Raw genomic sequence first — 115,343 nt, 5'->3', positions numbered from 1 at the left:
TTTCATTCACGCCACCTTTTCCAACTTGAAAAATCGGTGTTAAATGATGTGCCTTTGCACGTAAAAATCTTTTTTGTTTTCCTGTTAACATATAATTAGCCTCCAAGCTCTCTCATTACTAATTGTTTCATTCTATCAATATTCGGCACACACCCTGTCCACATTTCAAACGCAAGTGCACCTTGATAAACGAACATATCGATTCCATTTTGAATTATTGCACCTTGTTCTTTCGCATCGCCTAAAATTTTCGTCTCAAATGGATTATAAATAATATCAGAAACAATCGTTCCTTGTTTCAATGAACGAATTTCCAGCGGCGTATACTCAACATGTGGATGCATACCTATCGTTGTTGTTTGGATGATAATATCATATTCCCCTTGATTTTCTGCTGCACATTCTAACGATAGAGCATGCGAATTAACATTTGCCATGCACCCAGAGATAAGGTTTTTCGCCTTATCTCTCGTACGATTAGCAATATCAATTTCTTTCACACCTACATCGGCAAGCGAGAAGTAAATAGCTCGGCTAGCACCACCTGCACCGATTAATAAAATACGTTTCTCTTGAAGTGGATCTTCACTAATTGACTGCAGGGCACGAACAAAACCAATTCCATCTGTATTATACCCAATCAATTTTCCATCTCGATGAACTACTGTATTTACCGCACCGATTTGCCTTGCTAACGGGGCAATCTCATCCAAGTACTCCATAATTGCAACTTTGTGCGGAGTCGTTACATTAAATCCTGAAATACCTAATGCTTTCAAACCTTTTACTGCTTCCCCTAGCGCTTCTTCTTCTACAAGAAACGCATGGTAATGGGCATCCATATTCAAGTGTTCAAATGCATCGTTATGCATAACGGGTGATAATGAATGTCCAATTGGATTTCCGATTACACCATATAATTGTTTCATAAATCCCTCTCCATATTAAATTAAAGATTTACGTAATGAAACACTTACTCCTTTTGGTACATGAGCAACAATTTTCGCTCCTGATTCATTTACAGTAACCCAGCCCAATCCAGAGAATACAACATCCGTTTTCGGCTCACGAATATTAAATTCATATTTCACAAATTTAGGCATATTTTCTAATTCTTCTGGTGTCGGTGGATTCAATAATTCTCCAGCGTGTTTTTCGTACAATTCATCAGCCTTTTCAAGCTTTGTACGATGGATTGTTAAACGGTTTGAGAAATGACAAGTGAATGCACGACGGCCCCCACTTACATAATCAAATCGTGCTAATCCACCAAAGAATAATGTTTGTTCTTCATTTAATTGGAATACCATTGGCTTAACTTCTGTAGTCGGTGTAATAAGCTTTAAGCTTTGTTTCCCAACATAATGCGCCATTTGATGATGATTAATAATACCTGGTGTATCGTATAAAGATGACGTTTCGTCTAATGGGATATCAATTAAATCAAGCGTTGTTCCTGGGAAATGTGATGTTGTAATTACATTCTCAGTCTCATCACTAAACTCTTTAATCATACGATTAATAAATGTTGATTTACCAACATTCGTACATCCAACAACATAAACATCTTTACCTTCGCGGTAATGCTCAATTGCATCAGCAAGTTCAGCGATTCCTTGTCCTTTAGCTGCACTAATTAAAAAGACATCTTCTGGTTTTAAACCAAGTTGCTTTGCACTATAGCGCATCCAATGTTTTACTTTATCATGCTTAACTGACTTTGGAATTAAGTCAGCCTTATTCCCTACAAGTAATACTTTATTGTTCCCTACAAAACGATGTAAGCCCGGTAACCAGCTACCATTGAAATCGAAAATATCTACGATTTTAACCACTAGTGCGTCTGATTGTCCAATTCCGTTCAAAATACGAAGGAAATCATCATCTGTTAAAGATACATCTTGAATTTCGTTATAATGTTTCAAACGAAAACAACGTTGGCAAATTACTTGTTCTTTTTCTAAAGATGATACAGGAGCGTATCCTACTTCATTTTTATTTTCTGTTTGAATTTCTACACCGCAACCAATACATTTAATTGTTTCAGTCAAACTTTATTCCTCCCAGTTAATTAAGCCTTTTTTCTTCATGTTTCTCATAATTCTTCGTTCAATTTTTCGATTAAATCGTGTCACCAATCCGTCCGTTTGCGCTACCGGTACAACTAAAATTGTATGAAGTCCCACACGATTCCCGCCGAGCACATCCGTTAGTAACTGATCTCCAATTACTACAACTTCATCTGGCTGCAGGTGCATCTCATGTATCGCACGCTTAAATGCGCGAACAAACGGTTTGCGCGCACTATGAATAAACGGAATACCTAATGGGTCAGCGAAGTCTTTAACGCGTTGCTCGTTGTTATTTGAAACGACCGTTACTTGAATATCATTTTCTTTCATTTTCAAAAACCACTCTTCAAGCTGTGGCGTTGCGTTTGGACGATCCCATTCAATTAAAGTGTTATCTAAATCAGTAATAACTCCTTTAATTCCACGTTTTTTCAAATCTTCTGGTTGAATATGATATATATTTTTCACATATTCATTTGGTAAAAATAACTTCAATTTCTTTCACCTCTTTGAGGATTTTCCATAAAATTTTTCGACAACATTTTTCGATAGATAACCTGTGGATAAACTTGTACACACTTTCCACGTTAATTTTTCAGTCAATTTGGAATTTACTAACAATCTATTCACATTTTATCCACTGAGTTATGTGGATAACCTCTTGTTTGTGACTGTCATATTTTTTTGGTACATTAAATGCAACAACGAATCAATCCTTATATTATTAGGAGGTGACTCACCTTGAAAACAAAACATATGGAACAGTTATCTACTGATTTACTCACTGAGTCTTATTATAAAGCAAAAGAACTAAAATTAAATCCCGACTTCATTTTACTTATAAAACAAGAAATTATTAGACGCTCGTTAGAGGACAAGCTCGTCAAATCTTCTTGAGTACATATAGATTGCTGATTGACCTGTAAAAAGAGCCATCCTGCGATGGCTCTCGAATAAACAAGTACTCCCATCTAGGGGATTTCTTCATTAAGCATCTTTGTCCACATTTCTTAATTAGAGCTTCATAAGTATATTATAAAACCTTTTCTTTACTTATGAGATACTCGGGTTGCAATTTTTTCACCAAGACGCAGCTCTTGCCCACTTGTCAATTCCTGCACTGCTTTAATCATATCTTTTTCAAATAATAAAACAACTGTTGAGCCAAATGTAAAGTATGCCATCTCTTCACCTTTTTGAACAGTACTTCTTTCATGAAGGAGCTCGATACTATTAACAAACATAGCACCTACTTTTACAAGTGCCATATGTTCGCCGTCACTATTTACTTCTGTAACAGAGCGATAATTTTTTGACAATGGTTCTTTCCCATACTCCATACCCGCTGCATTTACCGGATATGATTTTCTACCGAGTACAAATCTTTCAGTCACAGAGCCAGAAAGCGGGCTATGAATACGATGATAATGACTTGGACTCAAATAAATCACCATATATGTACCGCCTGCATATCGCTTTGCACGCTCTTCATTACCTAGCATATCCACAATTGAATAACGCTTTCCTTTTATATCGAATGTTTTTGTATCCTCAATAGGACCTTGATCAGCAAAAACACCATCAACAGGACTAACGATACTCGACGCATCAGTATCAATACTACGCTTTCCTTCTTTTAGCCTACGTGTAAATAAATCATGCAATGTTCCATATTCCTTCAAACCCTTTTCCATCTCATCTTGATTAATTTGAAAAACTTTCACATACGATGGAATAATGATAGAGCTCAAACGAGATTGTGCAAATTTACGTAATATATAAGAAGTAAAACGACCATTTGTAAGTTCGATCATAAGTCGATATAATGTCCGTCGCAAATTACGAAACCTCCTAATCAGCCTATAACTTTAGTTTCCCCTTCTTTTCTCTCTATATCATATGTAAAATTGGTTCTTATTCCCACATATAGAATGGAGCCGTCTCGTTATACACGAAGAAAAACTAAGTATAATTTTTATTCTTAAATTGTTTAGCACCTTCTAATATTACAGATAGAACCCACCATTTTCAACAGTGAACATGTATTTCTTCTTAGAACAGCTCGTTTTCTTTCCGTTTTCCCGAAAGAAAAGCAGCCACTTTTAAAGTGTAGCTGCTTACAATACACATTATTCTTTTGCTTTTTTCTCTTTCTCAGCCCGCACAAATTCATGGAACATTTTCATTAAAGCACGCTTTTCAATTCGCGATACGTAACTTCTTGAAATACCGAGCGCCTTCGCAATCTCCCTCTGTGTTTTCTCTTTATCAAGCCCAAGTCCAAAACGCTTCACAATTACTTCTTTCTCTCGTTCGTCCAAAATATCGATATACTCTTTAATTTTTTCTAACTCCATACTAAGCTGAATCATATCAATTACATCTTCAGATTCTGATTTTAATATATCAATAAGCGATATTTCATTACCCTCTTTATCTTGCCCAATCGGATCATGAAGTGAAACGTCTTTTTTCGTTTTCTTCAGCACACGTAAATGCATCAAAATTTCATTTTCGATACAGCGCGCTGCATATGTTGCAAGCTTAGTTCCTTTCCCTGCTGAATAGCTTTCAATCGCTTTAATAAGCCCAATGGTACCAATTGAAATTAAATCTTCTGCATCTTCACCAGTGTTTTCGAATTTCTTAACAATATGAGCTACAAGCCGTAAATTATGTTCAATTAAAAGATTTCTCGCTTGAGCATCACCTTGCTCCATTAACTCTAAGTACTTTCTCTCATCATCTGATGATAACGGCTGCGGGAACGCATTGTTCTTCACATAAGAAACAAATACAAACACTTCTCGAACCATATATCCAATTGCGGCGAATAGACTCAAACCTTTCACCTCCGCCAAAATAGTGGTCTTTACTATGTGTATGTGGGCATGAGGTTGTTTGTGTCTGTACGATGTAAATATGGAACTCTTAACTTAATGGCATTCTTAAACCACTCAACGCTAATCATTAAATTTTTCTATAAACATAGTAAAAGCCAATCGAAACGTATCGATTGGCTTTTACTAATATTCACTCCAAATTTTCTCTCCAGTATGCGCATCTATGTAACGAATTTTCCGACTACAATCGACGGATTCTTTATGATTTTCACTCCTCGTTTGTTTATACAGCAGTTTATATTTCATTTCCTCTGCATCATGATCTATACACCATTCTAATTTTACTCGAATGACCTCTTTATATATTTCTAACGCTTTTTCTTTTGTTACTTTTGGTGCTGTTTCATGTGCAAGTAACTCTTCTATTATATTGCTAGGCTTTCCCGAGTAATGCATCACAGCACCATTTTCTGTATTAATGTTGACCATGAATTCCCTATACTCTACCGGAATTTCATTCACATATACTGAAAAGACAAATCTTTCAATCCCTTCATCTTCGTCACGTTCATCCCAAAGGCGAAGATATTGTGTAACATCTGGAATAACATGTTCTAAAAATTGAAGTGCTTTTTGTAAACATTCCTCTCTAGACAGTATTTGTTTTACTTCTTTATCGTCTGCCAGTTTTATAAAACCAATTAATTCCTTGGTTGATTTATCAATCGTAATGCCAACTAAATTATTATATTTTAACATCGGTAAATGCTTTTTTAAAAATTCATTCATTAAATATGGATTCTTTTCTTCTTTCTGTTTTTGTAATTCCTCTTTCGAAACAAATTTCATCCTTATTCCATCTTCATTTTCTGTCTCAGCCACTTTTGTAAAACTTTCTTTATCCCAGTCAAATAAATCGAATATATCATCTTGTTGACTACCTTTTTTCGGTTTTTCAACAGCTACAGTTGGAGGCAATTTATAATGATCTGGGTCAAATAAACCTTTACCTGTACTTGCATCAATAAACGCATGACTAGGTTCTGGTTCATATACAAGATGATAGCCTTTTACTTCCTCACCATTTTCATATTTACATGAAGAATGTGTTAAATCCACAAATACAAGTCTCATATCTTGTCTAGCTCTCAAAGTTTCTAAAACGACGTTCTCCTCAACAATTTCAATTGGCCATAACGGTTTTTTCCCTATAGCTTTTTGTCCATTGTAATGAAAATGCACAACATTACCTGAAGGATGAATTCGCACAACACATCCTGTATTCGGCAATGGATATCCATTCACTTCCTGCATATAATTTATTTCTTTCCAACCACGCCAGTCATCCTTAACTGACACATATGTATAAAATTCTAATTCTTCTTCCACATATTTTTTTATAAATACATTTGCAATCTCTCTTGCCTTATTCTCCTCTATCACTTCTTTATCACTCGAAAAATAATTTTCATCATCTATCCTGAATTCGAATAAATTACCAGTATGCCTATTTAATGTAATTTGTATCTTTTTCTCCTCATCCTCTTTATGCCCCCACCATAATAGATGATACGGATCATCCACTCCTTCTTGATCATCTACAACAAGCCTATATTCATCTGGAATTTCAATAATGTGGGCCACTTGCTCTTTTCTTTTTTTATCTTTTGGATTCATCATACCCTCTCCTTTATTACAATTTAAGGTAATTATAACAAACAAAACCAAAAGCCATTATCAAAAAGACAAAAAACTGAAACAATTAGTTCATACGAATTTCACATGAATCTATTACTATAAGAATTGTACATAGTGAAATTACTAACAATGACGTTTATTCATATATAATTTCATTTGAAAGGGGTTGAAAAGATGAAAACTAAATATCGCTTTATGATCTCATCATTTGCTGCTTGCGCCTACATGATTTGGTGTTTAGTATAATAACAACTTCACTTGTAAATAAGAAAAGGTGTGTATAGAAATGGAATATAACCAATCAACAGTTAACTACTGGAAAGCTTTTGTATTACCTTATACATTCGCTTTAGAAGAGTTAAAAACTAAATTTGAAATTATGAACCGGGAAGCTCAATTTTTAGAAGACTACAACCCGTTTGAACATATAAAAACAAGACTTAAACAACCCGAAAGTATCATTAGGAAGCTTGAGCGTAAAAACTTATCACCAACAGTTGAAAATGCTCAAACACAATTACAAGATATTATTGGCATCCGTATTACATGTTGCTTTGTAGAAGATATTTATCATTTAAAAAAAGTTATTGAAAATCGTGGAGACATGGAAATTGTAGAAGTAAAAGATTATATTGCTAATCCAAAAGGAAATGGCTATAAAAGTTTGCATATGATTATTAAATATCCATTGTCACTAAATTCTGGTACGAAAGATGTCTTTGCAGAAATTCAATTACGTACACTTGCCATGGACTTTTGGGCAAGTTTAGAACATAAACTTTACTACAAATATGAAGGAAATATACCTGACTATTTGAAAGATGAACTACATGACGCTGCTATGAAAGCTGAAGACCTCGATAATAAGATGGCAACAATCCGTCAAGATATTGATGACATTGAAGCATGTTCAAATCAAATTTTATTACCACTATAAAAAGGTTCTCTCCTATGAGAACCTTTTTATCCCGCTATTTGCGGGCAGTAAGACTCCCACCTCAAAATTCTGCGAATGCGAAGGAGTTAGGTGGGCGATCAACTGCCCATAAAAGCCCGATTGGTTCAACTAATAATCAGTGGGGGATGGACAAAACCCCCACTGATTAAAGTTTCACTTTATTTCTTCTCTATCGTACGAACCTCTTCAATCTTCCACCCTTCGTCTTCTTTTCCAAGTGCATACTGCATTTTCTTTTGGAGAGTAACCCCTCCATCTACTTCTTTTTCCTCCGTTTCAACAATAACAAGCCCACCTTTAAGAGCTTTCATATTCATATGTTCCAATTCTATTTTCTTATTTCCCTTTTGAAATGCCGCTTCCTTTTGTGTTTTTAAGTCTTCAGCACTAGGCATCTTCTTTGAAAATAACTCCATATGCTCAGCAAGATTTTTTTCATTCGTCGTCCGTACAAATGCCTCAATAACATCTTGAATGGATTTCTCTTCTTCTTTCGTTATATGTACCTTTTCCTCAGTTTTCCCAGCAGATTTTTGTTCTATATTATTCTCTTGAGATTGACATCCAACTAGCAATAATACGAATACTAGAAGGAATCTTAATTTCCCTAAAAAAAATCTCATCTTTCCATCTCCTAAAAAGAAAAGTGAGGCATTTCGCCTCACTTTCATTTATAATTAGCGTCTTCCTTTATTCGGATCGCCACCGCCAACGATGTCAAAGACACGTTTAGCTATATTTGTATTCTCTTGAACGCCAGAGAATAAGTATTTACCTGGTCCGAATGCATATACGTTCACATCTTCACCTGTATGTCCACCCGTTGTCCAACCTGTAACCGAACGCTTATTGAAGATATCTTCAATTGCATTATCAATCTTTGTTACATCTTTTGATGGAGCTATATCATTTACAGCTTTAATTTCTTCTGGTGTTAATTGTAGATCAATATACTTTTTCAATGTTTCTTCTACATTTGCACCTTTTACAATCTCACTTGCCATAAAGTCTGGCGTACGTTTCGCAGCTTTAATCGGATCTACTTTAAAATTATACTCACCATTCGCACCTAAAGATAATCCGCCAGTAGAATGATCTGCAGTTGCAACAACTAATGTGTTCTTATCTTTTTTCGCAAACTCAATTGCTGCTTTAAACGCTTTTTCGAAGTCTTCCATTTCACTCATTGCACCGACAATATCATTATCATGTCCAGCCCAATCAATTTGACTACCTTCGACCATTAAGAAGAAACCGTCTTTATTTTTGTTCAAGCGCTCAATCGCTGCATTTGTCATCTCTTCTAATGAAGGTGTTTTGTCAGTACGGTCAATCATTTTGTCTAAACCACCTGGTGCAAATAAGCCAAGAACTTGATCGCTTTTATCATTTAATAATTGATTACGATCTGTTACATAACTATAACCAGACTTCTTAAATTCTTCTGTAAGATTGCGGTCTTTTCTAACAAAGTTCTTTACGCCCCCCCCAAGCATAACATCTATTTTATGCTTACCTTTAATTTTTTCATCAAAGTAATCATTTGCAATTGCGTCCATATTTTTACGACTAATATCATGTGCACCGAATGCAGCTGGTGTTGCATGCGTAATTTCAGAAGTTGCAACGAGTCCCGTTGACTTCCCTTTTTCTTTCGCTTGCTCCAATACTGTTTTCACTTCAGCTTTATCATTATCTACTGCAATAGCTGCGTTATATGTTTTTATACCTGCTGACATCGCAGTAGCTGCCGATGCAGAGTCTGTAATATTTTCATGTTCATCTTCTGGATATGTTTTTTGTGTTCCTACAAGATGCTTATCAAATTCTGTAGATTCCATCTCAAATGTTTTTGGATTATCTTTCATATAACGATGAGCTGTCATATATGAAGGCCCCATACCGTCCCCAATTAATACAATGACATTTTTAATTTTTGCATTGTTTCCGTTCTCATCTGCATTAACCTCACTAGAACGCGTAAAATTCCATGTTGCTACCGAAGTAACTGCTAACGACGCCACAACTGCAAATGGCCATGCTTTTTTTACAAACTTTTTCACTGTCTTGTCCCCCTAATTAGGTTATTCATTTCCCACTATCAAATTTAATAGAAGACTGTTAAGAGAAAATGAGTTATATGTAAATTTTTTGTTAACTTATGTAAATTTAAGTTATAATTTGTATAAGTTTGTCTTTTCATATCAAGCATACTCCCCTTTACAAAGATAAATATAAACATGTTGGATTTCTTTTAATACGAACCTATTATTTTACATTTCTTAATATTATTCTTATTTTTTCTAATTTAAATAGAAATATGGTGAACTTTATGAAAACAGTAAAACTAGACGAATCTTCCATTCCAGATTTACTCTCTCTTTGCGAATCAGTTGGGTGGTTACAGCATGAGAGTTTTATGAAAGAGCAATTCCATATGTACCTTTCCATTGGCACAATTTTTGGCTATGTACATGAGAATAAACTTATTGCAGCGGGCGGGGTCTTTTCGTTTGCCCCTGGATTTTCTTCTATCGGTATGTTAATCGTGCATCCTGATTTTCAAAGAAAAGGAATTGGCCGTATTTTGTTAAACAATAGCTTAAAAGTAACTTATCCATCGCTCCCTATTACGCTCATTGCAACAAAAGCTGGTGAATCCTTATATGAATCTTATGGATTTCAATCAATAACAACAATTCATCGTTTCGAAAAACAAGCGGCTCATATAAGTACAAATTCTTTTCCCATAAAACAAATTCAGCAAGCCGATCTTCAATCTCTCATTTTTCTTGATCAAACTGCGACTGGTGCAGATCGTTCTAAGCTTTATTTATCACTACTATCGAGAGCAACTTACTCCTTTAAAATAGAGCGGGATAATCAAATAGATGCTTTTGCTTTATGCATACAAAAAGGAAATGTACTATGTATCACTCCGCTTATTTCAAAAAAAGAAAAAGACGCTATTCAGTTATTAGAAATAATTTGCAACTCGTGGAATGGGACAATACGCATTGATGTTCCGCACTCACAATTCATTTTCCGTCAATTTCTTCAAACAGAAAATTTCCAGGAAACGCTCCTTTCACCTCTTATGATAAAGAACGGTAATCAACTTCCTGGAAATCGTAATATACTATTTGCTATGATAGATGCAGCGTTATGTTAGAAAGGGGACACCTAATTGAAGCGATTTAGCTATTTTATGGTAGGTTGTCTTACTCTTACACTATTAGTAGGATGTAGTGCAGCAGAAAAGCCAGTAGAACAAGAAAAACAAGTTAAAAATACAATTACAGCGAAACTAACTACCGAGGAAAAAATGGTAGAGATAGATGGTCAAACGATTTACTTTAAAAAGATTGGTGATGAAAAACCACCTTTACTTATGATCCATGGATTTGGAGGATCATCCAATGGTTTTCAAAAGGTTTACTCAGATTTAGCAAAAGATCATACGATTATTTCTGTTGATGCTTTAGGATTCGGACGTTCCTCTAAACCGATGGATTTTTATTATTCTTTCCCAACTCATGCAAATTTGTATTATAAGTTAATGAAAAAATTAGGGTACGACTCATTCGCAATACTGGGACATTCTATGGGCGGAGAAATTTCTCTTAATTTAACATATTTATACCCCGAAGCGGTTACCCACCTTATTTTAACTGATGCTACAGGCGGCCCTCATACGTTCGTTAATAAACAAGGTTCACCAAAACCAAAGTTGTCGACTGATTTAAGTGCCGTTTCTTCTATTGCAGATTATGATGAGAGCAAAGTTAAATTCAAGCGTAATGATGAAGAGCATTATAATAGAATGAAATTATGGCCTAGGCGTCTTCAAATCAATGCAACTGAAATCAAGCAACCAACTTTAATTATATGGGGAAGAAATGATAATAGCGTTTCTTGGAAAGAAGGAGAAACTTATCATCAATTCTTAAAAAATAGCACTTTCCATATTATTGAAAAAGGTTATCATGCTCCATTTCGTCAAGAGCCACAAGAATTTGTAGGGTATGTAAAAGATTTCTTCGAGAAAAATCCTATAAGTGCTGAAAAATAAACGGGTATCTCATTTTGAGATACCCGTTTCATATATTAAGCAGCTTGCTTTTGGCGTTTTTGAATTTTTGATCCTAGTACTTTTGGAATAACTAAGCCATCAATTCCAAGTTTTCCAGCATTTATACCAGAAACAAGAACGAACATGGATAAGATAACCATTTCAGGGTTTACACCAATTGACCCACTAAACATATAGGAAAAGTTCATTACAAGACCGAAAAAGACCGCTGTTTTTGTTAAACAGCCTACAATTAAACCAATTCCGACTAAAATTTCTCCCCACGTCACAAGTGTATTAAATAAATCAACGTTTGGAATTGCAAAATCTTGTAAAAATGATGCCCACCAAGATTGAACAGCTGGTTGTGCTCCTTTAGATTTTTCAATTGCACCTTGTAAATAACCAGTTGCATCGAAGCCTTTCCCTTGTAATTTACCGATTCCAGCCATTACCCATGTGTAACCAAGATACACTCGAATTATCGCTAATACAAAAGAGACTGCTTTGTTTTCTCTTAAAAATTGAATAATCATATCTTCCTCCTAAAGTTGTAATTAAGTCAGTTACAGATAATATAATAACATTAGTTACTTACTTTTAAAACATTAATCGTGAATAATTTGTGACATACATAAAAAACATTAAATACTAACGTTTATATAGTAACTTTTATTACCTGTAAAAACTTGAACATATCATACCACAGGTGATAATCATTTTCATTGAAGAAAATGTAAAAAAACTGTGAGTTAAATGTGAAACGCATTCATTCGAATATAGAATAAATCCGTTTCATATTGTTTATATACTCGAAATGTACATGTCTCCTCATCGGTTAATCTCGCTTCTCGAACAACTTCTTCTAACGTTTTGTCATGGTTAATAAACCCGTAAAATAGGCGTATTGTAAACATAAGTGCTACATTTCCATCTACATAATCTATCAATCCAACATATGATTTTACACCACTATGTAAAAAGGATTCTACTAGTTTCAACTCCCCAAACTTATACCAACCATTTACAATATGTGTAATATGCAATTTTGCATATTACTTAATTTCCGCTACGCTAAAGTATACTCTCGGCTCATTTAAGTCGTACACATCTTCTCCTAACTCTTCCATTACAAATTTCCTCTCCTATAAGTCCATTTCATATATACCCGTTTCTTTCAAAAAATCAGCTCTAGTTAAAGCGACTTTATGTAAATATTGCCTATACGCTGTAATTGTGCCATCGTGTGCAACGATACAAATTTTTTCTGCTTTTAACTGATAGCACCAGTGCAGAAATTCATCTACTATTTGCTGAAATTCCATCTCCGAGATGATATTGACTCCCTCATTCCATAACAATTCATTTCTACTTTCTTCTAACGAAAAATGTGGAAATAAATTTTGTATTATCTTTCGATCTAACAATTGATCGCACGGTAATGTTTTGGCGGATTCCCGATAAGGAAAAATACGCGGGGATATATATGGGTGAACAATTTTTTGACAAGCAACTTCCGCACTCCATATTGTCGCAGTTTGTAAAGTTCGAAGTGTAGGACTAGCGATTAATATATCCTTTTCTTGTAATGGTACATCGCACTGAAGCAATTTAGCCTGCTTCTTTCCCACGCCCGTCAATGGCGGATTCACTGCTTGTAAACTTAATGGTAAATCTTTCGTATGTTCACCTTCACCATGCCGAACAAAAATAAGCTTCATTCTCCTCTTCCTCTCACTAGGAAATAGTCTCACATATTTCTTCCCTATTTTTTTCTTTACTCCTGCTATTTTAAAAAGCAGAATGTAAAAAGTGTTTGACACTAACGTTTGAAAAATATTACAATTATATATGTAAAACACTTTTTACAAGAAGAGGAGGATTACAAATATGAAATGGATTATCGTCTTTATGGGAATGGTCATATGGGGATACATAAATGGCTTTTTTAATAGTGATAAAACTGCTAATCCTTGGATTACAGATGATGAGCGTGAAACAAAAATTAAACAAAAAGCAATTATCGCCAGCTGGTCTGGTGTTTTCATATTTTGTATCATGAACCTCTTAAACAAATGGTTAGGTTTAGGAACGAGCAATACATCACCTTACTTACCATCTTCTGTCGCAACTATTTTAAAAGAAAATGTAGAGTTACAAGTTTTACTTATGTTATTCATTACATATGGCATATTTTACGTATACTACCGAAGAAAACTAAGCGCTTAACTTTTATCTCATGATTATCCTCCTAAATGGTTATAGTAATTAGGACAGAATGAAAAAAGGAGAGATATAAAAATGAGTAACTCAAATGACTTTTTAGATACATTACATGAAAAACAAGCAAAAGATGAACAAAATAGAAAGCGCCAAGGGAACGGAAACCCTGCGAAAAAAAAGCCAAATAAAACACATAAATAACATTGAAAAACCTACCTGAAAATTATATTTCAGGTAGGTTTTTTTACTCGTCTGTAACCGAAACGACATCTTCCCAATTCCATTTCTCATAATACCACTCTGGTACATCTATATTTTCAATCCACTTCTTCTCATGTTTTCCATCGTTATGAGCAAGCCATACATCAGCTTTCTTACGATTTGAACGGAGCCACATTAATTGGTTGCTTTTCTTACTAAAAATGGGGTTATAATCGCCTTGGCTATTGGATGGCTTTGTAATTTGATGTTGTTCATCTGTTGTACTATTTATTTCATATAAAGATGGTAGTGGTCTTTTTTCTAGAGGGACCGATAGCTCTGCTTCCTTTGCCCTTGAAACGATAATTACATTATCGTTCTTCCATGTGAAATCCCAATCAACATAGCCTTTTGGAGTAAATGTATTTTGCTGGAGAGCCGGCAATTCTTTTATTTTTAAATGCTTATTCTCTAAAGCCACTCTCCCGCTTCCTTCAATATAGGCTAATATATTCTTTGATGGTGCCCATTTGAACCATTGTGTGTTTAATAACATTTGATCTACTGTTTCAAAACGACTGCCATCTGCTCGAATTAAGCAAAGTGTATTACTATCAGCTGACAAAGAAGCTGTTGGTACTGCCAAAAACGAAATCCATTTTTGATCTGGCGACCACTTAAATCCACTTCCAACTAAAGCTAAAAAGTCATCATGCTCATTCGGTAGTGCATATAAATGTTTCATCTTATGAGGATTCATATTTGCATCCTTTTGTATTTCATATAACTGAGCACCTGTCCATCCTGTTGGAAGCAAGTACGCTTCTGATGATACAAGAAACTTCTTACCATCAGGATACCATGCATAGTCACCTACACCATTAGCTACGTTTTCAAAATCTACTTTCTTTTTTTCAGCATCAAATGTATTTAATGTGCGTGCAAATACAAATGCAATTATATTCTCTGTTGGTGACCATTGATAATTCGATGCTTCTGATTGAGATGGCGTAACTTTCTTTCCATCTTTCAGCCGATACAGTTCAAAGTGATTTCGCTTCTTTCCTTTTGCATATGCAAGCCATTCTCCATTGTGTGACCATTTCGGCCCTGTTATGTACTCTCCTTTTATAATTTGTTTTTCTTTTTCACCGACTTTAATCCATAGATTATGATTACGAATAAAGGCAACTTTTACTCCATTGTTTTCTGCGCTAGTAATAGAACTTGAACAGAAAAAAAGGAACAAAATCACGATTCCACTTACTATAAACCTTTTCATATAGCACCCCCATTTCCCCCTTTAGCATTCCTCATATTCCGCTTACTATATGCAAATATTATCCATTCGACATAATTCCAAAAAATTTCCCAAGAAATTTTCAATTCAAAGAGGTTTGGTATGAATTATGTCGAATGTATAGTTTAGCCAACATCCGTTCCTATAATTAACGATAAAAATGTAATATTTATTTTCGGAAAATTGGCACTTTTATTAGAGGGAGTTTCAATGAAGAAAACTACATCAACACTATTAAGTATGGCGCTCGTCTTTTCGAGCTTTGGAGCATTAAGCGCCCATGCTGAATCACTGCAAAAAGAGAAGCAATTTAGCCCACAGTTAAAAGCAAATATTGAACAATGGGGAGAAAACAAAATCGCGCAAAATGTTGAAACAAAAACATCAAAAGAAATTTCAGTTATTGTAGAATTGCAACATGCTCCACTCGCTTCACAAAGTAACATTCAACATGCTCCGGACCTACAAAATAGCAATGTGCAATCATACCATGCACAACTAAAAAAAGCACAAGAGGATACAACAAAGAAAATAAAAGAAAAAGCACCGAAAGCAACCATAAAAGAAACGTATAGTACGTTATTTTCTGGATTTTCTATTTCTATCCCAGGGGATCAAATTGCCGCTCTAGCTTCTTTACCTGAAGTAAAAGCAATTTATCCGAACTTAACATATAAATTACATGAAACGTCAAAAAGCCTAGCAGATCAAGAAACACCAAACGTTGGAGGCCCTACAGTTGGTGCACCTGAAGCTTGGAATTTAAAAGATCCGACTGGCAAATCCCTTGATGGAAAAGGGATGAAAGTCGCTATTATCGATTCAGGTGTCGACTATAACCATCCTGATTTACAAGCAAATTATATCGGTGGCTATGATACAGTCGATGAGGATAATGATCCGATGGATGGAAACGTTCACGGTACCCATGTTGCAGGAATTATTGCTGGTAACGGAAAAATAAAGGGGATTGCTCCGAATGCTTCTATACTTGCTTACCGTGTCATGAATGATGGTGGTACTGGTACGACCGAAGATATTATTCAAGGTATTGAGCGCGCTATTCAAGATGGTGCCGATGTTTTAAATCTATCTCTTGGTCAAGATTTGAATGTACCTGATCAACCTGTAACAATGACGTTAGAACGCGCAGCAAAACTTGGTGTTACTGCAGTCGTCTCAAATGGAAATGATGGACCAAAACCTTGGTCTGTTGACGCTCCTGGTAACGCAAGTAGTGTCATCTCTGTTGGTGCATCTACTGTATCTATTCCATTTCCAACATTCCAAGTAGCTGGTTCCAATAAATCTTACCAAGGATTACCGTTATCAAAATCAGATTTCCAAGTAGGCAACGATGCTCAGCTTATATATGTTGGCTACGGTAATTCAAGTGATTACGCTAAACAAGATGTGAAAGGTAAGTTCGCCCTTGTTTTACAAGGAACTTCAAGCACGTTAGTAAAAGCAGAACAAGCGAAACAAGCTGGTGCTCTTGGCGTGCTACTAATTTCTAACGAAAAAGAAATTAATCTTATGCCCGAATATTTTGGACGTGAAAATCTAGCTGTTCCAGTTATGCAACTATCAAATACAAATGGCGAAGAGTTAAAAACTTTAATTACAAAACGAAAGAAAAATATAAAAATTGGACAACCAAAGCAAACAGAACTTATTGGTAACTTTAGTTCAAGAGGACCATCACAAGGTAGTTGGCTAATAAAGCCTGATATTGTTGCACCTGGAGTACAAATTACTAGTACTGTCCCAAGAGGTGGCTATGAATCTCACAACGGAACAAGTATGGCTGCGCCACAAGTGGCGGGAGCCGTTGCCCTGCTGCGTCAAATGCATCCTGATTGGACGACAGAACAATTGAAAGCAGCTCTTGCCAACACTGCAAAAACATTAAAGGATGTCAATGAAAATACATATCCTGTCATGGCACAAGGATCTGGTTTAATTAACATTCCAAAAGCAGCCCAAACAGATGCATTAGTGAAACCTAACAATGTAAGTTTCGGTCTTATTAAGCCTAATAGCGGCAAAGTGAAGTTAACACAAAATATTACGTTACAAAATCTTTCTAACAAAAAGAAAAACTTTTCAACTCGCATTGAATTACTAGATACAAAAACAAAAGTCCAGACTTCTTTCTCTTCTTCTATTAGTGTGAAACCTAATAGTAACATCGAAAAGCCTTTTACTATTACTGTAGATAGCTCCTTACCACAAGGTGTATATACGGGAAATCTATATGTGAAAGAGCAAGGGAAGACTGAAGAAATGCGTATTCCATTTACATTTAGCATCGATCCGAAAGAATACAAGCGTATTGATGGCCTTGAAATCGTTAATTCTACTTTCAGTCCAAATAATGACAAAATACTAGATGACAACCTGATCAATTACTATTTAGTTACACCAGTTGAGGATGTAACATTTCACGCTAATTTAATTACGAAAGACCGTGTAGCATATCAAGGCATGATACATCAAGGGAAAAATGAAACACCTGGTTATAAATCTTTCAAATGGAATGGTACGAAAACTGACGGATCTCCTCTACCTGATGGCTTATACCAAATCGAAGCTGTTGCTTCTAACTCTGGTGGAGAAACAAAGCAAACAGGAGCTGTATTTGTCGATCGTACTGCACCGAAGTTATCGTCTGAAGTAGATCAAGAAAACCTCGTAATTAGAGGGAAAGTAGATGATATACTTTTAGATTGGATGACAGAATCTGGATGGGTTGCTCCAGGACATCCAGTAACGATACAATATGAAATTAACGGAAATGGCGTGTGGGAAAGTGCGTTCCTGAACCCTTGGGAGAAAAGTTACGACATTTACTTCGATCGTAACCAATTACAACAAGGAAAAAATATAATTCATATTGTAGCAACCGATGCAGCTGGAAATAAGTCTAATTTAAACGTCGATTTAGAAGTGAGATAATAAAATTATTGTTGACAAGCTTTTAAATATAGTTTTATAATACAAAACATAGTTTAGTTGAACGAATTATATATCGGCTTTGAAGGAATACTAGTAGCGACTTATATCCCTGTCTCAGAGAACTGATGGTTGGTGCGAATCAGTACATATACAAGCGTGAATTACAATTCTGGAGCTTCTTTCCCGTAATGCTTTTTATGCATGAAGAGAAAGACGGATCTTTCCGTTATCTTAAAGTAAGTGGTAAACAATTAATTGTTTACAAATAGGGTGGTACCGCGATTTTTATCGTCCCTATCGGATTTTCCGATAGGGGATTTTTTGCGTCCTTCCCTTTTAAATAACTTCATATATACGCGTTGAAAGAATCGCAGTAGTATCTTGTATCCCTGTTTCAGAGAGCTAATGGTCGGTGGGAATTAGCACATATATAAGTACGAATTACAATTCTGGAGCTTCTTTTTCGTAGTGCTTTTATGCATGAAGGAAAAGACGGGATTTTTCCGTTATCATTAGTTGAGCTGTAAGTATATTTTCACTTACAAATAGGGTGGTACCGCGATTTTTTCGCCCCTATCGGATTTTCCGATAGGGGATTTTTCTATTTCTCACGCAAACAGTTGTTAAAGAATTTCGAATGTTATGATAAAATTTTATAAGCGCTTACAATTCTGAAAGGAGGTGGTACAAGCTATACAAAACTGGTATTCATTTTTATAGAGAAAAAGGAGGACGTCTAAATGACAAAGAAAAAAGAAATTCCATCACATTTAAAACCATTCGTATCCACACAGCATTATGATCAATACACACCGGTGAATCACGCTGTTTGGCGTTACATTATGAGACAAAACCATAGCTTCTTAAAAGATGTTGCTCATCCATCCTATGTTAACGGACTACAATCATCTGGTATTAATATAGATGCAATTCCAAAAGTAGAAGAAATGAATGACTGTTTAGCACCAAGCGGCTGGGGTGCCGTAACGATTGACGGACTTATTCCCGGCGTCGCATTCTTCGATTTTCAGGGGCATGGATTACTACCAATCGCAACAGATATTCGTAAAGTAGAAAATATCGAGTATACACCCGCTCCTGATATCGTTCATGAAGCTGCAGGCCACGCACCGATTTTGCTTGATTCTACATATGCAAAATATGTGAAACGCTTTGGACAAATTGGAGCGAAAGCTTTCTCCACAAAAGAAGAACATGATGCTTTTGAAGCCGTTCGTACATTAACGATCGTAAAAGAAAGCCCTACTTCTACACCTGAGGAAGTTGCAGTTGCTGAAAATGCTGTAATCGAAAAACAAAACATAGTTTCTGGTTTATCAGAAGCAGAACAAATTTCACGTTTATTCTGGTGGACAGTGGAATACGGCTTAATCGGCAATATAAATGATCCGAAAATTTACGGTGCTGGTCTCCTTTCCTCTGTCGGTGAAAGTAAGCAGTGCTTAACAAACGCTGTAAAGAAAGTCCCATTCTCAATTGAAGCTTGCACCGGGACAACTTATGATGTAACAAAAATGCAACCACAGCTATTTGTTTGTGAATCATTTGAAGAATTGACTGAGGCCCTTGAGCAGTTCTCTACAACGATGGCATTTAAAACAGGTGGAACAGAAGGATTAGAAAAAGCAATCCGCTCCGAAAATCATGCTACAACTGAGCTAAGTAGTGGATTACAAATTACGGGTACATTTACAGAGACAATTAAAAATGATACTGGTGAAGTTATTTACACACGAACAAGCTCACCAACTGCATTAGCAATTCATAATAAACAACTAGCAAATCATTCTACATCTGTGCACAGCGATGGATTCGGGACACCAATCGGATTACTAGATGGAGATATTGCATTAGAAAATTGTACAGAAGAACAATTACAATCATTAGGCATTACAATTGGAAGCAGTGCAGAGTTTACTTTTGCAAGTGGCATTCATGTAAAAGGAACAGTAACAGACATTGTAAAGAATGATAAAAAAATTGCTCTTATCTCCTTTATAAATTGTGCAGTTACTCATAAAGATCGCTTATTATTTGATCCTTCATGGGGAGCATTTGATATGGCTGTCGGCTCACAAATCACTTCTGTATTCCCAGGAGCGGCAGATGCGGCTGCATTTTTCCCGATGAATGAAGAAGTACAAGAAACGCCTGATCCACTTGTACTGAATAAGCTTGAACGTATGTATCAAACAGTTCGAGATATACGTAACGATAGTATTTTACACGATACTCATACTGATCAATTAATAGCTATTCAAGAAGTATTAAATAAATTTTATCCGAAAGAATGGTTGCTTCGTCTTGAAATTTTAGAATTGCTTTTAGAACATAACAAAGGTCACGAAGCATCAGCAGCATTATTACAACAACTTTCTACTTTCACAACTGAAGAATCTGTAACACGTCTTATTAACAATGGTCTTGCGTTACTGCAGGTAAAGGATGTGAAAAATGATGCTACGATTAACTAATGAAGAAGTACAAGAGGAATTAACAAAGCTGGATAAATGGACAGTGAAAGATGAAAAATGGATTGAAAGAAAATATATGTTTTCCGACTACTTAAAAGGAGTCGAATTTGTCTCTGAAGCCGCCAAACTATCAGAAGAACATAATCACCACCCATTTATCCTTATCCAGTATAAAGCAGTCATTATTACTTTGTCATCATGGAATGCAAAAGGTTTAACGAAACTAGATTTTGACCTTGCAAAGCAATTTGATGACCTATTTTTACAAAATGAAAAAGCTATTATAAGAAAGTGAAAAAAGAGAAGCCTTTTTAGGCTTCTCCTTTCACTTTAAAATGTATACAATGTCCAAACGGATCCTTGGCCTGTAATATTCCATCTTTATACGTAGCAACTACGCCAATATATTTTAAACTTTCACACACTTGCTCTTTTTGTTTTTCATCTGCTAGTACAATTGTGAAATATTTCAAACCAACGGAATTTGGCATTTGTGGTGGTATACCTTCACCCTGCCATGTATTTAAACCGATATGGTGATGATAACCACCTGCTGATACGAACAACGCTCCATTACGAGCTGGAATCGTTACATCAAAACCAAGGCCATCAACATAGAAACGTTTCGCTTCTTCTAAGTCAGCTACATGTAAATGAATGTGCCCCATCACAGTACCAGCCGGGAACCCATTCCATGTATTTCCTTGCTGTAATAATCCTTCGCCGTCTAACGGGTTACTAACAAATGGTAACTCTCCATTTTCATCATGCCAAACTTCTTTTTGGCGATCATGATAAATTTCAATCCCGTTTCCATCTGGATCAGCTAAATAAAGAGCTTCACTAAAGTAATGGTCAGCCCCACCATGTAATGGGTGTACTCTCTCAACAAAATGACGAAGAATATTTGCTAAGTCTTGTCTGTTTGGTAATAAAATTGCATAGTGATATAAACCAGTTCGACCTCTTTGCTTCGGAAGAGCGTCTTCCTTTTCTTCTATTATGAGAAGTGGCTCATTGTCCTCATTACCAAACGTAACGATTGTACTTTTTTCTTCCAGTACCTTCATACGCAATACTTCTGTATAAAACTCTAGCGATTTCTTTAAATTTGATACATATAAATGAACAACCCCAAGTGTTGTTTCGGGATGAAGTGGAAAGCCCATTTTGTTATACCCCCATTTTAATTAATTCTTCTTTAACATTTTCTCTTTTAAGAAATTATCTACAAAACCATTAGCTTTCGCAACAAATAAGTAAGCACCCATCGCTAATAATGCAAGTTCTAACTCAAATCCAGGATTTTTCCCGTCTCCTAACAAACCAGCTGACCATTTTACTTTCACAATCGCTCCAACCATAACAAGTGCAAATAATAAGCCAATATACCTTACGCCTAAACCTAGAATTAACAATAGACCTCCAACTAATTCAACTGTTGCTACACCGTATGCAAGTCCTCCTGGTAAACCAATGCTTGTAAACCACCCTGCAATATTGTCAATTCCTGATTGGAATTTTGTTAAACCGTGCATAAAGAACGTTACCCCTAACACGATACGAATAATTAAGTTACCAATATGTTGATTCATTTCTTTCTCTCCTTTATAGTTTTGTTATACAAAACTTTTATTTACATTACAAAACATACACTAATTATTTTTATTCGTCAATTCATTTTTCATGAGAAAAAATATTTTTTTTTTGCTATGATACAAATAGTTGTTTACAAAAAGGAGCATGATTTTATGAATATCGGTTCTGCGATTCGTGAAATTCGTCAACGTAGAGGAATTACGATTGCCCAAATTTGTGAAGGAACAGGTCTTTCTAAAGGCTTTATGAGTCAGGTTGAAAACAATAAAACATCACCATCTATCTCAACTTTAGAAATGATCGCTAATTTTTTAAATGTTCCCCTTCCATATTTATTGTTAGAACAAAAAGATCGTTTGAAAATTGTAAAAAAAGAAGAGCGTAAATACAGTGTGTATGGAAAAGATGAACAAAGAATTGAGCATGTTGCGGAGCAAGGTGGTCTCCGCCTATCTCTAGTAGAAATTTCTGCCGGATTCCCGAAAGAAAACTCACCAAATGCTCATGAAGGTGAAGAGTGTCATCTTGTATTACGCGGAAAACTAGAAGTTCAACATGGAGAAGATATTGCGATTGTAGAAGAAGGTGATTCTTTCTCTTGGAATGCATGCGTTCCTCATATTGTTCGCAATATAGGTGAAGAATCTGCATTATTACTTATCTCTAGTCATGCGGAAAATCGAAAACGTGTTTACTAAACGATAAAAAAGAAGCCTGTTTCGTAACAGGCTTCTTTTTTATTCCCTTATAATTCCATAACTCGTCCCAACTAGTACGGTCTTTTCATGTTGATTGCGATAAACTGACTCAATTGAAACTTTTTTATATCCTTCCATTTGCTCAATATTTGTTAAAGTTAATTCACAAGTAACCGTATCTCCTGTAAAAACTGGTCTAATAAACTCACTTACTAATTCCCTCGCTATGTAATGTAACTCTTCGCCTACTTTCGTCCCAATGCTAGCAGTCAATAAACCATGGACCATTAATCGTCCATTCTCATCATATTCCATATGATGTCTACCTTTATCGCCTGTAATATTTGCAAATTCAAAAACTTCTTCCTCGGTAAATCTTCTTTCGTATTTAAATATATCCCCAACTTTTACATTCATTTTTATCCCCCGTTTAATAAACTGAATTTTCTTTTATTTTATCACAAAATGAGTCTCAGTTCAGTTTATATTATTAAAATAGCAATCCTTTTTCTTTATTACCTTATAAGTTATCGATGCCCTTCCTTTTTTGCCACTTGATACCCATAGTACGCACATGTTCCATTTCTTGATAACTCTCTTACTTCAAAATCACAACTTCTATAAAAATCAAAATTGTTAGCGGACGTATGCGCAAACCAATCGCCATGCGGAAGCTTTTGTAAACAAAGAGCTACAAGTTTCTTACCTAACCCTTTCCCCCTATACTCACACTTCACAACTAAATTTACTATGTTAGCAACCATGATTTGATCAGAAATAACTCTAACCATCGCGACCATTTCTTCTTCATCCCAAATTGTGAAAGCCCATGTTGAATTTTCAAATGCAATCGTAAACTTTTCAATTTGCCAAGAAGGGATATTATCATTACTCCAGCCAGCATCTTCAAATAATGTCTTAATCGCATATGCTGGCACTCCATTCGTTCCTTCACGAATAATTAGTCCATTATGATAAATATACATGTAATCCCTCCCTTTATTTTTTATATACCATTCTCCAAAAAATGCAATTCACCTTTTTTCATCCAACCCGCTTAATGGAATAAACGAGAACATCCATCTCATGAAATGAAGTTGTTTTCTCATAACTAAGCCCTGTTTTTCTAGCAACAAATATTGAAGCTGGGTGGTTCGGATTAATAAGTGAAATTAATTTATTCATTTGTAATGCTTGAAAACCATAGTCTCGAAATGCCGCCGCAGCCTCTTTCGCATACCCTTTCCCCCAATACTTAGGAAGTAGCCAATAGCCAATCTCAATTTCCTCTTTTCCATCTACCTTCTGCTTGACAAGTCCTGCATGACCAATTCTTATCCCTGTTTCCTTTTCAATCATTACAAATAAACCGAGACCATTTTTATAATTTGGAAGTACCCTCTCCTCCAAACTTTTTTTACATTGCATAAATGTTTTTAACGTTCCATTTCCAATATAGCGCATTACCTTCTCATCCCCCCATAAAGAAGCATAAAATGGTAAATCATCCATTGTATATTTGCGAAATTGTAAGCGATCTGTATGGAACACTCTTTTATTCACTCCCATCATTTTGAACCTCATTACATAACAACATATTTCAAACTACGTAAGTGTTGAATAATTCATATCAAGAAAGTTACCAAAAAGAAAGAAAATTCAATCTTATAAAAGTGTATTATATCAAAAAAAAGCAGTAGACAAAAGAGTGTCTACTGCATCCATATCATAACTAGTATAAAGAAAACTACAATTGAGGGGGTGTAGGATTTTCAAATATACTAGATACTTATCCCGTTCTAACGGGCGGTAAACCTTCCAATCCTTTGAGTGGAAAGTTTACCGCACATAAGAACTTTGCGGTCATTAAGAAAGCACTGTTAAGTACTCAAATACACGCTGAGCTTTTTCTCCACCCATTCGTGCATGTTGAAGAAGAGAGATGCCATGTGGGCCAGATGCACGTAATGCCTCTGGTTGTGCTACTAAAATGGCTTGTACGACTTCAAGTTCACCCAGCATAGCTGCTGCAAAAATATCCATCCGAGCTCCCTTTTCCAGTAAATAAAGAGCAATATCTTTACGGCCTACATGGGCCGCTGCTCCTAAGGCACTTTCCCAATCTGAGCCACCCCAATTATAAGAAGCATGAAGTAAGCTTGGTGATTCGGCCAAAAGCTCCTGTACTCTTTCTAGATCTCCGTGAGCTGCCATAACAAATTCCCTTACTAACTCAGTGGTAATACGCTCGTCTGTTTGCATCTCTCTTCTCCCTTTTCACAAATTCGTTTCGGTGTAAAAAATGGCTTGTCACTCCCTTGGAATATATCAACTTCAATTCCAAATACACGCTGAAACATTTGATGACATAGTACTTCTTCTGGTACGCCATCATACTGAATCTTCCCTTGTTTTAATACGAGTAAACGATCGCTATATTGAGCCGCTTGATTAATATCATGTAAAACCATTACAATCGTCATACCAAACTCTTCGTTTAATCGTTTAACAAGTTCCATTACTTCTAACTGATGGACGATATCTAAAAAGGTTGTTGGTTCATCTAATAGTAAGACATTTGTGCGTTGTGCAAGCGTCATTGCAATCCAAGCACGTTGCCTTTCTCCTCCTGATAAGGATTGTAAAAGACGATATTCATACCCTTCAAGCTTTGTAACAGACAATGCCCAATCAACAATTTCTTCATCTTCTTTATTTAAGCGACTACTCCATGATTTATGAGGACCTCTTCCGAACTCTATTAGTTCTTTCACTGTTAAATCTAATTGATGATCGTGCATTTGTGGTAACATCGCTAATTGCTTCGCTACATCTGCACTCTTCATCGTATAAATATTTTCCCCATCTAAAATGATGTCTCCTTCGCTTTGTTTAAGTAGCCGTGCTATTAAACGAAGCAAAGTAGATTTCCCCGATCCATTCGGACCGATTAAACTAACGATTTCTCCAGCTTTAATATGTACATTCATATTTTGCATTTGAAATCTTTCAGAATGTGCGTAAAACACTTTGTTAACGGAAATCACGTTGTTTTCCTCCTCTATGGATTAAATATAAGAAGAACGGACCACCTAAGAAGGACAATAAAATACCAACAGGCAATTCGATTGGATCGAACCAACTTCGAGCTATCGCATCCGCAAAAACAAGTAATATCCCACCGCCAAGGCATGATAATGGCAGTAAATATTTATAGTCATTTCCAACTAATAAACGTAACATATGCGGTACAACAAGACCGACAAATCCAATAAGACCAGAAACACTAACTGCTATTCCAGCTAACATTGTACTTACTACTATTAAATAAAACCGACTTCTTTCCACGTTATATCCTAATAATTTTGCCATTTCATCCCCAAGCATTAATACTCGAATATGTTTAATACCGAAGAAAGCTAATATAATAGCGAATATCGCATAGTAAATAATCATATTTAAATGTGCCCAACTAACACCACCAATACCACCAGCTAACCACGGTAAAACTGATTGTACTTTGTCGCTATGTAATAACATTAGCGCTGAAGTCGCTGCACCAATTAAGGCGTTTATTGAAACACCTACTAATACAATTCGTGAAGGTGGCGCCCCCTTTTGCCATGATAGTGCGTAAATGACCATTGCTGTAATAAAAGCTCCTAAAAACGCTCCTAGTGGTAAGAATGCCATATGTTGAGGAAATAAAATCATGATTATAATTGCTACAAGACCTGCTCCTGATGAAACTCCGATAATTCCAGGATCTGCAAGAGGATTTCTCATAACCCCTTGCAATAATGCTCCTGATGCAGCTAAACACGTTCCTACTATAAAACCAACGAGCACTCTCGGTATACGAAGATCCCATACAATTCGATGAACTGTCGAACCTTCATCTTGTATACCTTCTATAATGTCTCGTAAAGAAAAAGATAAGCTCCCTGCAAAAAGGCCATAAAAAAGACCTAGAACAGTTAATACGACTAAAGTAACTGTTATTATCCACCTTTTTCTCGCAAAAGGATGTTCCTTTTCTCTTACTATTTCACTACTCTCCATACTTATCATTTCCTTACATCTTGTATACTTTTATACATAAAGTCCATCGCTTCTGTAACTTTCGTCCCAGGATTTGATCCAAATAAATCTGGTGGTAAAATAACTACACGATTTTGTTTTACTGCATCTAAATTTTTCCATGCTTCATTTTTCATCATTTCGCCTTCAAATGCTTTTTTCACACTATTGGGATCTCCATGTGTAATTAAATAAATCACATCTGGATTTGCTTCAATAATACGTTCTACACTTAGCTGTGCATATTGCGGATACTCTTTCATTTCTGGAAAACTAGCTGCGATATTTTTCCCGCCTGTTTTTTCTAAAATATCCCCTGATAGAGATGTTGGTAATGCTGCTAAATAAGTGCCTGGTGCTCCATAAACTAGCAACGCTTTAACATCACTCTTTTTCTCATATTTCTTCATTTGATCATTAATTTTTTGGTTAAGCTCTTTTGCTTTATCTTCTTTCTTCATTACTGTTCCATACATTTCAATACCCTTTTGAATATCTTTTACAGAGTTGGCTGAAGAAATGATTACTTTTGTTCCTTGTCCTTCGACCGTTGGAATGTTCTTTTGGAATCCATTGTTAGCAACAAGTACATCCGGTTTTAAACTAGCAATTTGCTCAAAATTCGGTTGATGTGCATTCCCGATTACTTGTGCTTTCTTTAATTCCTCTGGGAGAGTTAATTTTGTATCAGGACGACCTACTATTTTTCCACCTAAAGCATGAATAATATCCATGTCTCCCATACTCAACGTAGCAAAACTTTCAGGAACTTTATTGAATGTTATCTTTCTGTCTGAGAGATCGGTAATTTCGATTTTGTCTGTTCCTTTGTCTGTTTTTGTTGCGGATGCTTTTTCGTTTTCTTTTGCACTGCAACCTATTAATAAGAAAAAAATAGATAAGATCGCTGTGAACAGCGTAATAGATTTGTTCATTCTTTCACCTCTAATTGATAATAATAATCATTAACTACTATTCTACTTTAATTGATAAGGATTATCATTGTCAATATGAAACGCATACATTTTCTACAAAAATGAAAAAACGCTACAAAAAGATTTCTTCTTTTCGTAGCGCCCTATTTAACAATTTTCTTCATATTCGCTCTCCTCTAATTGATCACGCATCGTTCTAACACGCTTAAAGAAGAAAAAAGCAAGAACTAAAAATACAATAATACTCCCCATCATAACAAAAGACTGTACCATACTTTTTATTCCACTTGGAATTAATAAACCGATCATTAAAAATGTACTTATAGCTAAAAGTACTTGTGCAAACCGGGTATAATCTGCTATTTTTTCTTGTAATTCTTTCATCTGCTTATCACTCCCATCCTCACTTTATCACATTCTATCAAGCTTAAAGACAAGTAAATAGAACCAATCTGGGAGATGTTTTCCAAAGTAAAAAAGAGCCGCTTACTCGCGGCTCTTTTTTATCTATTATACGCCTTTATATGCTTCCATATAGATTTCTTTCAGCTCTGAAATGAGCGGTAATTTTGGATTAGCTGTTGTACATTGATCTTCAAAAGCTCTTTCTGCTAATAATCCAACAACCCCTTCAAATTGGTCTTTAGCAACTCCTTGTCCTGCAATACTCATATTTATATTTAAGCTTTTTCCAAGCTCAATAATTGCTTGGACGAGTGATTCCACACCTTCCGCTGTTGAGCTTGCTGGAAGCCCGAGCATTCTCGCAATATGTGCATAGCGTTCATCAGCCACAAAGTGCTCATATTTTGGGAACAATGCGTGTTTTCTTGGCTTAATAGCATTATAGCGAACTACGTGCGGCATAAGAATTGCATTCGCACGTCCATGCGGAATATGGAATTCCGGTCCAATTTTATGTGCTAAACTATGATTAATACCTAGGAAAGCATTTGCAAATGCCATCCCTGCGATTGCGGAAGCATTATGCATTTTTTCTCGTGCTTCTTCATCATTTCCATTTTTATATGCTCTCGGTAAATATTTAAATACGAGATCAATTGCTTTTAATGCTAAACCATCCGTATAGTCATTTGCCAGAACAGACACATACGCTTCAATTGCATGTGTTAATACGTCCATACCAGTATCTGCCGTCACATGAGGTGGTACTGTCATTACAAATTGCGGATCAACAATCGCTACATCTGGTGTTAATTCATAATCCGCAAGCGGGTATTTAATATTATTTTTCTTATCTGTAATAACCGCAAATGGCGTCACTTCTGATCCCGTCCCTGATGTTGTTGGAATGGCAACAAATTGTGCTTTATTTCCCAAGTTCGGATACTTACATGTACGTTTTCTTATATCCAAAAACTTCTGTTTTATTCCATAGAATGTCGTTTCTGGGTGCTCATAGAATAACCACATCCCTTTTGCTGCATCCATAGCTGAACCGCCACCAAGCGCGATAATTACATCTGGTTTAAAGCTTTTCATCATGTCCGCACCTTTAAATACAGTTTCATCTGATGGATCTGGCTCAACTTCAAAGAAAACTTCAACTTTCACATCATTTGCATGCTTACGTAAATAGTGCGTAACTGTATCTACATAACCGTGCTCAACCATCCCTGGATCCGTTACAATAAATGCGCGGGAAATGTTAGGCATGTTTGCTAAATATGCTGTCGCATGTTTTTCAAAATAAATTTTGGGTGGTAATTTGAACCACTGCATATTCTTTTTTCTATTTGCCAACCTTTTTATATTTAATAAATGAGTCGCCGTTACGTTTTGGGAAACTGAGTTTTTCCCGTAGGAGCCACAACCAAGCGTAAGTGATGGAATAAATCCATTATATATATCACCAATTCCACCTTGTGATGAAGGTGCATTTACAATGAGACGGCAGGCTTTCATACGTAACCCAAATTGTTTTTGTACTTCTTTATTTGTAGAATGGATAACCGCTGAATGCCCTAGGCCACCAAGCTCTAACATTTCTTCGCAATATGTAAATCCTTCTTCTAATGAATTTGCTTTTACACAAGCTAACACTGGGCTCAGTTTCTCACGAGATAGTGGATACGCTGCTCCGATGCCTTTAATTTCAGCTACAAGCATTTTTGTATGTTCAGGTACAGTAATTCCCACTAATTCAGCAATATACTGTGCTGATTTCCCAACAATATCACTATTTACTGCACATGTATTTTCATTAATAACAAGCTTTTCTAATTTCTTTCTCTCTTCCTCTGTTACAAAATAACAATTACTTGCAATCATTTCTGCTTTAACATCATTATAGATTTCCTTATCTACAATGATGGCTTGTTCTGACGCACAAATCATACCGTTATCAAATGTTTTCGATAAAATCAAATCATTAACAGCACGTTTTACATGTGCCGATTTCTCTATATAACATGGTACATTACCTGGCCCTACACCTAGCGCGGGTTTACCAGTAGAATAAGCCGATTTCACCATACCAGCCCCTCCAGTTGCTAGAACGAGTGCGACACCATCATGGTTCATTAATTGTTTCGTTGCTTCCACAGAAGGTCTTTCAATCCATTGAATACAATGCTTTGGTGCACCAGCTTTCACTGCTGCATCATATACTGTTTTTGCCGCTGCAACGGAACAGTTTTGTGCAGAAGGATGAAATGCGAAAATAATTGGATTTCTCGTTTTTATCGCGATTAATGCTTTAAACATTGTTGTCGATGTTGGGTTTGTTACTGGCGTTACCCCAGCTACTACACCGACAGGTTCTGCGATTTCTATTATTTCTTCATGAGGATCTTCATGAATAATTCCTACCGTTTTATCTTTCTTTATACTATGCCAAATATATTCAGTGGCAAAAATATTTTTAATGCATTTATCTTCATATACGCCACGGCCCGTTTCTTCAACAGCCAACTTCGCAAGCGGCATATGTTGATCGACACCCGCAAGCGCCATTTCATGAACAATGTTGTCAATTTGCTCTTGTGTAAAACTTTCTAATGCTTGTAAAGCTTTTTGACCGTTATCTACTAACGTATCAATCATCTCTTTTACCTCTTGCATTTCATTTACAACTTTCTCTTTGACTACCATGTAAATTTCCTCCTATTCTGCTATCTTGGACTTCATAAGTCCCTATAGGTCATAAAAAGTCCCGATTAGCGTAAAAAAATAGAGTTACCTTCCTACATGAATCCCATCGATTGTGAAATATTTCACAAGTTTGTTCGTGAATAACATTTCATGAATTCAATATACATGAAATCATTTCATTTGTGTATGTCTAATTTGTGAAACATTTCACAAATTGATATAATAAAAATGCACTGCTCTATATTAGCAGTGCATTTTTACTATGCTAGTGCTTGTGCCAAATCTTCAATTAAATCTTCTCCATCTTCAATACCAACAGAGATTCGAATTAATGTATCTGTAATTCCTAATTCTTTACGGCGATCTGCTGGGATTGATGCATGTGTCATTTGTGATGGAATGGAAATTAAACTTTCTACTGCTCCTAAGCTTTCAGCAAGTGTAAAGTACTGTAACTTCTCAAGTACTCTATTTAATGTTTCTTCACTATCTACATCGAATGAGATGATTGCACCAAATCCGTTCGCCTGTTCTTTTGCTAATTCATGATTTTGATGTGATTCAAGACCTGGATAATATACTTTATTTACTTTCGGATGGTTATTTAAAAACTCAGCAATTGCGCGTGAATTTATTTCATGCTCCTCCATACGAATTCCTAATGTTTTTAAACCACGAAGTAGTAAGAAGCTGTCTTGTGGTCCAAGAATACCTCCTGTTGAGTTTTGTACGAAATGAAGGTCTTCTGCTAGTTGCGGGCTATTTACAGCTACTAGGCCTGCAACTACATCACTATGCCCACCTAAATATTTCGTTGCACTATGAAGTACAATGTCTGCTCCTAAAGAAATTGGCGACTGCCAATATGGCGTCATGAATGTGTTATCAATAATTGTTAATACATCGTTCTCTTTAGCAAGAGCGGATATTTTCTTAATATCAGTAATTTTCAGTAATGGATTCGTTGGTGTTTCCACATAAATCGCTTTCGTATTTGGGCGAATTGCTTCTACAACTTCCTCTAGGTTTGTTGTATCTACAAATGTATGCTCAATGCCGAAACGGTTTAGTACTTTTGTAATAACGCGATACGTACCGCCATAAACATCATCTGTTAAAATGACGTGATCTCCTTTTGAGAATAGCATAATAGTTGCTGTAATAGCTGCCATCCCTGAACCAAATGCAAATCCAGCATGACCATTTTCTAACACTGCAATCATTTCTTCTAAAGCTGAACGAGTTGGATTACCTGTTCGTGAATATTCATATCCTTGATGCTTACCAACTGCTTCTTGTTTGTACGTACTCGTTTGATATATCGGCACGTTTACAGATCCAGTTGAAGGTTCTCCTATGCGAATACCATGAATTAACTTTGTCTTTGCTCTCATTTTTTATTCCCATCCTTTGTATATGTCTTTACTTAAATAGCGCTCACTGCTATCCGGAAAAATCGTTACAATATTTGTACCTGGTGCTGCGTTTTCTGCCTCAAGTAAGCTTGCATGAAATGCCGCTCCTGAAGAGCTTCCAACGAGAAGGCCTTCCTTTTGCGCCAATTCTTTTACACGTAAAAATGCATTTCGATCAGAAATCGTATGAATTTCATCAAAATAAGATGTTTTTAAAAATGGTGGAATGAATTCAAGACCAATCCCTTCTGTTTCATGTGAACCAGCTTTACCGCCATTTAAAATAGATCCTTCTGGTTCTACAATAACCGTTTTAATATCAATATTTTTTTCTTTTAAATAAGACGCAGTTCCCATAAACGTACCGCCAGTTCCTGCCCCTGCAACAAATATATTAATCTCTCCATTCAGCGCATCCCAAAGTTCAGGACCTAATGTTTTGAAATAAGCACGAGGGTTTGCTTCATTCGCAAACTGACTTGGAGAGTATGAATTCGGTATTTCATTTACTAATTCTTTTGCCTTTGCAATTGCGCCGGTCATTCCTTGCTCAGTCGGTGTATGCACGACCGTTGCACCTAGTGCTTTCATTATTTCTTGTTTTTCAATACTAAATTTCTCTGGTACACAAACAATAACGCGTAAATCATGTTCTAACGCTGCAAGTGCCAGTCCAATGCCGGTATTTCCAGCCGTCGGTTCAATAATTGTTCCGCCCTCTGCAACAAGCCCTTTTTCTAGTGCATCTTCGATTAATTCTCTTCCTAAACGATCCTTAACGCTTCCGCCTGGGTTGTAAAATTCAAGCTTTGCAAATAAACGGACTCCTTTCGGAAGTGAAAAACGAGTAATTTCCACGATTGGTGTATGACCAATCAACTCATGAACTCCACGATATACATTCATCGTGTTCTCCCCCTTATTTGCCAATAAAGAAAAGGCAACTGTATGTATTTTCTTTATATGAGACAGTTGCCTTTTTGTTACATTACTTTAACTCTTCTAGTACTTTTACGATAAAGTTTGTAGAATGAAGAGCTGCTTGATCTAAAAATTGATCAAATGAAACATTTGATTCTTTACCCGCAATATCAGAAAGTGCACGAATAATAACAAACGGAACTTCATATTGGTGGCATACTTGCGCAACAGCTGCTGCTTCCATTTCTACTGCATAAAGGTCCTCAAATTTATCACGAATTGCTGCAACGCGGTTCGGATCACTCATAAATGAATCACCTGTTGCAATCATACCTTTTACAACTTGAATATTTTCTTCTGCCTGCATACATTTCTCAGCTAATGCAACTAATGCCTCATCAGCTTTAAATCCAGGTGGCATTCCTGGCACTTGACCATATTCGTAGTTAAATGCTGTTACATCTACGTCATGGTGACGAACTTCTGTTGAAATAACTACATCACCAACATTTAGAGAGTGATGGAATCCACCAGCTGAACCAGTATTAATTACTTTTTCAGGCTTATATTTTTCTAATAAAATTGTCGTTGACATCGCTGCATTTACTTTACCAATACCAGACTTTAGCAAGATTACTTCATGTCCTGCCAATAGCCCTTTCGTAAATTCACAACCTGCAACAGTTTCTGTTTCTGCTCGTTCTAGTTTGTCACGTAAAATACGTACTTCTTCTTCCATTGCTCCAATTACAGCAATTCTCAATCTAATCCCTCTTTCTATTGCTTAGTTGCCTCCATTACCCAAACGAAATGATTTAATCTCGTAAACGTTACGTGGAAGCCATTGTTTTCAAAAATAGATTGCATGATCGGAATACGTGTATAGTATTCTGTTTGCAAATCGTTTGCTAACTGATGAAAACCTCTTTGTTTTGCTACTTCGACAGTTTTATCATATGCATCTTGATCTGCAAATATCGTATCAGCAAACACTATTTTACCACCTTTGTTTAGCAATTGACTATACTTCGCAATTGCTACGTCTTTTTCTTCATCTATTAAATGATGAAATGCGTAAGTGCTCACAATAGTATCGATTGAATTTGGGACTTCAAATGAAAGAAAATCACCCTCTGTAATTGAAAACTCTTTTGGTAATTTCTCTTTTGCAATAGTACGCATTTCGCGTGACGGTTCTATACCGTAAACTGTGCGACCAGCAAGTAATAATTTATTTGTTAAATTGCCAGTACCAACACCGAATTCTAATACGTTGCCAAATGACTTGTTAACTACATCCTCTAAAATGTCCTCATAATGGGCGAAAACTTCTTTATATTGTATATCTTCGCCTTGTACAAATGAGTCGTACGTATGAGCCCATTCATCAAATAAACCATTAAATTCTGTTCCCATAAAAATTCCCCTTTTTCTTATCGGTTTTATCAGTATGATATTCTCTCTTTCTAAAAATGTCAATTGAAATGTACGTAGTATTTCCTTCTTTTCTTTGTTACACTATAGGTGATTATCATAGGAGAGGGGGCATCTTCGTGTCATTTACCTTTGAAATGTTAGAAGATAAAGTAGAATTTTTCGAGGCTGCAAACTTAGTTTCTCTAGAAAAAAAAATTAACGAACAAATTGATAATAATAAAGCACTTATGCTCGAAGTTCATCATATTTCTCACCAAATGATTATGGATCCTGAAAGCAAAAGACCTTATTATAGTGCGGTTGTTCATTTTAAATTAAAGAAATTACGCTAACTAAAAAAAGAGAGGCTCTTAAGAGCCTCTCTTTTTTTAGTTTAGAGTTTGAACGAGTACTGGTTTCCAGCCCTCATTGTCTACCCAATCAATATTTACATAATATTTTTTACCTGATTGTTTATCTTGTACGTTACCGTAAGCTTTATTCTTACCGTTATTTCCAATTCTATGGATAACTAATTGATTTACTGGAACGTCAATTGCAGCTGAAATCGCTTGATTCATCTCATTCCAATCTGCTGTACCTTTTTTAAACGTCATCGCAGGTGTTGCACCTTGCTCTGTACCTACTGGCTTCCAAGAAGATTTCGTATAAGCATCTGTTGCCTGTGACTGTGTTTTTTCAGCTGGTGCTTTCTCGTTAGCTTTCGCTTCTTCTTCAGCTTTTTTCTTTTCTTCCTCAGCCTTTTGCTTCTCTTCTTCTTCCTTCTTCTTAGCCTCTGTCTTATCTTGCTCATTCTTCTTCGGCTCTTCTTTACCTTTAGCTTTCTCAGCTTTATTCTCTTTTGTTGTTTGCTGAGCTACCTTTTTATCATTAGAAGACGCTTGCTCTTTTGTGTCAGGAACAAACAATTGATATGCTACAATAGCTACTGCTACTAATACAATAGCGATTGCAATATTTAAAACACCGTTTTGACGACGTTTTTGTTGTTTCTGTTGGAATCTAGATCCTCCTGCCATTCTTCAAACCTCCATGCAGTTTTTCATACTTGCTATTGTAACATTAAATCTAGAAAGGTTGAACATTTACAATAATATTTTCACGAAATGAAAACATTTCATAAATAATTGCAAGATTACTTTTCAATTTCTAATTGATGGATTGCCTCTACCATTTCTGCAAAAACTGGTGTGACTACATTTTCATTACTATCTGTTTCTATATCAACTACAACTAAAGCATATCTTGGGTTTTCATATGGAAAATAACCTGCAAACCAGCGATTCACCCTCTCTCCTTTTCCTGTTTGTGCCGTCCCAGATTTTCCAGCGACAGTTAGTGGCAACGAACGGAATACGGTTCCCGTTCCTTTCTCCATCGTTACAACGGCTCTTAACAACTGTTGTAATTTTTTCATCGTTTCATAAGAAAGCTGTTTCCCATTTAATTTATGATTTTCAAATGTAAAAAAGTCGGTTCCATTTTTATACACTATTTTTTTCACAGCTTTCACTTCCATCTTCTCTCCACCTCTAGCAATTGTCGCCATCATATTCGCTATAGCTAGAGGTGACACACGTACATCTTTTTGTCCGACCATCGTTTGAGCAATCGCTTTTCTACTATCTTTATTTTCTTCGCTTTCCCAAATAATAGCACTCTTTTCTTCTGGCAATTGCTCAAATTCTGGTGTATGAAATACTGAACCTTTCCAACCTACCTTCTCACTTGCTCCTAAGGCCTCTAAATACGTTTCTAATACTCCCCTATCCTTTTGCATTAGTTCATCACCTAATACGGCAAACGTTCGATTACAGCTTCTAGCAAAGCTTTCCTTAAAGTTTAATGACCCCATCATAACTTGCGGAAGATTTTCACCGTATAAATCCGTATTACAGTTAAATGTACGATTAAACCGCACCAAATTCTCATCAATTACTGCTGCTGCAACTACTGTTTTAAAAACAGACCCCGGAAAATGAGGAGTTAACATTTGATTTTCAAGTGTAGATTTATATATCCTCCTATCATTCATCTGTAAAGAAGGCCTACTTACCATTGCTAAAACTTCACTATTCTTTATGTCTAGTAATACTAACCCACCTTTTTTTATTCCGTTTTCATCTATAATCTTCTCTGCTCGTCGTTGCAACGTTTTATGTATTGTTGTTTGAATAGTAACTGGATAAAATGGATTTCCTGGTGAAGTGTATTTCGCCTGCTTCCCAAAAATCGGTTCTCCTTGTCGATCCACTTGATATAGTACTTTCGCTTCTCCATCAGTCAGTAAAAATTCATCAAATGATTGTTGCAATCCAGAAATACCAATTGGCGTTTGTTTCGAAGTTTTTTTCATTTCTCCATAACGCTTTTGAAATTCCTGTTCATTCTCTCCCACATCACCAATTAAATGATTTGCCTCCCCCATTTGCTTCAGTCGAACTTCTGCTGCTACAATACCTAAAATATCTAATTGATTTACCTTCTTCATCTGCTCGAGCGTTAATTGAAATGGGGTATTCTCCTTTCGTAATATAAATGCTTGATTCTTATTTTTCATTTGCAGTCTTATCTCTTGTCTCGACACACCAATGATATGCGCAATTTTCTCTAACATGTCATTTTTTATTTGTAAAAACGGAAAAACAATTAAGACTGGATATTTCTCTTCACCAATTTCCTTACCATTTCGATCTGTAAAATGCCCTCTTCCATTATCTACTGTAAGTGATTGTGTTCGTTGCGTAACACTTTTTTCAATCAGATTGATATTTCGGTCAGTAAATGATTCCGTATCTATAATCTGTATTTGGATTAAACGACAAAGTAATAAAAAAATCACACCCATAAAACAAATTAAAACAATTATAATTCTCCGTTTCATTTTCATAAAAAACACCTCGTCTATTGTAGTTTAGACGAGGTGTTTCACCTTTTATACAAATAAAAAATCACTCGTTTTTACACGAGTGATTTTTTACGTTATTTTACAGAGATAATCTCTACTTGCATTTCTCCACCTGGTGTTTGGATTGCTACCTTCTCACCAATTTGCTTACCTAATAAGCTTTTTGCGATTGGAGAATCGTTAGAAATTCTTCCTTCAAATGGATCGGCTTCTGCGCTACCTACGATTATGTACGCTTCTTCGTCTCCACCTGGTAACTCTTTAAATATTACTGTTTTACCTAATGTTACAACTGTAGACTCTTCACCATTGTCTTCAATGATAACCGCATTACGAATCATGTTTTCAAGTTGTGTAATACGTCCTTCTACGAATGCTTGCTCATCTTTCGCTGCATCATACTCAGAGTTCTCTGAAAGATCTCCGAAGCTACGTGCGATCTTAATACGCTCTACAACTTCTTTACGTCTTACTGTTTTTAATTGTTCAACTTCGTTCTCTAGTTTTTGCTTACCCTCTTGCGTCATAGGGTATGTTTTTTCTGTTGCCATGTTTTCCACTCCTTTTATATACCAATCCCCCGAAAAAAAGAGGAGTTCCATATGAAAACTCCTCCGCTTATATAGCGGAGGTTTCTAGCACACGTAGCACTAGTGGAGTTGTCACATACAACCCCTTATTCTCCAATTCTTCCTTATATAAAGAAGGTATGTATGGAAAGTTGATATAAATATGCCCTCACCTATTGGTAGGTGAGGTTTCATGTTTCATTGTATTCGATAAGAAGGGAAAAAATCCCTTCCTATCGTATATCTTTTACTATGCTATTACAAATTTACTTTTTGTTCAAGAATTGTTGCAATTTTTGTCACCATAATATCAATTGCAACATGATTTTGTCCACCTTCAGGGATAATAATATCCGCAAATTTCTTAGAAGGCTCAATAAATTGATTATGCATTGGACGTACAACGTTTACGTATTGGTCGATAACTGAATCCATTGTACGACCGCGCTCTTCAATATCGCGCTGCATGCGGCGTAAAATACGAAGGTCTGCATCTGTATCAACGAACACCTTAATATCCATTAACTCACAAAGACGTGGGTCTTCTAAAATAAGAATTCCTTCTAAAATAATTACATCTTTCGGCTCAACTGGAATAATTTTTTCTGAACGCGTATGCAATGTATAGTCATATATAGGCTTTTCCACTTGCTCATATGCAAGCAACTGCTGCAAATGGTCAATTAACAAATCATTATCAAACGCTAAAGGATGATCGTAATTTGTTTTTAAACGTTCTTCCATTGGTAAATGGCTTTGATCTTTGTAATAATAATCTTGCTCCAAGATTAAAATGGAATGACCTTTAAAATGGTCAAAAATCGCTTTCGTTACACTTGTTTTTCCTGATCCTGAACCACCAGCGATTCCAATTACAACAGGCTTATTCGTCCCCATTCGACTACCACTCTTTCTTATTGAAGTATGTTTTTGCGCATCATATTATTCACATACACTGGTTGATCCACTTTGAATTTCACGATTTGCAACGGATGTCTCGCTGCATCTAATTCGTTTCCATCCTCATCCCAAATTTTCTCCACCGTTTGCGTAAAGTTTTCTATTTCTGGCCCAAAGAACTCCACTTCATGTCCTGGTTTGAAGTGATTACGTTGCTCAAGCGTTACGATGCCCGTTTCTTCATTATAATCTAACACTAAACCAGCAAAATCATACGTTGTTTTCTTACTATGATTTCCAAACATTTGCTCTTGATGTCCTGGAACCCCTTCAAAGAATGCAGGAGCTGTATCACGATTTGCACATTTATCAAGTTCATCTAACCATTCTTGTTTAAACTCAAAGTTATCCGGATCCGCACAATACGCATCAATTACTTTACGATATACAGTTGCTACAGTCGCTACGTAATGGATAGATTTCATACGTCCTTCAACTTTTAAGCTATCAATTCCAATTTCAATCATTTTCGGAATTGATAAGATTAAATTTAAATCTTTTGGGCTCATCGCAAAGTGAGCATCTTCTTCTTGGAATAGAGGAAGCTCTTTTGCATCTTTATGTTGTGATACCGTTTGAACTAAATCATAATCCCAGCGGCAAGATTGACAACAACCACCACGGTTAGAGTCACGCGCTGTCATATGGTTACTTAATGTACATCTCCCTGAATACGCGATACACATTGCACCATGGACGAATGCTTCAATTTCAACATCAACTTTTTCTTTAATTTCTTTCATTTCTTCATAGCTTGCTTCACGAGCTAATACAAGACGATGTAAACCTTCTTCTTTCCAATACTGTGCTGCTTTCCAGTTGGATAGTGATTGTTGTGTACTTAAATGCACCTCAACAGAAGGCGCCACACGTTTACATGTCTCAATAATAAGCGGATCGGCAACGATAATTCCCGTTACGCCAGCTTTTTCAATCCCTTTTAAATATTCCTCTAGCCCATCCATATTTTCATTATGTGCAAAAATATTTGTTGTTACGTATATTTTTGCTCCATATTTCTTTGCAAATTCAACGCCTTCTGCCATGTCTTCCAGCGTAAAGTTACCTGCATTAGAACGAAGACCAAATTCTTGTCCACCTAAATATACAGCATCTGCCCCATAATGGATAGCTACTTTTAATTTTTCTAAGTTACCCGCAGGGATTAACAGTTCAGGTTTTTTCACAATAACGCGTTTGCCATCGATCACTCGTGAAATTTCTTGTACAGCCATTTCCTACACCCTCCTCGTTTAGTAAACCGTTTCTTTAAAGAAAAATCCTGTATCTAACGGACGATTTACCGGTTGTATTTCTTCTATCTCTTTAAATAAATCATCTTTCACGTCATAATACGCATCACGATCTTCTACACATAAATCAATCGCCTTACGATATTTCTTCGTTACCTCAATAATGTACTCAGAACTTTTTAGGACACCATCAATTTTTAAGCTATCGACTTCAGCATCGATTAGTTCCTCTAACTCATCGATGAAACAAATATCATTCGGACTCATAATGTGAGTACCATTTTCATCTTCATAAATTGGATATTTGTTATTACGTTCCGGGTCGTATAAGAACATATTCTCTTCATACTTTTTCTTTTCGATGTCGAGATTACGCCCTTGATACTCAAAGTAGTTTCCTACTAGTGAACGCTTCGATTGGAACATGCAAGTCATACCGTGAATTTGTACTTCAAGTTCCACTTCAGCATTTTCTTTTAATTCAGCAATTTCATCTAAGCTAAGCTCACGAGCTAATACAGCGCGTTTCGCTCCTCTTTGCCCCCAATAGTTACAAGTAAACCAGTTTGTTGCTGTCGTTTCTGTATTCCAGTGAAGTTGCATATTTGGTGCAACTTCACGAACAGCCATTAATACCGCTGGATCTCCGAAAACAATCGCATCTACATTTACCTCATTTAAAAAGGAAACATAGTCCGTTAATTCTTCTACTTTATCATTGTGGAACATCGCATTCATTGCAACGTATACTTTCACACCATTTTCATGCGCAATGTTTACAGCTTGTTTCACATCTTCACGTGAAAACTCTCCTGCCAAACGTAAACCAAACTTTTGTTCACCAACCATTACTGCATCTGCCCCTGCTTTCGCAAGAGGTTCAATATCCGCCACCGCTCTAGGCGTTACTAACAATTCAGGTTTCTTCATACTTTTGTCACCCTCTCTTTTTACTTACAGCCACTCCATCGCCAATTGGGAAAATCGTTGTATCATATCCTTCATGATTCATAAGCCATTCATTGTACGTCTTAATACGACGAATCAAACCACGGGTACGTCTATTTTCAATTTTCTCTTTTGTCGTCACAAGACCATGGTACATAACGTTATCTGAAATAATAACGCCACCAGGATTTAATAACGGTTCGTATAAGTCAAAAAAGCGACGATACTGCCCTTTCGCTGCATCAATAAAAATAACATCAAATGTTCCATGTTCTTTCACTTGTTCGCCCGTTTCTAAAGCATCACCGTAAATAACAGAAATACGGTCTGTTACCGAGGAACATTCTATATATTCAAGTGCCTTTTCATATCGTTCACGATTGCGTTCTACTGTCACAATGCGAGAGTTCGGAATAGCTTGCATCATACGAATACTAGAATAACCGATTGCTGTTCCAAGTTCTAAAATACTTTCCGGTCCAATTAAACGTAAAAATTGCAGCATAAATTCCATTCCAAGTCGATCCATAATCGGCACATGGTTTTCAGTTGCATACTCTTCCATTTCAAGAATTAATTTATCTTTTGGATCAATAAATGATAATAGGTACTCGTTAACTGCATCCTCCATAATTGGTCCTCCTTATTTACATGGAGAAGTGCCTCTATGACGCGTCAACCTTTGTCTTTTCACACATAGAATGCAATAAAAATACAAGCCAGTTTCACCCTTAGCTTGTACGTCCCGTTTTGATATTAAAAACGATTCTTCTGCCAGTTTTTAACCCGATATATTTTACCACAAAAAAGAGGGATATGCGACCCTTTTCGCTATCCCTCCCCATTTCACTGTTTTTTCGTAATGTATTTTTGCTTTAATGCATTATGTTCTTCTAATGTTTTCGCATAATACACTTCACCACTTGGTGCAGCTAAGAAATAATAATAATCTGTTTGCGCAGGATCTAACGCTGCTTCCACTGAATGTTTACCAGAGTTTGCAATCGGTCCAACCGGCAACCCTTTCACAACATACGTATTGTACGGTGAGTTTACTTTCAAGTCTTCGTATAATACACGTTGTTTATGCTTTCCAAGCGCGTATAATACCGTCGGATCCGTTTGAAGCGGCATGCCTTTCGCTAGACGATTATAGAAAACACTAGAGATTTTTTGGCGATCAGTAAAGCCAGTAGCCTCTTCTTCAATAAGTGAAGACAACGTGAGAAGTTGATGAACATCCCAGTTCTTCGCTTTCATTTTCGCCTCATTTTGAACAATAATTGCATTTGTTTTCTCAAGCATCGGGATTACAATTTCTTCTAATTTCGTATCCTTTTTATAGAAAGAATACGTTGCTGGATATAAGTATCCTTCTAGTGGATATTTAATGTTGCTATCAAAAATTTTATCTGTTAATAGCTTCGGATACTTTTGCTGCATTTTTTGAATAAATGCTTTATCGTTTAATTGACGCACAACATCATCTTTATTCCACTTTAATTCTGCCGCAATCACTTCAGCAATTTCAGTTACTTGCGCCCCTTCTTTAATCGTCACTTTATAAAGAGCCGGACGATGCACGTTGCCAGATGACATTTGTTCAATGACATCGTTAGCACTCATCGAAGGATTTAATAAATATGTACCTGCTTGTAAGCTTTTCGACTTAAATTTCGTATAAAAACTAAAAACTGTACTGCTTTTCACAGCACCTTTTTCTTCTAAAATCTCACCGATTTTACTTGTAGATGACCCCTTTGGAATCTCTACCTCAATCTCTTTTTTATTTCCACTATCAACTGGCCCTAATGCAGATGAAATATACGCATAGACTGATCCACAAACTAAAAGCAGTGCGATAATCGAAATTAAAAAAATGCGTCTACGCTTCTTCTTCACTTGATTCTCTACCAAAATTCTTCCTCCTTATTTAATTGTAGACCGTATACACTTCCTCTATACAATGCCCTACAAACATAAAGCAAAACCAATCATTTCTAAATAATCGGTGACAGCTACTTATTTAAAGCCTTTTTTCATACAACCCGTCTTATTATACTATAAACAATTAAGTAGTTTCGACAAAAAATCTGTCATTTTGCATATGAATACAAAAAAGGCGAACTGTGTACACAGTTCGCCTTTTTATCCATTACTATTCTTCTTCTTGCTCATCAGCAAGAGTGTTAAACATTTCTTGTACCATTTCCCACTCTTCTTCAGATTCAATTGAAAGTAATGTTCCGCCCTCTTCTTCACTTTGCTCATATGCCATTGCATCGAAGATTTGGTCTCCATCTTCGTCTACTTCACCGATTGGAGAGAAGACTACGTAAGATTTTTTGCCGAATTTTTCAGCATCAAAAGTGAAAATAATTTCACATAAATGTTCGTTTCCTTTTTCGTCTACAATTGTAATTTGATTTTCTTCCATTTTGGTCACCTCTTATTTACTATCTAAAAATCCTTGTAAGATCACGACTGCAGCCATCTTATCGATTACCTGTTTTCGCTTCTTACGGCTCACATCAGCTGAAATGAGCAGACGTTCCGCTGCCATCGTCGACAAACGCTCGTCCCACATTACAACTTCTAATTGTAACAGATTTCGCAGGTTTTCTGCAAATTGCTGGCACGCTTCACCACGAGGGCCGATTGTACCATTCATATTTTTAGGTAAACCTACTACTATTTTGTCCACATTGTACTGTTTTACCAACTCAGAAATACGGTCAAAACCAAAGTGGCCTCGTTCTTCGTTAATCCTGATTGTTTCCAGCCCTTGTGCTGTCCAGCCCATTTCATCGCTCATTGCAACACCGACTGTTTTAGTACCAACATCTAAACCTAATATCCGCATAAACTACTCCTCACGATGATGTTTCAAGTAAGACTTCACAAGCTCTTCAATTATCTCATCACGTTCAAGCTTGCGAACGATGCTTCGTGCATCTTTATGGCGAGGTATGTATGCTGGATCTCCACTTAATAAATAACCGACGATTTGGTTAATCGGATTATAACCTTTTTCTTGAAGTGCATCATACACAGTTAAAAGTACATCATTTACATGGACACTCTGTTTTTCATCTTGAATGCTAAACTTCATTGTCTTATCAAAACCGTCCATTTCAAGCACCTCACTTGTAAGTAGTAAGTATAGGGAGAAGAACTTCTCCTCTCCCTACCATTGTACACTACTATCTCTTTATTTTGAAACAGATTTAACGTACTCTTGTACAAACGCTAAAGCTTCCTCTACTTGCGCTGGGTTTTTACCGCCTGCTTGTGCCATATCAGGACGGCCACCACCGCCGCCTCCACAACGAGAAGCGACTTCTTTCACAAGTTTACCCGCATGGTAACCTTGACTAATTAAATCTTTCGTTACGCCAGCTAAAATGTTTACCTTATCGTCATTTACAGACGCTAATACAACAACTGCAGACTCTAATTTATTTTTAAGGTCATCCATCATTGTACGTAAGTTGTTCATATCTGCAACATTTACTTTCGCCGCTAATACGTTCACGCCATCAACTGTCATTACTGAATCAGTTAAGTTTCCTGCTTCGATATTGCTTAATTTCGCAGCAAGAGATTCGTTTTCTTTTTGAAGTTGTTTTACTTCAGTAAATAAACCATCAACTCTTGTTAAAATATCTTTTGGATTTGTTTTCATTTTTCCTGCTGCTTCTTTTAATAAACCTACTTGATCGTTCATTAATTCGTATGCAGACTTACCAGTTACCGCCTCAATACGACGAGTTCCTGCACCGATACCAGACTCAGCAACGATTTTGAAAATACCAATAGAAGCTGTGTTATCAACGTGACAACCACCGCAAAGCTCTAAGCTGTAATCGCCTACTTGCACAACGCGTACAACATCGCCGTATTTTTCACCGAATAATGCCATTGCGCCCATTTCTTTCGCTTCTTCGATTGCTTTTTGAGAAATCGCAACATCAATACTTTCCCAAATTTTTTCGTTTACGATACGCTCAATTTTTTCTAATTCATCAGCTTGTACTTGACCGAAGTGAGAGAAGTCAAAACGTAAACGTTCAGATGTTACAAGAGAACCAGCTTGGTTAACATGCGTTCCAAGTATATCTTTTAATGCTTGGTGTAGTAAGTGAGTTGCTGTATGGTTTTTCACAACGCTACTACGGTTTTTCGTATCGATAAGAGCTTTTACAGCCGCTTCTTTCGTTAATGTACCCTCTTCAACAACAACTTTGTGTAAGTTTTGACCATTTGGTGCTTTTTGTACGTCTTTTACAACAACTTTCACGCCGTCAGCAAGAAGATAACCACGGTCTGCAATTTGCCCACCGCTCTCAGCGTAGAATGGCGTTACATCAAGCATTAATTGTCCTTCTTCACCTGCTTGTAAGCTATCTGTATACTCACCATTTTTCACAAGTGCAACAACGTTACTTTCTGTTGCAACTGTACCGTAACCAACGAATTCGCTCGCTACTTTAACTTCACCAAGTACACCGCCTTGAACTTGCATAGAATCAACGTCTTGACGAGCAGCACGTGCACGCTCACGTTGTTTCTCCATTTCATTTTCAAAGCCCGCTTGATCAACTGTCATACCAGCTTCTTCTGCATATTCTTCTGTTAATTCAATTGGGAAACCGTACGTGTCGTATAGGCGGAACGCATCTACGCCAGAAATAACAGTTGTTTTTTCTTCTTTCGCTTTTGCAATTACTTCAGCTAAAATTGATTCACCATCATGAAGTGTTTCATGGAAACGCTCTTCTTCATTCTTCACAACTTTTGCGATGAAATCTTTCTTTTCAAGTACTTCTGGATAGAAGTCTTTCATTACTTCTCCAACAACCGGTACTAATTCAAACATGAACGGACGGTTGATGTTTAATTTCTTAGAATAACGAACAGCACGGCGTAATAAACGACGTAATACATAACCACGGCCTTCGTTAGATGGAAGAGCACCGTCACCAACAGCGAATGTTACTGTACGGATATGGTCAGCAATTACTTTAAACGCCATATCTTTTTCTAAATCGCCATTACGATATTTCTCACCAGAAATTGATTCTGTTGCACCAATCATCGGCATGAATAGGTCTGTATCAAAGTTTGTAGGTACATCTTGAACGATAGATGTCATACGCTCTAGACCCATTCCTGTATCGATGTTTTTCTTAGGAAGTGGCGTATATGAACCGTCTGGATTATGGTTAAATTGAGAGAATACAAGGTTCCATACTTCTAAGTAACGCTCGTTTTCTCCGCCCGGATATAATTCTGGGTCACTAAAGTCATTACCGTAAGATTCACCGCGGTCATAGAAAATTTCTGTATTCGGTCCACTTGGTCCTTCACCGATATCCCAGAAGTTTTCTTCTAAACGGATGATGCGTTCTTTTGGAACACCCATTTTCTCATTCCAAATTGTGAATGCTTCTTCATCTTCCGGATGAATTGTAACAGATAGTAATTCTTTATCGAATCCGATCCATTTGTCGCTCGTTAGAAATTCCCAAGCCCAAGTAATTGCTTCTTCTTTGAAGTAATCACCGATTGAGAAGTTCCCTAACATTTCAAAGAATGTATGGTGACGAGCCGTTTTCCCAACGTTTTCAATATCGTTTGTACGAATTGATTTTTGTGCATTTGTAATACGTGGATTTTGTGGGATTACACGACCATCAAAATATTTCTTTAATGTCGCTACACCACTATTAATCCATAACAGAGATGGATCTTCATGAGGAACTAGTGATGCACTTGGTTCTACTGCATGTCCTTTTTCTTGGAAAAAGTCTAAAAACATTTGACGAATTTGTGCGCCTGTTAGTTGTTTCATTGTATTTTCCTCCTTAAATATAAAAAACTCCCGCCCCTAATAAAAGGGACGAGAGTTAACTCGCGATACCACCCTAATTATGAATTGATTATTATAACAATCAATTCATCACCTCATGGTGCCGTAACGTGGCAAGACGGCAGTGGTTAGCTGCTCTCAGGATTAGCTTTCTGTTACCCTTCATTTAAAGCTTCTTTCAGCCATTGGAAGCTTCTCTCTATAAATGGACTGTAACGTACTTGTTCCGTCATTGATTTAATGTATTATATGACTAAATATAATAGAATTCTCTTAAGTTTGTCAATGTAGATAATCATTTATATTGTATCAATTGCTTATTAATCATAGTTATTCTACTATTCATTCTTAACAGCCTTTAAATATATTATGCATTTATTACTAAATAGGAATCTTCTCTCAAAAAATACTTTATGCAAATTTCTAAATATTACATTATTTGTTATAATTAATTTATTAACAATAAAGGAGCGATTACAATGACAACCTTATTGAATCAAGCTAAAGAAATGTTAACAACTGATGAAAAAATCCTTTTTTATGCAGCATGCTCATTAAATATATTTATATATCGTTCCGTCGCAAGACCAGGACTGTTAATTTTAACGAACAAACGGCTCTTCTTTTATGGACCAGATGTAAGTAAGAACCCAATATTTGAAGAGTACTCTTTTGCAAACATTTCTAATCTACAAGAGCAAAAGCGTCTTTTCAGCAATCAAATTATATTTATGTACGATAATGAATGGAAAAAAATAAAACATATTCAAACAAATGATGTAAGCTCTCTCGTTCAACAAATACACGAGCAACTCTCTAAATAATGATAGCCCTCTACTTTTATAAGTAGAGGGCTATCATATTACACATCTTCTTTTTTCCAAAGAGGTCTCACATGAACGACCACTGTCCGAATGACCGCTAAAATAGGAACCGATATTAGTAATCCTACAATCCCCGCAACTTCTCCCCCTACTAGTAATGCAAACATAATGATCACAGGATGCATACGAAGCGACTTACCAACGATGTAAGGCGATAAAATGTTACTTTCCAAAAATTGCAAAATAGCAATTGTAATCCCCGCCTTAATGAGTAAACTCGTTGATACCGTTGCCGCAATCATCAACGTCGGAATCGCCCCTAAAATAGGACCAAAGTACGGGATTATATCCGTTACCCCAATAATAATGCCGAGCAGCAATGGATATTTCATACCGATAAACCAAAAAGAAAGAACAGATACTCCCCCTAATACTAAGCAAACAAATAACTGCCCTCGAATATAACTTCCGAGTGATTTATCAATTTCTTTCGCAAGCATTTGCCCCGTACTACGCCACTTACTCGGGACTAATTCCCAAAATATATGATAAAACTCACCGTAATCTTTTAATATGTAAAATACAATGAACGGAATTAAGAAAATAATGAGTAACGAATCCAGTACACCACGAGCTGTGCTCATGACTTTATTTAAAAGCGCTTGAATCTTCGTTTCTACACCACCAAAAATTTGTTTCACCTTTTCATGAATAAATGATGGGAAATTCGCTGTTTGTTCTGTAACTCCATCCATCCAAGAATCGTACATTTTTGTAAACTGCGGAAATTGTTCATTAATTTCTTGTAACTGTTTAATAACAACTGGCGTTCCTTTATAAATTCCATAGCCAATTCCGCCAAAGAAAAGAATATAAATGAGCAAAATAGCAAGTGTGCGTGGCATTCCTTCCTTATGGATTTTTTCAATTAAAGGGTGTAATAAATAAGCAATAAAACAAGCAATAAAGAACGGTGTGATCGCCACTTTAAATACAAAAATAATCGGTGCCCATAGTGGCTTGATTTTTAAAAAGACGAGCAAACAAAGAAAAACGAGTAACAATAATCCTAAACGATATATCCAAATGATTTTAAGATTCTTCACACGAAAAACCTCCTCCACCTTTATTTTGAAAATAAATAGGTTAGGTTATGTGCAAAAGTTTTAAAATCTTTTTATACAGACCATACTGTTTTTTAAAGACATACATATATTTAACATAATAAGGACAACCACCCCTGAAAATACAAAATGTCAAAATATAATCAGGAGGGCTCATAATGATCTTATTTATGCTTGCATTATCCGCACTTTTTATGCTTCTTGAATGGATTTGTATCGGGTTTGGTATTTGGAAAGGCTTCTTTATTCGTTCCTCACGAAAGGAAAGAGCTAAGCACTTATGGCATTATGGAATGCTTGGCGTTGGATGCTACGGTTTATCTTATCTCTTCTCTGAAATCGGACTTTTATATTTGCATACAAGCGCATAAAAAAACTCCCTTATCATAAAGGGAGTTTTTTACGCCTTATAAATAAGACTTAATCATCTTACGTGCTTTTTTCACATTGCGTTTTGAGAATACATCTTGTTTGCGAGCATATTGATACGCTGCAGCTCCAACACCTAATGCGATTAATGAATTGCGTAGATTCAAAGTAAATCCCCCTTTTCGTTATCCGATCGTTCTTTCATTATCATCAAATAAATCATCAAGAGAGCTTAATGAACCATCTTCCTCTACTTGATGTGTATGGATTTTCCCCTTTGAAACCGATAATTCGATATAACAATTCCAGCAATAAAATTGGTTGACACCTATTTTTCCGATGTCTTTCCCTTTGCAATTTGGACAACTGAACATATGGCTTTCATCTCCTTACAGTCTCCCAGATTCTATTCGCCATTATGTCCAAACTGCATTCATTTATACATTGCTAGAACCTTTCAACGTTATACGTTTGAAAGGTTCACTATATAATTTCACCTTGTTACATGAAATCATACGGTGAAATGTTTTCCACGTCCATTTCTTCACCATTAACCGTCACCATCTGCACTTCTCCTTGTGATTCTTGCAATCGGCCAGCTAAAGTCGTTTGACGCATTGCATCATCAAGGCGATTTACACCAGATTGAAACGCTGCTTCCTCCCCGCAAATAATAAGGAATTTCTTACTCCTTGTAATACCCGTGTAAATTAAATTACGACGTAACATACGGTTATAGCTTTTTACAATCGGCATAATAACAATCGGAAATTCACTACCTTGTGATTTATGAATCGAGCAGCAATATGCATGTGTAATTTGATTTAAATCTGGCTTTGTATACGTTACTTCAATCCCATCAAATGAAACGATAATCATATCTTGTTGCTCAACGTTTTCTTTCGCATAAAACACCGAAACGATTTCTCCGATATCACCATTAAATACTTGGCTTTCCGGCTGATTGACTAATTGAAGTACTTTATCACCTCTGCGGTATACAACGTCACCGTAGGCAATTTCTTTACTTTTTTCTTTTTTCGGATTGAACACTTCTTGAAGAGCTTCATTTAACACATTAATACCTGCCGGTCCGCGGTACATAGGTGCCAACACTTGTACATCTCTTGCGCTAAACCCTTTCGTCTTCGCGTTTTCACATACTTTTTTTACAACTTCAACAATTTGAGCACCTGCACAGCTGATAAATGAACGATCTTTTTTATTTTGCGCTAAATCTGGTGGAAGTGTTCCGTCCTTTATCGCATGGGCAAGTTGAATAACAGATGACCCTTCCGCTTGACGATAAATTTCTGTAAGCTTGACCGTTGGAACCGCACCTGCATTCAATAAATCTTTTAACACTTGTCCAGGTCCTACAGATGGCAACTGATCTTCATCACCTACAACGATAACTTGAATATTTGTCGGAAGTGACTTGAATAGCTGATTTGCAAGCCAAATATCTACCATCGAAAACTCATCAATAATAAGGAGCTTCCCTTGTACAGGATCTGTTTCATTGCGCTGAAAAGATCCTTCTGGCGTCCATCCAAGCAGACGATGAATTGTGCAAGCTGGAAGTCCTGTCGATTCACTCATGCGCTTCGCCGCTCTTCCAGTTGGGGCCGTTAATAATATTGGAAATGGATTATCATCACTATATTCATTCGGATTTAATGATACTCCGTGAAGTGACGCATACATTTCAACAATTCCTTTAATAACTGTTGTTTTCCCCGTCCCTGGTCCACCTGTTAATAACATCATCGGCTTATGAAGTGCAGTTTGAACTGCTTCTTGCTGAAGCGGCGCATACTGTACCTTTAGCTGTTCTTCAATTTCTCCTAACGTTTTTAACACTTCTGCTTCAGGGAATGCAGGGGTTTCTTCTTGATTCATAAGACGACGAATTGACTTTACAACGCCTTTCTCAGAATAGAATAAAGAAGCTAAATACACTCGCTCTTCTTCTATAATGACTTTCCCTTCGCTTTGCATCATTTCAACGCAGCCTACAATATCTTCCTCAGTCACTCTACCTTCTTGATTATTTAAAAGTGACATCGTTTCTCTTACAAGCTGACCTTTTTCCATATACACGTGACCGAGTTGTAATGAAATATTCTCTAACGTATAAAAACACCCTGCACGTACACGGTCGTCGTGATTGCCCGTTATTCCGATTGCACGCCCTATATCATCTGCTCTTCCAAATCCAATTCCGTCCACTTCTTCAATAAGTTTATACGGATTATTACGAATCACTTCTAATGTCATCTCTTTATATTGCTGATAAATTTTAATAGAAAGTTTTGTTCCAAAACCGTAACCATTTAAAAAACTCATCACTTTCTCGAGCCCTTGATGCTCAATAATCGTCTCATATATTTCCTGCGCTTTTTGCTTGTTTACAACACCACTTAACGCATCCGGATCATCCATAATTTTAGAAATCGCATGCTCACCAAGATGGTCCACGATTTTTTCGGCTGTACGCTTTCCAATCCCTTTAAATAAATCGCTCGCTAAATATTGCACCATACCTGCTTTTGTTTGTGGCAGTTCTTTTTTAAACGTTTCAACTAAATATTGTTTTCCATACTTTGGGTGGTCTTTAAAATGACCTGTTAATGTAAACACTTCATCTTCATGCATACGGGGAAAATGACCGTTTATCATTACTTTTTTTTCGTCGTATGTTTCATTCGTTTCAATGACTTTCATACTGACAACGGAATAGAGGTTTTCTTCGTTGTGGAAAATGGTATGAAGAACTTGCGCTTTTATAAATTTTTTTTCTTCCTCAAACAAATCCATTGCATGTTGATTTCCCATATTTCCTCTCCTTTCCGAGTTCTTTTCACTTTAATGAGCAGTACATCCCCCACCTCTTTCACAATCTTTAGATGAGGGGTAACTGCGCATTAAACTATAATTTCACTTTATTCAGCTTCTTGCTCTAATAAACGAATACCATTACCAGCTAAAAAGTGGTCTGCTTGAATTTCAGTCGCTTTCTTAAATAAAGTAAGAGCTTTCTCGTTATTCTCCTCGAATACGTACGCAACACCTAAATTATAATACGCATCTGCATGCTCTTCATCCATTTCTAACACCTTTTCAAAATAAGGTTTTGCCTCTTGAATATGTTCTAGTCGTGCGAAGCAAAGTCCGCATTGGAAAACAGCTTCTACATCGCCTTCATCTAATTCCGTCGCTCTTTGTAAAAATGGAAGTGCAAGACGATCATTTCCAAGTTGCACATGTGTGATACCTAACATAAATGTTACGTCAGCTGATTGTAATCCCACTTGCATCGCTTGTTCAAATACAGCCTTCGCCTCTGCAAATTGCTCTTGACCGTAATATACATTTCCTAAGCCATAATAAGCAGCAGCAGATTTACCATCTAATTCTAATGCACGTTTATAAAATACAATTGCTCGCTCACTATCACCTAATACATCTAATAAATTCGCAAAGTTAATGTATCCAAGCGCATCTTTCGGATTTTCTTCGATTGCTTCTGTGAAATTTTTAGCTGCTTCTTCCCAGTTTCCTTCTTGCATATATTTAATACCTGTTTCAAGTTTGTTTGACATATCCTTCACCTCTACAACAAATTATAACAAAGAATGTATTTTCCAAGCGAACGAAAATTCGCTTTATGTAAAAGAAACCTCTAACCGCTAATCGGCAGAGGCTTCTCGTGTTATCCTAAATAATCTAATTTCTTACCACTATGATATACTTCATCAATTGTAGCGCCGCCTAAGCACTCATCTCCATCATAGAAAACAACTGCTTGGCCTGGCGTAATCGCACGAATTGGCTCATCACAAAGAATACGAACTGTATTTTCATCAACGATTTGAACCGTTACTTTATTGTCTGCTTGACGATAACGGAATTTCGCTGTACACGTAAATTCTTTTTCCTTCGCTTTATTACTTACCCAGCCTACATTCGTAGCAATAACTTCATCACCATATAGAAGTTCGTTATGGAATCCTTGATCAACATATAAAATGTTTTCTTTCAAGTTTTTTCCAACAACAAACCACGGATCACCATTACCACCAATACCAAGGCCATGACGTTGTCCAATTGTATAATACATTAAACCATCATGTTTCCCTTTCACTTCACCAGATAATGTTTGCATCACACCTGGTTGCGCCGGTAAATAGTTACTTAAGAAATCTTTAAAGTTACGCTCACCGATGAAGCAAATACCAGTACTATCTTTCTTCGCCGCTGTCGCTAAACCAGCTTCTGTCGCCATTTCGCGAATTTGTGGTTTCTTTAATTCACCTAATGGGAACATTGTTTTTGATAGTTGCTCTTGGCTTAATTGATTTAAGAAATATGTTTGATCTTTATTGTCATCAACGCCGCGAAGCATTTTATATTCGCCGTCCATATAAGCAACGCGTGCATAATGACCTGTTGCTACATAATCAGCACCAAGTGCAATTGCATGCTCTAAAAATGCTTTAAATTTAATTTCTTTGTTACACATTACATCTGGGTTTGGTGTACGACCAGCTCGGTACTCATCTAAAAAGTACGTAAATACTTTATCCCAGTATTGTTTTTCAAAGTTTACTGCATAATACGGAATGCCGATTTGGTTACACACTTCAATTACATCATTGTAATCTTCTGTTGCTGTGCAGACACCATTTGCATCTGTATCATCCCAGTTTTTCATAAAAATTCCGATTACATCATAACCCTGCTCTTTTAATAAAAGAGCTGCTACAGATGAATCGACGCCACCGGACATCCCGATGACAACGCGTGTTTCTTGAGGTAGTTTGTTCATCATGTCACCTCCCATGCTAATTTTGTGTTAATCGCTTCACGATTTTCACTGTTTCGTACGCCGCTTTTTCAATTTGCTCTTTCGTATTTCCAAGTCCGAAACTAAAGCGTACGGATGAACGTATTTGATCGGAGTCTTTTCCGAACATCGCCACTAATACATGTGATGGATCAATCGAACCAGCTGTACAAGCAGAACCACTTGATACTGCAATACCAGCTAAGTCTAGGTTTACAAGAAACGGTTCAATATTCATTCCTGTAAAACTTATATTAAACACATGTGGTAAGCGATATTCCAAGTCTCCGTTTACCTCGAAATGAATGTCCTCATTTTTGAAGACAGATACCATTATATCTTTAAACTCTTCATATTGGGCATTTTTTTGCTCACGAGTTTTTTCAGCTAGCGAAACTGCATGTTGAAGTCCAACAATACTAGGTATATTTTCAGTACCAGCACGACGTTTTCTTTCTTGCTCTCCGCCTATTAATAACGGTTCAAATTTCACATTTGCACCAGCATATAGGAACCCTACACCTTTTGGGCCGTTAATTTTGTGAGCGGAAATCGATAATAAATCAATACCAAACTCTTTCACATCTATTTCTATTAAACCGTAAGCTTGTACAGCATCTGTGTGGAAATAAGCTTGATGCTCTTTTAACAACTTACCTATTTCCACAATTGGTTGTATTGTCCCTACTTCATTATTCCCGAACATAATAGATACAAGAATCGTCTCTTCCGTTAGTGCCTTTTGTATGTCAGAAACTTGAACACGCCCTGTTTCATCAACAGGTAAATACGTCACTTCAAATCCTTCACGCTCTAACAATTCACACGTATGCAAAATCGCATGATGTTCAATTTGCGTTGTAATAATATGGTTACCTTTATGACGATTCGCGCGCGCTACACCTATAAGTGCTAAATTATCAGCTTCTGTACCACCGCTCGTGAATATAATTTCATTTGGACTCGCGTGAATGCTACGTGCACACACACGTCTCGCCTCATCTACCGCATGGCGCGTTTGACGCCCATAAAAGTGAATACTAGACGGGTTTCCAAATGTTTCTGTCATATATGGAATCATCTTTTCGACCACTTCTGGGTGAGTCGGAGATGTCGCAGCATGATCTAAGTAAATGCGTTCCATTAAATCTCCTTCTTTCCAAATCGTTTCACAAGGAATTAAATGTAAAACATATAGCCCCCGTGATTTTCTTCCTCATAACGTACTAAATCTTCTAAAGTTGTACTATCTAATACTTCTTGCACCGCATCACGAACACGCATCCATAATTGGCGTTGTGCTGGTTCTTCTTCTTCTATCATTTCTACAACACTAATTGGACCCTCTAGTACACGGATTACATCTCCAGCTGTAATGTTGACTGGCTGATCAGATAATACATATCCACCATATGCCCCGCGCGTACTCTTTACAAGACGAGCGTTACGAAGTGGTGAAATTAATTGCTCTAAGTAATGCTCAGATAGGTCATGCGCCTGCGCAATTGATTTTAATGAAATTGGGCCTTCACCAAACTTTTTTGCAAGGTCGATCATAATTGTTAAGCCGTAGCGGCCTTTCGTTGAAATCTTCATCTATTTGCACCTCATTTCAAATTTTCACTTCTATTGGTTATATCTTATTTATAAAAGAACACAATTTAAAATCCTATGAAATTATAGCATAATATAGTATTATAAGAAATTTCAACTTGTGTATCAAAATGATAACATAAAATCACATTGAAAAACTCGGAAATTATTACAATTGAAAGAAAAATGAAAATATTATCCTTCGTTTTTCCCATAAAACAGCATCCTATTTCAAATTTCATCAAAAAAAATGATACGATAGAATCAGATTATACATTAAGGGAGAGGGTCAAATGAAACAACCACTCGCACATCGAATGCGCCCTACAAATATTCAAGAAATTATCGGACAACAGCATTTAGTTGGTGAAGGCAAGATTTTATGGCGAATGGTCCAAGCAAATCATTTTCAATCAATGATTTTATACGGTCCTCCAGGCACAGGAAAAACATCAATCGCCAGCGCAATTGCAGGAAGTACTGGAACCCTGTTTCGCCTCTTAAACGCTGTTACTCATAATAAAAAAGATATGGAAGTTGTCGTACAAGAAGCGAAGATGCATCGGCACCTCGTTTTAATTTTGGATGAAGTTCATAGGCTAGATAAAGCGAAGCAAGACTTTCTATTACCCCATTTAGAAAGCGGACTTCTTACTTTAATTGGTGCAACGACAAGCAATCCATTCCATGCTATTAATTCTGCTATTCGAAGTCGTTGTCAAATCTTCGAATTACACGCATTAACAGAAGATGATATTTTAATTGGCTTAAAACGAGCGCTTGAAGATAAAGAAAAAGGGCTTGGGGAATATGATGTAACTGTTACGGATGAAGCATTACATCACTTTGCAAATGCATCAGGCGGAGATATGCGCTCAGCTTATAATGCACTTGAACTAGCTGTTTTATCTAGCTTTACAACTGACGACAAAGCCGCGGAAATTACACTTGAAATCGCAGAAGAATGCTTACAGAAAAAGAGTTTCGTTCACGACAAAGGTGGCGATGCTCACTATGACGTTTTATCTGCTTTTCAAAAATCAGTACGCGGAAGTGATGTGAACGCCGCACTTCATTATTTAGCACGTCTTATTGAAGCTGGTGACTTACAAAGCATCGGTAGACGTCTGCTTATTATGGCATATGAAGATATCGGACTTGCTAGCCCACAAGCTGGACAACGTACACTTGCAGCGATTGAATCAGCTGAACGGGTCGGCTTCCCAGAGGCACGCATACCACTTGCAAATGCTGTTATTGAACTTTGTCTATCACCGAAATCAAACTCGGCCTATAAAGCACTCGATGCCGCACTACACGATTTACGTAATGGCCAAACAGGCGATATTCCAAGTCATTTAAAAGATAGTCATTATAAAGGAGCCGAATCGTTAGGAAGAGGCATCGGATACTTATATCCACACGATCACCCAAATGGCTGGGTACAACAACAATACTTACCTGATAAAATTAAAAACAAGCAATATTATAAACCGAAAACGACAGGAAAATTTGAACAAGCACTTTCTACTGTTTATGAAAGATTACAAAGTTCGCATAAAACGAAGAATAAAGGGTAATATAAGCGAAAACGTCACCATTACGGAGGGTTCGCTTATGAAAACACGTCAAGATGCATGGACAAAAGAAGACGATCTCCTTTTAGCAGAAACTGTTTTACGACATATTCGCAGCGGAAGTACACAAATAAAAGCATTCGATGAAGTTGGTGATACATTAAACCGAACTTCAGCAGCTTGTGGCTTTAGATGGAATGCTGAAGTAAGACCATATTATGAAGATGCGGTGCAAATCGCAAAAAAACAACGTAAAGAATTAAAGCGTTCGGAAGCTAAAATAGAAAAAGAGCAGTTCACACAAACTCGGCAGCTCGTAATCGATGCCGAGTTTTCAGAAGATATTGTCCCAAATAAACAAGATCTTACAATGCAAAATGTCATCTCATTTTTGCAAAACTTGGAGCACAATAACCCATCACTTGCAAAGTTACAAACTGAAAATGACGTATTACAAGATCAGCTCACTTCCCTGCAAAAAATGAATAATGAACTTGAAGCAAAATTAGCTGTTCTCACAAAAAAACAACAAGCAATCGAAGAAGATTATGCAATGCTTGTTAGAATTATGGATCGTGCTCGAAAACTTGTTTCGGTCGAAGAACAAGAAGAGCAAATTGCTCCGATTTTCAAAACCGATCAAAATGGAAATTTAGATATTATATATTCTGCAGAAAACTAAAAACAGGGATGCCACTTTTTCAACTAAGTGACATCCCTGTTTATTTTCCCTTAGTGAAAAAGCACCACAGTAAATGAAATTATATTAACGATTCGACATCGATATTTCTTTAAAACATACAAAAAGCATATATCCTAAACGATATATGCTTCCTTTTTATTCTTGCCCTACACGCTTGACTTCTACGTTTTTAATACGCTCACGTACAACGTGACTTGCCATAATTAAACCAGCCACAGATGGTACGAACGCATTTGAAGAAGGTGGTAATTTCGCTTTACGAATTTTTGCATTTTCGTCTGGTACGATTTCTTTACGTACTTCTTCACGAATTACGATTGGGTTTTCGTCAGAGAAGACAACTTTTACACCTTTTTTAATACCATCTTTACGAAGCTTCGTACGAATTACTTTCGCAATTGGATCTGTATGTGTTTTAGAAATGTCCGCAATACGGAAACGAGTTGGGTCCATTTTATTTGCCGCACCCATACATGAGATAATTTTGATTTTACGACGTAAACATTGTTTAATTAAATGAATTTTGAACGTAATCGTATCAGATGCATCTACTACGAAATCTAAACCGTGTTTAAAGAACTCTTCATATGTTTCATCTGTATAAAACATCTCTAGTCCAATTACTTCACACTCTGGATTAATATCTGCAATACGCTCTTTCATTAATTCTACTTTTGAACGTCCTACAGTAGATACTAACGCGTGAATTTGACGGTTTACGTTTGTAATATCTACAACATCTTTGTCAACTAATACGAGACGTCCTACGCCAGAACGTGCTAACGCTTCTGCCGAAAATGATCCTACGCCGCCAATACCTAAAATACCGACTGTACTATTTTTTAATATTTCAAGGCCTTCTTTTCCAAAGGCTAATTCATTACGTGAAAATTGATGTAACATTCAGCTCTACACTCCTATTACAAAAATGGTCTACCATGTATTCTAGCGTTTTTCCGACTATTTGTATAGAAAAAGTTATATAATTCCTAAAAATACGTATTTCAAACAAGGAAAACATAATGTAAAACCGGACCTTTTTCTTACGTATACGTTTAAAAAGGAGGATTTAGAGAACCTAGCAGATTGAGGCACGTATGCTAGGAGGAGCACATCGAGCACCGGACTAGCATACGTAACGATGGGATGCGACAGTTATCTGAACCGGACTTTTTAAACTTCCCCTCAAAAAAAGCCTAGACGGCTATAGTATAACCATCTAGACTCTATTCTTACTTCTCTTCTTTCAAGCTCAATTTTAAGCTTAGCTCTTCAAGCTGAGCTTCTGCAACTGGGCTTGGCGCTTCTGTTAATAAGCAGCTTGCGCTTGCTGTTTTCGGGAATGCAATTGTATCACGAAGGTTCGTACGACCTGCAAGTAACATAACAAGACGGTCTAAACCTAATGCGATTCCGCCGTGTGGTGGTGTACCGTATTCGAATGCTTCTAATAAGAATCCGAATTGTTCTTGTGCTTCTTCTTGTGAGAATCCAAGTGCTTTGAACATTTTTTCTTGTACGTCACGCTCGTAAATACGAAGTGATCCACCACCAAGCTCATAACCGTTTAATACAAGGTCATATGCTTGTGCACGTGCTTTTTCTGGTGCTGTTTCTAATAACTCAACGTCTTCACGGAATGGCATTGTGAATGGGTGGTGAGCTGCGAAGTAACGATCTGCATCTTCATCGTACTCAAGAAGTGGCCAATCAGTTACCCATAGGAAGTTAAATTTACTTTCGTCAATTAACTCAAGTTCTTTACCTAGACGTAAACGAAGTGCACCTAAGCTATCTGCAACAACACTTTTCTTATCTGCTACGAATAGTAATAAGTCACCAGCATCCGCTTCTAATGTACTCATTAACACGTTTGCCTCTTCTTCACCGAAGAATTTCGCAATCGGTCCTTTTAAGCCGTCTTCTTCAACTTTAAGCCAAGCTAGACCTTTTGCACCGTATACTTTGGCGAATTCAGTTAATGCATCGATGTCTTTACGAGAGTATTTGCTCGCTGCACCTTTTGCGTTAATCGCTTTTACTTGTCCGCCGTTTTCTACAGCACTTGTAAATACTTTAAATCCACAACCTACTGCAAATTCAGATAGGTCTTTTAGTTCCATTTCAAAGCGTGTATCCGGCTTATCAGAACCAAAGCGAGCCATTGCATCAGCATATTTCATACGAGGGAATGGTGCACTAACTTCTACACCTTTTGCATCCTTCATGACTTTCGTCATCATACGCTCCATCATTTCTAAAATTTCATCTTGTGTTAAGAATGATGCCTCGATATCAATTTGCGTGAATTCCGGTTGACGGTCCGCACGTAAATCTTCGTCACGGAAACAACGTGCTACTTGATAGTAACGCTCAAATCCACCGACCATAAGAAGCTGTTTAAATAGCTGCGGAGATTGAGGTAATGCATAAAATTCACCATCATGCACACGGCTTGGTACTAAATAGTCGCGAGCTCCTTCTGGCGTGCTCTTCGTTAAAATTGGTGTTTCAACTTCTAAGAACTCTTCTGTATCTAAGAAGTTACGAATTGTTTTCGTTACGTCATGACGCATTTTGAATGTGTTGAACATTGCAGGACGACGTAAGTCTAAGTAACGATATTTTAAACGCACATCTTCTGATGCATCTGTATCATCAGCAATAATGATTGGCGTTGTTTTCGCTGCGTTTAATACATTTACTTTCGATGCTTGTACTTCAATACGACCAGTTGCCATATTATCATTAATTGCGCCTTCACCACGTTCAACAACTGTACCTTCTACGTGCAATACGTATTCGCTACGAATCGTTTCTGCTACTTCTAACGCTTCTTTTGATGTTTCTGGATTAAATACAACTTGTACGATACCTGTACGGTCACGTAAGTCGATAAAGATTAATCCGCCTAAATCACGGCGTTTTTGTACCCAACCTTTTAATTGAACTGTTTGTCCAACCGCTTCTACTGTTACTTTTCCGCATGCATGTGTTCTTTCAGCCACTTTAAGTTCCCCCTATATTAATTTCTCTGCTACATATGAAGCAAATACATCTAACGCTACTTCTTCTTGTCCGCCTGTTGCCATATCTTTTAAGTTAATGATGCCTTTATCTAGCTCATCTTCCCCTAATACAGCTACGTATTTCGCATTTAAACGATCTGCAGATTTAAATTGTGCTTTCATTTTGCGATCTAAATAATCTTTTTCAACTGATAATCCAGCTTTACGAAGATCGAACGCAACTTTTGCAGCACGGTCTTTCGCTTTTTCACCAAGTGCTACAACGTAACAATCAATACTATGTTCAATTGGTAACTCAATATTTTCAGCCTTCAGCGCCATAATTAAACGCTCAATACTCATCGCAAAACCGATACCTGGCATTTCCGGTCCACCGATTTCTTGTACAAGTCCGTTATAACGGCCACCGCCACTTAATGTTGTGATAGCACCGAAACCTTCTGCCTCACTCATAATTTCAAAAACAGTGTGTTGGTAGTAGTCTAAACCACGTACTAAATTCGGATCTTTCTCAAATGGAACATCCATCGTCGTTAGTAGTTCTTGTACTTTGTCGTAGTATACTGCTGAATCTTCGTTTAAGTATTCTGTAATAGATGGTGCCGTGCTCATTAATTCATGATTACGGTCCTTCTTACAGTCTAAAATACGAAGAGGGTTTTTTTCTAAGCGAGATTGGCAATCAGAACAGAATTCTCCGATGCGCGGCTCAAAGTGAGCAATTAAAGCATCACGGTGTGCTTGACGACTCGCTGCATCACCTAAGCTATTTAATACAACTTTAATATTTTTCAAGCCCATACCGCGGTAAAACTCTACAGCAAGTGCAATTACTTCTGCATCAATTGCTGGATCGTTACTACCAATTGCTTCAATACCGAATTGTACGAATTGACGATAGCGACCTGCTTGTGGTCTTTCATAACGGAACATTTGGCCGATATAGTATAATTTTGTTGGTTGTGTTGCATCACCGAACATTTTGTTTTCAACGTAAGAACGTACAACAGGTGCAGTACCTTCTGGACGTAATGTTAAACTACGCTCTCCACGGTCTTGGAATGAATACATTTCTTTTTGTACGATATCTGTCGTATCACCAACACCACGTAAAAATAGCTCTGTGTGCTCAAAAATTGGTGTACGAATTTCTTTATAATTGTAACGACGGCAAATGTCGCGCGCTTGCCCTTCGATATACTGCCATAACTCAACACTACCTGGAAGAATATCTTGCGTTCCGCGTGGGATTTGAATAGACATATTCAGTTCCTCCTCAAATTGTTTTAATCTTAATAAAAATAAAAAAACTCCCGCCTCTACTGTTTGAACAGTAGGGACGAGAGTATTATACCCGTGGTGCCACCCTAATTGAAGCACGTATGCTTCCACTTTTTTAATAACGCTTAAATTTGCGTTCATCTCTACTAAGCGTATAAGCCTTTCAAGTTGAAACCTACAGAGTGTCATTCAATCAGTCATCATGTAGAAATGTTTTCAGCCTAGGACATTTCTTCTCTTTCCATGTGTATCTCATTTACTCTCCTCTATCAACGGCTATATTCATATGTAAATATAAAATTACTATACGTTTGTTGAGTAGGATTGTCAAGTGCTCTAAGAGCGCTCAATTTGCTTCTTTAGGCGCTTTACATCTTGTAGTGAAATTCCAAACTCAGAAGCAAGCTCCATTGAAGTATTGTTTTGTTCTTTTGAAATAAAATCATGTAAATTTACGTTAAACAGTTGATTTGCACCATTTGTAACAGAATGCCCTTTTTCATTCATACGCATACGTATATCCCTCACATTCAATATGGTTGTTTTACTTTTTATTGTTCCATATTGATGAGATAGTTATACATAGCCGAAACAGTTATTGATTCCAAATAAACATAAGAATACGATTAACAATAATAACGGTAGCCAATCCACTCGCAAGTAAAGGGTGCTTCAAATGATACAACGCTGCAACACCTACTCCAAACACGATAATTTCTAACAATACATGCAATATACCACGCACTTCCCACTCTGCGTATGGAGCTCCAAATAACCCCCATATGACAGCAACAACAATCGGAAGACTAGTAGCCAGTGTAATTTTTACAACAGGTATTTCTCCTATTCGGAACCCCCAGTATCCAACAATCCCAAGAATGCATAACTCCAGCATAAAACGTAAAGCTATATTGAATTCTTGAAGCATGCTACACCTTCTTTTCCTTTTATTCCCCTTCAAATTAAATCCTATTGTAACTAAACAAAACATACCACAATGTATGAAAAAAGAGAGGACCTATAATCCTCTCTTCCCCGGCAACACTATTTACTTTCTACAATTAAGGTCACCGGACCATCATTGATTAAAGAAACGTCCATCATTGCTCCGAACTGTCCTGTCTCCACATGCAGTCCTTGTTTACGAACTTCTTCATTAAAGAAATCATATAAATGTTCTGCATAATCAGGTTTCGCAGCATCCATAAAGTTTGGACGTCTTCCTTTACGGCAATCTCCGTATAATGTAAATTGCGAAATAGATAGAACTTGTCCCTTCATATCAAGTACAGAATGGTTCATCTTTCCGCTCTCATCTTCAAAAATACGTAGGTTTGCAATTTTTTCTGCGATATAAGTTGCATCTTTTTCTGTATCTTCATGCGTAATGCCAACTAGTAATGTTAAACCGAATGGAATTTGTCCTACAATCTCGCCATCTACTGTGACAGACGCTTCCTTTGATCGTTGTAAAACAACTCTCATCTTTTCTACACTCCCTATTAATGCATCATGCGTCGTACGGCATAAATTTCTGGAACACGTTTAATGCGCTCTACTACTTTTTTCAAGTGTTGTAAGTTTCGAATAGAAATCGACATGTTAATCGTTGCCATCTTATTACGATCACTTCTACCAGAAACAGCTGAGATATACGTCTTCGTTTCTGTAACAGCTTGTAATACTTCATTCAATAAACCACGACGATCATAGCCTGAAATTTCAATATCAACATTGTACTCAATTTCTTTTTCAGGACTACCTTCCCAATCTACTTCTAGTAAACGCTCCACCGCTTCTTCTGTATGCACATTGACGCAATCGCAACGGTGAATTGATACGCCTCGACCTTTCGTAATATACCCAACGATATCATCACCTGGAACTGGGTTACAGCATTTTGATAAACGAATTAACAAATTATCTGCACCACTTACCTTTACACCAGAATCCCATTTTCGAATTTTCATCGGTTTACGAACTTCTTTAACTTCAACGATGTCTTCTTCTTCACGTTGTTTACGGAACTTGTCCGTTAGTCGCGTAACAATTTGCGCTGCTGTAATTCCGTTATATCCAACTGCTGCAAACATATCTTCTTCATTTGCAAAGTTAAACTTCTCAGCGACACGTTTTAAATTATCAAGCGCTAATACTTCTTTCATCTCATACTCTAAGCCACGCACTTCTTTTTCAACAAGTTCACGGCCTTTTTCAATATTTTCATCTCTACGTTGTTTCTTAAAGAATTGACGTATTTTATTTTTCGCATGAGATGTTTGAGCAAGCTTTACCCAATCTTGACTTGGACCATACGAATGTTTCGATGTTAAAATTTCAATGATGTCACCAGTTTTCAACTTATAATCAAGCGTCACCATTTTCCCATTTACTTTTGCACCAATTGTCTTGTTTCCAATTTCCGAATGGACACGATACGAAAAATCAATTGGAACAGAACCAAGTGGTAATTCCATTACATCGCCTTTTGGTGTAAAGACGAATACCATGTCAGAGAATAAATCAATTTTTAATGACTCCATAAATTCTTCTGCATTAGAAGCTTCATTTTGCCATTCTAATATTTGACGGAACCAAGTTAGTTTCTTCTCTAATGTACCCGTTGTTTCTGCTGCTTTACCTTCTTTATACGCCCAATGTGCCGCGATTCCGAATTCTGCAATCTCATGCATTTCTTTCGTACGAATTTGCACTTCTAGCGGATCACCTTTTGGTCCAATTACAGTCGTATGAAGAGATTGATATAAATTTGCTTTCGGCATTGCAATATAATCTTTAAAACGACCTGGCATTGGTTTCCAGCACGTATGAATAATTCCAAGCACCGCATAGCAATCTTTAATACTATTCACAACGACACGTACAGCTAGTAAATCGTAAATTTCATTGAATTGTTTATTTTGCAATGCCATTTTACGATAAATACTGTAAATATGTTTTGGTCTTCCAGAAATCTCAGGTTGAATTGAAACCTCTTTTAATTTCTCGCGAATGCCAGTCATTACTTCATCTAAATATTCTTCACGCTCTGCACGTTTACGCTTCATTAAATTCACAATACGATAATATTGCTGCGGGTTTAAATAGCGAAGTGACGTATCCTCTAACTCCCATTTAATAGTACTAATTCCGAGTCTATGTGCTAAAGGTGCAAAGATTTCTAACGTTTCATTTGCAATGCGACGCTGCTTCTCTTGAGGCAAATGTTTCAATGTACGCATGTTATGAAGACGATCAGCTAGTTTAATTAAAATAACTCGAATATCTTGAGCCATTGCGATAAACATTTTGCGATGGTTTTCTGCTTGTTGCTGCTCATGGGATTTGTATTTAATCTTTCCAAGCTTTGTAACACCATCGACAAGCATAGCGATTTCTTTATTAAATTCCCGTTCAATGTCTTCTAATGTAATTTCTGTATCTTCCACTACATCATGTAAGAAACCTGCCGATACTGTAGCCGGATCCATGTGTAAATCAACTAAAATACCTGCAACTTGAATTGGGTGAATAATATATGGTTCACCCGATTTTCTATATTGTTCGCTATGTGCATCACGCGCATATTCATAGGCATGTGCCACTAGCTCAATATCTCCATCCGCTAAATATTGACTTGCTTTCTCGAGTACCTGTTCAGCTGTTAGTACTTGCTCATTTGCCATCGAATCACCTTTTATTGAAAATTGACTTTATCTTTATTGAATAGAATAAATTATATTCTATCATTATAACCCAATGATTGTGAATTGTGAAAAGGAAAAGATTTTACTGACATTTCACCATGTTTTTTTGTGCAATTATACAAAAGTACCCGCTCCTCTCCAAGAGATTCACGGGTACTTTTTTATCACCGTAGTTTCACCTATATAATGATTAGTATTTTTCTAATACTAATACATCGTAACCATCTAACATTTTACGACCATCTAAGTAAGTAAGCTCTACTAAAAATGCAATTCCTGCTACAACTCCACCAAGTTCTTCAACTAGTTTAATTGTCGCTTCGATTGTTCCACCTGTAGCTAATAAGTCATCTGTAATTAATACACGTTGGCCGGGCTTAATTGCATCTTTATGGATTGTTAAAACATCCGTTCCATATTCTTTACCGTAGTCAACTGTAATTACTTCACGTGGTAATTTTCCTAATTTACGAACTGGTGCGAAACCTACTTCTAATGCATAAGAAACTGGGCAACCAATAATAAAACCACGCGCTTCTGGTCCTACTACAACATCAATGTCTCTTTTATTTGCATACTCAACGATTGCATCTGTTGCTGCTTTATATGCTTTTCCGTCGTTCATTAAAGGTGTAATGTCTTTAAACACAATACCTTCTTTCGGATAATCTGGTACAATTGCGATATGTTGCTTGAAATCCATATTTCTGAATCCTCCTCAGATATAAAAGGTTTGTAAATACAAATCCTTTACCCTAACTGTTCTACTTATTTATGATCACGAATCGTTTCAAACCATGTATATAGTTGCTGATATGTGCTATAAACCAATTCTTTCTCTAATTGTAAGTGGTTCATTTTCTCACGATATGTGTTCGATTCAATTAAATCACGCTTTTGTTTTTTATCTGCCATAAAAATGACACCGTCTTTTATTGTAACAAATTCTAACTCAAAAAACACCTGTGTCATGAAATTTACTGTATCTTTTGACCAACCTTTATGACGACACAGTTGTTCCCCATATTGCCTTAAAGAAAATGGTGTTTTTTGGCTTAAGAAAGAATAGTACCATTTAAAATGCTCCCTCGTTGGGACCGTACTAAATAAATGATTATTCTCTTGATAAAATAGCGTGTAAATTCGAGCTGGGAATCCAGCCTTAAATACATCACCTAATTCATCTGCTCCTTTCGGCAAATCAAGTAGCACAATGTATTGATCATCAAAATGAGCTACCTCTGATGCATGCACGATATGCTCTTTATAGCCTTCTAAAGAAAATTTATTCAATACCTCTTCAGAAAAATACACCATTGTTATTTTTTCTTTCGGAAGTTCTGCTAAATTTGCTTCTACATTACGCATACTACGCCAGTCAAATAATTGCCATGCCTCTACAGCAATATCTTGCACCATTAATTGCGGCTTTTTAAAGTTATTCCATTCATTAATGGACACTTCTCCTACTACAGAAACCTTCGCAACTGGAGAGATTTCTTTCGCATAAGTACCAAATCCAAATCCAATCGTGTCCAGTGTTGCTTGTCCATCACGAAGAGCCATTTTTAAATGCGAACCATCAGATCCAATTGCACGGATACTTTCTAAGTCGGCATCTTTCACCGCAATACGCGGTTTCGGATTTCCTACGCCAAATGGCGCTAACTTTTGCATATCCTCAATCGCGGCAAGCGTTACATCTTCTACTTTACAAAATGCATCCACTGCTGTAATCGGAATAAAATCTTCTGCTGTTAAAATTACATCTGCTTGCTCATTTAACCTGCGTCTTAATTCATCCACATCATTCATATTAAGTGTCATTCCCGCTGCCATCGGATGACCTCCGAAATGCGGTAACAATTCACGGCAATCTGAAAGGTTTGCAAACAAATCAAATCCTGCAATACTACGAGCCGATCCCTTTGCTGTTTCTTTATGAGGATCAATGCTTAATACAATCGTCGGACGATAAAAACGTTCAACTAACTTAGAAGCGACAATTCCAATTACCCCTGGATTCCAACCTTCTTTTGCAAGGACTAACACTTTATTTTCTTCTGGCGGGAAATTATTTTCGACTTCAGCGATAGCTTCTTCAGTAATTTGCTTTACAATATCTTTTCGAAGTTTGTTCAGCTCATCAATTTCTTCAGCTAGCTCTTTCGCTTCCTCTGGATCTTCTGATAATAAAAGATGTACAGCAGGTGTTGCATCTTCCAAACGACCAACTGCATTAATACGAGGTGCGAGTGCGAACCCGATGCTTTCTTCTGTAATTTCGCTTTGCGAAACGTTAGCGACTTTAAATAACGCCTTTAAACCGATATTTCGAGTCATTCGCATATGCTTCAGTCCACGCTGTACTAATAATCTATTTTCACCGTGAAGCGATACTAAATCGGCTACCGTACCGATTACTGCAATTTCCAACAAATGCTCTGGCACACGACCCAAAAGTGCATGTGCAACTTTAAATGCAACACCAACACCCGCTAAATAATGAAACGGATAAACACCGCCTTCTAATTTCGGGTGAATAATCGCAAGTGCCTCTGGTAATTCTGGTGGTGGCTCATGATGATCTGTAATAATAAGATCTATTCCAAGTTCCTTCGCTACCTTCGCTTCATGTACCGCTGCGATACCAGTATCGACAGTAATAATTAGTGAGAACCCTGCACTGTGCGCCCAACGAAACGCTTCTTCATTTGGCCCATAGCCTTCAGTAAAACGATTTGGAATATAAAATTCTACTTCTGCACCTAATTCTTTGAGAGCAAGATATAACACAGTCGTACTACTTACTCCGTCCGCATCGTAATCGCCAAATATTAATATTTGTTCTCCATTTTCAATAGCTTTTTTCACACGTTCTACAGTCCGATCCATTCCTTCAAGTAAAAATGGATCATGAAATTCTTGATCTGCTGTATTTAAAAAGTCTACAATCTTATCTTCTGTATTTAAGCCTCTGCCAAGAAATAATGAAGTCACAAGAGGTGATAGTTGCAATTTATTTGCTAATTCACTCACTAGTTCCTCATTATATTCTTTTTCTTTCCAACGCGTCTTCGGTTGTAACACGAAATCACCCCTTAACCTATCCATTATACAAGACAGATTAAGGGGTGACAATATAATGCAAACTACGATTCGATATCTATATAATTAAATATCCGTTATGTTTAATTTGGGGAATACGGATTAATATGTACAAAAACGTTTTGTACGTTATCTTGTTTCATAAGTTTTTCTTTTACATGTTTTCCGATGCGGTGACCTTCTTCTACAGTGATATATGGATCTACAGATACTTTAATATCGACAATAACATAGTGGCCATGTTCTCTTGCATATAAAGAGCCAATTTTTTTCACACCTTCCACTTGAAAAACTGCCTCCCTAAGCGGAAAAACATCTTCTTCATGCAGAACATGATCGAGCGTTGCATGAATAGCTTCTGCTCCAATACTCCACGCCATCTTAGCAACGAGAATTGAAACAAATAATCCCGCAATTGGATCGGCATATACAAGCCAATCTATACCTAACTTACCGCCGATAATAGCTGCACAAATGCCGATTAAAGCTGCAATTGAAGAAAACACATCCGAACGATGTTCATATGCATTTGCAATAATTGCAGCACTATTTATCCTCTTCCCTAATCGATATTTATACTGAAACATCCCTTCTTTCACTACAATCGAAAGAATAACTGCAAAAATCGTAATTCCTTTTGGTGGTTCCAAATCTTGTGAAAAAGCTTTTATAGACGAAATCGCTATCTCTATTCCAACAATAAATAATAATACCGCAACAATAATCGCTGAAATCGATTCCGCTTTACCATGACCATACGGATGATCTTCATCAGGCGGTTGCTTTGCCGCTCGTAATCCAAAAAGTACAGCTAACGAGCCAATTACATCTGATCCAGAATGCACTGCATCCGCTAAAAGTGCCTTACTGTTTCCAATATAACCAATTACCGCTTTTACAATCGCTAATATAATATTACCAACGATTCCGACAATAGCACCAAACTCGGCCTGTTTAAAACGTTCATCTTTTTCCATAATTGAAATCCCTTCTTTTCTTAACCTATCTTTTTATCCCGCTATTTGCGGGCAGTAAGCCCCCCACCTCAAAATCCGGCAAATACAAGGAAGTTAGGTGGGAGATCAACTGCCCGTAAAAGCCCGATTGGTGAGGGCTAATAATAAGTGGGGATGAACAAAACCCCCACTTATTAAAGTTTCACTTTATTTTAACAAAATCAGCAATAACATCACCACTTTATTCCATTTCATTCTTTCAAAAGTTGCTATCTTATTGTATCCACAAACGAAAAAAGAGATGCCTCATAATGAGACATCATCTTTTTTATACTTGCGGTTCAGGTTCTTCTTTCTCAACCTTTTTCTTGTTTTTTCCCTTTTTCAAACGACGGTTTTCAAGCATTAACCAAATTTGAGAAGCAACGAAAATAGAAGAGTACGTACCTACAACTAATCCAATTAATAATGCAAGTGAGAAGTTACGCAGTGATTCACTACCGAAAATAAGTAGTGTGATTACTGGGAATAACACTGTTAACACTGTATTAATTGAACGACCAATTGTTTGACGAATACTTGAGTTTACGATTTCTTCTAGGTCTTTTATGTCGCGAACTCGTTTTTTCTGTTTGTATAACTCACGGTTTCTATCAAACGTAACGATTGAGTCATTGATAGAGTAACCAATAATCGTTAATATCGCAGCGATAAACGTTAAGTCTACCTCTATCTGGAAAAGACTAAACATAACAATCATAACGAATGCATCATGTAATAATGCGATTACCGCAGATAATGCATATGTGAAGCGGAAACGAATACTTACGTATAAGATGATAACCAATGAAGCTATCAGAACCGCGATGAATGCATTTCGTGCAATCTCTTTACCGATTGTCGGCGAAACTGTACTTACGTTTGGCTCTGTACCGTATTTATCGTTAAAGAATGTTTTTGTTTTCGCAATTTCATCTTTCGATAAAACGCCTAACGTACGAACAGCGAAACCTTTATTGTCATCTCCGGTCGGTACAATATCTTCTTCCTTCACATCGATGTTCAATTCTTTCAAATCTTTATGAATATTAGAAACAGTAGTTGCTTGTTTTGATTGCAAGTCAATACGTGTACCACTTGCAAAGTCAATACCAAGATTCATTTTGAAAATCGGTAATATAATTGCCCCAGCAATTACAACTACAATTGAGAATAAGAAAAATTTATGACCGATATTTACGAAATTAATACGATCAAATCTCGTCGGTGGATGTACTGCACCTTTTGTTAATGGAATAATATCCTTTTCCTTAACACCAAAGTAAGATAGTTTCTTATCAAAGTAACGGCTCTTTACAAGTAAACCTAGTAAGAAACGAGTACCGAATACGTTCGTAATGAAACCAACTAAAATACTTACGATTAAACTTGTTGCGAATCCTTTTACAGAGCTATTACCGTAAGCGAATAATACACCAGCTGCTGCAATTGTTGTAATGTTCGCATCTAAAATTGTCGATAATGAACGATGGTTACCAGCACGGAATGCTGACATCATCGACTTACCAATTTTAAGCTCTTCCTTCAATCTCTCGTACGTAATGATATTCGCATCAACTGCGATACCAACCCCGAGCACTAATGCCGCAATACCCGGTAACGTAAGAACTGCATGCATCCAGTTAAAGACAAGTAATGTAACGAAAATGTATAAACCTAACATAATAACCGCTACAAGTCCTGGTAAACGGTAGAATACAAGCATGAATAAGAAGATAATAGCAATACCAATCGCACTAGCGAAAATCGTTTGCTCTAATGCTTGTTGACCAAATTTCGCTCCAACAGATGTTGAATACATTTCTTTTAAATCAACAGGAAGTGCACCTGCATTTAATAAAGATGAAAGTTCTTTCGCACTTTCAACTGTAAAGTTTCCACCTACGATAGATACTTCAGCTTGGTTAAATACTTGGCTTACTGTTGCTGCTGATAAAAACTTCTGATTATTCGTTTTTGCAGATTCTGCTTTATATGAATCTTTTCCTTCTTCAAAATCAAGCCAAATTACCATTAAATTCGTTGGTGGTGGCATTTTTGAAATCTTTTCAGTTACTTCACGGAATTTTTCAGCGCTTTTTAGTGTAAGACCTACGCTCGCACGGCCTTGCTCATCAAATGTTTGCTTCGCTCCGCCGCCTTTTAAATCCGTTCCGTCCATAAGCAGGTTATCATCCACATCACGGAATGTTAGTTTCGCTTGTGTTGATAACATTTCACGTGCTTTTTGCTGATCTTGTACACCAGCAAGCTGTACACGAATTCGATCTTCCCCTTCGATTTGAATGTTCGGCTCACTTACACCAAGAACATTGACACGATTTTCAAGAGCACCTACTGTACTTACAAGTGCATCACGATCGATTTTATCACCTTTTTTGGCTGGTTTTACTTCATACAGAATTTCAAAACCACCGCGAAGGTCTAGTCCTAGACTAATTCCTTTTGCTATGTCTTTTCCTGCCGCACCAATTACTCCACCAATTAATAAAACGATGAGGAAAAAGGCGGCAATTCTTGTACCACGCTTTGCCATATGTACCCTCTTTCTGCTACTAACACTTTCAATAAATCTCTTACGATTCATTTTCGCACGTGTGCATACGCCTAGTTAGTAGACTTACTTTCTATAAAATACATGTATTTCCGCTAGTTCATCACTAGCTGTGTCGGTAAGCTTTTCACAATACCTACACTATTCATTATTTATTTTTCCTCTTCACTACCTCCTTTATATATAATCTTAGACATAATTAATTCCTCTTTATCAATACCTATCATTATACTGCAAAAGGAAGAACAAACCAATTACAGTCGGTTATTTATTTTCATATTCATCAAACGACCAAAGTGGCGCTTGATATGCTTCAACAGTTAAATAATTCATATATTCATTAGTACTTACTCTTAATACATCATTTACTAATGCATACAACCTAACATCACTGTCTATCTTTTTCCACTTTTTCACCTTGAGAAACTTCCAAATATCATTATCTGTCACTCGGTCATAACCAAACATGTGAAACTCTTCTACTTTACTTTCTAAAACGACTTGTAACTGTCCGCGGTATGATTCTACCAAAGCCTCATTATCCAACATATATAACATCTCCTTCTTATTTCAGCACGAAAAGTCGCTTTTAATCCCGCTCTAATGGACAGTAATAACTTCTTTCAAGAGTACCATTCATACTTCACTCTCTTAAATGCTTGTCATTCTTGTCTCATACGTGCATATAAATTATTGTAAATCATTCCATTGATTTTGAGAAGGTAGGAGAAGAGTATGACGAGACAAAGCTTTTTAAAAGGTGCATTTATTTTAATGGCAGCTGGCTTTATTACAAAAATCCTTGGATTTATTAACCGCATTGTAATGGCACGTATTTTAGGCGAAGAAGGCGTTGGCCTTTATATGATGGCTGTCCCCACCTTCATTTTAGCAATTACATTAACACAAATTGGCCTTCCTGTTGCAATCGCAAAATTTGTAGCAGAAGCGGAAGCAGTGAACGATAAGCAAAGGGTTAAAAAAATATTAACTGTCTCGCTAGCCGTTACATCCATTATTAGTATCATTTTAACAATTGGGATTATGCTACTCACACCTATTTTAGCAAAAACATTATTAACAGATGAAAGAACTTACTATCCATTAATGGCTATTTTACCTGTCGTCCCTGTTATTGCAGTTTCTTCCGTTTTACGTGGTTATTTCCAAGGGAAACAAAACATGAAGCCGAGCGCTTACGCTCAAGTCATAGAACAAGTTGTCCGCATTACAATTATTGCTGTATGCATTCGGTTATTTTTACCTTACGGCGTAGAATATGCTGCAGCCGGTGCTATGCTATCAGCTGTTCTAGGTGAAGTTGCATCTTTATTATTTTTACTTACTTTATTCCAACGCGAAAAACATTTATCTATACGCTCTGGATTTTTCACTACTGTAAAGGAGAGCAAAAATACGTTTTATTCCCTTATGGACATTGCTTTACCAACTACAGGAAGCCGTTTAATTGGTTCCGTTTCTTATTTCTTTGAACCTATCGTCGTTATGCAAAGCTTAGCGATCGCCGGCGTTGCTGCTTCTGTCGCAACTCAGCAATACGGTATATTAAACGGATATGCGTTCCCACTTCTATCACTGCCAGCCTTTATTACATATGCTCTTTCTACAGCACTCGTCCCATCAATTAGCGAGGCAATGGCAAAGAGACAACACAAATTAGTAGAACACCGATTACAACAAGCACTTCGAATTTCCTTAATAACCGGCGGATGGTCAGTCGTTATATTATATGTATTTGCTTCTCCAGTTTTAACTCTCATGTACGGATCAGACAACGCGGCCGCTTTCATCCAGCTTCTTGCACCTTGCTTTTTATTTCATTATTTTCAAAGCCCCCTTACATCTGTGTTGCAAGCTTTAAACTTAGCACGCGCTGCTATGATGAACACATTTATTGGCGCTATCGTAAAATTAATCGTTATCTTTGTACTCGCTTCACGCCCAGAGTTCCAAATGATGGGGGTTGCCCTCGCCATCGCAGCAAATATAGTAACCGTAACATTCCTTCACTACGCCACTGTTTTAAAGAAAATTGCATTTACCATTTATGCAAAAGACTATATTTTCGGCGGAATTGCTATCGGGATTGCTGGTACCTTCGGTTTTTATCTTCATAAGTATATCGTTTTTTCTCATTCACTTGGCATACAAACATTATGGGAAATCACTTTAACAACAATCGTTTATATCGTTCTCCTCTTCGTTTTCAAACTCATTCGAAAAGAAGAATTAAGTCGTCTCCCTATCATTCGGAAACTTTCATTTTTGAAGTAAGCAGGCTTGCCATTCAAAATGGTAAGCCTCTAATTTTCTTTCAAATCAACGAAAAACTGTCCATTTTGAAAACTACAATATAAAATCCGTTTCACATCTTTATAACCTAAGTTATTCAGTTTCTCAACGAGCCACCCATCTGTATGTTCGATCATTTGCAAATGATTGTATTGAATTTCTCCATCAATAATTAGTGGGAGTGTAAAAATTGGTGTATCATTTTTGCTCTTTTTACTTTTTTGTTTTTGAAAGACAGATAACTTTCCAGATGGTTCTAAAATAGCGTATTCTACATCACGCACATCTCCGATTCCTTGCTCACGTAGCTGCATCAATAAATCATCTATGTTATATCGCTGCTTCCGCATCTTTTTTTCATCAATTTTACCTGCATTCACAAGAATCGCAGGCTCCCCTTCTATTAAATGCCGAAAACGCTGAAACTTTAAAGAAATGACCGACAAAATGATTTGTATACACATAAGAAAAGTCATTGGAACTAATTGATGCCAAAGTGATTTATCTGTATTTTCGATTGCCACTACAGCCATTTCACCGAGCATAATGAATACAACTAAATCTAATACACTTAATTCTCCAATTTCACGTTTACCCATAAGACGAAAAATAATTAAAATGATTATATACAAAAGCATTGTTCGTCCGATTATTGATACCCATTCCATTTCTACATCCCCTTTTTTTACTTATAGGCTCCCCTACAAAAAAGAAACTAGTCTAACTTAAACAAAATGAAAATATGCTTGTATTAAAAAGGGGGAATGCATAATGGATGGAACGAAAAAATTATCGAGCGCAATCGGCTTCGGTATTATTACCTTATTAATCCTCGCATCTATTACAAGTATGATCATGGCTCTTTTATTAAAATTTACGAATATTAATGAAGGGACATTAGTAATTATTATTTTTATAATAGCCCTTCTATCTATGCTTATGTCTGGATTTATTGCTGGTAAAAAGGCACAAGGAAAAGGATGGCTAGTAGGTTTCACAACAGGCCTTACATTCGCTATTCTCGTCTTTCTCGTTAACTATTTAGGCTTCTCTCAAACTTTATCGAACTCACAGTTACTCTACCAATTAGCATTAATGGGTGCGAGTACACTCGGAGGTATTTTCGGTGTAAATATGTCAAAACAAAATAGTTAAAAAAAGGCCCTGCACATTTCATGCAGGGCCTTCATCATTAGTTTTTCACAACTTCACGAATCGCATTGCGATCGAAAGTTAAGTGTGCACCACCAGATTTAACAACAATTTTTGTTTCATCCACTGATTCGATTGTAGCGTGTAAACCACCGATTGTTACGATAGCATCACCTTTTTTGATTTCATTTTGCATTTGAGCAACTGCTTTTTGACGCTTTTGTTGCGGGCGAATTAATAAGAAATAGAAAATCGCAAACATCGCAACAATCATAACGATATTCATCATACCTGCATTCATCTTGTGTTCCTCCTTTTAAATTATGTATTAGAAGTTTTTAGCATTCGGTTTATTAAAGCCATACTGTTCAAAGAACTCTTCGCGGAAATCGCCAAGACGGTCTTCACGAATAGCTTGTCTCACCTGCTCCATTAAGTTTAACAGAAAATGAAGGTTGTGATAAGACGTTAAACGAATTCCGAACGTTTCATCACATTTCATTAAGTGACGAATGTACGCACGAGAATAGTTTTTACATGTGTAGCAATCACAGTTCGGATCAAGCGGCCCGAAGTCTCTAGCGAATTTCGCGTTTTTCACAACTAAGCGGCCTTCACTTGTCATACATGTACCATTTCGAGCGATACGAGTCGGAAGTACACAGTCAAACATATCAACACCGCGAATCGCACCATCAATTAACGAGTCAGGAGAACCTACACCCATTAAGTAACGTGGTTTATCATCAGGAAGAAGTGGTGTTGTAAACTCAAGAACACGATTCATAATATCCTTCGGTTCACCAACAGATAGACCGCCGATAGCATAGCCAGGGAAGTCCATTGAAACAAGATCTTTCGCACTTTGACGACGAAGCTCTTCAAACTCCCCGCCCTGTACAATACCGAATAAACCTTGATCTTGTGGACGCTCATGCGCCTTTAGGCAACGCTCTGCCCAACGGCTTGTACGCTCTACCGACTTTTTCATGTATTCAAAAGTAGCTGGGAACGGTGGACACTCATCAAATGCCATCATGATATCTGAACCTAATGCATTTTGGATTTCCATCGCTTTTTCTGGAGATAAGAATAATTTATCGCCATTTAAGTGATTGCGGAAATGAACGCCCTCCTCTTCAATACGTCGGAAATCACTTAAGCTAAATACTTGGAATCCACCTGAATCCGTTAAGATTGCACGATCCCAGTTCATAAACTTATGCAAGCCACCTGCTTCACGAATAATTTCGTGGCCTGGACGTAGCCATAAATGATACGTATTGCTTAAAATAATGCCAGAATCCATTGCTTTTAATTCTTCTGGTGACATTGTTTTAACTGTTGCAAGTGTACCAACTGGCATAAATGTCGGTGTATCAAATGAGCCGTGTGGCGTGTGCACTCGACCTAAACGCGCACCCGTTTGTTTACAAGTTTTAATAAATTCATAACGAATTGCTGTCATAATTTACTCCTTTTATTTGTTTCTCATTTTAGCGTGAGATGCAACGAACATCGCATCACCGAAACTAAAGAAACGATATTTTTCTTTTACTGCTTCATTATAAGCATGAAGTACATTATCTCTATTTGAAAATGCACTTACAAGCATAATTAATGTTGATTTCGGCAAATGGAAGTTTGTAATTAAACCATCAATTGCTTTAAATTCATATCCTGGGTACATAAAAATATCTGTCCAGCCAGAAGCTGCGCAAAGCTTACCACTATTATCTGTCGCAATCGTTTCTAACGTACGAGTTGATGTCGTACCTACAGTAATAATACGGCCGCCATTCTCTTTCACGCGGTTTAATAACGCCGCAGTCTCTTCAGACATATGGTAATACTCTGCGTGCATATGATGCTCTTCAATAGTATCTGCAGAAACTGGTCTAAAAGTTCCAAGTCCTACATGGAGTGTAATGAATGCTAACCCGACGCCTTTTTGCTTCAATTTCTCAAGTAACTCTTCTGTAAAGTGAAGGCCAGCCGTCGGTGCTGCTGCTGAACCGATTTCCTTCGCATATACCGTTTGATAACGATCGCGATCTTCTAGCGTCTCTTTAATATATGGAGGAAGTGGCATTTCTCCAAGCTCGTCTAAAATTTCATAAAAGATGCCGTCATATGAAAACTCAAGTTGACGCCCACCTTGATCTGCTGTTCCAACGCAAGTTGCTTTTAACTTTCCTTCACCAAAAGAGATGACAGTTCCTTCTTTTACACGCTTCGCTGGCTTTATAAGCGTTTCCCACTTATCGCCTTCTTCTTGTTTTAGAAGAAGTACTTCAATGTGCGCGCCTGTATCTTCTTTCACACCGTGCAAACGAGCAGGCATAACTTTCGTTTCATTTAAAACTAAGCAATCCCCCTCATGTAAGTAAGAAAGAATGTCTGTAAAATGTTTATGCTCAATATCGCCTGTTTCACGATCTAACACCATTAATCTTGATGTTTCACGATCTTCTAATGGGATTTGTGCAATAAGTTCTTCTGGTAAATGAAAATCAAACAGATTAATATCCATAACTGTATCCACCTATTTCTTATTTAAATCGATTTATTATATACATAATAAAAGATAATACAATACTTAACACAATACATGTAATGATAGGAAAATAAAAGGTAACGTTACCTTTTTTCACAAAAATATCGCCTGGAAGCCTTCCTATGAACTTCCAAGCTAATCCAACAACAATGAGCAAAATACCAGCTGTAATAAGCAGCTTTGGCATCTCCGTCATACTTTTGGCATCTCCATTCCGAAATGCTCATATGCGAGCGGTGTTACGATCCGGCCTCTTGGCGTTCTTTGTAAAAAGCCAATTTGTAATAAATACGGCTCATACACATCTTCAATCGTATGAGATTCTTCCCCAATCGTTGCTGAAACAGTTTCTAATCCAACTGGACCACCGCGGAACTTTTCAATAATACCAAGCAGTAATTTATGGTCGATATGATCAAGTCCTAATTTATCTACTTGTAATAGTTCTAACGCCATTTGTGTAATTTCCATCCCAATCGTTCCGTCACTGCGAACTTGTGCGAAGTCACGTACACGTCGTAATAGACGATTCGCAATACGAGGTGTACCACGAGCACGTCTTGCAATTTCTAATGCAGCTAACGAATCTATTTCAACTTCAAACACTTCTGCTGTACGTTCTACAATCGCAGAAAGCTGATCTACTGTATAGTACTCTAATCGTGAAAGTACACCGAAACGGTCACGAAGTGGTGCTGATAATGCACCTGCACGCGTCGTTGCCCCAACTAGCGTAAATGGAGGTAAATCTAGACGTACAGAGCGAGCTGACGGTCCTTTCCCAATAACGATATCAAGGCAAAAGTCTTCCATCGCTGGGTATAACACTTCTTCAATAGATCTATGCAAACGATGAATTTCATCAATAAATAATACATCCCCAGGCTGAAGTGCTGTTAATACAGCCGCTAAATCTCCTGGTCTTTCAATTGCAGGACCTGACGTCGTTCGAATGTTAACACCCATTTCATTGGCAATAATATTCGCAAGCGTCGTTTTACCAAGTCCAGGTGGGCCATATAAAAGTACGTGATCTAACGTTTCTTCACGCATTTTCGCCGCTTCAATAAACACTTCTAAATTATGTTTCGCTTTATCTTGGCCAATATACTGACGGAGCGTCTGTGGCCGTAATGAATACTCTAAATCCGCATCTTCGTATCCAGATTCCCCTGAAAGGAGACGTTCGTCCATTATACTCACCTCTTACCATTTAGTAAAAGACTAAGTGCCTTTTTAATATATTGATCCGTCGTTAGTGATTCTTTTAATAACTCTGGTACAACGCGAGAGACTTCTCGTTCTGCATAGCCAAGTGCACGCAGTGCTTCCAGTGCTTCATCAAGTTCAACTGATGAACCTTTCTTCGTATCAAAACTTTCAGTATCTGAGAACAAATCAACAAACGCATCTGGTACAACATCTGCTAGTTTTCCTTTTAAATCTAAAATCATTTGGCGCGCTGTTTTCTTTCCGACGCCTGGGAACTTCACTAAGAACTTCTCATCTTCATGTTCAATCGCTTGAACGACCTGTCCGGTTTGACCAGAAGCTAAAATTGCAAGAGCACCTTTTGGTCCAATCCCCGATACACCTAACAATTTTGTAAATAATAAACGCTCTTCACGTGTTTTAAACCCGTAAAGTGCCATAATATCTTCTCTCACATAATGATATGTATAGACACGGATTTCTTGCTTACTTCTTTGAAATACATACGGATTTGGTGTGAAAATTTGATAACCAATTCCATTATGGTCAATTACGACATATTCCGGTCCTACATACTCCACGTAACCTGTAACATATTCAAACAAAATACGATCTCTCCCTCTCAAATCATGTATTCCATTTTAACATATTTAACAATAGAAAAGCGAGACTGCCCCAACAAATGTTCCCCGTTTACAATTTCCGTTTTTTTCTATTGACATAAATACAAAAAGAACATTAATATACAGAAGTCGATAATGATTATCAATATTAATTAAAGGGGTTACATCAGGATGAAACAAAAGCTATTTATTTTATTTACTATTATGCTAGTTGTTCTTTCTATCGTTGGCTGTTCTTCTCAAAAAGAAGAAGCAAAAGCAAAAGAACAACCGAAAACAAAAGTTGTAAAACATGCTAAAGGGGAAGCAACAATTCCAGCTAATCCAAAGAGAATTGTTGATTTATCTGGATCAACAGAGGAATTATTAATCCTTGGACATAAACCTGTTGGCACAGCAAACACATATAAAGATAAAATCCAAAATCACTTAACGGACAAGCTAGACGGGGTAAAGGCAGTCGGCTGGTACTGGGCACCTAAAGTTGATTTAGAGGCTGTTACCGCTTTAAAACCAGACTTAATTATTTTAAACAATCGTCAATTGAAAATTTATGACCAACTAGAAAAAGTGGCACCGACAGTTGTTCTAGAAACAAATCTAGAAGACTGGCGCGTTAAGTTTAAAGAAGTAGGTAAACTATTTGGCGAAGAAAAGAAAGCCGACAAATGGATTGCAGATTACGATAAAAAAGCAGACTCTTTATCTAAAAAAATTAAAGAAAAAACAAAAGATGAGAACTTTATGTTCGTTGCAGTAACACCACAAAACTTCCGTGTATACGGTAGCTTCGGATACGGTGACATCATCTTTAACGACTTAAAGCTTCCAGCAACAAAAGGTACAGATTTAAAACAAACGATGGCACAAGTATCACTAGAAGGTCTTGTTGCATTCCAGCCTGATCAAATGTTTATTGTAAACTTCGGCGGAGAAGCTGATAAAGTGTACGAAGACTATAAAAACAGTGCGGTTTGGAAAGATAATAAAGCAGTAAAAAACAATCACGTATATGAAGTATCGAATGAAGTCTTCAATACGAAAGCATTCAATCCAATCGGAAAAGATATGCTAATTGATGAAATCGCAAAAGAGATTTTAGCTAAGAATAAATAAGAAAAAGCAGCTCACCCTGAGCTGCTTTTTTTCTTATTTTGCACTGCGTATTGCTTCATTTTTTCGATTGTCTTCACGAATCCTTCTTTTGACTTAATACGAATACCACGCTTTAGTTTTGCTCGCTCATAACTCTCAAGCTTTTTCATATCAATTTGAAAGAAGGAATGGATCGCGTTATCACTTTTCGGTACCCCTTTAAAAATTTGCAATATCCCTTCCTCTGAAACACCAAAATAACCGCTCGTTTTCAGTAAAGGAGAAATATCATCAACTTTCCTTTGTAATACGATTTGCACATCATCACGATCAACAAGTTGCCATTCTTTATATTGCTGCAAAAACTTTTCTAAATCCGCTACTTTTTCTGTCAGTATTTCCTCACTTACTTCTCCATCAACATACATGCGCTCTAATAAAATTGTAACTTGAGGTTCTTTTTCTACTACTTCTGCCCTCACATCGGATCCATAAGCTAAGCAAAACATCACAACGAAAGCTTGCACTGCAATTAGCATCCATTTCATTTCCGTTCACCTCTTCTAGGCAAAATCATACTTTCATTTGTAGCTTTTCCGGAAATGGGGGTTTTATCCATATAAACAATAGCATTAAATTTCTAAGGAAAATAAAAAATGCAGATAAGGGTTAATCCTCATCTGCATGTATCATTTACTTTTATATAAAATGAAAGACGCCTGCAAAGCAGGCGTCTGATGCGTTTACGGCGAAAGACCAGGCGACCACATTCGCGTGTTTAGCACTTAAGCATATCTCTCGACTTACGTAAATTAGCTCATCGCTTTGCTAATATAACATTAACAAGGTAGAAGCGCAATATATTTCTAAATATATTTTTCTTCCTCTTTCAACCAATTGAAATTTATGTAAATTATAAATTGATTAATGTAATATATATGTTACAATTAATACTATAAATATAAACAGGGGATGAATGCCTTGAAAAAAATTAAAGATGAACGCCTCATACTTCAAACGTTAAAAAACATACGTATTGCCTTTCTTTTTCAATCAATTGGTATAATCGGAATTTTAGGCTATATCGGATTCACAGAAGGAATGGATCAAATTACGAAATCTCCATTGTGGTTATTATTTATTCTTACAAGTATTGTACTTAGTTATTTACAATTAAGCGTTTCTATCGATGTAGAAGAAAGCGAAAAGGAAATAAAGTTAACTCCTTATTACAAAATTATTTTACGCTCTCTTATTGTAGGAATTATCATGGCTATTATTTATATCATTTTCAGTCCAGAAAGACCTCTATTTGAAGCTATTTTAACAGGTGGTATTCTCTTCATATGCTTTTTAGCGTCTTACTCCGTTAGTTATTTTGTAAAAAAACGTCGTTTACAAGACGAAGATGAATAAAGAGGAAGGGCTATCCCTTCCTCTTTGATTTGTTATCGCATAGTACCAGTCAGGCCGTAACGAATGTCTCGGAACATATTTGTTATGTCACGATTAAAATCGTTTGTAGCTGTGCCGTTACGTAAACGCGTACTCATTGCATCGACACGAGTAAACATGTCATTTCTTACAGAAACATATACGTTTCTATTTCCAACTTCATTCACAACAGCTTGACGAATTTCGTTCGCCATCGCTGTTTCATTCGTCGCTGTATTACGTGGTTTTACCGCAATCGCTACATCGTTTCCATATACAACTGTAGAAACTCGATCTACGTTATTCATACGTTTCACACGATTCGTAATTTTCTCCGCAGTTTTACCATCATTGTTAATGTATGAATTGTTCATTGTAATATTACGAGTTGGGTGTGGATTAGCAATTTGCCCATTGTAATTTACATCACGATAATAGTTGGATCCTGCGTCATTACGACCGTTTCTATATGTTACATAATCTGTATAACGATCGTTACGCGCTACATTATCACGATACTGGTGTGTATCATTATAAGATGTACGCTCGTAATTATAGTTACGTCCATCCATCGCATTATTATCTTTTGGTGTACCACATGCAGCTAATGCACTGGTAACTAACAAAGAAGCAGCAATAACTTTTACTTTCGTATTCAATACAAAAACCCCCTCTGTTAGAATGAACTTCTCTTTCGAAAAGCTCCCCCTTATGATGAGTAACAGAGAGTTTTTTTACACTGTTAATATTTCACTAGGAATTTTCTAGCACTTAATGTAAATTCACCATATTCCTGACTATCACGAATACAAAAAAGGTGGGAATAACCCCACCTTTTTTTAAACTTCCTCTTCGTCCTCTTCTTCTGAAACTGGTTCTCCAAATACGTTTGGTGGGTCCGGCTGATAATACATCGTTCCTGGCTGTGGTGCATATGCTGGCTGAGTTGGTTGATAATATAAAGGATTAGCATATTGTGGTCCACCCGGTTGTGGACTATATAACCTACTTTCTCCTCCGCATCCACAATCTTCTTCACCTTGCACGAGTGGCGGCATATTATTATCCATTGGCATCATATTTGGATTTGGCATAGAAGTATATTGCGGCGCCATTTGTTGATACGGCATTTGATTGTATGGATTTTGTTGCTGATACGGGGGATATGGCGGCATCATTGGCTGTTGATATGGCATCATGTTTGGCATTTGATTGTTATCCATTATCGGCATCATGTTTGGCATTTGGTTGTTATCCATTATCGGCATCATGTTTGGCATTTGGTTGTTATCCATTATCGGCATCATGTTCGGCATTTGGTTGTTATCCATTATCGGCATCATGTTTGGCATTTGGTTGTTATCCATTATCGGCATCATGTTCGGCATTTGATTGTTATCCATTATTGGCATCATGTTTGGCATTTGGTTGTTATCCATTATCGGCATCATGTTCGGCATTTGATTGTTATCCATTATTGGCATCATGTTTGGCATTTGGTTGTTATCCATTATCGGCATCATATTTGGCATTTGGTTGTTATCCATTATCGGCATCATATTTGGCATTTGGTTGTTATCCATTATCGGCATCATATTTGGCATTTGGTTGTTATCCATTATCGGCATCATATTTGGCATTTGGTTGTTATCCATTATCGGCATCATGTTTGGCATTTGGTTGTTATCCATTATCGGCATCATGTTTGGCATTTGGTTGTTATCCATTATCGGCATTATATTTGGTGGTTGATTGTTATCCATTATTGGCATTATATTTGGTGGTTGATTGTTATCCATTATTGGCATTATGTTCGGCACTTGAATATTAGGCGGTATTACTTGCGGGATAATAACACTTTCTTTTGATACGTTTGGTGAGACTATGTTCCCTACATTTTCTTTTTTCACTTGCGGCGACACTATATTCCCTACATTTTCTTTCTTCACTTGCGGCGACACTATATTCCCTACATTCTCTTTCTTCACTTGCGGCGACACTATATTCCCTACATTTTCTTTCTTCACTTGCGGCGACACTATATTCCCTACATTCTCTTTCTTCACTTGCGGTGACACTATATTCCCTATATTGTCTTTTTTCACTTGCGGTGACACTATGTTTCCTATATTGTCTTTTTTCGTTTGCGGTGACACTATGTTTCCTATATTGTCTTTTTTCGTTTGCGGTGACACTATGTTTCCTATATTGTCTTTTTTCGTTTGCGGAGAAATGACATTGTTAGGTTTCATTTTATTAATTTGAGGAGCAATTAACTCGCTTCCCTTTTTTATTACGTCTGAAATCTTATATTCTTTTTTCGCTTTAATTGGTGGTTGCGGCGGCTGCGGTAATACATTGATAGAAAATTTAGTGTTTTCTTTCGTAGTAGGTTTTAGTTTTTCTACTTTCTCTACAACAGGTGGTTTTTGAATGACAGGTGGCTTTTCAACTGGCTTCTCTTTTTGAATCGGAATTTCTTTTTGCACTTCTTTTTGTGGCTTCACTTGCACTTCCTTTTGCGGCTTCACCTGTATTTCTTTTTGCGGTTTTATCTGCATTTCTTTTTGCGTTTGTTGCATAGCTGGTTGTTGGGTAATAGGTGTTGATTGATACGTGATCTCATCTTCATCTTCTATTGCAAGTGGCGTTGGTGTTGATGCAAACTCTTTTTGCTGCACCTCTTTTACATATTGTTTCGGGGGCACTGAACCCGATCCAGTTTGTTGTTTCACATGAACGCTATGCGATGGCACTTTAATTTTCATCCCTGGCATAATTAGGTCTGGATTGCTAAGCTGTGTATTTGTTTTTTTTAGCGTTTCAAAATCCACTCCGTACTTTTTTGCAATTTTCCAAAGGGTCTCCCCTTTTTGCACGATATGAATTTTCAAATTTTCCCCCTCCTGTATAACTTATCTATAAGTAAAAACACTTTGAAGTAACACTTTCTAAACAACATTAACTTCTTTTACTTTTATCACTTCTTCTATTTTCAATATGATTCGAAGTGGAATAAGCATAGAAAAACCGCAATGATTTCCTCAACACAATGTATGCCTATTTCATCCTTGTTATGATTATATGTACGAAAAAAAGCAACGGAAATCCCGCTGCTTTAAACGCGCTCTAACATACGATTTAATGCAAGAACTGCCTCTTCTGTTACTTGTTTCTCTACACGAATAACGTTAATTTGTTCTCCTCTTTCTATGTTCTCAAGTGCCCATAACAGGTGAGGTAAGTCAATTCGGTTCATCGTTAAGCAAGGACACATAAACGGATTTAGCGAAATAATTTCTTTATCTGGATGTTGCTGAATAATTCGGTTCACTAAATTCATCTCTGTACCAATCGCCCACTTACTTCCCGCCGGAGCTGCTTCAATCATATCAATAATATATTTCGTTGATCCTGCATAATCAGAAGCAGCAACCACTTCATAACAACATTCAGGGTGAACAATAATATTCATATCCGGATGATTTTTTCGCACATTTTCAATATTTTTCACAGTGAAGTTTTGATGAACAGAACAATGGCCTTTCCATAAAATCACTTGAATTTCTTCTATATCTCCATCGTACTCTAATGAATCTGTATGCGGGTTCCACACTGCCATTTTTTCTAACGGAATACCTAAATCATACGCTGTATTTCTTCCTAAATGTTGGTCTGGTAAAAAGACGAGACGCTCTTTTTGTGTAAACGCCCAAGACACCATTTGTTTTGCATTAGAAGAGGTTACTGTTGCCCCTCCATTACGACCACAAAACGCTTTGATCGCAGCTGTTGAATTTACATACGTTAATGGAATCATCGTATCCCCAAATAATTTCGCGAGCTCTTTCCACGCTCTTTCTGTTTGTTCAATATCTGCCATATCTGCCATAGAACAGCCGGCACGCATATCTGGTAAGATGACAATTTGATCATCTGTCGTTAACATATCTGCCGTTTCTGCCATAAAGTGCACACCACAAAACACAATATATTTTGCCTCTTTATTATTCGCTGCAACTTGCGCGAGTTGAAGTGAGTCCCCTGCTGCATCTGAAAATTGCACCACTTCATCTTTTTGATAATGATGTCCTGGAATAAATAGTAATGCCCCCATTTTTTCTTTAATTTCACGGACACGCTCTTCCATCTCTAATGTAGACATCGTTTGATAACGCTCTGGTAACATTACTTCGATTGGCTGAACTTTCTCTAAAATACCCATTTATGATTCTCCCCCTCTAAACCACTCTCATTAGGCCTCAATATTAAAACTAATATCAAGTGCTTTCACTGAATGTGTTAACGCTCCAAGTGAAATATAATCTACCCCTGTTTTTCCGTATTTTGATAAATCTTCAATTGTAATACCACCTGAAGCCTCCGTAACGATGGCACTTGGTACAATTTTTGAAAACTCACGAATCTCTTCTGGCGTACGATTATCGAACATAATAACATCTGCGCCGGCCTCTACTGCTTCTCTTACTTGCGCCTCTGTCTCTGTTTCGACTTCTACTTTCACCATATGTCCCAATCTTTCTTTCACCGATGTAACAGCTTTTGTAATCGAGCCAGCAAAAGCAATATGATTGTCTTTAATCATGACACCATCATATAAACCGAATCTGTGGTTAAATCCGCTCCCGCATACTACAGCATATTTATCAAACATACGTAGTCCTGGCATCGTTTTTCTCGTATCACAAATGCGTGTATGACTGCTATCTAAAGCAAAAACCGCCTTACGTGTCATCGTCGCTATCCCGCTCATACGCTGAATAACGTTTAATATAACGCGCTCTGCCGTTAATAATGATGCGATTGGGCCTTGCACGGTTGCAATTATTTCTCCTTTTTCTACAAGATCCCCATCTTTTTTATGAAGTTCAACTCCAATTCTCTGATCAATTAATTTAAATCCTTCTTCAATTACTAAGCACCCTGCAAATACCCCTGTATCCTTTACAAGAAACGTTCCTTTCGCAAGTGCATTATCGGGAAAGATAAGCTGAGATGTTACATCTCTTTCTCCTATATCTTCTAGAAAAAATCGATTTAATGCTTCCTTAACTTTTAACGTATTCATAAAACCCCTCTTCCCCTTATTAAACAAGTTGTAGTTTTCTTCTCACTCGGATAATCTCTTTTTTCACGCTATTTCTTTTTGGATAATCAATGCGATAATGACCACCAATACTGTCTTCTCTTTGCAAAGCTGATACTGTTATAAGCTCACAAACTGTTAACATATTAATAAGCGTTATCTCTTCATTTGTAAGTGCATCATATTGTAAGATCATATTTCGCACACCGTACCTACTAAACCATCTCTGAGCATATGATAAATTTTTCTCAGTTCGCACAATCCCAACATATTTCATCATGCATTCTTGTATTTCTTCTTTCAACGGTAAATCATTAAGAGCTATAAAACTTTTCCCTCTCTCTTCCGGCACATTTTTTCTTTCCTCTGCTGGCTTAGCTAAAATGTGTTTTCCTATTCGTCTTCCAAACACAAGACCTTCTAATAATGAATTACTCGCCAATCTATTCGCACCATGAACTCCATTACAAGCCACTTCACCGACCGCATATAAGTTTGAAATGGACGTCTCTCCGTCACAATTCGTCTTCACGCCGCCCATATGAAAATGAGCGCCTGGTACGACCGGAATAGAATTTTCTTTTAAATCAATACCATTCTTTTTACATAATGATGAGACGGTCGGAAAACGTTGTTCAAAGTTTTGAATGGTTTCGATGTTTAAGTACACTTTTTCACCTGCAAGAAGTTGTTCATGAATTGCCCTTGCCACTACATCACGCGGTGCGAGATCTTTCCCGGGATGTATATCCATCATAAAACGCTGTCCTTTTCCATTTATAAGGACAGCTCCTTCACCACGGACTGCTTCAGAAACGAGACCACAACATCGCCCGTCCACGTATAACATCGTCGGATGAAATTGTACAAATTCTAAATCAACAAGTTCCCCCCCAGCTCGATATATCATCGCAAGTCCATCGCCTGTAATTGTCTCATCATTCGATGTAAAGGCGTACAAACCACCTATTCCTCCTGATGCTAACACCGTATTATCAGCATAGTAACGCTTCAGCTTCCCTTCACTATTTCGCGTTAAAGCTCCTATGCATTTATTATTTTCTATAATAAAATCGAGCACCATTTCATGCTCAACGACAGTAACGTTCGGAACTACTTCTTGTATTAAATGCTCTAACAGATTTTTACCAGTTGCATCTCCTCCGGCATGTAAAATGCGCCGTTTTCGATGCGCCCCTTCTTTACCAAGGTGGATCCCTTTTTCATCCCCATCAAATTTCATTCCATTCGTAATAAGCTTACTTATTTCTTTCGGTCCCTCTTCAACTAAATAACGAACTGCTTCTTCGTTGTTATAATGGCAACCTGCCACTAATGTATCTTCAAAATGCCCACTCGGATCGTCATATGTAGCAACTGCTGCTGCAATTCCTCCTTGAGCTAAATGTGTATTATTATTACGTCCTGTTTTTTTTGTGATAATTATCACATTCTTTTCGTGACAAAGCTCTTTCGCAACACGAAGCGCCGCAACGCCACTTCCAATAATCAAGACATCTGCACTTGGCATAATTGTTGCCTCCCACTTTACACTTTCCAACTGTCTTGACACCTATATTTACATAGTTTTAAAATAATGACAAGAGTTTTTTTACAATTCTTATTTTCACTACCATTCTAAAAACAAAAATAAAGTGAAACTTTAATCAGTGGGGGTTTTGTCCCTCCCCCACTGATTATTAGTTGAACCAATCGGGCTTTTACGGGCAGCCCGACTCCCACCTAACTTCCTCGCATTCGCCAAATTTTGAGGCGGGAGTCTTACTGCCCGTTAACGCGGGACAAATGTCACTCTTACTGAAGAGAGGAAATTACATGATGATATATCTAGATTATGCAGCGACAACACCTATGAGCGAAGAAGCTTTAGAAACATATGTAGAAGCAGCAAAGAAATATTTCGGAAATGAACAAAGTTTACACGATATCGGCGGAAGCGCATCATCTTTATTGCAAGTTTGTAGAGAAACATTTGCAGAAATGATTGGGGGTAAGGAACAAGGTGTATTCTTTACAAGCGGCGGTTCAGAATCTAACTACCTTGCGATTCAATCCCTTCTAAATACTAGAAATGGAAAGCACATTATTACGACACCTATGGAACACGCATCGATTCGAAGTTATTTTCAATCCTTACAATCGCAAGGTTATACTATTACTGAGATTCCTGTTGATAAAAGTGGGATAATTCATTTAGTAGATTTAGAAGCAGCTATTACAGAAGATACTGCTCTAGCAAGTATACAGCACGGAAACTCTGAAATCGGGACCGTTCAAAACATTGCAGAGATCGGAGCACTTTTAAAAAAATATAATGTTTTATTTCATTCGGATTGTGTTCAAACGTTTGGTAAACTTCCAATAGACGTTAAAGCGATGGAGATTGATAGCCTCTCTGTTTCAGCCCATAAAATATACGGACCAAAAGGAGTTGGAGCTTGCTATATAAATCCCCAAGTTCGCTGGGAACAAGTATTTCCAGGAACTTCTCATGAAAAAGGCTTTCGCCCTGGTACAGTGAACGTTCCTGGAATCGCTGCTTTTTTAACAGCCGCAGAGCATATATTAAAGAATCAAAAGGACGAGAGCTTTCGTTTTAAACAATTACGATCTTATTTTTTAGAGCAATTACAAACACTTCCTCTAGAAATTGAAGTGAAAGGACATTCTACTTCTTGTTTACCACATATTATTGGGGTTACAATAAAAGGAATAGAAGGTCAGTATACAATGTTAGAATGTAACCGTCATGGTATAGCCATTTCAACTGGAAGTGCTTGCCAAGTAGGTAAACAAGACCCTTCAAAAACAATGCTTGCAATTGGAAAAACGTATGAAGAGGCAAAACAATATGTCCGCTTTTCTTTCGGACATCACACAACGAAAGAACAAATTGATACAACTATTCATGCACTACACACAATTGGAAATCAATTTTATAGAGGTGTTAAATCATAATGAAACAAAATGATCAAAAAAAGATTTTAGGCGAAGAAAGACGACAACTCATCCTTGAGTGGCTTCTTGCTGCAAATGAACCGTTATCAGGGAATGAACTATCTAAAAAGACAAACGTAAGTAGGCAAGTTATCGTTCAAGACATTTCCTTACTAAAAGCACGAAATGAACCAATTATTGCGACTGCACAAGGATATTTATATTTAAAGCCACAAACAAGACAACAAGCTTTCGAACGCGTAATCGTATGCCAACATAAACCGGCAGAAGTACGTCAAGAACTTACTATGTTAGTTGACCACGGCGTTACGATTAAAGACGTAAAAGTTGAGCATCCTGTATACGGCGACTTAACAGCATCGATTATGGTAAGTAATCGCTTCGATGTAGAACAATATTTACAAAAAATCGAAAACACAAACGCTTCCTATCTTTCGCAACTAACAGATGGTATTCACTTACATACAATCGAAGCAGATTCTAAAGAGAAATTAGATGCTGCCTGTGAGGCACTAGATCGAGCTGGATTTCTCATTTATTAATTAATGTACAGCACAGAGTTTTTCATCATTCTCTGTGCTTTTTTAGTGATATAATATTGAAATCAATTGTAAAGGAGATCAACTATGGGAATTGAACTCGTTCACTTTAGCACTGGTAAACCGAAACAAATGAAATATGGCGAAGATAAAGAAATGATAACAGGTATATGTAAAGATCCTACAGAAGAGGCCTTCCTCTCAAAAGACGGATTCCGTGGTGATGATGTAGCGGATTTAAAACACCACGGGGGACCTGATCGCGCAGTTTGTGTGTACCCACACGAGCATTACGCACTATGGGAAGAGGAATTTCAAACTACACTTCCAGCTTCCACATTTGGCGAAAACATTACCGTAACAAATATGTTAGAGCGTGATGTATGCATCGGAGATACATATCAACTAGGCGAAGCAATCATTCAAGTTACACAAGCGAGAGTACCTTGTAGCACAATTTCAAAACGTCTCGGTATTCCTGGCATTTTGCCACGCATTGTAGCAACTGGATATACTGGTTATTTATGCCGCGTTCTTCAAGAAGGTACTGTACGTCAAGATTCTAAAATTACATTATTAGAGCGTCCATCAAACAATGTATCTGTTTTGTTCTCTAACGAAATTTATTTTCATAATAGGAAAGATAAAGATGGCATTGAGAAGGTTCTTGCTGTTCCAGAACTAGCCGAGATTTGGCGTGGTCAGTTAGAGGATCGTCTTGCGAAGTTAAAATAAATAGAATCCCACCATTTATAGGTGGGATTCTATTTATCTATCACAAAATGTATTATCCGATAAAATTATATCAGCGATTAGAAGGGAAATATCGACAGTTCATCCACCTCTCTTACAACCAATAAGAAGAATAACTCCCCAGCACAGTAACAGAAAACCCGAGTGCTTCAAGTTCCATTGTTACGCCTGGCAATAATACATCATCGTATGCTTTGTCGACGTCGATTAAGAAAAAGTAATTTCCAAGGCCTGTTTTCATCGGGCGCGATTCAATTTTGGATAAGTTTAATTTTCTCCATGCGAAAGCTGATAACACTTGATATAGTGCCCCTGCGTAATCAGCAGGTAACGTTATCATAAGCGTCGTTTTCTCTCCTCGGTTTTCTCCGTTATTTGGGAGTACTGCTTTCTTTTTCTTATGGAGAACAAGGAAACGTGTATGATTGTTTTTATGCGTATGAATATCACGCCTTACAATTGTTAATCCGTATTTTTCTGCCGCTGCTTCATTTGCAATAGCTGCAATTTTTTCTTCAGGATGTTCTTTCACATATTGTGCAGCAGCGCTTGTTGATGTCATATCGCGAACGGTTACCCCTTTTAATTCCTCATTTAAAAATTTATGGCACTGTGCAATGGCATGTGGATGAGACTGTACAGCGTATACTTCTTTCCACACTCCTTCGTACTGCGGGTGTACGAGTAAATGTTGCTGAATTGGCACTGTAATTTCTCCTACAATGGAAAGTGGCTGCTCATGTACGAGATAATCTACCGTTATATTAACTGAACCTTCTATGGCGTTCTCTAACGGTACAACTGCGAAATCTACGTTTTCATTTGCGGCTGCATCAATACAATCTGGAATCGTTCGATACGGTACATGCTCTGCTTCCGGAAAAAAACGACTCACCGCCATATTTGTAAATGTTGCTTCTGGTCCTAAATATCCTACTCGAATCATCGTCTTTTCCCCACTTTTTCATTTTCTTACTGTTATACCATACTTTTTTATATTCTTCTATGTAAATTTCGAATATTTAAAAAAGACTAGCATTCGCTAGTCTAAATGTTTCTTGTATTCTCTTTGAGCGAAGAAGAAATAAATGATACATGCAGCGATATAAAACAGAATAAACAAACCTACTTTTCTTAATGAACCGTCCATAAAGAGAGTATTATGAAACGTATATAACGCAACTGCACTATGCATACTTCCTACTATAATTGGCGCAAAAAATAGCATACACAATTGCCAACGGGAAATCTTCCAAACTTCTTCCTTCGTCATTCCAAGCTTAGAGAGCGCCCCGTACTCTTTACGATCCGATGCAATATTATGAAACCATTTAAAATATACGATGCTACACGATGTAAGGAAAAATAATATACTAATGAATGAACCCATAAATAGAGTAATATCACCGAACGCTTTTATGTTCACATATAACTCCATATTACTTCGAAATGCATTATTATTATCTTGTTTCATATGTTTCCGTAAACCTTCATTTAACTTTTTCGTATTTTCAATATTTGGTAATGTATAGCCTCTATATATCATTTTTTCAGAATCAGGAACCTTATTTGCTATACTGTCAAAGTCTTCATCATTCATAACAAAGAACAGACCATTAATGTGCGAAAGGTGATAGTTAAATTGTACCCCTTCCTTCTGACCGTTAAATACGAATGAATATGTTTGATTCATTACTTGTAATTGAATCTCTTTTTGATCATATATATTCGGACGATTGTATTTATTATAATAAACAAGTGTAACTGTTCCTTTTTTAGGATGATACGTTTTCTGTTTTTGTTTTCTTGCCTCCTGATTGTATTCACTTTCTTTAATGAGCGGTGCCACTTCTGTCTCTCCCTTGTTGGACTGAAAAGATGCATACACTCCAACAAAACTCATAGATTGAAAATCATTATACCCATATTGATGCAATAATTGTTCAACCGTACCTTCCGCAAAGACTTCATGAGAAGAAGTGCCTTTTTCTATGTAAGAAAATGAGTGTACTCCCCCGTCCCGCCACATATCTTGCATACCTGAAAAATATAAGAACACCGTACCTGTTGCCGTAACTACAAACGTCGTTGCCATTGACATTAGAAAGAAAAAACGACCATTTTCCTTCATTCGATGTGACAATTGATTCACTATAAATAAATACGGATATGTATACATAATCTTTTTATTTCGTTTTATCATTCCTAATACTTGAGCAGTACCGTGTGTAAAAGAAAAATACGTTCCAAAAAAGACAAGTATAGACACAGGAAAAAAATAGAACGCTATCGTTGGCATTGTCGCTTGTAACGCTAACGCATATCCTATCCCTAAACAAATAAAGCCGAATATACAAAGCCACATTGATGTTTTCTTCTCTTTTTTATCTGTTCGAAATTCTTTCAATAACCGAATGATTTTTATATTCCATATTCGTAAAGCACTTATAAAAGATAAAACAACAAATACGACCATATACGTAATAAACGTTCCCCCAATTGCTCTCACGTCAAATATGACAGGGAGTTCTTTCGGAAGCCCCAGTAACATACTAAACACCATGAAAAAGAGCTTTAAAAAGATTATACCAAGCCCAATACCGAAAATATTAGCAAATACCCCGATCAATATTTGCTCGGTCATAATCACTCCTATTACGTTAGATTTCGTTGCTCCCATTAACATATATAATCCTAATTCTTTCTTACGTGCCTCTATGAAAATAGAAGTAGCGTACAAAATAAATATGACGAAAAAAGAAATAATTATAACATTACATATGATAAGTCCCCAGCGTACGTTTTGATACCACATCGTCTCTTGCATATACGGATGTACAATGACAGACATGTATGCAAAAGACGCAAATATTGCAAAACAACTACTTAAGAAAAACACTTTATAATTACGCCAATTTCCCTTTATATTTTGTAGCGCCAGTTGCCGAATGTTCATCTATCGTCCTCCTGTACCTTACTACATAGGCAAAAAGCTAGAGGTTTCCCTAGCTTTTCACGTGTTTTAAATATCCTCTTTGCGCGATCATAAAGTAAATGGCAGAAGCTAAAATATAAGCCCCTATTACAATCGCACCTGATTTCCATAAATCGATATAAAGCATTTTCCCTAACGTATGAAGAGCAAACCCACTATGAATTGTACCGATTAAAATTGGGATAAAGAAGATAACACCCATTTGTCGAATTGCAATTTTACGAATTTCTTTATCTGTCATACCGATTCTCTTTAACGATTTAAATTGAATACGATCTTGTTCTTTATCGTTAAACCATTTAAAGTATGTCATACTACAAGCGAAGAAGAAGAACAGTACAGCTACAAAGAAACCGATAAACATCGTAATTGCTCCTGATTCTCTTATATTTTTATAAGCGAGCACCGAGTTATTTAATTCCTCTTGCTTATCTGGTGCAACTTCCTTTTTCAAATCTAACACAAGGTCTTCCGTACTTTTCCAGTCTTCTATATAATAACCGTAATATTTCGTCTTTTCTTCATCTGGTACGAGCTTTGCGTATTTCTCAAAATCTTGATCATTCACAATGAGATATTCACTATCATTAAAAACAGAAAATGGAGTTGGCTCATTTAATTGAACAGACTGCGTTTGTCCGTTAATTTTAAATTCATATGGTTTTGCAAGATCTATCTTCATCATATCTTTCGCCATATCCATTATGACCATCGTTGCACTACCTGGTGCATTATGAACTTCTCTAACTTGCTCCCTCTTTTGTTTACGTGCTTCAGCATTATATTCTTTTTCTGAAACAATCGCCATCGGTACTTCATGTTCACTGTTAAACATCGTGATTTTTTGAGTTCCAGGAAGTTTTACATACGTTACTTCTCGCGCTTCTTCAAATCCGTGTTTTTTTATTAATTCTTTTGTTTTCCCTTCTTTTATGACATTATGCGTATGAATGCCTTTTTCCTCATACGAAATAGCATGCGGGGTACTAGTTACTGCCTTATAACTCATATCCTCAAAAAATACGTACAGTGTACCAACTGCCGAAGATACAACCGCCGTAATGATAGAAATTACAAATAGAAAACGAGCATTATCTTTCATTTTATAAATAAGATTGCTAAGTACGAACATGTTTGGATATGTATAAAAAGATTGTTTTCTTTTTTGCAGTGCTTTTAATACGACTGTACTACCTTGTGTAAACAGTAAATACGTTCCGCCTATCGTCAGCCCTACAATCGGTAAAAACAGTATGATAAAATTCATAAATGTCACTTGGAAGCTAAGTACATATGCAACAATAATACATCCTATACCAACTACACCTAACCATGTAAATGCAAAAGGTTCTACTTTTTGTTTTCTTGCTTCTCTTAATAAATCAATAATTTGCAAGCGCCCTACTGTCCAAACACTAAACAATGATAGGATTAAAAATAGAATAAAGTATACACCAGCTGTAATAAGAATTGCTTTACTATTCCATACGAGTGGAAGTGTTTTATCTATTTTCAATATTACGCTTAATGCTTGGAAAAATAATTTTGAACAAAGCATGCCAAGCCCAATACCTACTACAATTGCAATACTACCTAACATAAGCTGTTCTAATATAATCATTCGGCCAAGTTGAGATTTTGTTCCGCCTATTAATGTTAATAGACCAAACTCTTTTTTTCTTGCTCGTAAAAATGTTGAATTCGCATATAAAATAAAGAGTGCTGAGAAGATGACTACAATATAATTCATCGATTCTAGCCCTTTTGAGATCATATCCCTCATACTAATATTACCGCTTACGACATCTGGATGATAAATGAAGGAAGCATACATGAAAAATACGACAATCGATAAACAGCTACTAATAAGAAACGCTTTATAATTACGCCAATTTCCTTTTACGTTATTAAGCGCGAGCTGGCGAAAGTTCATGATATTCTCCTCCTAGCATCGCAAGTACATCCAGAATTTCTTGGAAAAAGGCTTGTTTCGTTCTTCCCTTATGTATTTCTGAGAAAATTTCTCCGTCGCGAATGAAAAGAATACGTTCGCAATAACTCGCCGCTACTGGATCATGCGTTACCATCGCAATTGTCACTTTCTTTTGTTCATGTAAATCTTGCAACGCGCTCATTAATGATTTTGCTGACTTCGAATCTAAGTTTCCAGTTGGCTCATCCGCTAAAATTAGCGTAGGTTCATGAATGATTGCTCTCGCTGCTGCTGCACGTTGTTGTTGTCCGCCTGACACTTCATATACTTTTTTATTTAAAATTTCTTCGATGTTTAAAAACTTTGCAATCTCAAGCACTTTCGCATCGATTTCATTTACAGATTTCTTCGCCATTACAAGTGGTAAAATGATATTTTCTTTAATCGATAACGTATCAAGTAAGTTAAAATCCTGGAAGATGAATCCTAAATGTGTACGACGAAACTCCGCTAATTTTGCAGCACGCATTTGATTAATTTCTTCACCATTTACAAGCACATGGCCTGAAGTTTGCTTATCAATTGTTGCTAATAAATTTAAAAGCGTTGTTTTCCCGCTTCCTGAAGGCCCCATAATCCCTACAAACTCGCCTTCTTCAATTTTAAAATTTATATCATTTAAAGCAGTCGTCGCTACTGAACCTTTTGATTGGTACACCTTTGTTAACCCTTTTACTTCAAGAACACTCATTTCTAATCCCCCTACGTGTTTTCTTCTTACATTTACTATAAGAAAAATAAGAAAAAGAAACGAGTGATTTCCCTTACAAAACGTTTTGTTATCTTACAGTTTTGTCATTTTTCTCATTAATGTATGATATTCTTCATCTTTTGCAAATTGGAACGTAACTGTTGTTCCTTCCCCTTCAGTTGATTGTACATACACTCCATGATGTAAATTACCGCAGATTTCCTTCGTAATATATAAACCCATACCTGTCGCTTCCCTTGTTTTACGGCCGTTTATTCCCGTAAAGAACGGATCAAATATACGCTTTACATCTTGCTCTGGAATACCGATTCCATTGTCCTTAATATGTAATAGCACCTTTTGATCTTTCTCTTCAATTTGAAATTGAATTTCTTTTTTCTCTGCTTCTGAAATTTTCGTATACTTAATTGCATTCACAACAATTTGGCTCATCGCGATACTAAGCCACTTTCTATCAGACGCAATCATACAAGTCTCTTCTTCAAACATCATTTTCGGAAATACAGAAGATTGAATGAACGACTTTCGATTTTCATTAATAATATCTCGAATGACCCCTATAACATTTACTACTTCTACTTTATAATCTTTCGAAAACTGATCTAACCTTGCCATATGTAACGCTAAATCTAACCCATTTAAAATACGGTTATTTTCTTCACGAATACTTTCAATCGTTCCCCTTGCTTCACGGTGTTCCTTACCATATTTCTGTAACAATAATTCAATAACGGATACTGGTGTTTTCATTTGATGGATCCATTGATTCATGAAAATCATTTGCTGTTGCTCTTTTGCATGCTGTTTATGAACTTCATTCATATATTGCTGCCTTAATAGCGTAAACGCTTCAACAACCAGTTCTTGCTCTGACGTATAAGAAGTATCGATAAGTAAAGAGTCATGTAATGTATGTCCACCGGCAATATACTGTTCTATTCTCTTTAAAAACACACTTCGTTTTCGGTAATCGTAAATAAGGTATACACTAAACACAACTGTCCCTAATAACAGTCCGTATAGCCATGTACTCCAGTCCAGCGAACGCTTTTCTAAAAGGCTTTGCAACTGCAATACGAGCCCAAATAAACAAAGGCTAATAATATAAGAAAGAAGTAAAGAAAAACGGTCCATGAGGTAATTTTTAACCTTCATGCCCTTCGCCCCACTCTGTAAGAAGTGCATAACCATATCCGCGTTTCGTTACAATTGCATTTTTAATGCCTAACTCCTCAAGTTTCTTCCTTACACGCTTTACATTCACGGTTAATGTATTATCATCAACAAAAGCTACTTCATCCCATAAAGCCTCTAACAGCTCTTCACGTGTCACGTATTGATTTGCTTGTTTCATTAAACATTCTAATAAATAAAATTCATTTTTTGTAAGTTCCGTTTGTTGACCTTTCCACTCTACTGTGTGCTGTGATGGGAATAATAACAATCCATTAACACCTAAGCAGTCACTTTCCGCGGCCAAAGCATACTCACCATACCCGCGGCGGAGTGCACTTTTCACCTTTGCCATTACGATATCTAAATGAAATGGCTTTGTAATGTAATCATCTCCGCCATTTTCAATCGCCATTACTTGATCCATTTCCCCTGTTCTTGCAGAAACAAAAATAATCGGCGCATTCGATACAGTGCGGATTTGGCGGCACCAGTAGAAGCCATCAAAGTATGGTAAATTAATATCAAGTAACACAAGATGAGGACTTACTTTTACAAACTCATCTTTTATATGCCGTAAATCGCTCACTCTGAAAGATTGATATCCATACCTTTCTAAATGCTCCTCTAATATCTCTGCAATTTTTTCATCATCTTCTACAATTAATATTTTATACATATTCCTTTTCTCCCCATAAAATATTCTTCTAAAATCACTCCTTTTCTATTATAAATTGAAACTTTAATCAATGGGGATTTTTTCCTATATCGACTTATGGTTCACCTATATGAATTGGGTTTTCACTGGACTCAAATAACGAAAAAAAAGACCGCCATATTTCGGCAGTCTTAATCGATAAATTCAAATTGATATTCAAGAATTTTCACAATATCTCCGTCTGTTGCACCACGTGCACGAAGGGCTTCATCAATACCCATTCCACGCATTTGACGAGCAAATCGGCGTACAGATTCATCACGTGAGAAGTCTGTCATCTTGAATGTTTTCTCAATGTCATAACCAGAAATAACAAATGTGCCATCACTTTCGCGTGTAATTTCAAAATTAGATTCAGATTCAAATTTGTACATTACACTTGCTTCAGATTCTTCTACATCATCGTACATTGGGAATTCTGGTGTTGTTTCTAATAAGTTCGCTACTTCAAATAGTAAGTCACGAACACCTTGTTTCGTTACAGCTGAGATTGGGAAAATTTTCACTTCGTCTCCCAATTTCTCTTTAAATGCTTGTAAGTTTTCTTCTGCATCTGGCATATCCATTTTGTTTGCAACAACAACTTGTGGACGCTCAGTTAAACGCATATTGTATTCTTTTAGTTCATTATTGATTGTGACATAATCTTCATATGGCTCACGTCCTTCTAAACCAGACATATCGATAACGTGTACAATTACACGTGTACGTTCGATATGACGTAAGAATTGGTGTCCAAGTCCAACGCCGGAGTGTGCGCCTTCAATTAGTCCAGGAAGGTCAGCCATAACGAAGCTGCGGTTATCACCAGTTTCAACAACACCAAGATTCGGAACGATTGTTGTAAAGTGATATTCTGCAATTTTCGGACGCGCTGATGATACAACAGATAATAATGTAGATTTACCTACACTTGGGAATCCAACAAGTCCAACATCTGCTAGCACTTTAAGTTCTAGCGTGACATCACGTTCTTGACCTGGTTCCCCGTTCTCAGCGATTTCTGGCGCTGGGTTCGTCGCTGTTGCGAAACGTGAATTACCACGGCCACCACGGCCACCTCTTGCGATTACAGCTGTTTGTTCATGCGTTACTAAATCGGCAAGAATTTCACCTGTTTTTTCATCTTTCACTATTGTTCCTGGTGGAACCTTTACGATTAAATCTTCAGATTTACGACCGTGCTGACCTTTACTCATTCCGTGCTGACCGCGATCAGCTTTGAAATGACGTTGGTAGCGGAAGTCCATTAATGTACGTAAGCCTTCCTCAACAACAAAAACAACATCTGCACCTTTACCACCGTCGCCACCTGCTGGGCCACCTTTAGGTACATACTTCTCACGACGATACGCAACCATTCCGTTACCACCGTCGCCGCCTTTTACATATATCTTGACCTGATCTACAAACATTATTTCACCACACTTTTTTCGATTAGTTGTAATATAACTGAGACTTCTTCGTCTCGTACTGTATAAGAAATGGAATACCATTTATTGTTTTCGTTCGCAAGCCACGTTTGTAGTTCTTCTACATTCGTTAGCTTTCCACGAAAATCAAAAAAGAAACGAGCATTCTCCGCGTCACTTTCAATTGTGATACAAACATAATTTTCAACATATACGTCTAAACTATGCTGAAGCATTAAGAAAAACTGATTCGTCCATGTACATACAGTCTCATCTAGATGAGATAAGTTATGTAATTTCCCTAATACTTCGTACTCCAATAAGCACGGTTGCTGTTTCCAATTATATGTTAAAATCCACTCTGAAAATAAAGGCATTGATAGCCCCATCAGATTGGATTCTTGTCTCGCTTCTTGGACAAAACGATCGATGAGCCTATGAATCTCTTCCACTTTTCCAAGGGAAAGATTTCCTTTAACCATCTGCAAACGATTGAGCCAATCATGTCTCGAGTGGCTCAACGCATCTATAATTGTCCATTTTTCATTCATTTAGATACCCCTTAATATAGAAAAACTCTAACCTGCACTCAGGTTAGAGTTTTCCGTGAGTTCTTATGCTTCTTGAGCAACAGGATATACGCTCACTTGTTTGCGGTCACGACCAAGACGCTCAAAGCGTACTACGCCGTCAACTTTCGCGTATAAAGTGTCATCGCCACCACGACCAACGTTAACACCTGGATAAATTTTTGTACCGCGTTGACGGTAAAGAATTGAACCACCTGAAACCGTTTGACCATCTGCGCGTTTAGCACCAAGACGTTTTGACTGAGAGTCACGACCGTTCTTTGTACTACCTACACCTTTCTTAGATGCGAAAAACTGAAGATCTAATCTTAACATACGTTACACCTCCTGCACTTTTTCTATTAAACGGATATACTTTCCGTAATCAAGTTCAATCGTCTTAAGTGAAACAACCAATCCTTCTAAAAGTATTTGTGCTTTTTCTGCTGTATGAACGTCTAAATCATTAGGCAATTCATACGTCAAGAATCCGCCATCACTTCCGAGTTCAATAGTTGCCTGCACATTACAAAGTTCTTCCACTGCATTTATAGAACCAAACACAACCGCTGTAGTTCCAGCACAGACAAGATCTTGTCCATGTGGCGCATAATTGGCATGTCCAGTCATTTTAAATGATCGGATACTTCCTAATTTCGTGCGACTTATCGTAATCTTAATCATCTTAACCAGAATTAAGCGTTGATAGCTTCAACTACTAGCTTAGTGTAAGGTTGACGATGACCTTGTTTCTTACGATTGTTCTTTTTCGCTTTGTATTTGAAAACGATGATTTTCTTAGCGCGACCTTGTTTTTCAACTTTCGCAGTAACTGTTGCACCCTCTACAACTGGGCTACCAACTTTCACGTTTTCGCCACCAACGAAAAGAACTTTGTCAAAAGTAACAGTTTCACCAGCTTCAACATCTAATTTTTCAATGTAGATTGCTTGACCAGCTTCAACTTTAATTTGTTTTCCACCTGTTTCGATAATTGCGTACATACTTGCACCTCCTCTTAATTACTAAGACTCGCCAAAAACGAGGTAGACATAAAATGTCTTTAGGGAACCTGTCTTGTGCGGTTGTAGCATATAGCAGTTTAGGTGCTATAAACTATAACATAAAAATATTACCATGACTCATTGACTATTGTCAATGAATGTTCTGCTAACTATTTTTTCCGTTCTACAATTTCTTTCTTACTTCCAAAACGGATAATAGCGTACTTTTCGATAATATCATCTTTGAAATAAATTTCAAATGGAATATTTTTTTGTAATTCTTTTTGTGAAAAATGTTTTTGTACTTTTTTTGAAGCACCAATCAATACAGCTTCATCCTCTATATTACCATAAGTAATAAGCTCTCTCTCTAGCTCATACGCAATTGTTTCATTAGATATAACGTAACCTGTCGCTTTACAAGGTGCACACTCTTCTAATAATACGTCACGTAACGAATGTTTCTTGCGCTTACGCGTCATCTCTAAAATACCTAACTCTGTAAACCCAAGCACTCTTGTATATGTGCGATCATCTTGTAAAGCTATCATTAAACGCTCTCTTACCTTCTCTTTATCTTCCCGTCTTTTCATATTAATAAAATCAATTAATATCATCCCGCCAATATCACGAAGTCTTAATTGACGAGCAATCTCTTCAGCAGCCATTTCATTTGTGCGAAATACGGTATCTTGTAAATTTTGTTTTCCAGTAAATTTACCTGTATTCACATCAATTACAGTCATCGTCTCCATTTGTTCTACAATTAGATAGGCACCATTTGGTAGCCACACAATTTTTTGAAGTGCTTTCTCGATTTCACGATCTATTCCAAAATGGTTAAACATCGAAGATTTTTCATTATAAAAGGATACTCTTTCTTTCCCTACTTTTTCTTCTAATTCTTTTACTATACTTCTCGTATCTACAACTATTTTTTCAATTGTTTCAATTGGGTTCTCCTGAAATACACGATCTAAAAACGTCGCTGGTTGATGAAGTAGTAAGGGCGCCTTCCCTTGATCTTCTTTTCTTTTTAACTCTTCATATAACTGCTGCAACCCTTGCATTTCAGCTTGTATTTCATCGATCGTTCCTTTTTCAGAAGCAGAACGGAAAATGTATCCACCTGTTCCTTCTACTTCAATTCCCAGTAACTGTTGTCTTCTTTTATTATTTTTTATTTTCCGAGAAACAGCGCGCATTTCATCATAGGGCATGTAAACGACATATTTTCCGGTAAATTCTATCTTCGCCGTTAATTTTGGCCCCTTCGTATCAATTGCCTCTTTCACAACTTGTACAAGTATCGCCTGTCCTTCATGTATGCGATATGAAGATGGTACATCATCATATGAAAGATATGCATGTTTTTCTAATCCGATATTTACAAAGGCTGCGTTCATTCCAGCAATTGTTCTTACGATACGCCCAACATAAATATGTCCGACAATCTCCTGCTCTTCATTCCGTTTCCATAAAAGCTCTACAATTTTTTGTTTCTCTTCTATCGCAACACGCTTTTCCGAACCAGTGTAGTTAATATATAACGTCTTCAAAATTCTTTCCTCACTTTTCATTTCTTTTCCTTACAATATAAAAGGTTAGTGTCGTCGTCAACACTAACCAATTAATTCTTCAACAGATGAGGTTGTTCGTTTTTCAGCAAAATACGCATACAACAATTCATTTTCGTCCAATGTGTAATGCTCTTTATATTTTCCATGGACGATAATAGAGTGTTTATATCCTCTGCGAAATTTTGTGAAAATCGTATATAAATGATCTTCCGTTTTCACCTCAATAGGTGCTATTTTTTCAATATCTCTTTTATTCCCATAATAACGCTCTAATAAAAAACGCATAAATGCGTACCGTCTTTGTTTCCATTCTTGATATAAAGAAATCGCTAGAAAAACGAGTAATACCCACATCATAATATTATTACTATTCCAAAGTAACTGCCATCCTAATATTACACTAAAAAAAACACATGACAATTTCATCATCTTTTCATGTGCTTGTAAATAGGGAAAACGATATGATAATACATTAAATAATACTTTTCCACCATCAAGTGGCCAAATAGGCAATAAATTAAACCCTAAAATAATGACATTATTCCATACAAAGAAATGGTACAAATCGTCAGTTACCCAGCCCGCTTTATACAAAATGTAAGCGACTGCAATCATCCATATATGCTGAATTGGCCCCGCCATAACGACAATTAATTCTTCTTTTAACGATTTGTTCCCATGTTCTTCCATCTCAACTACACCACCAAACGGCAAAAGCTGAATTTGTTTAATACGCCAATTATAATACGCTGCGGCAAAAGCATGCCCAAGTTCATGAACTAAAACGATACAAAATAGTAATAGTAACTCTTTAAAACGTGCTGTAAAAATACCAATGACAATAATAACCCAAAACAACGGATGCACAGAAATTTTCGTGAAAACATCCCTATATTTAATCAAATGAAATCACCTGAATTGGATCAATAAATTTTTCATTCTTTTTTATTGCAAAATAAAATTTGCCATTTTTATTATTTTCATCATTACTCACTATTCCAATTTTTTGTTTCTTTGAAACGTAATCATATAATTTTACTGACATATCATTTAAATTTGCATACCATGACTCCGTACCATCAGCGTGCTGAATTTGAACTGTATTTCCAAGTTCCTCTTTCTTGCCCGCAAAAACAACTATACCTTCATTTACTGACTCCACCGTTGCATTTGTAGCCGTTTGAACAAATACACCCTGGCCGTTTTTTTGAAATCCTTGCATCACCTTTCCAGAGGCAGGAATCGCATAATCCTTTTGCTGAATAGCCTCTTCTTTTTTCTCATTTGGAGAAAAGAACACGAGAGGTTTTCCAAACTGATTTTCATACCATTTTGATATAGTAGCAAATTGAAATTCTTCTTGCATAACTTTTTCTGTAACAGCTCTAGTACCATCAAAAGAAGAAGGTGCGTTCTTAAATAAAATAGCAACCGAAAGAACTAATATTGCTGATAGCAAAACTTTGAAGAGAAAAACTTCTTTTCGAAATAGAGGATGAATTTCCTTCTCCCCCTCTTCAATAAAGACCGTTTCGCTATCAAAATCTCCTCCCGCAAAATACTGCTCTTCTTCTAGCAATTCTTGCTCTGCTTTCCTTTTCGCAATCCGCTTTTTAATTTCTTCCACACGTCTATTCTTCATACTGTCTCCTTTCTTTCGTTAGCCTTATTCAAATAGAAACAGTTATATACAGTTTGTACATATGTATGAGTTATAGAAGGAAGATATTCATGCGAAGAAAAAAGAAAGCACTCCGCATTTATGCGAAGTGCTTTTAACGGATTCCAAAGAAATTTTTCATCTTTGTAAATACCGATACTTTTTCTTGTTCAAATGCTTGTAATGGTACATTCTCACCTAACAAGCGTCTTGCAATATTACGATAAGCTATTGCTGCTTTCCCGCTAGGTTGCAGCGCTACAGGTTCACCTGTATTCGTAGCACGAATAACTTCATCATCATCCTCGACAACTCCAAGAAGCTCGATTGACAGTGTACGTACGATTTCATCAACGTCTAACATATCCTGTTCATGAAGCATATGACTACGCACACGGTTAATGACAAGTTTCGGTGGTTCAATATCCTCTTTCTCTAAAAGCCCGATAATACGATCCGCATCACGCATTGAGGATACTTCTGGTGTTGTTACAACGATTGCTTTATCCGCACCTGCTACTGCATTTTTAAACCCCTGCTCAATCCCCGCAGGACAATCAATTAATATGTAATCATAATCTTGACGTAATACTTGTATTAATTCATCCATTTGTTCAGGTGTTACCGCCGACTTATCGCTCGTTTGTGCTGCAGGTAATAAATAAAGATCATCAAAACGCTTATCTTTAATAAGAGCCTGAGGTAAACGACAACGCCCTTCAACGACATCAACAAGATCAAATACAATACGATTTTCTAGCCCCATTACTACGTCTAAATTGCGTAAACCGATATCTGTATCAATTAAACACACTTTTTTTCCAGATAACGCAAGGGCTGTACCAATGTTCGCAGACGTTGTAGTTTTACCTACTCCGCCTTTTCCAGATGTAATTACTATTGCCTCTCCCACAGCTATACAATTCCCCTTTCTAACTTTGTTAAATTAGGTCTAAGATGAGTGAGAAGTTGCAGGCGATCGACAACAATGTGATTATTCTCATTAATGTACGCACATTCTGCCGCCTCTGCTCCGTCTTCTTTCTCTTCCGGAGCCCGCATTGTCACATCACTAATTCGGAGTTGCATAGGGTTCATAATAGATGCAGCAATAACAGCTTCTGAATCTCCATCATACCCCGCATGTGCAATTCCTCTTAATGATCCCAAGACAAAAATATTCCCCCCAGCGATAACCGTTCCGCCTGGATTAACATCTCCAATTAATAATAAATTGCCTTTTACATGTAACACTTGTCCAGAGCGAACAATTTTGGAAATAGGGACAATTTCTGTTTCTTCTTTCCAAGCTATTGCTTCTGCTTTTGTTATAACATCACTTTCGATTGATTCTACAACAAGGTTCTTCTTATTGCGAATTAACGTACGAATCTCTTCTTGTTGTACTTCTGTTAAATAGCGATTTCCTACTTTAACACGCACTTCAATTAAAGAACGTCCGTCACTCTCATAGTAATGTGTAGAAAGCTTTTCATCCAATTCTTTTAGTAGCTCAGAGAATGAACAGCAATCATCTAAATGAAGTGTTATTCCATCTTTTGTCCCTTTTATCGTTACATTTTGTTGCTTTTTTTCTTCCACTAAAGTTCACCCCACCGATTCAATTCGACATAAAATTAGAAAATCCTTTTTTCTTTTTCTTCTATCGCTTTTGAAAGACGCACTAAATATCGTCTCAGTGGGAAACAAACTATTAATAAGAAAATTCCATTTAGCAATAAAGTAGCAAGGAGACGATCTGTGAAAAAGACAGATGCTGACATGTGAGTACGTCCTAACAAAGTTAAAAACCCATACACATAATACTCTAATGCTGCAATGCCAGCCAGTACGATAGAAGCGACAATAAATAAATTCAATTGTAATACTTTCATCACACTATAAACTAAATAAGCTAAAATCGGATAAGCAAATATATATATACCGACAAGTTCCGTGTATACGGTATCAAATAAGAAACCAAATAATAGTCCGTAGTAAATCCCTTGAACCGGACTATAGTACACTGTAATAAAACATAACACAATTATAAAGAAATGCGGTGCTGCTATACTGCCTTTCCAAAAGACGTCTGTTGGAACAACAGTAGAGAACATATTTTCAAATAAAAAAACAAAAAGGAGCAAAAGAGGAAGAGCTGCTCTTTTTAAAATCGTCATCATCTCTTCTCTCCCTCCTATTCTAACGGCGCTGTAGGCATATCACGTTTTGCAACTATAATATGCTCTACATCATTCAAATCAGCGGATGGTTTTACATAAGCCGTTTTTGTTAAACCGTATGGATCTGGCTGAACATCAACAATTTTCCCAATCGCAAGACCTTTAGGGAAGATATCACCAAGTCCAGATGTTACAACTAGTTGATCTTTTTGTACCTCTGCATCAGAGCTAATCTTTGTGAAAAGAAGTAGTTGTTTTTCTTTATCGTAACCTTCAATTAATCCAAAGATATTTTCTTGTCCTTGTACAATAGCAGAAACACGGTTTGTTCGGCTCATCGAACTTAACAACTCTACTGAAGATGTAAACTGAGATACACTTTTTACGCGTCCAACTAAACCTTTCGGAGTTACAACAGCCATATCTTTTTTGATCCCTTGCTGTGCTCCTTTATCAATTCCAACTAAATCGTACCATTTATCGGGATTACGAGAAACCACACTAGCTTGTACTTCCGTATAATCACCACGGGACTTTTCTTTACCAGTTAATTCTCGTAGTTTTTTATTCTCATCGTCTAAATTTTTCACTACTGCAGATAAATCTGCGGTAGAATCTAATTTTGCTTTCAGCTTTTTATTCTCTTCATACGTGCGCTTTACATCTTCTACATTCTCGAAGAATCCGGCAACATAATTCGCTGGCTTTTGGAATACACGTTCTACAACACCGACAGTATCTTTTATAAACTGCTCTGGCCATGATAAACTGTTCCGTTCTTTCAATGAGATTCCAATCAATGCCACGAGAAGAATAATACTAACTAACAAAACAATTAATCTTTTGTTTAAGAAAAACTGTGGCACGTTCACACCCTCTTAATTTCATTGATTTTTATTTTGCAATATTATCGAGCAGCAGTTTTGAAAAGATCGATATTGTCTAATGCTTTACCCGTTCCAATTGCTACGCAATCTAATGGATCCTCTGCAACAAGAACTGGCATATTTGTTTCTTCACTAATAACTTTATCTAAGTTACGTAGTAATGCCCCGCCACCCGTTAATACGATACCACGGTCCATAATATCCGCTGCTAATTCAGGTGGAGTTTTTTCTAACGTATTTTTAACTGATTCTACAATTGCATCTACTGTATCTTTTAATGCATCTGCAATTTCTTCTGGTTGAATTAGTACTGTTTTCGGTAAACCACTTACTAAATCACGACCGCGAATTTCCATAGGCTCAATACCTTCTGGCTCGCCTGCAGAACCGATTTCTAATTTTAATGCTTCTGCTGTTCTTTCACCGATCATTAAGTTGTAGCTTTTCTTAATGTACTGAATGATTGAATCGTCCATATCATCACCAGCAACACGAACTGATTGACTTGTTACAATACCACCTAAAGAAATAATTGCAACTTCTGTTGTACCACCACCGATATCAACAACCATACTACCAGTCGGCTCCCAAACAGGTAAGTTTGCACCAATTGCTGCTGCAAATGGCTCTTCGATTGGATAAGCATCACGAGCACCAGCTTGACGAGTCGCATCGATTACTGCACGTCTTTCTACAGCTGTAATACCAGATGGTACACATACCATTACGTATGGTTTACGTGAGAAGAATCCATTTGATTTTTGAGCTTGTTGAATGTAGTATTTCATCATTATTGCTGTTGTTTCGTAATCAGCAATTACACCATCTTTCATAGGACGAAGTGCCACTACGTTTCCTGGTGTACGACCAATCATTTGTTTTGCATCGCTACCTACCGCAACGATTTGTTTCGTATCAGTTTGTAATGCTACTACTGAAGGTTCACGTAAAACTACACCTTTCCCTTTCACATATACAAGCGTATTCGCTGTTCCTAAGTCTATTCCAAGATCGCGAGTAAATCCACCAAATCCAAACATATCATTTATCTTCCCTTCTTATTTTCACGGACTCATTTTTCTTACTTTATATTTATAAAAACAGTACGTTTTTTTATATCTGCATCCTTTTTGTAGATAATTTTCTACAAAAAACTCATAAATCACATTATAAAACAAAATAAGTAAAAAGAATAGTCTTAAATATGACCTTTTTCCTTTAAACTCACGAATTTATGGTCACCTATTATGATATGATCAAGTACTTCAATTCCGATAATTCGACCACATTCTACTAATCGTTTTGTAACTTCAATATCTTCACGGCTCGGCTCCGGATCTCCTGAGGGATGGTTATGAAGACATATAATAGAGGCTGCTGCCCGACGGAACGCTTCTTTAAAAACTTCCCTTGGGTGCACAATCGACGTATTTAAACTTCCAATAAAAATAGTTTGCCTATGTATAACTTGATTTTTCGTATTCAAATATAAACAAACAAAATGCTCCTGTTGCAAAAAACGCATCTCTTCCATCATATAACTCGCACAATCTTCTGGACTTCGAATACTATATCTATTTTGATATTCTAAACGTACCATTCTTCTACCTAATTCAAAAGCAGCCATAAGCTGCGACGCCTTTGCAATCCCAACACCATGAATGCTCATCATCTCTTCTAACGTTGCATCCTTTAACATTCGTAAGCCGTCAAAATGATGGAGAATATTATCTGATAACGTTAACACCGTTTCTTCTTTAGAACCCGTTCTGAGTAAAACTGCAAGAAGTTCTCGATTCGATAAACTTCCTGCTCCTTCTAACAATAAACGCTCCCGTGGCTGTTCTTCTCTCACAACATCACGAATACCGTTCATCTCTCCACCCCTTTTTTTACGATTTCTCCTAAAGAAAACCCCATGCAATTTTACGCATGGGTTACATCGCTATCAAACTGTTTTAATTCACGGACAAGACGCGCAATTGGCAAGCCAACTACACTGTAGTAGTCCCCTTGAATATGTTGAACAAAAATAGACCCTTTACCTTGAATTCCATAGCTCCCTGCTTTATCAAGTGGTTCCTTCGATGCAACGTATACGTCTATTTCCTCTTCTGTTAATCCCCAAAATGTTACTTCTGTACGTTCATAAAAAGTTACCGTTTTTTCTTTCGATATAATTGCAACACCTGTGTATACTTCGTGTGTTTTCCCCGATAATAATCGTAACATTTCTTTCGCCTCAGCCTCATTAGACGGCTTTCCAAGAATACGCGAATCATATGTAACAATTGTATCTGCACCTAGTACAACTTGATTACTATGGTTTTCTGCCACAGCAGATGCTTTTTGCAAAGCAAGCGACATAACAATATCAGAAGGTGATGAATATGCACCAATCGTCTCTTCTACTTCACTAACAACGATTTCAAATGGCACATCTGCTAATTCAAGCAGTTCCTTCCTCCTAGGTGACCCTGAAGCTAAAATAATTTTCCTCATATTTTCTCCTTCCCTTCTCACATGAAGCAGAATAATTTAAATCAATCGTATCAAAGGAATAGTTTCCCCACAAATTCTAGAAATATCATTTTCTCTAAACAAAATAATAGTTCTTTTTAAATACGATTATACGCTGCCCATACAGAAAGCACTTTGTTCTAAATTCAAAAGAAAAGAAAGAAGTATATGTACTTCTTTCTTCGTCATTTCATTATCCTATTATTTCACTTTTTGTGAAACCATTTTTTCATACGAAAGTATACCATCAATAATAACTTGATTTAATTTAGCTACAGATTCCTTATCGCTCTTCCCTTCCTTAATCGTTTGCACCGCTATTGACGTATACGTATAAAGCTTCTTTGCATCTTCACGCTTCATACTCTTCCCTTCCTTTTCCATAGCTTTCCACTCTTTTTGAATCGCTTCTATATCTTTTGGATTACTTTTTCCACTAGTTTGTACGCTGGACACATATTTTGCTAAATGAGTATATAATGGCTGCACTTTCGCTAAAAACATTCCTACTTCTTTATCATTTTTGAGCAATGCTTTATCTGTAATATCCCAATTTTTTTTCAAAACTGAAACACCATCTTGCTTATACTGATCTATTAATTGATTAACAGCCTGTTCATCGCTCGTAATAGCAACAACTAACGCATACTTATCACCACTCGGTTTCAAAGTAGCCACGCCCCCATTACTTTTCCACTCTTCAATAGCAGCCTGTCCTTTTTCTTCAGAGGAATAAAGCCCTCCTTGAACGAAAAATAGTTTCATTGGTTCTAATGACGTTCCTACCTGTGCTTTTGGTTTTTCCTCTTTCGGTGTTGGTGTTTGTTCTGCCGTTCCACCCACCTTTTGTTCCTCATTACCTGTCTGCTTCGAAGCCGTTACCTTACCTTCTCCTGTCGTCCCTTGTCCAGTTAATAAATGAATCATACCCATCCCAAATGCAGTACCGATAATTATTGCAGTTGCAACAATTGCGATTATTGTATTGCTCCACTTCTTTCGATATTTTTCCATAGATACTGATTTCGCTTTTTGAAACGGAACGACATTTTTCGGTCTCTCACTTTCTGCTATCATCCAGTCAAACTCATCCTTCTTTTTTTCCTCATACTTCGCTTCTGTTCCATTTACTTTCACCGAGATCGTTCGTGATTGCTTGTCCATACACTCACACCTCACCTCTTGTCATTGTCCGCATCATATCATATTCATTCCACAAAAAAACGAGATATTTGTCAGAGGAATTCGTCAAATAACCCTATATTATTATCTTATATGTATGCATTTGACTTCATTTGTAGAACAAAAAACTAGATAGCAAAGACTATCTAGTTTTTCTCGCGAATATATTTTCTAACTTCGGAAATGAAATACAAAGAACCTGTTATGATAAAAACATCATGTTCTCCTATCATGTCAACCTTTGTATCAATTGCCTCTTTCCAATCTTCAAAAACTAATTTTGACTCTTGTTGTGAATACGATGCAAGCTTGTCAGCAGAAATGGCACGATCAAAGGCAAACGTCGTAAATATTATTTCATCAGCAACTTTTTCTAATTGCCCTACCATGTTATGTAACTGTTTGTCACCAAGAGCAGTAAATAAAACTATTACATTCTTCTTTTTATAATGTGCCTCTACTGTTTTTACAAGACTTTCAATACCTTCTGGATTATGAGCACCATCTATTATAATATCTGGATTACTTTGTAACTTTTCAAATCGACCAATCCAGTATGCTTCTTGTAAGCCAACTTTCATCTCCTCTTCATTAATTAAAAATGATAAATATGTTTTTAAATACATTACTGCCATAAGCGCTAGCGCTGCATTGCCTACTTGATGAATACCTTTCATTGAAATTCGAACATTTTCAAACGAGGCAAATGGACAATCAAAATCAAAATGTTCCCCATCTTCATTAGAATGTTTATGTAATGTTGTAAACTGTTTTCCAAGTTCATATAAGCTTGCATGGTTTTCCTTAGCAACCTTTTGAATTACTTGCAATGCTTCTTCATTTTTCACACCAGTAATAACTGGAACACCAGACTTAATAATCCCTGCCTTTTCATATGCAATTTCTCCTAGTGTATCGCCTAAAATATGCATATGATCGTGGCCGATATTCGTAATAATCGTGAGAACCGGATGAATAACATTTGTAGAATCAAATCTTCCCCCAAGCCCCGTTTCAAATAAAACAACATCACAGAAATTAACTTTACCGAAATAATAAATTGCCATTACTGTAATGATTTCAAACTCAGTCGCTTCTCCTAAGTCCGTCTCATCTAATTTTTCAACGACTGGCTTTACCATATTTACAAGTTCCGCAATCTCGTCATCTGCAATCGGTATTCCGTTTACACTAATACGTTCATTGAATGTTTCTATGTAAGGCGATGTAAACGATCCTACTTTATATTTCGCACCTTCTAACATGTAGCGCATGTATGTTAAAGTTGAACCTTTTCCATTTGTGCCGGCTAGATGAACACATTTTATATGACGCTCTGGATTTCCGAGTTCTTCTAACATCCATTGCATTCTTTCTAGTCCTGGTTTTATCCCAAATTTCAATCGGCTATGAATCCAGTTTATCGCTTCTTCGTATGTATGTATCACGTTTGCTATTCCCCTTTCAAAAGACAAACTTCTTAATTCTATTATACGCAAAGAAAAGAGACTCACCAATATAGTGAGTCTCTGAAAAACATTTTTATTTCTCAAGATCCGCTAGACGTTGACGAACCGCTTCGCGTTTTTCTAGGTAATCTTGCTCTTTCGCACGCTCTCCGTCAATAACTTCTGCAGGAGCTTTCGCTACGAATCCTTGGTTTGAAAGTTTCTTCTGTACACGTTCTACTTCTTTATCGAACTTCTCAAGTTCTTTTTCAAGACGCGC

General features: G+C 36.8%; 117 protein-coding genes, 2 pseudogenes and 5 other annotated features (2 of these 124 cut by a window edge). Of the genes and pseudogenes, 22 read left to right on the top strand and 97 right to left on the bottom strand.

Translation table 11 applies throughout. The features are described from left to right. The 4 genes in view from yhbY to AC1DS7_RS10930 are tightly spaced (at most 15 nt apart) and all read right to left on the bottom strand, a layout consistent with a single transcriptional unit that may run on beyond the window. Window positions 1-91: the 5' portion of a ribosome assembly RNA-binding protein YhbY gene (gene yhbY, locus AC1DS7_RS10945; protein ID WP_002015220.1), read on the bottom strand. Its footprint begins 203 nt before the window's first position; the window shows 91 of its 294 coding nt (coding positions 1-91); its start codon is at window positions 89-91; its stop codon lies beyond the left edge, outside the window. 4 nt (window positions 92-95) lie between these two features. Further along, complete coding sequence (gene aroE / locus AC1DS7_RS10940; RefSeq protein WP_002015222.1) at window positions 96-929, bottom strand: shikimate dehydrogenase; 834 nt, start codon at window positions 927-929, stop codon at window positions 96-98. Window positions 930-944: 15 nt separating this feature from the next. After that, the gene (yqeH, locus tag AC1DS7_RS10935) at window positions 945-2,051 is read right to left on the bottom strand and encodes a ribosome biogenesis GTPase YqeH (RefSeq protein WP_002015224.1); all 1,107 of its coding nucleotides are present in this window, start codon (window positions 2,049-2,051) and stop codon (window positions 945-947) included. Between the two features lie 3 nt (window positions 2,052-2,054). Next, on the bottom strand, window positions 2,055-2,567 hold the full coding sequence (locus AC1DS7_RS10930) for a YqeG family HAD IIIA-type phosphatase (protein ID WP_002015225.1): 513 nt from the start codon (window positions 2,565-2,567) through the stop codon (window positions 2,055-2,057). Window positions 2,568-2,813: 246 nt separating this feature from the next. Between AC1DS7_RS10930 and sda the strand changes: the two genes are divergently transcribed. Then, window positions 2,814-2,969 (top strand): sporulation histidine kinase inhibitor Sda, encoded by a 156-nt coding sequence (gene sda / locus AC1DS7_RS10925; protein WP_002015226.1) that lies wholly within the window; start codon window positions 2,814-2,816, stop codon window positions 2,967-2,969. 152 nt (window positions 2,970-3,121) lie between these two features. Here sda and AC1DS7_RS10920 read toward each other — a convergent pair whose 3' ends face one another. The 3 genes from AC1DS7_RS10920 to AC1DS7_RS10910 form a co-directional block, all read right to left on the bottom strand. Next, complete coding sequence (locus AC1DS7_RS10920; protein WP_002129166.1) at window positions 3,122-3,910, bottom strand: phosphatidylserine decarboxylase; 789 nt, start codon at window positions 3,908-3,910, stop codon at window positions 3,122-3,124. Between the two features lie 291 nt (window positions 3,911-4,201). Next, window positions 4,202-4,915: an RNA polymerase sporulation sigma factor SigK gene (gene sigK / locus AC1DS7_RS10915; RefSeq protein WP_000051382.1), complete on the bottom strand. Its 714-nt coding sequence runs from the start codon at window positions 4,913-4,915 to the stop codon at window positions 4,202-4,204. A gap of 183 nt (window positions 4,916-5,098) precedes the next feature. Further along, on the bottom strand, window positions 5,099-6,595 hold the full coding sequence (locus AC1DS7_RS10910) for a YcdB/YcdC domain-containing protein (protein ID WP_215588501.1): 1,497 nt from the start codon (window positions 6,593-6,595) through the stop codon (window positions 5,099-5,101). Between the two features lie 304 nt (window positions 6,596-6,899). On the opposite strand from AC1DS7_RS10910, the gene AC1DS7_RS10905 reads away from it, so the two are divergent. Further along, window positions 6,900-7,550: a GTP pyrophosphokinase gene (locus AC1DS7_RS10905; protein ID WP_002067312.1), complete on the top strand. Its 651-nt coding sequence runs from the start codon at window positions 6,900-6,902 to the stop codon at window positions 7,548-7,550. 179 nt (window positions 7,551-7,729) lie between these two features. Here AC1DS7_RS10905 and AC1DS7_RS10900 read toward each other — a convergent pair whose 3' ends face one another. Further along, on the bottom strand, window positions 7,730-8,194 hold the full coding sequence (locus AC1DS7_RS10900; protein WP_002143183.1) for a hypothetical protein: 465 nt from the start codon (window positions 8,192-8,194) through the stop codon (window positions 7,730-7,732). Window positions 8,195-8,248: 54 nt separating this feature from the next. Continuing rightward, window positions 8,249-9,634: an alkaline phosphatase gene (locus AC1DS7_RS10895; RefSeq protein ID WP_002190719.1), complete on the bottom strand. Its 1,386-nt coding sequence runs from the start codon at window positions 9,632-9,634 to the stop codon at window positions 8,249-8,251. A gap of 269 nt (window positions 9,635-9,903) precedes the next feature. Here AC1DS7_RS10895 and AC1DS7_RS10890 point away from each other — a divergent pair, with 269 nt between their 5' ends. Both AC1DS7_RS10890 and AC1DS7_RS10885 read left to right on the top strand, forming a co-directional pair. Further along, window positions 9,904-10,743 (top strand): GNAT family N-acetyltransferase, encoded by an 840-nt coding sequence (locus AC1DS7_RS10890; protein ID WP_113769199.1) that lies wholly within the window; start codon window positions 9,904-9,906, stop codon window positions 10,741-10,743. A gap of 15 nt (window positions 10,744-10,758) precedes the next feature. Continuing rightward, entirely contained in the window at window positions 10,759-11,643 is an 885-nt protein-coding gene (locus tag AC1DS7_RS10885) for an alpha/beta fold hydrolase (RefSeq protein WP_476998973.1), read from the top strand. Between the two features lie 35 nt (window positions 11,644-11,678). Here the strand turns inward: AC1DS7_RS10885 and AC1DS7_RS10880 are convergent, their stop codons facing one another. From AC1DS7_RS10880 to AC1DS7_RS10870, 3 genes and pseudogenes are all read right to left on the bottom strand, one after another. Next, window positions 11,679-12,179, bottom strand: coding sequence for a DoxX family protein (locus AC1DS7_RS10880; protein ID WP_044442499.1), 501 nt, complete (start codon window positions 12,177-12,179; stop codon window positions 11,679-11,681). Window positions 12,180-12,395: 216 nt separating this feature from the next. Beyond that, window positions 12,396-12,788: pseudogene (locus AC1DS7_RS10875) on the bottom strand (hypothetical protein); the annotation flags it as partial. Next, complete coding sequence (locus AC1DS7_RS10870) at window positions 12,789-13,364, bottom strand: histidine phosphatase family protein (protein WP_137076033.1); 576 nt, start codon at window positions 13,362-13,364, stop codon at window positions 12,789-12,791. A gap of 169 nt (window positions 13,365-13,533) precedes the next feature. Between AC1DS7_RS10870 and AC1DS7_RS10865 the strand changes: the two genes are divergently transcribed. Continuing rightward, window positions 13,534-13,872: a hypothetical protein gene (locus tag AC1DS7_RS10865; protein ID WP_002143190.1), complete on the top strand. Its 339-nt coding sequence runs from the start codon at window positions 13,534-13,536 to the stop codon at window positions 13,870-13,872. A 72-nt stretch (window positions 13,873-13,944) separates the two neighbouring features. Beyond that, a complete protein-coding gene (locus AC1DS7_RS10860) occupies window positions 13,945-14,067 on the top strand; it encodes a DUF4023 domain-containing protein (RefSeq protein WP_000071861.1) in 123 nt (40 codons plus the stop codon). A 43-nt stretch (window positions 14,068-14,110) separates the two neighbouring features. Here the strand turns inward: AC1DS7_RS10860 and AC1DS7_RS10855 are convergent, their stop codons facing one another. After that, a complete protein-coding gene (locus tag AC1DS7_RS10855) occupies window positions 14,111-15,349 on the bottom strand; it encodes a TolB family protein (protein WP_215588503.1) in 1,239 nt (412 codons plus the stop codon). A gap of 228 nt (window positions 15,350-15,577) precedes the next feature. Here AC1DS7_RS10855 and AC1DS7_RS10850 point away from each other — a divergent pair, with 228 nt between their 5' ends. The 3 genes from AC1DS7_RS10850 (at window position 15,578) to AC1DS7_RS10840 (ending at window position 21,115) form a co-directional block, all read left to right on the top strand. Further along, entirely contained in the window at window positions 15,578-18,325 is a 2,748-nt protein-coding gene (locus AC1DS7_RS10850) for a S8 family peptidase (protein WP_215588504.1), read from the top strand. Window positions 18,326-18,395: 70 nt separating this feature from the next. After that, window positions 18,396-18,624 (top strand) — a binding site (T-box leader). A 51-nt stretch (window positions 18,625-18,675) separates the two neighbouring features. Next, window positions 18,676-18,903: a binding site (T-box leader), on the top strand. Window positions 18,904-19,065: 162 nt separating this feature from the next. Beyond that, a complete protein-coding gene (locus AC1DS7_RS10845; protein ID WP_016100597.1) occupies window positions 19,066-20,820 on the top strand; it encodes an aromatic amino acid hydroxylase in 1,755 nt (584 codons plus the stop codon). Next, a complete protein-coding gene (locus AC1DS7_RS10840) occupies window positions 20,801-21,115 on the top strand; it encodes a 4a-hydroxytetrahydrobiopterin dehydratase (protein WP_002143198.1) in 315 nt (104 codons plus the stop codon). Before AC1DS7_RS10845 ends, AC1DS7_RS10840 begins: the two co-directional genes overlap by 20 nt. Window positions 21,116-21,131: 16 nt before the next feature. Here AC1DS7_RS10840 and AC1DS7_RS10835 read toward each other — a convergent pair whose 3' ends face one another. Both AC1DS7_RS10835 and AC1DS7_RS10830 read right to left on the bottom strand, forming a co-directional pair. After that, window positions 21,132-21,989, bottom strand: a complete 858-nt coding sequence (locus tag AC1DS7_RS10835; RefSeq protein WP_002143199.1) for a VOC family protein — start codon at window positions 21,987-21,989, stop codon at window positions 21,132-21,134. A gap of 21 nt (window positions 21,990-22,010) precedes the next feature. Further along, complete coding sequence (locus AC1DS7_RS10830; protein ID WP_002015248.1) at window positions 22,011-22,415, bottom strand: DoxX family protein; 405 nt, start codon at window positions 22,413-22,415, stop codon at window positions 22,011-22,013. A 156-nt stretch (window positions 22,416-22,571) separates the two neighbouring features. Here AC1DS7_RS10830 and AC1DS7_RS10825 point away from each other — a divergent pair, with 156 nt between their 5' ends. Beyond that, complete coding sequence (locus AC1DS7_RS10825) at window positions 22,572-23,117, top strand: helix-turn-helix domain-containing protein (protein ID WP_002015249.1); 546 nt, start codon at window positions 22,572-22,574, stop codon at window positions 23,115-23,117. 39 nt (window positions 23,118-23,156) lie between these two features. Here the strand turns inward: AC1DS7_RS10825 and AC1DS7_RS10820 are convergent, their stop codons facing one another. From AC1DS7_RS10820 to AC1DS7_RS10760, 13 genes are all read right to left on the bottom strand, one after another. Next, window positions 23,157-23,534 (bottom strand): hotdog family protein, encoded by a 378-nt coding sequence (locus AC1DS7_RS10820; protein ID WP_002015250.1) that lies wholly within the window; start codon window positions 23,532-23,534, stop codon window positions 23,157-23,159. 110 nt (window positions 23,535-23,644) lie between these two features. Then, window positions 23,645-24,103 carry a GNAT family N-acetyltransferase gene (locus AC1DS7_RS10815; RefSeq protein ID WP_002015252.1) on the bottom strand — a complete coding sequence of 153 codons (459 nt, stop codon included), beginning with the start codon at window positions 24,101-24,103 and terminating at the stop codon, window positions 23,645-23,647. A gap of 58 nt (window positions 24,104-24,161) precedes the next feature. Beyond that, window positions 24,162-24,689, bottom strand: a complete 528-nt coding sequence (locus tag AC1DS7_RS10810) for a GNAT family N-acetyltransferase (RefSeq protein ID WP_002015253.1) — start codon at window positions 24,687-24,689, stop codon at window positions 24,162-24,164. 294 nt (window positions 24,690-24,983) lie between these two features. Next, on the bottom strand, window positions 24,984-25,379 hold the full coding sequence (locus tag AC1DS7_RS10805; protein WP_002129192.1) for an ankyrin repeat domain-containing protein: 396 nt from the start codon (window positions 25,377-25,379) through the stop codon (window positions 24,984-24,986). Then, on the bottom strand, window positions 25,346-26,164 hold the full coding sequence (locus AC1DS7_RS10800) for an ABC transporter ATP-binding protein (protein WP_002129193.1): 819 nt from the start codon (window positions 26,162-26,164) through the stop codon (window positions 25,346-25,348). Before AC1DS7_RS10800 ends, AC1DS7_RS10805 begins: the two co-directional genes overlap by 34 nt. Further along, window positions 26,151-27,179, bottom strand: a complete 1,029-nt coding sequence (locus AC1DS7_RS10795; protein ID WP_002015259.1) for a FecCD family ABC transporter permease — start codon at window positions 27,177-27,179, stop codon at window positions 26,151-26,153. The genes AC1DS7_RS10800 and AC1DS7_RS10795 overlap by 14 nt, the downstream gene beginning before the upstream one ends. Window positions 27,180-27,184: 5 nt before the next feature. Next, a complete protein-coding gene (locus tag AC1DS7_RS10790; protein WP_002015260.1) occupies window positions 27,185-28,132 on the bottom strand; it encodes an ABC transporter substrate-binding protein in 948 nt (315 codons plus the stop codon). A 147-nt stretch (window positions 28,133-28,279) separates the two neighbouring features. Further along, window positions 28,280-28,516, bottom strand: a complete 237-nt coding sequence (locus AC1DS7_RS10785; RefSeq protein ID WP_002034123.1) for a YrhC family protein — start codon at window positions 28,514-28,516, stop codon at window positions 28,280-28,282. Window positions 28,517-28,642: 126 nt separating this feature from the next. Then, window positions 28,643-31,246 (bottom strand): bifunctional acetaldehyde-CoA/alcohol dehydrogenase, encoded by a 2,604-nt coding sequence (adhE, locus tag AC1DS7_RS10780; protein WP_215588506.1) that lies wholly within the window; start codon window positions 31,244-31,246, stop codon window positions 28,643-28,645. 260 nt (window positions 31,247-31,506) lie between these two features. Continuing rightward, window positions 31,507-32,640 carry a bifunctional cystathionine gamma-lyase/homocysteine desulfhydrase gene (locus AC1DS7_RS10775; RefSeq protein WP_098635921.1) on the bottom strand — a complete coding sequence of 378 codons (1,134 nt, stop codon included), beginning with the start codon at window positions 32,638-32,640 and terminating at the stop codon, window positions 31,507-31,509. 3 nt (window positions 32,641-32,643) lie between these two features. Beyond that, entirely contained in the window at window positions 32,644-33,567 is a 924-nt protein-coding gene (locus AC1DS7_RS10770; protein ID WP_016100595.1) for an O-acetylserine dependent cystathionine beta-synthase, read from the bottom strand. Between the two features lie 82 nt (window positions 33,568-33,649). After that, window positions 33,650-34,345 carry a 5'-methylthioadenosine/S-adenosylhomocysteine nucleosidase gene (mtnN, locus tag AC1DS7_RS10765; protein ID WP_002143209.1) on the bottom strand — a complete coding sequence of 232 codons (696 nt, stop codon included), beginning with the start codon at window positions 34,343-34,345 and terminating at the stop codon, window positions 33,650-33,652. A 14-nt stretch (window positions 34,346-34,359) separates the two neighbouring features. Further along, window positions 34,360-34,998 carry a class I SAM-dependent DNA methyltransferase gene (locus AC1DS7_RS10760; protein WP_002015267.1) on the bottom strand — a complete coding sequence of 213 codons (639 nt, stop codon included), beginning with the start codon at window positions 34,996-34,998 and terminating at the stop codon, window positions 34,360-34,362. Between the two features lie 137 nt (window positions 34,999-35,135). Here AC1DS7_RS10760 and AC1DS7_RS10755 point away from each other — a divergent pair, with 137 nt between their 5' ends. Further along, complete coding sequence (locus AC1DS7_RS10755) at window positions 35,136-35,351, top strand: YrzA family protein (protein ID WP_002015268.1); 216 nt, start codon at window positions 35,136-35,138, stop codon at window positions 35,349-35,351. 36 nt (window positions 35,352-35,387) lie between these two features. Here AC1DS7_RS10755 and AC1DS7_RS10750 read toward each other — a convergent pair whose 3' ends face one another. The 12 genes from AC1DS7_RS10750 to alaS form a co-directional block, all read right to left on the bottom strand. Then, the gene (locus AC1DS7_RS10750) at window positions 35,388-36,038 is read right to left on the bottom strand and encodes a YrrS family protein (protein ID WP_002138429.1); all 651 of its coding nucleotides are present in this window, start codon (window positions 36,036-36,038) and stop codon (window positions 35,388-35,390) included. Between the two features lie 116 nt (window positions 36,039-36,154). After that, window positions 36,155-37,909 (bottom strand): peptidoglycan D,D-transpeptidase FtsI family protein, encoded by a 1,755-nt coding sequence (locus AC1DS7_RS10745; protein WP_476998972.1) that lies wholly within the window; start codon window positions 37,907-37,909, stop codon window positions 36,155-36,157. 92 nt (window positions 37,910-38,001) lie between these two features. Then, window positions 38,002-38,478, bottom strand: a complete 477-nt coding sequence (gene greA, locus AC1DS7_RS10740) for a transcription elongation factor GreA (protein WP_078213491.1) — start codon at window positions 38,476-38,478, stop codon at window positions 38,002-38,004. A gap of 276 nt (window positions 38,479-38,754) precedes the next feature. After that, window positions 38,755-39,393, bottom strand: coding sequence for a uridine kinase (udk, locus tag AC1DS7_RS10735; RefSeq protein ID WP_002015274.1), 639 nt, complete (start codon window positions 39,391-39,393; stop codon window positions 38,755-38,757). 17 nt (window positions 39,394-39,410) lie between these two features. After that, window positions 39,411-40,691, bottom strand: coding sequence for a peptidase U32 family protein (locus AC1DS7_RS10730; RefSeq protein WP_002143215.1), 1,281 nt, complete (start codon window positions 40,689-40,691; stop codon window positions 39,411-39,413). Between the two features lie 18 nt (window positions 40,692-40,709). Beyond that, window positions 40,710-41,639, bottom strand: a complete 930-nt coding sequence (locus AC1DS7_RS10725) for a peptidase U32 family protein (RefSeq protein ID WP_002143217.1) — start codon at window positions 41,637-41,639, stop codon at window positions 40,710-40,712. 7 nt (window positions 41,640-41,646) lie between these two features. Further along, entirely contained in the window at window positions 41,647-42,288 is a 642-nt protein-coding gene (locus AC1DS7_RS10720) for an O-methyltransferase (protein ID WP_002034114.1), read from the bottom strand. A gap of 215 nt (window positions 42,289-42,503) precedes the next feature. Beyond that, entirely contained in the window at window positions 42,504-43,574 is a 1,071-nt protein-coding gene (gene mltG / locus AC1DS7_RS10715) for an endolytic transglycosylase MltG (RefSeq protein ID WP_002015278.1), read from the bottom strand. 241 nt (window positions 43,575-43,815) lie between these two features. Beyond that, on the bottom strand, window positions 43,816-44,094 hold the full coding sequence (locus AC1DS7_RS10710) for a DUF1292 domain-containing protein (RefSeq protein ID WP_002034112.1): 279 nt from the start codon (window positions 44,092-44,094) through the stop codon (window positions 43,816-43,818). 12 nt (window positions 44,095-44,106) lie between these two features. Beyond that, on the bottom strand, window positions 44,107-44,520 hold the full coding sequence (ruvX, locus tag AC1DS7_RS10705; RefSeq protein ID WP_001221204.1) for a Holliday junction resolvase RuvX: 414 nt from the start codon (window positions 44,518-44,520) through the stop codon (window positions 44,107-44,109). Between the two features lie 3 nt (window positions 44,521-44,523). After that, window positions 44,524-44,790, bottom strand: a complete 267-nt coding sequence (locus AC1DS7_RS10700) for an IreB family regulatory phosphoprotein (protein WP_000348591.1) — start codon at window positions 44,788-44,790, stop codon at window positions 44,524-44,526. A gap of 78 nt (window positions 44,791-44,868) precedes the next feature. After that, a complete protein-coding gene (gene alaS, locus AC1DS7_RS10695; RefSeq protein ID WP_002015283.1) occupies window positions 44,869-47,511 on the bottom strand; it encodes an alanine--tRNA ligase in 2,643 nt (880 codons plus the stop codon). A gap of 41 nt (window positions 47,512-47,552) precedes the next feature. Next, window positions 47,553-47,771: a binding site (T-box leader), on the bottom strand. Between the two features lie 237 nt (window positions 47,772-48,008). On the opposite strand from alaS, the gene AC1DS7_RS10690 reads away from it, so the two are divergent. Next, window positions 48,009-48,353, top strand: a complete 345-nt coding sequence (locus AC1DS7_RS10690) for a PH domain-containing protein (RefSeq protein ID WP_002034108.1) — start codon at window positions 48,009-48,011, stop codon at window positions 48,351-48,353. 38 nt (window positions 48,354-48,391) lie between these two features. On the opposite strand, the gene AC1DS7_RS10685 is transcribed toward AC1DS7_RS10690, so the two are convergent. Then, window positions 48,392-49,459, bottom strand: a complete 1,068-nt coding sequence (locus AC1DS7_RS10685; protein ID WP_215588508.1) for an AI-2E family transporter — start codon at window positions 49,457-49,459, stop codon at window positions 48,392-48,394. A 176-nt stretch (window positions 49,460-49,635) separates the two neighbouring features. Here AC1DS7_RS10685 and AC1DS7_RS10680 point away from each other — a divergent pair, with 176 nt between their 5' ends. Next, a complete protein-coding gene (locus AC1DS7_RS10680; protein ID WP_002015285.1) occupies window positions 49,636-49,848 on the top strand; it encodes a hypothetical protein in 213 nt (70 codons plus the stop codon). A 36-nt stretch (window positions 49,849-49,884) separates the two neighbouring features. Here the strand turns inward: AC1DS7_RS10680 and AC1DS7_RS10675 are convergent, their stop codons facing one another. The 7 genes from AC1DS7_RS10675 to cymR form a co-directional block, all read right to left on the bottom strand. Further along, window positions 49,885-50,013 carry a YrzQ family protein gene (locus AC1DS7_RS10675; RefSeq protein WP_002015286.1) on the bottom strand — a complete coding sequence of 43 codons (129 nt, stop codon included), beginning with the start codon at window positions 50,011-50,013 and terminating at the stop codon, window positions 49,885-49,887. Window positions 50,014-50,031: 18 nt separating this feature from the next. Then, a complete protein-coding gene (locus tag AC1DS7_RS10670) occupies window positions 50,032-50,220 on the bottom strand; it encodes a hypothetical protein (protein WP_002015288.1) in 189 nt (62 codons plus the stop codon). Between the two features lie 127 nt (window positions 50,221-50,347). Beyond that, entirely contained in the window at window positions 50,348-52,684 is a 2,337-nt protein-coding gene (gene recD2, locus AC1DS7_RS10665) for an SF1B family DNA helicase RecD2 (RefSeq protein WP_002015289.1), read from the bottom strand. Between the two features lie 107 nt (window positions 52,685-52,791). After that, a complete protein-coding gene (locus tag AC1DS7_RS10660) occupies window positions 52,792-53,451 on the bottom strand; it encodes a tetratricopeptide repeat protein (RefSeq protein WP_002143220.1) in 660 nt (219 codons plus the stop codon). Between the two features lie 110 nt (window positions 53,452-53,561). Next, window positions 53,562-54,677, bottom strand: a complete 1,116-nt coding sequence (gene mnmA, locus AC1DS7_RS10655) for a tRNA 2-thiouridine(34) synthase MnmA (protein ID WP_476998971.1) — start codon at window positions 54,675-54,677, stop codon at window positions 53,562-53,564. A gap of 16 nt (window positions 54,678-54,693) precedes the next feature. After that, window positions 54,694-55,839, bottom strand: coding sequence for a cysteine desulfurase family protein (locus AC1DS7_RS10650; RefSeq protein ID WP_002143221.1), 1,146 nt, complete (start codon window positions 55,837-55,839; stop codon window positions 54,694-54,696). A gap of 35 nt (window positions 55,840-55,874) precedes the next feature. After that, window positions 55,875-56,291: a cysteine metabolism transcriptional regulator CymR gene (gene cymR, locus AC1DS7_RS10645; protein WP_000704117.1), complete on the bottom strand. Its 417-nt coding sequence runs from the start codon at window positions 56,289-56,291 to the stop codon at window positions 55,875-55,877. Between the two features lie 290 nt (window positions 56,292-56,581). Here cymR and AC1DS7_RS10640 point away from each other — a divergent pair, with 290 nt between their 5' ends. Together AC1DS7_RS10640 and AC1DS7_RS10635 are read left to right on the top strand one after the other, a co-directional pair. After that, on the top strand, window positions 56,582-57,868 hold the full coding sequence (locus tag AC1DS7_RS10640; protein WP_002067244.1) for a replication-associated recombination protein A: 1,287 nt from the start codon (window positions 56,582-56,584) through the stop codon (window positions 57,866-57,868). Window positions 57,869-57,905: 37 nt separating this feature from the next. Beyond that, complete coding sequence (locus tag AC1DS7_RS10635) at window positions 57,906-58,547, top strand: RsfA family transcriptional regulator (protein WP_002034101.1); 642 nt, start codon at window positions 57,906-57,908, stop codon at window positions 58,545-58,547. A gap of 156 nt (window positions 58,548-58,703) precedes the next feature. On the opposite strand, the gene AC1DS7_RS10630 is transcribed toward AC1DS7_RS10635, so the two are convergent. The 12 genes from AC1DS7_RS10630 to AC1DS7_RS10575 all read right to left on the bottom strand — a co-directional run bounded on the left by AC1DS7_RS10630 (window position 58,704) and on the right by AC1DS7_RS10575 (window position 73,812). Next, entirely contained in the window at window positions 58,704-59,471 is a 768-nt protein-coding gene (locus AC1DS7_RS10630; RefSeq protein WP_000903181.1) for a tRNA threonylcarbamoyladenosine dehydratase, read from the bottom strand. Between the two features lie 329 nt (window positions 59,472-59,800). Beyond that, on the bottom strand, window positions 59,801-61,576 hold the full coding sequence (gene aspS / locus AC1DS7_RS10625; protein ID WP_002015297.1) for an aspartate--tRNA ligase: 1,776 nt from the start codon (window positions 61,574-61,576) through the stop codon (window positions 59,801-59,803). 12 nt (window positions 61,577-61,588) lie between these two features. Further along, the gene (hisS, locus tag AC1DS7_RS10620; protein ID WP_193662536.1) at window positions 61,589-62,860 is read right to left on the bottom strand and encodes a histidine--tRNA ligase; all 1,272 of its coding nucleotides are present in this window, start codon (window positions 62,858-62,860) and stop codon (window positions 61,589-61,591) included. A gap of 69 nt (window positions 62,861-62,929) precedes the next feature. Further along, window positions 62,930-63,160, bottom strand: a binding site (T-box leader). Window positions 63,161-63,214: 54 nt separating this feature from the next. Further along, a complete protein-coding gene (locus AC1DS7_RS10615) occupies window positions 63,215-63,391 on the bottom strand; it encodes a hypothetical protein (RefSeq protein ID WP_002015300.1) in 177 nt (58 codons plus the stop codon). An 82-nt stretch (window positions 63,392-63,473) separates the two neighbouring features. Further along, on the bottom strand, window positions 63,474-63,806 hold the full coding sequence (locus AC1DS7_RS10610) for a YrdB family protein (protein WP_215588509.1): 333 nt from the start codon (window positions 63,804-63,806) through the stop codon (window positions 63,474-63,476). A gap of 116 nt (window positions 63,807-63,922) precedes the next feature. After that, entirely contained in the window at window positions 63,923-64,363 is a 441-nt protein-coding gene (locus tag AC1DS7_RS10605; protein WP_002015302.1) for a D-tyrosyl-tRNA(Tyr) deacylase, read from the bottom strand. A gap of 17 nt (window positions 64,364-64,380) precedes the next feature. After that, a complete protein-coding gene (gene relA, locus AC1DS7_RS10600) occupies window positions 64,381-66,564 on the bottom strand; it encodes a GTP diphosphokinase (RefSeq protein WP_476998970.1) in 2,184 nt (727 codons plus the stop codon). Between the two features lie 211 nt (window positions 66,565-66,775). Beyond that, on the bottom strand, window positions 66,776-67,288 hold the full coding sequence (locus AC1DS7_RS10595; protein ID WP_002015305.1) for an adenine phosphoribosyltransferase: 513 nt from the start codon (window positions 67,286-67,288) through the stop codon (window positions 66,776-66,778). Between the two features lie 65 nt (window positions 67,289-67,353). Continuing rightward, window positions 67,354-69,675: a single-stranded-DNA-specific exonuclease RecJ gene (gene recJ / locus AC1DS7_RS10590; protein ID WP_002129228.1), complete on the bottom strand. Its 2,322-nt coding sequence runs from the start codon at window positions 69,673-69,675 to the stop codon at window positions 67,354-67,356. Window positions 69,676-69,776: 101 nt separating this feature from the next. Beyond that, on the bottom strand, window positions 69,777-70,670 hold the full coding sequence (locus tag AC1DS7_RS10585; protein WP_088034188.1) for a cation diffusion facilitator family transporter: 894 nt from the start codon (window positions 70,668-70,670) through the stop codon (window positions 69,777-69,779). A 307-nt stretch (window positions 70,671-70,977) separates the two neighbouring features. Continuing rightward, a complete protein-coding gene (gene secDF / locus AC1DS7_RS10580) occupies window positions 70,978-73,245 on the bottom strand; it encodes a protein translocase subunit SecDF (protein ID WP_476998969.1) in 2,268 nt (755 codons plus the stop codon). Window positions 73,246-73,527: 282 nt separating this feature from the next. Continuing rightward, window positions 73,528-73,812 (bottom strand): post-transcriptional regulator, encoded by a 285-nt coding sequence (locus AC1DS7_RS10575; RefSeq protein WP_002143227.1) that lies wholly within the window; start codon window positions 73,810-73,812, stop codon window positions 73,528-73,530. A 186-nt stretch (window positions 73,813-73,998) separates the two neighbouring features. Here AC1DS7_RS10575 and spoVB point away from each other — a divergent pair, with 186 nt between their 5' ends. Then, complete coding sequence (gene spoVB / locus AC1DS7_RS10570) at window positions 73,999-75,558, top strand: stage V sporulation protein B (protein ID WP_476998968.1); 1,560 nt, start codon at window positions 73,999-74,001, stop codon at window positions 75,556-75,558. Between the two features lie 29 nt (window positions 75,559-75,587). Here spoVB and AC1DS7_RS10565 read toward each other — a convergent pair whose 3' ends face one another. Continuing rightward, window positions 75,588-76,244, bottom strand: coding sequence for a DUF421 domain-containing protein (locus AC1DS7_RS10565; RefSeq protein ID WP_002143230.1), 657 nt, complete (start codon window positions 76,242-76,244; stop codon window positions 75,588-75,590). A gap of 103 nt (window positions 76,245-76,347) precedes the next feature. Here AC1DS7_RS10565 and AC1DS7_RS10560 point away from each other — a divergent pair, with 103 nt between their 5' ends. After that, window positions 76,348-76,731 carry a TIGR04086 family membrane protein gene (locus AC1DS7_RS10560; RefSeq protein ID WP_002015315.1) on the top strand — a complete coding sequence of 128 codons (384 nt, stop codon included), beginning with the start codon at window positions 76,348-76,350 and terminating at the stop codon, window positions 76,729-76,731. A gap of 37 nt (window positions 76,732-76,768) precedes the next feature. On the opposite strand, the gene yajC is transcribed toward AC1DS7_RS10560, so the two are convergent. Genes yajC through ruvA form a run of 6 tightly spaced genes read right to left on the bottom strand, consistent with a single transcriptional unit; the run spans window position 76,769 to window position 81,102 of the window. Then, window positions 76,769-77,029 carry a preprotein translocase subunit YajC gene (gene yajC, locus AC1DS7_RS10555; protein WP_002015317.1) on the bottom strand — a complete coding sequence of 87 codons (261 nt, stop codon included), beginning with the start codon at window positions 77,027-77,029 and terminating at the stop codon, window positions 76,769-76,771. A gap of 27 nt (window positions 77,030-77,056) precedes the next feature. After that, complete coding sequence (tgt, locus tag AC1DS7_RS10550) at window positions 77,057-78,196, bottom strand: tRNA guanosine(34) transglycosylase Tgt (protein ID WP_002015319.1); 1,140 nt, start codon at window positions 78,194-78,196, stop codon at window positions 77,057-77,059. A gap of 12 nt (window positions 78,197-78,208) precedes the next feature. Continuing rightward, window positions 78,209-79,261 (bottom strand): tRNA preQ1(34) S-adenosylmethionine ribosyltransferase-isomerase QueA, encoded by a 1,053-nt coding sequence (gene queA, locus AC1DS7_RS10545; RefSeq protein WP_215588511.1) that lies wholly within the window; start codon window positions 79,259-79,261, stop codon window positions 78,209-78,211. 19 nt (window positions 79,262-79,280) lie between these two features. Continuing rightward, window positions 79,281-79,481: a DUF2905 domain-containing protein gene (locus AC1DS7_RS10540; RefSeq protein ID WP_000138162.1), complete on the bottom strand. Its 201-nt coding sequence runs from the start codon at window positions 79,479-79,481 to the stop codon at window positions 79,281-79,283. After that, entirely contained in the window at window positions 79,478-80,479 is a 1,002-nt protein-coding gene (gene ruvB / locus AC1DS7_RS10535; RefSeq protein ID WP_476998967.1) for a Holliday junction branch migration DNA helicase RuvB, read from the bottom strand. The genes AC1DS7_RS10540 and ruvB overlap by 4 nt, the downstream gene beginning before the upstream one ends. 5 nt (window positions 80,480-80,484) lie before the next feature. Continuing rightward, complete coding sequence (gene ruvA, locus AC1DS7_RS10530) at window positions 80,485-81,102, bottom strand: Holliday junction DNA helicase RuvA (RefSeq protein ID WP_002088786.1); 618 nt, start codon at window positions 81,100-81,102, stop codon at window positions 80,485-80,487. A 189-nt stretch (window positions 81,103-81,291) separates the two neighbouring features. Here ruvA and AC1DS7_RS10525 point away from each other — a divergent pair, with 189 nt between their 5' ends. Beyond that, window positions 81,292-82,236: an iron-hydroxamate ABC transporter substrate-binding protein gene (locus tag AC1DS7_RS10525; RefSeq protein WP_476998966.1), complete on the top strand. Its 945-nt coding sequence runs from the start codon at window positions 81,292-81,294 to the stop codon at window positions 82,234-82,236. A gap of 11 nt (window positions 82,237-82,247) precedes the next feature. Here AC1DS7_RS10525 and AC1DS7_RS10520 read toward each other — a convergent pair whose 3' ends face one another. Continuing rightward, on the bottom strand, window positions 82,248-82,763 hold the full coding sequence (locus tag AC1DS7_RS10520) for a BofC C-terminal domain-containing protein (protein ID WP_002015325.1): 516 nt from the start codon (window positions 82,761-82,763) through the stop codon (window positions 82,248-82,250). Window positions 82,764-83,196: 433 nt separating this feature from the next. Here AC1DS7_RS10520 and AC1DS7_RS10515 point away from each other — a divergent pair, with 433 nt between their 5' ends. Continuing rightward, on the top strand, window positions 83,197-83,631 hold the full coding sequence (locus AC1DS7_RS10515; RefSeq protein WP_088040188.1) for a branched-chain amino acid ABC transporter substrate-binding protein: 435 nt from the start codon (window positions 83,197-83,199) through the stop codon (window positions 83,629-83,631). A 32-nt stretch (window positions 83,632-83,663) separates the two neighbouring features. Here AC1DS7_RS10515 and AC1DS7_RS10510 read toward each other — a convergent pair whose 3' ends face one another. The 5 genes and pseudogenes from AC1DS7_RS10510 to nadB all read right to left on the bottom strand — a co-directional run bounded on the left by AC1DS7_RS10510 (window position 83,664) and on the right by nadB (window position 90,287). Beyond that, window positions 83,664-84,308, bottom strand: coding sequence for a YhcN/YlaJ family sporulation lipoprotein (locus AC1DS7_RS10510; RefSeq protein WP_002143235.1), 645 nt, complete (start codon window positions 84,306-84,308; stop codon window positions 83,664-83,666). A gap of 2,078 nt (window positions 84,309-86,386) precedes the next feature. Beyond that, window positions 86,387-86,543 (bottom strand): annotated as a pseudogene (safA, locus tag AC1DS7_RS10505) (SafA/ExsA family spore coat assembly protein); the annotation flags it as partial. 224 nt (window positions 86,544-86,767) lie between these two features. Continuing rightward, window positions 86,768-87,874 (bottom strand): quinolinate synthase NadA, encoded by a 1,107-nt coding sequence (nadA, locus tag AC1DS7_RS10500; protein WP_002088797.1) that lies wholly within the window; start codon window positions 87,872-87,874, stop codon window positions 86,768-86,770. A 30-nt stretch (window positions 87,875-87,904) separates the two neighbouring features. Further along, on the bottom strand, window positions 87,905-88,738 hold the full coding sequence (nadC, locus tag AC1DS7_RS10495; protein WP_016100586.1) for a carboxylating nicotinate-nucleotide diphosphorylase: 834 nt from the start codon (window positions 88,736-88,738) through the stop codon (window positions 87,905-87,907). Window positions 88,739-88,757: 19 nt separating this feature from the next. Beyond that, window positions 88,758-90,287, bottom strand: a complete 1,530-nt coding sequence (gene nadB, locus AC1DS7_RS10490) for an L-aspartate oxidase (protein WP_113734167.1) — start codon at window positions 90,285-90,287, stop codon at window positions 88,758-88,760. A gap of 305 nt (window positions 90,288-90,592) precedes the next feature. Here nadB and AC1DS7_RS10485 point away from each other — a divergent pair, with 305 nt between their 5' ends. The 3 genes from AC1DS7_RS10485 (at window position 90,593) to AC1DS7_RS10475 (ending at window position 93,009) form a co-directional block, all read left to right on the top strand. Then, window positions 90,593-91,735 (top strand): IscS subfamily cysteine desulfurase, encoded by a 1,143-nt coding sequence (locus AC1DS7_RS10485; RefSeq protein WP_215588515.1) that lies wholly within the window; start codon window positions 90,593-90,595, stop codon window positions 91,733-91,735. Then, window positions 91,735-92,277, top strand: coding sequence for a 3H domain-containing protein (locus AC1DS7_RS10480; protein ID WP_476998965.1), 543 nt, complete (start codon window positions 91,735-91,737; stop codon window positions 92,275-92,277). The genes AC1DS7_RS10485 and AC1DS7_RS10480 overlap by 1 nt, the downstream gene beginning before the upstream one ends. A gap of 84 nt (window positions 92,278-92,361) precedes the next feature. Then, on the top strand, window positions 92,362-93,009 hold the full coding sequence (locus tag AC1DS7_RS10475; RefSeq protein ID WP_002088802.1) for an MOSC domain-containing protein: 648 nt from the start codon (window positions 92,362-92,364) through the stop codon (window positions 93,007-93,009). 112 nt (window positions 93,010-93,121) lie between these two features. Here AC1DS7_RS10475 and pheA read toward each other — a convergent pair whose 3' ends face one another. The 24 genes from pheA to AC1DS7_RS10355 all read right to left on the bottom strand — a co-directional run. Then, window positions 93,122-93,973 (bottom strand): prephenate dehydratase, encoded by an 852-nt coding sequence (pheA, locus tag AC1DS7_RS10470; RefSeq protein WP_476998964.1) that lies wholly within the window; start codon window positions 93,971-93,973, stop codon window positions 93,122-93,124. Window positions 93,974-94,069: 96 nt separating this feature from the next. After that, a complete protein-coding gene (locus tag AC1DS7_RS10465) occupies window positions 94,070-95,983 on the bottom strand; it encodes an ABC transporter permease (RefSeq protein ID WP_215588517.1) in 1,914 nt (637 codons plus the stop codon). A 49-nt stretch (window positions 95,984-96,032) separates the two neighbouring features. Further along, window positions 96,033-97,955 carry an ABC transporter permease gene (locus tag AC1DS7_RS10460; RefSeq protein WP_012261758.1) on the bottom strand — a complete coding sequence of 641 codons (1,923 nt, stop codon included), beginning with the start codon at window positions 97,953-97,955 and terminating at the stop codon, window positions 96,033-96,035. Next, complete coding sequence (locus tag AC1DS7_RS10455; protein ID WP_000114530.1) at window positions 97,930-98,706, bottom strand: ABC transporter ATP-binding protein; 777 nt, start codon at window positions 98,704-98,706, stop codon at window positions 97,930-97,932. The genes AC1DS7_RS10460 and AC1DS7_RS10455 overlap by 26 nt, the downstream gene beginning before the upstream one ends. Before the next feature lie 93 nt (window positions 98,707-98,799). Further along, entirely contained in the window at window positions 98,800-99,882 is a 1,083-nt protein-coding gene (locus tag AC1DS7_RS10450) for a HAMP domain-containing histidine kinase (protein ID WP_012261759.1), read from the bottom strand. Beyond that, window positions 99,872-100,579, bottom strand: coding sequence for a response regulator transcription factor (locus AC1DS7_RS10445; RefSeq protein WP_002034150.1), 708 nt, complete (start codon window positions 100,577-100,579; stop codon window positions 99,872-99,874). The genes AC1DS7_RS10450 and AC1DS7_RS10445 overlap by 11 nt, the downstream gene beginning before the upstream one ends. 170 nt (window positions 100,580-100,749) lie before the next feature. After that, a complete protein-coding gene (gene obgE / locus AC1DS7_RS10440; RefSeq protein WP_002015378.1) occupies window positions 100,750-102,033 on the bottom strand; it encodes a GTPase ObgE in 1,284 nt (427 codons plus the stop codon). After that, complete coding sequence (locus AC1DS7_RS10435) at window positions 102,033-102,581, bottom strand: sporulation initiation phosphotransferase B (protein ID WP_002015377.1); 549 nt, start codon at window positions 102,579-102,581, stop codon at window positions 102,033-102,035. Before AC1DS7_RS10435 ends, obgE begins: the two co-directional genes overlap by 1 nt. 63 nt (window positions 102,582-102,644) lie before the next feature. After that, window positions 102,645-102,935, bottom strand: coding sequence for a 50S ribosomal protein L27 (gene rpmA / locus AC1DS7_RS10430; RefSeq protein WP_000944957.1), 291 nt, complete (start codon window positions 102,933-102,935; stop codon window positions 102,645-102,647). Window positions 102,936-102,938: 3 nt separating this feature from the next. Continuing rightward, window positions 102,939-103,283 carry a ribosomal-processing cysteine protease Prp gene (locus AC1DS7_RS10425; RefSeq protein ID WP_002138477.1) on the bottom strand — a complete coding sequence of 115 codons (345 nt, stop codon included), beginning with the start codon at window positions 103,281-103,283 and terminating at the stop codon, window positions 102,939-102,941. Between the two features lie 11 nt (window positions 103,284-103,294). Then, the gene (gene rplU / locus AC1DS7_RS10420; protein ID WP_000270907.1) at window positions 103,295-103,603 is read right to left on the bottom strand and encodes a 50S ribosomal protein L21; all 309 of its coding nucleotides are present in this window, start codon (window positions 103,601-103,603) and stop codon (window positions 103,295-103,297) included. 14 nt (window positions 103,604-103,617) lie between these two features. Then, window positions 103,618-103,696: a sequence feature (ribosomal protein L21 leader region), on the bottom strand. Window positions 103,697-103,773: 77 nt separating this feature from the next. After that, window positions 103,774-105,183, bottom strand: coding sequence for an Rne/Rng family ribonuclease (locus AC1DS7_RS10415; protein WP_476998963.1), 1,410 nt, complete (start codon window positions 105,181-105,183; stop codon window positions 103,774-103,776). A gap of 42 nt (window positions 105,184-105,225) precedes the next feature. Continuing rightward, window positions 105,226-106,086, bottom strand: a complete 861-nt coding sequence (locus tag AC1DS7_RS10410; protein ID WP_002088816.1) for a M50 family metallopeptidase — start codon at window positions 106,084-106,086, stop codon at window positions 105,226-105,228. Further along, on the bottom strand, window positions 106,079-106,825 hold the full coding sequence (locus AC1DS7_RS10405; RefSeq protein WP_002034147.1) for a M23 family metallopeptidase: 747 nt from the start codon (window positions 106,823-106,825) through the stop codon (window positions 106,079-106,081). Before AC1DS7_RS10405 ends, AC1DS7_RS10410 begins: the two co-directional genes overlap by 8 nt. A gap of 133 nt (window positions 106,826-106,958) precedes the next feature. Beyond that, on the bottom strand, window positions 106,959-107,756 hold the full coding sequence (gene minD / locus AC1DS7_RS10400; RefSeq protein ID WP_000503308.1) for a septum site-determining protein MinD: 798 nt from the start codon (window positions 107,754-107,756) through the stop codon (window positions 106,959-106,961). 2 nt (window positions 107,757-107,758) lie between these two features. After that, window positions 107,759-108,445: a septum site-determining protein MinC gene (gene minC, locus AC1DS7_RS10395; protein WP_002015372.1), complete on the bottom strand. Its 687-nt coding sequence runs from the start codon at window positions 108,443-108,445 to the stop codon at window positions 107,759-107,761. Window positions 108,446-108,480: 35 nt separating this feature from the next. Next, on the bottom strand, window positions 108,481-109,026 hold the full coding sequence (gene mreD / locus AC1DS7_RS10390; protein WP_002015371.1) for a rod shape-determining protein MreD: 546 nt from the start codon (window positions 109,024-109,026) through the stop codon (window positions 108,481-108,483). Between the two features lie 14 nt (window positions 109,027-109,040). Beyond that, window positions 109,041-109,892, bottom strand: coding sequence for a rod shape-determining protein MreC (gene mreC / locus AC1DS7_RS10385; protein ID WP_002129256.1), 852 nt, complete (start codon window positions 109,890-109,892; stop codon window positions 109,041-109,043). 41 nt (window positions 109,893-109,933) lie between these two features. Next, a complete protein-coding gene (gene mreB / locus AC1DS7_RS10380) occupies window positions 109,934-110,953 on the bottom strand; it encodes a cell shape-determining protein MreB (RefSeq protein ID WP_002015369.1) in 1,020 nt (339 codons plus the stop codon). 158 nt (window positions 110,954-111,111) lie between these two features. After that, window positions 111,112-111,789, bottom strand: coding sequence for a DNA repair protein RadC (gene radC / locus AC1DS7_RS10375; protein WP_476998962.1), 678 nt, complete (start codon window positions 111,787-111,789; stop codon window positions 111,112-111,114). Window positions 111,790-111,839: 50 nt separating this feature from the next. Then, the gene (locus AC1DS7_RS10370; protein WP_012261761.1) at window positions 111,840-112,415 is read right to left on the bottom strand and encodes a Maf family protein; all 576 of its coding nucleotides are present in this window, start codon (window positions 112,413-112,415) and stop codon (window positions 111,840-111,842) included. A 219-nt stretch (window positions 112,416-112,634) separates the two neighbouring features. Then, window positions 112,635-113,597, bottom strand: coding sequence for a hypothetical protein (locus tag AC1DS7_RS10365; RefSeq protein WP_002129259.1), 963 nt, complete (start codon window positions 113,595-113,597; stop codon window positions 112,635-112,637). Window positions 113,598-113,761: 164 nt separating this feature from the next. After that, window positions 113,762-115,063 (bottom strand): bifunctional folylpolyglutamate synthase/dihydrofolate synthase, encoded by a 1,302-nt coding sequence (locus AC1DS7_RS10360; protein WP_476998961.1) that lies wholly within the window; start codon window positions 115,061-115,063, stop codon window positions 113,762-113,764. Window positions 115,064-115,157: 94 nt separating this feature from the next. Further along, on the bottom strand, window positions 115,158-115,343 hold the 3' end of the coding sequence (locus AC1DS7_RS10355) for a valine--tRNA ligase (RefSeq protein WP_002129263.1). It continues 2,460 nt past the right edge of the window; the window shows 186 of its 2,646 coding nt (coding positions 2,461-2,646); the start codon falls outside the window, past its right edge; the stop codon is at window positions 115,158-115,160.

Source organism: Bacillus sp. P4_E1 (genome assembly GCF_056401715.1).
The sequence above is the reverse complement of the archived record's forward strand: the minus strand, read 5'-3'. Positions and strand labels throughout refer to the sequence as shown.

Coding starts and splice junctions, on each gene's coding strand:
- AC1DS7_RS10445 (WP_002034150.1), bottom strand. CDS start 100,579: ATGTATAAAATATTAATTGTAGAAGATGATGAAAAAATTGCAGAGATA.
- rplU (WP_000270907.1), bottom strand. CDS start 103,603: ATGTACGCAATTATCGAAACAGGTGGAAAACAAATTAAAGTTGAAGCT.
- queA (WP_215588511.1), bottom strand. CDS start 79,261: ATGGATATTAATCTGTTTGATTTTCATTTACCAGAAGAACTTATTGCA.
- AC1DS7_RS10460 (WP_012261758.1), bottom strand. CDS start 97,955: ATGAACTTTCGCCAGCTCGCGCTTAATAACGTAAAAGGAAATTGGCGT.
- AC1DS7_RS10775 (WP_098635921.1), bottom strand. CDS start 32,640: ATGAGAGCAAAGACAAAGTTAATTCATGGTATTCGCATAGGAGAACCT.
- AC1DS7_RS10745 (WP_476998972.1), bottom strand. CDS start 37,909: ATGAAAATGAAACGGAGAATTATAATTGTTTTAATTTGTTTTATGGGT.
- AC1DS7_RS10615 (WP_002015300.1), bottom strand. CDS start 63,391: ATGCGTATGAATGAAAAAGGGCATTCTGTTACAAATGGTGCAAATCAA.
- adhE (WP_215588506.1), bottom strand. CDS start 31,246: ATGGTAGTCAAAGAGAAAGTTGTAAATGAAATGCAAGAGGTAAAAGAG.
- spoVB (WP_476998968.1), top strand. CDS start 73,999: ATGACGAGACAAAGCTTTTTAAAAGGTGCATTTATTTTAATGGCAGCT.
- AC1DS7_RS10700 (WP_000348591.1), bottom strand. CDS start 44,790: ATGGACGGTTTTGATAAGACAATGAAGTTTAGCATTCAAGATGAAAAA.
- AC1DS7_RS10560 (WP_002015315.1), top strand. CDS start 76,348: ATGGATGGAACGAAAAAATTATCGAGCGCAATCGGCTTCGGTATTATT.
- AC1DS7_RS10720 (WP_002034114.1), bottom strand. CDS start 42,288: ATGGAGGATGCAGTTAACGAGTACCTATTATCATTTATTGATCCAAAA.
- AC1DS7_RS10815 (WP_002015252.1), bottom strand. CDS start 24,103: ATGTATATTTATCATAATGGACTAATTATTCGTGAAGGAACGAATGGA.
- secDF (WP_476998969.1), bottom strand. CDS start 73,245: ATGGCAAAGCGTGGTACAAGAATTGCCGCCTTTTTCCTCATCGTTTTA.
- hisS (WP_193662536.1), bottom strand. CDS start 62,860: ATGTCTATTCAAATCCCACGCGGAACGCAAGATATTCTTCCAGGTAGT.
- AC1DS7_RS10680 (WP_002015285.1), top strand. CDS start 49,636: ATGATCTTATTTATGCTTGCATTATCCGCACTTTTTATGCTTCTTGAA.
- AC1DS7_RS10830 (WP_002015248.1), bottom strand. CDS start 22,415: ATGAATCAACATATTGGTAACTTAATTATTCGTATCGTGTTAGGGGTA.
- AC1DS7_RS10870 (WP_137076033.1), bottom strand. CDS start 13,364: ATGAAGCTTATTTTTGTTCGGCATGGTGAAGGTGAACATACGAAAGAT.
- AC1DS7_RS10795 (WP_002015259.1), bottom strand. CDS start 27,179: ATGGAGAGTAGTGAAATAGTAAGAGAAAAGGAACATCCTTTTGCGAGA.
- udk (WP_002015274.1), bottom strand. CDS start 39,393: ATGGGGACGAATAAGCCTGTTGTAATTGGAATCGCTGGTGGTTCAGGA.
- AC1DS7_RS10820 (WP_002015250.1), bottom strand. CDS start 23,534: ATGAATGTAAAAGTTGGGGATATATTTAAATACGAAAGAAGATTTACC.
- AC1DS7_RS10650 (WP_002143221.1), bottom strand. CDS start 55,839: ATGGAACGCATTTACTTAGATCATGCTGCGACATCTCCGACTCACCCA.
- AC1DS7_RS10640 (WP_002067244.1), top strand. CDS start 56,582: ATGAAACAACCACTCGCACATCGAATGCGCCCTACAAATATTCAAGAA.
- nadC (WP_016100586.1), bottom strand. CDS start 88,738: ATGAATACGTTAAAAGTTAAGGAAGCATTAAATCGATTTTTTCTAGAA.
- AC1DS7_RS10730 (WP_002143215.1), bottom strand. CDS start 40,691: ATGGCTGTACAAGAAATTTCACGAGTGATCGATGGCAAACGCGTTATT.
- AC1DS7_RS10785 (WP_002034123.1), bottom strand. CDS start 28,516: ATGAAAGAATTACAAGAAAAAATAGCAGATTATACCCGGTTTGCACAA.
- AC1DS7_RS10465 (WP_215588517.1), bottom strand. CDS start 95,983: ATGAACATTCGGCAACTGGCGCTACAAAATATAAAGGGAAATTGGCGT.
- mreD (WP_002015371.1), bottom strand. CDS start 109,026: ATGATGACGATTTTAAAAAGAGCAGCTCTTCCTCTTTTGCTCCTTTTT.
- mreB (WP_002015369.1), bottom strand. CDS start 110,953: ATGTTTGGATTTGGTGGATTTACTCGCGATCTTGGAATAGACTTAGGA.
- AC1DS7_RS10595 (WP_002015305.1), bottom strand. CDS start 67,288: ATGGATTTCAAGCAACATATCGCAATTGTACCAGATTATCCGAAAGAA.
- AC1DS7_RS10860 (WP_000071861.1), top strand. CDS start 13,945: ATGAGTAACTCAAATGACTTTTTAGATACATTACATGAAAAACAAGCA.
- greA (WP_078213491.1), bottom strand. CDS start 38,478: ATGGCAACAGAAAAAACATACCCTATGACGCAAGAGGGTAAGCAAAAA.
- yajC (WP_002015317.1), bottom strand. CDS start 77,029: ATGAATGCAGGTATGATGAATATCGTTATGATTGTTGCGATGTTTGCG.
- AC1DS7_RS10660 (WP_002143220.1), bottom strand. CDS start 53,451: ATGTCAAACAAACTTGAAACAGGTATTAAATATATGCAAGAAGGAAAC.
- AC1DS7_RS10415 (WP_476998963.1), bottom strand. CDS start 105,183: ATGAAAAGTGAGGAAAGAATTTTGAAGACGTTATATATTAACTACACT.
- alaS (WP_002015283.1), bottom strand. CDS start 47,511: ATGAAACAACTAACAGGCGCACAAATTCGTCAAATGTTTTTAGACTTT.
- obgE (WP_002015378.1), bottom strand. CDS start 102,033: ATGTTTGTAGATCAGGTCAAGATATATGTAAAAGGCGGCGACGGTGGT.
- AC1DS7_RS10890 (WP_113769199.1), top strand. CDS start 9,904: ATGAAAACAGTAAAACTAGACGAATCTTCCATTCCAGATTTACTCTCT.
- ruvB (WP_476998967.1), bottom strand. CDS start 80,479: ATGGACGAACGTCTCCTTTCAGGGGAATCTGGATACGAAGATGCGGAT.
- AC1DS7_RS10635 (WP_002034101.1), top strand. CDS start 57,906: ATGAAAACACGTCAAGATGCATGGACAAAAGAAGACGATCTCCTTTTA.
- relA (WP_476998970.1), bottom strand. CDS start 66,564: ATGGCAAATGAGCAAGTACTAACAGCTGAACAGGTACTCGAGAAAGCA.
- mnmA (WP_476998971.1), bottom strand. CDS start 54,677: ATGAACAAACTACCTCAAGAAACACGCGTTGTCATCGGGATGTCCGGT.
- pheA (WP_476998964.1), bottom strand. CDS start 93,973: ATGATTCGAGTAGGATATTTAGGACCAGAAGCAACATTTACAAATATG.
- AC1DS7_RS10835 (WP_002143199.1), bottom strand. CDS start 21,989: ATGGGCTTTCCACTTCATCCCGAAACAACACTTGGGGTTGTTCATTTA.
- AC1DS7_RS10910 (WP_215588501.1), bottom strand. CDS start 6,595: ATGATGAATCCAAAAGATAAAAAAAGAAAAGAGCAAGTGGCCCACATT.
- AC1DS7_RS10810 (WP_002015253.1), bottom strand. CDS start 24,689: ATGATGGGAGTGAATAAAAGAGTGTTCCATACAGATCGCTTACAATTT.
- AC1DS7_RS10605 (WP_002015302.1), bottom strand. CDS start 64,363: ATGAGAGTTGTTTTACAACGATCAAAGGAAGCGTCTGTCACAGTAGAT.
- AC1DS7_RS10485 (WP_215588515.1), top strand. CDS start 90,593: ATGATGATATATCTAGATTATGCAGCGACAACACCTATGAGCGAAGAA.
- AC1DS7_RS10520 (WP_002015325.1), bottom strand. CDS start 82,763: ATGAAATGGATGCTAATTGCAGTGCAAGCTTTCGTTGTGATGTTTTGC.
- AC1DS7_RS10825 (WP_002015249.1), top strand. CDS start 22,572: ATGAATATCGGTTCTGCGATTCGTGAAATTCGTCAACGTAGAGGAATT.
- recD2 (WP_002015289.1), bottom strand. CDS start 52,684: ATGGGAAATCAACATGCAATGGATTTGTTTGAGGAAGAAAAAAAATTT.
- AC1DS7_RS10845 (WP_016100597.1), top strand. CDS start 19,066: ATGACAAAGAAAAAAGAAATTCCATCACATTTAAAACCATTCGTATCC.
- AC1DS7_RS10865 (WP_002143190.1), top strand. CDS start 13,534: ATGAAATGGATTATCGTCTTTATGGGAATGGTCATATGGGGATACATA.
- AC1DS7_RS10905 (WP_002067312.1), top strand. CDS start 6,900: ATGGAATATAACCAATCAACAGTTAACTACTGGAAAGCTTTTGTATTA.
- AC1DS7_RS10880 (WP_044442499.1), bottom strand. CDS start 12,179: ATGATTATTCAATTTTTAAGAGAAAACAAAGCAGTCTCTTTTGTATTA.
- rpmA (WP_000944957.1), bottom strand. CDS start 102,935: ATGTTAAGATTAGATCTTCAGTTTTTCGCATCTAAGAAAGGTGTAGGT.
- AC1DS7_RS10435 (WP_002015377.1), bottom strand. CDS start 102,581: ATGAATGAAAAATGGACAATTATAGATGCGTTGAGCCACTCGAGACAT.
- AC1DS7_RS10630 (WP_000903181.1), bottom strand. CDS start 59,471: ATGTTACATCAATTTTCACGTAATGAATTAGCCTTTGGAAAAGAAGGC.
- AC1DS7_RS10670 (WP_002015288.1), bottom strand. CDS start 50,220: ATGTTCAGTTGTCCAAATTGCAAAGGGAAAGACATCGGAAAAATAGGT.
- AC1DS7_RS10540 (WP_000138162.1), bottom strand. CDS start 79,481: ATGACGGAGATGCCAAAGCTGCTTATTACAGCTGGTATTTTGCTCATT.
- AC1DS7_RS10575 (WP_002143227.1), bottom strand. CDS start 73,812: ATGTTGGATAATGAGGCTTTGGTAGAATCATACCGCGGACAGTTACAA.
- radC (WP_476998962.1), bottom strand. CDS start 111,789: ATGAACGGTATTCGTGATGTTGTGAGAGAAGAACAGCCACGGGAGCGT.
- AC1DS7_RS10690 (WP_002034108.1), top strand. CDS start 48,009: ATGACAACCTTATTGAATCAAGCTAAAGAAATGTTAACAACTGATGAA.
- AC1DS7_RS10710 (WP_002034112.1), bottom strand. CDS start 44,094: ATGGAAGAAAATCAAATTACAATTGTAGACGAAAAAGGAAACGAACAT.
- AC1DS7_RS10850 (WP_215588504.1), top strand. CDS start 15,578: ATGAAGAAAACTACATCAACACTATTAAGTATGGCGCTCGTCTTTTCG.
- AC1DS7_RS10760 (WP_002015267.1), bottom strand. CDS start 34,998: ATGGGAACAGAATTTAATGGTTTATTTGATGAATGGGCTCATACGTAC.
- nadB (WP_113734167.1), bottom strand. CDS start 90,287: ATGCCAAGTGCAGATGTCTTGATTATTGGAAGTGGCGTTGCGGCGCTT.
- AC1DS7_RS10565 (WP_002143230.1), bottom strand. CDS start 76,244: ATGGAATGGGTATCAATAATCGGACGAACAATGCTTTTGTATATAATC.
- AC1DS7_RS10480 (WP_476998965.1), top strand. CDS start 91,735: ATGAAACAAAATGATCAAAAAAAGATTTTAGGCGAAGAAAGACGACAA.
- AC1DS7_RS10610 (WP_215588509.1), bottom strand. CDS start 63,806: ATGCTTCAAGAATTCAATATAGCTTTACGTTTTATGCTGGAGTTATGC.
- AC1DS7_RS10425 (WP_002138477.1), bottom strand. CDS start 103,283: ATGATTAAGATTACGATAAGTCGCACGAAATTAGGAAGTATCCGATCA.
- AC1DS7_RS10450 (WP_012261759.1), bottom strand. CDS start 99,882: ATGAAGGTTAAAAATTACCTCATGGACCGTTTTTCTTTACTTCTTTCT.
- AC1DS7_RS10725 (WP_002143217.1), bottom strand. CDS start 41,639: ATGAAGAAACCTGAATTGTTAGTAACGCCTAGAGCGGTGGCGGATATT.
- AC1DS7_RS10790 (WP_002015260.1), bottom strand. CDS start 28,132: ATGAACAAATCTATTACGCTGTTCACAGCGATCTTATCTATTTTTTTC.
- AC1DS7_RS10365 (WP_002129259.1), bottom strand. CDS start 113,597: ATGGACAAGCAATCACGAACGATCTCGGTGAAAGTAAATGGAACAGAA.
- aroE (WP_002015222.1), bottom strand. CDS start 929: ATGAAACAATTATATGGTGTAATCGGAAATCCAATTGGACATTCATTA.
- AC1DS7_RS10475 (WP_002088802.1), top strand. CDS start 92,362: ATGGGAATTGAACTCGTTCACTTTAGCACTGGTAAACCGAAACAAATG.
- AC1DS7_RS10405 (WP_002034147.1), bottom strand. CDS start 106,825: ATGAAGAATAGACGTGTGGAAGAAATTAAAAAGCGGATTGCGAAAAGG.
- AC1DS7_RS10750 (WP_002138429.1), bottom strand. CDS start 36,038: ATGGCAGGAGGATCTAGATTCCAACAGAAACAACAAAAACGTCGTCAA.
- AC1DS7_RS10855 (WP_215588503.1), bottom strand. CDS start 15,349: ATGAAAAGGTTTATAGTAAGTGGAATCGTGATTTTGTTCCTTTTTTTC.
- AC1DS7_RS10840 (WP_002143198.1), top strand. CDS start 20,801: ATGATGCTACGATTAACTAATGAAGAAGTACAAGAGGAATTAACAAAG.
- AC1DS7_RS10770 (WP_016100595.1), bottom strand. CDS start 33,567: ATGAATGTATATCGTGGAGTTCATGAGTTGATTGGTCATACACCAATC.
- tgt (WP_002015319.1), bottom strand. CDS start 78,196: ATGACAGCAATTCGTTATGAATTTATTAAAACTTGTAAACAAACGGGT.
- AC1DS7_RS10900 (WP_002143183.1), bottom strand. CDS start 8,194: ATGAGATTTTTTTTAGGGAAATTAAGATTCCTTCTAGTATTCGTATTA.
- AC1DS7_RS10525 (WP_476998966.1), top strand. CDS start 81,292: ATGAAACAAAAGCTATTTATTTTATTTACTATTATGCTAGTTGTTCTT.
- nadA (WP_002088797.1), bottom strand. CDS start 87,874: ATGGGTATTTTAGAGAAAGTTCAGCCAATCGAAGTAATGTTACCAGAG.
- cymR (WP_000704117.1), bottom strand. CDS start 56,291: ATGAAGATTTCAACGAAAGGCCGCTACGGCTTAACAATTATGATCGAC.
- AC1DS7_RS10455 (WP_000114530.1), bottom strand. CDS start 98,706: ATGAGTGTTCTTGAAGTAAAAGGGTTAACAAAGGTGTACCAATCAAAA.
- AC1DS7_RS10585 (WP_088034188.1), bottom strand. CDS start 70,670: ATGGAAAAAGATGAACGTTTTAAACAGGCCGAGTTTGGTGCTATTGTC.
- AC1DS7_RS10370 (WP_012261761.1), bottom strand. CDS start 112,415: ATGAGGAAAATTATTTTAGCTTCAGGGTCACCTAGGAGGAAGGAACTG.
- ruvX (WP_001221204.1), bottom strand. CDS start 44,520: ATGCGGATATTAGGTTTAGATGTTGGTACTAAAACAGTCGGTGTTGCA.
- AC1DS7_RS10805 (WP_002129192.1), bottom strand. CDS start 25,379: ATGCAAACAGACGAGCGTATTACCACTGAGTTAGTAAGGGAATTTGTT.